Source organism: Clostridium sp. CM038 (genome assembly GCF_055081105.1).
Genome location: NZ_CM143651.1, coordinates 2,886,660 through 3,002,002 on the forward strand (window position 1 = coordinate 2,886,660; position 115,343 = coordinate 3,002,002).

A 115,343-nucleotide genomic window follows, 5' to 3' on the forward strand; every position below is an offset into this window, starting at 1 on the left:
ACTTAAATATGGAAATTGTTAATTATTGTTTTCCGACTATACTATATAACTTTTATCATATTTTATATTGTATATTGATAAGATTAAAATCAGATTAAAAAGTCTTAGGTTTAGTTTAAAAATCATAATATCGTATAATAAAAAACACCTACATAATCGCTAAATTTGAAATCGAAATGTTTAATATTGTAATAAAGGTTTTATACCCCTAACAACATTGCTATTTATAATATAACAATTATTTTTATTCCCTCGCCTTCCTCACTTTCTGCATATATCCTTCCTCCATGTACATCTACAATCCCTTTAGCAATAGATAGTCCAAGGCCTGTTCCACCACTTTCTTTAGATCTAGATTTATCTACAGTGTAAAATTTACTGACAAATCTACATGTTCATTTCGAGACATAACCTTGTTTAGAACTATTATTTTGACATCTTCCACCAAAAGAATTTTAAAATCCTTCAAATTACCACTTTCCTTCCATTATAAAATAGCGAGCTATATAATACTAATATACATCCTTTTACCAATCTTGGCCATAGCCACCATTATCTTTTGTATCGCTCTTCTTGCCTTCGTATTTAAATTTTTCATCATTTGCTCTTAATATTACACAGTTATCCCAATCTGTCTTAGGGTTTCGTTTTATATATATATGTCACCTCAATAAATCACTTTTATATGCATCTAACTTATTAACATTTTCATACTAATATTTCACATTTCATATACAATTATACATATACTACTCTTATTCCCTTTACAGAAATAAGAAAATAAGCCCCAATATATTTAAAAATATATCTTGGTGCTTATGCTTATTTATTTTTTCAACGTTCAGATAATACCTGCTCATTCAAAAGAGAAAACCCCTTATCGTAGATTATAACCTGCGATAAGGGGCTTTAATAGATGTAACCACAATCACATAATTTAATTTCTATTTATTGATAATGATTTTTTCCTTCTTTACGCTACCTTATTGATGTCGATTTTTTTCCCCTCTTTACGCCACTTAGCAAATTCAGCTGCTGCTGTAAAAAGTGCATCTGTGGATGAGTTAAGTGCCGTTTCGCAAGAGTCTTTCAGCACATCTACGATAAATCCTACACCAACTATCTGCATAGCAATATCATTTTGGATTCCAAATAAGCTAGCCGCTAGAGGAACCAGTAGTATAGAACCACCAGCTACTCCTGAAGTACCACAAGCGCTTACAGCCGCAAGTATGCTGAGAATAAATGCAGTAGGAATATCCACTTTAATTCCAAGTGTGTTTACTAGCCGACTAGTTCTTCTCTTAGTATAAATAATTGCAGTAAACACGACATAGAAATAATCTTACCACTGATTCTAAGTCATGTAAAGAAAAACTGAATCGTAAATTTCCCCTTATAGATTGCAATATAAAATGTCCAAAATTTCGATAAAAATCTACTGTTAAGCTGTAACAGTAGTGTTTCTATATTATCTATTATAATTACTAATAAAATCGAGTAGGAGCTAAATAATTAGTTTATTTAGCGACCTCTCACACCACCGTGCATACCGTTCGGTACACGGCGGTTCAATAAGAATTAATGTTTTAATAAATATGTCTCAGATATAGAAACTAATCCTATATTTTTAAGGTATTTATTGGTCAATGTTTTGTTTAATATAGGGCTATTGGATGTTCTCCAATAGCTCTTCCTTGTGTTTGTATATTGCCAGGCTTTATTCTTGTTCAAGCCTAATTTAACAAGGTTTTTATATTTGGTTTTAATCTTTTTCCATTGTTTCCAAAAACACATTCTAATCCTTCGCCTTAACCATTCATCAAGTGTTTTGAGAATGCTTTTAATATCTGCGATAGCAAAATAATTTACCCATCCAACTATCACTTGCTTAAGTTTCATAAATCTATATTCCATGCTCATCGCATTACTTCTTGAAGTTAATTCCTTTAGCTTTGCTTTGAATTTACTTATAGGTTTTTGAGGAACTCTCATTCTGTATTCACCTTTTGCTCGGTAAAACGAAAATCCTAAAAATTTAAGTTTCCAAGATCTATCTACTGTACTCTTTTCTTTATTCACTTTAAGCTTTAATTTTTCCTCAATAAATCTTGTAATACTCTTCATTACTCTATTTGCTGATTTCTCACTTTTAACATATATATTAGCATCATCAGCATACCTACAAAAGTTTAGTCCTCGCTTTGTTAGTTCTACCTCAAGTTCATGTAACATTACGTTACTCAATAATGGGGACAAGGGTCCACCTTGAGGTGCTCCTTCTTCAGTATTCATAAATACCCCATTTATCATCACTCCACTTTGTAGATACTTTCGTATCAGAGAGATTACTCTACTATCTTTAATATCTTCCGATAGTATCCTTATTAATTTATCGTGATTTATCGTATCAAAGTATTTAGAAAGGTCTATATTTACTGTCCATGTATGTCCAGCATTAATATATCCCCTACATTTTTCAACAGCTTGCTTTGCACTTCTTAAAGGTCTAAAACCATAGCTATTATCTGAAAATTTGTTTTCATATATTGGTATTAGAACTTGTGAGATTGCTTGTTGAACAACTCTATCTACTACAGTAGGTATTCCAAGTAGTCTTATTCCCCCATCAGGTTTGGGTATTTCCACCCTTCTTACTGCTTGAGGTCTATATCTGTTTTCCAGTAATGATTGCCTTAATTCTTGTCCATGCTCTTTTAGGTGTTGTAGAAGTTCATCTACCGTCAACCCATCAATACCATGATTTCCTTTATTTGCTTTTACTCTTTTATATGCTTTATTCATATTATCTCTCGACGATACTTGTTCGAGTAAATCATTACCGTATCTATTCACATCGTTTCTTCCTTCTTCTGACATAGGAGAAATACTATGCACTTCTACGTTACCTTTAAGTTCCACTTTATTCTCTCGTAGAGAGCCTTCTTTATGAAGTTGTCTGCTTTCTTCGTATCTTTCAAAATTTCAAAACCTCCTATTGTTCAGTCCTTCCCACGCTAACGCGTTTAGCATGGTACTATGACGTCTGCTGACTTCTGATAGTTCAGCCATACATCACTGTGTAGTTTGTTATTTCTAAATTCATATCCACAACTTACCTATCAGATCTCCCCGGGTAAGAACGCAATCTTTCACTCCATCTATCTGCTACATTTACATCGCCTGTTTCGAATAGTTTTGGGCTTCATTTTGTATTGCAAACTTACCCACAAGCATATGCCTTATATGTAGTTTCTGTTCGTCAGACCAGAGTTTCGCCGCCGACTTCCTTCAGATTCCACCTCGCGGTGGACACCCTTGTCTTAAGCTATGCACTTGGCACTATTAACCCGTGCTAGGGACTTTCACCCATTAGATTGCGCCCATGCCGGGCGCACAATATAAACGCTTTGCCCATGTATGGAGCAAAGCGTTTTAAAAATTCTCTATTTTTTAAACTTCTATTTTATATAAAAAACAATAGATTCATATGGTCTTAAAGTTAATTCATTGATGTTATTTATTGTATCTTTATAGTTAGATATCAAAATAGTTGATTGCCCTTTAAGCAATAAATCTTCTGGTAAATTAAAAGTAGTTTCTTTCCCATAAAAATTATTTATAACTAAAATTTTCTCAGCCTTCCATGAACGCATATAAGCGAATATCTGAGAATCATCCTTTATTATAATCTTGAAATCACCATAAGCAATTACATCATATTCTTTTCTAAGTTGTATAAGTTTCTTATAGTGATAAAAAATAGAATCTTCATCCTTCAAAGCCTTCTGGGCATTTATTTCTTTGTAATTGTTACATATTGATATATGTGGCGAGCCTGTTGTAAAACCAGCATTCATATTATCATTCCATTGCACCGGAGTACGCGCGTTATCTCTTGATTTTGATTGCAATATTTTAATTATTTCTTTATCATCTATACCCTTCTCTTTTAAGATATTGTAATAATTAATTGACTCTATATCTTTATATAATTCAATTTTATCAAAGTATGGGTTTGTCATGCCAAGCTCTTCCCCTTGATAAATATAAGGTGTTCCTCTTAATAAATGCACTGTTGTTGCCAGCATTTTTGCAGATTCATTATGGTATTTTTTATCATCTCCAAAGCGAGACACAATACGTGGTTGATCATGATTGCACCAAAACAAAGCATTCCATCCATTACTTTCCTCAATTCCAACCTGCCAATCAGCAAGAATTTGTTTTAACTTTTTAAAATCAAAATTCATTAAACTCCACTTATCGCCATTTTTATAATCAACTTTAAGATGGTGAAAATTAAATACCATTGATAGTTCTTTTTCCTGTGGATTTGAATATTTGATACAATTTTCTATAGTCGTGGAGGACATTTCTCCAACTGTAATAATATCTTCGCATTTTCCAAATGTTTCTTTGTTAAGCTGCTTTAAATATTCGTGAATTTTAGGACCATCTGTATAAAAACGGCGACCATCGCCTTTATAATCATCTTCATATTTTTCTGGTTTCGAAATTAAATTAATCACATCAAATCGAAACCCATTTACTCCTTTTTCCATCCAAAAATTAACCACATCGAACACTTCTTGTTTTAACTCTTCATTTTTCCAATTAAGATCCGCTTGAGTTTTATCAAACAAATGCAAATAATACTCATCAAATTCTCTTACATATTCCCAAGCCGTACCACCAAACTTTGAAACCCAATTTGTTGGCTCATTTCCATTCTTAGGTTCTTTGAATATATAGTAATTTTTATACTTTTCATCACCATTCATTGCCTTTTTAAACCATTCATGCTCTGTAGACGTATGGTTAAATACCATATCTAACATAATGTCGATTCCTAATTTTTTAGCTTCTAAAACCATCTCCTCAAAATCTTCCATAGTACCAAAACTACTATCAATACTACAATAATCTGCTACATCATACCCATTGTCTATTTGGGGAGAACTATAAAATGGAGTTATCCATATATAGTCCACTCCTAAGACTTTTAAATAATTTAATTTTTGCGTAACACCTTTTAAATCACCAATTCCATCTCCATTTGAATCCTTAAATGATCTAGGATATATTTGATAAACCACACTCTTTTTAAAATCTTTCATACTTCTTAATACTCCTTTAAATGAATGCATATAAACGAATTTATATTAAATCATCACTTTATATTTTTTTATTTATTCACGATTAATCCTCTGGTGCAAATTTTGCTGCAAATTTTGTTTTAGAAAGTATAAGCGTTAATGTAAATGAAACCACAATTGCCACTATCATTGCCAATGAAAAAATCAACATATATTTAGGTTTAATAGATAGTATACCAGGAATTCCCCCAACGCCAATTGAATTTGCCATGACTCCTGAACTAACTGATATTACGCCTGCAATTGCTGAACCTACCATAGCTGCCAAGAATGGATATACGTATTTTAAGTTAATACCAAATATAGCCGGCTCAGTTACTCCAAGGTAACAGGAAATAGCTGCCGGAATTGATACTTGTTCTTCTTCTGGTTTAGCCTTTTTATTTATACGTATTATTGCCATAACTGCAGAACCTTGAGCTATATTTGACAGTGCGATCATTGGCCATAAATTTGTTCCACCAAATTCAGCCATAAGTTGTAGATCAATAGCATTTGACATATGATGTAATCCAGTAATTACGAGTGGTGCATAAAAGAATCCAAACACTGCCGCAAATAACCACCCAAAAGCAGAAGTTAACCCAGTGTATACTACACTTGATATAACTGAACCTATTGCCCAACCTATTGGGCCTAAAACAGTATGAGCTATTATTACCGTTGGCACCAACGCTAGAAAAGGTACCACTATCATCGATATATACTCTGGAACAATTTTTCGTACATTTTTTTCGAATATCGCTAAAAGAAATCCTGCCATAATTGCTGGAATAACTTGTGCTTGATAACCTATCATTTGAATGTGAAAAGCTCCAAAATTCCAAAATGGAATCTTATCTGCAGCAGCACCTGCTACATCATAAGCATTTAATAGTTGAGGTGATACTAGAGTAAGACCTAATACAATTCCGAGTATTTGAGTCGTTCCCATCTTTTTAGAAATAGCCCAGGTTATTCCTACTGGTAAAAAGTTAAATATAGCTTCACCAATTAACCACAAGAAAGAATGAACTCCAGCCCAAAATGGATACATCTGAGTTATTGTTTTAGTACCATTTTCAAGAAATTTAATATCCCCTATTACGTTGCGAAAACCCAATATCAAACCTCCAACTATAAGCGCTGGAATAAGAGGTGTAAATATTTCTGCCAAATTAGCAAGCATTCTTTGAATAAAATTCATATTACCTTTTGCTTCTATCTTTGCCTTATCTTTACTAACCCCGTCCACTCCCGAAACGTTTACAAATTCATTGTAAAAATCAGGTACTTCATTTCCTATAATAACCTGAAATTGTCCAGCCTGCATAAAAGTACCTTTTACTAATTTAATACTTTTAATCTTTTTACCATCTGCTTTTTTATCATCCTTTAATACAAATCTCATTCGAGTTGCACAATGGGATACCGCTACAATATTTTCTTTCCCACCGATGTATTCTAATAATCGTTTTGAATCTTCTGTATATTTACTCATATAAATTCCTCCTACAATTATAATTCCTTAACTTTAATTCACTTCTCTCCTAAAGAATTCATTATAACTTATATACACCAGTTCTTTATATTTCCATCTCAGCTTGTCTATACAAGTTTCTCTTGTTTTTATATTAACTTATATATACAAGTTAGTCAATAGATTTAAGCGAAAAAAAATGTAAACGATTTTGAATTGTTAAATCGCAAAAAAAATCGCCCTATCGGCGACGTGCAAAATCAGTAAACACAAAACGGTCTGGGCGATGACGAGATTCTGTATATTCAAATTGATTTCCATCAGCTAAATATACATAATTTTTAACAACAACAACAAAATTATAAGATTTCATATCTAAATTTAATTTATCTCTTGAATTAGCAGTTTCAACTTGTATAATTTTATTAGCAAAACCTATTTTTAAATTTAAGCTTTCTTCAATATATTCATAAATGGATTTCTCTGCAATTTTTTTTGTTAATCCTTGCACTTCATCTTTTAAGAAATAATTAATATCAAAAATTATTCGTTCACCTTCTAAACTACGCACTCTATATAATTGAAAAGCTTCTTTTCCTACATTTAAATTGCTTTTTTTATTTATTACTTCATCTATTATAACTTCCTGGAATTTAGGCACTGTAGTAATAAAATTTTGGTTACTGCTTGCACTAGCTTCCTTAAAACTAACTAGACCACCAACAGAAAATGAAATAAAATTATTTTCTAAAACAAATACCCCTTTACCATGAAGACTATTAACAAAGCCTTCCTCAGCAAGCATCTCCAAAGCTTTTCTAACAGTACCACGACTTACCCCATACTCTTTGCAAAAATCATTCTCTGAGGGAAGTTTTTCCCCTGGTGTATAAATACCTTTAACAATATTTTTTTTTATATTATCATATATGTCTGTATATAGCTTTTTCATTTTAATCCTCCAAGACTCAAAATACCAATAAAAATTATTATATCATAAAACACTGGATAATGATGGGCATTACCACTTTTTGTTGCTTTGTATTCACCATTTAATAAATGTAATAATAAATCTGGTTCCTATGTCAACCTTACTTCGAACTTCTATTATTCCATTATGTGCTTCAACTATCGATTTTGAAAGGGCTAGCCCAATTCCAATAGACTCGCTTTTCTTAGAGTTTTTTGCTTTATAAAACCTTTTAAATATATTAGGCAAATCCGTATCACTTATACCTTCGCCTGTATCTTCTATTATAATTCTTGCATACAAAGCATTTTCCATAAGCTCCAAGTTTATGATTCCGCCAGGTTGAGTGTGTTCTATAGCATTCTTAATAATATTAATAAGTGCCTCTTGAAGCCACAACCTATCATGTGCAAAATTTATCTCTTCTTTTTCATTAAAAATAATCTTAACCTGGCAATCATTTGCCTTACTTTCTAAAGCCTCTATTGAATCTTGCAATGTTTCATTTAAGCTTTGTTTTTCTTTTACAATTTCTATTGCTTTAGCGTCCAGTTTAGCAAGCTTAAGTATATTCTTTATGAGCCAATTCATCTTTTCTAGTTGATTTTGATTATTTAATAAAAATGCCTCATTTTGCTCTCGAGGTAGCTCCTTTGTACCCATAATATCATTATATAAAATTACAGATGAAAGTGGAGTTTTTAGCTGGTGGGATATATCTGATAATAAATCCACTAGAAATTGTTTCTCCCGCCTAAGATCGCTTAAATTACTCCTAATGATTTCCCTCATAGAGTTAAAAGAAATTGCTAATTTTGAAAAATCTCCTTCTCTGTTTTCATTAATATCTATGTCGTAATCGCCTTCAACTACCCTCTTTGCGGCGTAGGTTACTCTTCTTATCCTTTTATAAAAAAAACTATATTGAACATAATTAAGTATAAGTACTATAGCACCCATAAGAATAAAAATTAAAATAACTGTGTAGTTATTCTTTATAATAGTTGTGCTCACATATGGGAAAAGTTCATTCTCTAAATCCTCGCTTAACCCATACTCTCTTAAAAAAGCACTTCCTTTTATAGCTTCTTTCCTAGAAATTTCTTTTGTAATAAGAGGTATAATTTCCTTTTCCATTTCCGGATTTTTCTCTATCATTCTTTCGCTAATTACTCCTAAACTTTTTATATAATCAGCCTTTAAGTTATCATGATGCGCTTTTAAACATAATGATGTAATGATCAAAAATAAAGTCATTAAAAACAAAAGAACCGCCGTACTTATTTTTAGCTCAGAATTAACAAAATATCTTCTCATACTAATCTACCCCTTAATAATCTCCTTATTCCACTTGTACCCTAGCCCACGTTTATTGACTATATATTGTGGTTCCCTCGGGTTATCTTCTATTTTATCTCTTATTCTCTTAATATAAACAGATAGTGTATTTTCATCAAAGAAAGGATCTTCCCCTTCTAATAATTCACACAATATCTCATCCCTCTTCATTAGAACATTAGGTTTATTCATAAATATTAATAAAAGTTTATATTCTTGCGCCGTAAGATTTATGACTTCACCATTTTTCCACACTGCTGATTTTATATTATCAACTAATATATTTTCACTTTTCATTGTACTTTTTATAGATATATTTTTAGAGTTGCGCCTTATTAGTGCCTTTATTCTTGATAAAAGTTCTCTTACGCGAAATGGCTTTGTTATATAATCATCCCCACCTATTTCAAGTCCCTGAACTATATTAACCTCATCATCACAGGCTGTTAAAAATATTATTAGCACATCACTTTTGCTCCTTATGTACTTACATAATTCATATCCATTTCCATCAGGTAAATTAACATCTAATAAAATCAAATCAAACTTTTCTAAATGGAATAATTTTTTTCCACCTTCTACTGTTGCGGCTCTAGAAACTTCGTAGCCACCATCTTTTAGAGAAAACTCTATGCCAAGGGCTAGTGATTCATCATCTTCAACTAATAATAATCTATTCATATCGTTCACCTCACTGTAAATATTGGTGCACTCTCGGAAACTCTTAAGGTACTGCTAACTCTTGATTCATTTTACTCAAAAATCAACTTCACCTCAAAAATTCGTGGTGCCTCATATTGTACGAATAACCTAGAAAATTTAAGCTATTCGTACTATTTTTATTTTTTTTTACTTAAACATTGTGAAATAAGACTTGACGGCTAGTAAAAATTTGCAAAATTAAATATGTATATTTTTTACATTATTTCATTTGCGAGGAGTGTTTTTATGTTACTGTTAAGGTTTCTCATTCCCAATATCAATATTTTCTTGAAACATTTTTAGAAAAATTCTATATTCAAACCAATCAACAAATCACTTTGTTTGAGCGTAGTTCACAAATAACTAAAATCTGGTCTACCGACCTAACCGGAATTGTCCCTCTAATAGAAAGTACTTACTCTAAATCTAATCAAGGGGCTCCGCCCAAAGATGCGGTAGCATTACTCAGGTCACTTATTATCATGGCTTATTGTAAAGAAACTAGTATATCATCTTGGGTAAAAACATTACGTTCAGACCCTTTCTATTCAATTTTATCTGGCTTTATACCCGCTTGCTATTCAGAATCTAAAGCCGAAGGCATACATGTTGACCGAATTCCTGGTGTAGGTACTTTTTATGATTTTATGGATAGGCTGATTCATAAGGATAAGATCCTTAATAAATCCAAACTGCGTAAAATTAAACGTAAACCACGTAAAAAACAAAAGAAAAACCAAAAGATGAATAACTCCAAGTCTGGTGTAGTTGACCGTTTAGTTAAAAGAATCTTAAAATATGATAATTCAAAGCTCCTTGACAGAATCGAATCCAAAATGAACAACATACTTAAAGAATTATTTGTTATTCCTTCTTTATCAATGGGTATTTTGGGCGATCCTTCTAAACTAAATATTGCTGGCGACGGAACCTGTATGCCAACACAGGCTTCGCCTTACGGTAAAAAAGTTTGTGATTGCAAACTTAAACCAGGAGAACATTGTGACTGTTATCGAAAGTTTACCGACCCCAGTGCTAGCTGGGGCTGGGATAGCTTTAATGAACATTATTACTATGGTCATACCTATCACGGATTTACTGCCTGTGATAGCTTTTACAGCCTACCTATCCATATTAAATTTGTTAGTGCGGCACGCCATGATGCTGTTACTGGCGTTTATGCACTTAAGGAACTTGTGGATTTATATCCTGAAATTAAATTTCATTCTATAGCATTAGATTCTGCTTATGATGCTAATGCTTTTTATCTTTTATGCATGCATTATGGAATAAATCCTATTATTGATTTAAATTCGCGTTCTTCAAAACCTTCATCAAGTAGTGAATTTGTTAAACTTGATAAGAATGCTATCCCCCACGGAACTGTTTGTGGACATCAGCTTCGCAATTGGGGAATTATTACTAAACAATATAGACATAAATGGTTATTCCCAGTTCAATGTGAAAACTGTGAAAAATGTCCTATGAAAAGCAACAAAACTTATTACACTAAAACATTAGACAATCCAAGGTATTTCACTCCAATATTAAGAGGTTCAAAACAATGGAAATCTCTTTATAAAAGACGTTCAACTACTGAAAGATGTTGGGATAGAATAAATAACAATTTCCATGCTGAAGATGCAATTATTTATTCTGTTGGGTGTAGAATAACAAGGGTATTTCTTGGTGCATTTTGCTGTTTCATAGATGCTTGGGCTTCAGAAAAATTATTAGCCCTTGCTGATATTTTCCCAACTCTTAAAATATAGCTGCGTAATTCAAAATAAATTTCAATTCAATAACCAGCCTACGGCTTTTTTAAAATAGTGTATAAAAAAGTCTTTTTGTCATGTCCGTAATTAATTCAAATATAACTTTTCATTCAAATAAGCACTTTTAATACTTAAATATGGAAATTGTTAATTATTGTTTTCCGACTATACTAAATATTGTTAAGTATTAAATCATTATCTTCGATGCTGTAATATTAATAATACCTCAATTATGTCTTAATTTAAAGCTAATGTATATAGAATTTCTTACCTACTTGTTCTATTTCATTGGAATTCATGTTACAATTAACATATAAACAAACTATAATTTAACAATTACTTATTTAATATTACGGTACAAATTTAAGGAGTGTTAATAAAATGGGGATGTTATTCTCTGCATCAATTCCAGTATTTAGTATATTTATAATACTTTTAGCTGTTAAAGCTTTAAGGATGCATATTAAAAAAAATTCATAATCTACTATATAATAAAAAACAGAGAAGATTATTAATAATCTTCTCTAACTGCTTGGATTAAATTTTCTTTTTTTATTCTTGATAGTGGTGATAATACTGAAACATAACTTATTACTATAGAGAAAGTTCCCGCAATAGCTATTGCCTCCCATGGCACCATCCATCCCATCTCTCTAACTAAACTCATTGATTTGAACATCATAAAAGATATGCCGCAGCCTATTATACAGCCGTATACAGCACCAACAATACCATAGATAAGTCCTTCTAGAACAATCATTTTCTTTAAACCTTTTTGAGTTAGCCCTATGGATTTTAATGTAGCAAACTCTCTTTTTCTCAAGATTATATTTGTTGTTAATGTATTTATAATATTAACACTTCCTATTAATGAAACCACTAGTACAAATCCATACAATAATATTTTCACCATTAACATAGAGGATTTTTCTTTTCTATTAGAATCTATATTATTTATTACCGTTAAAGAATTATTTGTTTTTATAACATTTTCTATCCCTATTTTCGCTGCATCTTCATTTTTTACATCTTTAAGAACTATCTTTAAGCTTGCAGGTTTAAAATCCTTAATATTTGTTAATTTCTTTCCCATTTCCTCTGTTGTGATTATTTTTAATCCATTTGAAGATCCCCAATAGTTAAACGGTTCATTCTCAAGAATCGCTATAACCTTAACTTTTTGAACCTTGCCTTTACCAAATTCCGTCTTCACTTTAACAGCTTCTCCCTGTTTAAATGCATCATATTGTAGGTCTATTTCATCTCCTACTTTTATATCTGCTAGTGGTCCAAAATAATCTTTCTTTGTATTTTCATCATACACTCTATTTTTGTTGATTAAGATTACTCCATTTTCAATGTTTAGTTTTTCTATATCAATATTTCCTGACTTTAGATACTTTTTAGAAGCTTCTAAAGAATTCTTATCATAAATTACAATAGAACTTTCTATAAGGGTTTTCTTAACTCCATCTAAAGTTGTTTTTTTGTATATATTTTTCATATCCTGAATTTCTTTAACTTCGCTATTTCTGCTTATTGCCATATCAAAAACATATGGATTATATACCCCATATACCTTATCAACTGACTTCAGTGCTTTAATATCATCTTCTATTTTACTATTTATGAAGTTTTCTGTTCCATCTCCACTACTTTTCACAACTGTAAAGTGAATGTTTTTTGATTCATTAAGATCTGATGATATATTGAGTGACATATCCATAAAGGATTTAAAAGTGACAAATAACACCACACTTATTACTATTGAAAAAACAGTTATTCTATATCTTTTTCTATTTCTCTTTATATTTTTAGCAGCCAATCCTCCTTCAAACCCAAATATTCTTTGAATAACTCTATTCTTTCTTCTTTTTATTTTCTCCTTTGTTATTGAAGTTCTACCACTTATAGCATTCAGTGGCGAAATCCTACCTGCGAAATATGCTGGCACGAGTGCTGATAGATAAATTGCTACAAGACCTACTGCTGCGCTTATGACTAAAACCATAGGTGATATAGAGATTTTCATAATCATAACTGAATCTGCACCAATTAATTTAAATGCAATACTTATTCCATAGATAGCTATAACGCTACATACGAGTCCTAATGGAATAGCTATTACCGCCAGGATTGTTGCTTCTCTTAGGACGATCTTTCTAATTTGTCTTGGAGTAGTTCCCACTGCTCTTAAAAGCCCAAACTGTTTAATTCTTTCAACAACACTTATTTGAAATGAGTTATATATTACGGCTATTGTTGAAATTAAAACTATTCCGATTATTATTGCTAGGGTTACATATAATCCTCCAAGACTTGAACCAGAACCTCCTGCTCCCTGCATTTGTAGCAAATAGCTGTTTTCCATAACGGTATCTTTCTCACCTAACTGCTTTAATTCGTGAGCTGCAGTCTTTAAGTTTGTTTTTGAGCTTATTTCTACGAGTAACGGTGCATTATCTTTATTAATATTATTATTTTTAGATAAAATTACTCCATTACCATCTATTTGATTTTGTGCATTATCCTCAAGTATCCCAACAAGAATATATTCCTTATTGTTAACTTTAATTTTATTTCCTACTTTAACGTTTTTATCAATAGATGATAATACCCACTTTTCCATTGCTACTTCATTTTCTTTTTCTGGTAATCTCCCAATCTTTGCTTTATATGGCAAAAGTTCTAAAGCCTTGTCTGTTGCCGTTATTACGTTAACAGCTAATTTATCACTTATCTTTATTTCTTTACTTATAGTATACAATCCAAACCTAGACACTTTAGGATTATTAACTATTTTAGAAATTAACTTTTCATCTGTTTTTTGAAATGCTAAATGGAAAGAACCTCCACTATTTTTAGCATCCTGTATCTGAGCATCCTGCATTCCTTTAAAGAAAAGTCCTATTGTTGATATAAGTGCAACTGATAGCATTATTCCAATAATCGTAAGTGCGGTTCTTTTTTTATTTTTCTTCAAATATTTCCCTGTGAGCTGTTTATAACTAGTTATCATCTCTTTCACCCCCTAATTTATTTTTAAGTTCTTGTCAGAAGTTATTTCACCATCTTCAATAGTAATAACTCTATCTGCCATGTTTGCTATATTAACGTCATGAGTAATAAGTATTAGTGTTTGATTATATTTTTTAGCTGTAAACTTTAATAATTCCATAACATCTTTTGAATTCTTAGTATCAAGATTTCCTGTTGGTTCATCTGCAAGTATTATAGCTGGCTTATTAAATACAGCTCTACCAATTGATACCCTTTGCTGTTGACCCCCTGATAATTCTGATGGAAGATGATTTTTCCGCTCGCTAAGTCCTAATACTTTAATGAGCTCTTCTAAATAAATTTTATCAATCTTATCATTATCAAGAAGTGCTGGAAGTGCTATGTTTTCTTCTACATCTAAAATAGGTAGTAGGTTATAAAACTGAAATACAAAACCTATCTTTCTTCTTCTAAACACTGCAAGTTTTTCTTCCTTGTAATCGTAAATGCTTTCTCCATCAATAACTACATTGCCAGATGTTGGTCTATCGAGTCCACCGAGCAAATGAAGAAGTGTACTTTTTCCAGAACCTGATGACCCCACAATTGCTACAAACTCACCCTTATTAACTGATAAATTTATATTTTTAAGTGCATCCACTTTGTTATCACCTATGCCATAAGTTTTATTTAAATTTTCAACCTTTAAAATTTCCATTTATATCTCTCCTTTTTTCTTTTCTCATCACTATAACCATATTATACTTCACTCGCCGCTTGCACTCCATGTCACTCCACTTACAAATAGAAAAGGTTATCTTACAATTTTGTAAGATAACCTAATAAAGCAGCACTAAAAATGTGTTATAATTTAGCATGCATTTAAATCAAATAGAAAAACAATATGTATACAACTGAAAGTACAATTATAAGAGGAGATGATGAATCATGGATACGAATATAGTAATAGCAATACTACTCTTAGTTCCAGCAGGTCTATTTATATACTTTGATAAAAAGCTATTAATTAGCACTAAAATACAAACAAAGTTTAAGATAAATAACTTTTTAGGATTATATCTTTTTATGCTAATAACCTTGGTACTTAGTACATTTATAGTTGCAACCTTAGCAATGATTTTTCATATATCTAGCACTTTTACATATGCGATTCAATCTGTGCTAATAGGAATTCTTTTAGGGTTATTCTCAAACATAAATAAAATATTTAGAAGAAAAAAAAGAATTTAGAAAAGCATCTTAAAACCACCTGGATAAATTTCATATTTATCCAGGTGGTTTTAATTATTTTCCCTATGATAGATCCAATTTTTTATCTATTAGGTAGGTAGGGGTTATGAATAATCCTACAAAAGTAATTATCTGAAATATAGTATCCGCAATATTAATATTAAATGCTCCACCTGAAACCGTGAAATCAGAATTCAATATATTATTAGTCGTATTTATTGAAAAATTGCTCAAGTTAATTGTTTGAGGGAATTGCGTTGTAATTTTAGTTGACAGCCAGCCTATTGCTACTGATAGTATTATAAAAATTATAAAAGAGCCTATTTTACCTAGTTTTTTGCCTTTTAAGGCTACTTTGCCAATAACCATGCAGAAGTATATACATGTTAAGGAATAAACAATGATCCATATATATTGAATTATAAAAAATAATATTATCCCGAGCTTAATATCTTTAAAAAAACTTAAATCTATTTTGCCTGTTACAGTCAAATTAAACATCAAAAGGGATACAAAAACAACAATGGAAATTTGTATTAAAGCGGTTATCAGCCTGGATGCCATTATTGATACTCCCGATTGTGGAAGTGTAAATAATAGGTAGCCTGAGTCTCCGTGTAGGTATTTACTCATAATCTTTAACGAAGATATAAATATTACTATTATGGCGCCAATAATTAAGCATGTAGATAACCCCATTACTGTATTACCATCCCAGGTATCTTTCTTTGTCATAAGAAATAGGTTAGCAATTATAACAGATATACAAACTCCAATTATGGTTAAAAAAGTTGATCTTAATTCATATTTTATAAGCTTAAACATTATTGAAATACCTCCCTATACAATTCATCGATTGACTTTTTCTTACTAGTTCGTAATTCTTCTGCATTACCTTGAAGCACTATCTCTCCATCAGATATAAATGCTACATCATCAAAAATCCGTTCTATATCATTTACAAGGTGTGTAGTAATTATCATAGAACTATTTTCACTAAAGTTATTAACTATAGCATTTAATATCTTTTCTCTAGTAGTAGGATCTACTCCCCCAAGGGGTTCGTCAAGTATATAAAGCTTTGCAGCTCTCGAAAGTACCAATGTAAGCTTTAACTTTTCTTTCATTCCTTTTGACAGGCTTTTCACAGCGCTATTTTCATCAAGGTTCATAAATACGAGCATTTCCTTCGCTTTTTTTTCATCAAAATCAGAATAAAATGCCTTAAAATATTTCACTGTATCCTTTACTTTCATCCACTTTAGAAGATACTCATTGTCAGGCAAATATGAAACTATAGACTTTGTATAAACACCAGGCTTTTGACCATCTATTAGTATTTCTCCTTTCGATGGATGAAGTATTCCAGCTGCTATTTTTAAGAATGTAGTTTTACCGCTACCATTAGGACCAAGAAGTCCTAAAATTTTCCCTGGCATTATATCTAGGTCTACACCGCGCAAGGCTTTTTTAGTTAAATACGACTTGCATATTTTTTTTGATTCTAATATATTATTCATCTTGTTTTACCTCCATAGTTTCCTTTGAAACAGATTTAATTATTTCATTAGTAGTAAATCCTAAGCTTTTCATTCTAAGTATAAAAGAATCTATAACTTCCTTTGCCATTTCATTTTTTAAATTATCCATCATATTTTCATTCTCCTCCACAAATGTTCCAGTTCCTCTTTGTGTATAAACAATTCCAAGTCTTTCGAGCTCTTGATAGGATCTTTGAAGCGTATTTGGATTCACATTTAAATTCATTGCCATTTCTCGTACTGAGGGCAACTTATCCTTTGATTTTAGCTTTCCTGTAACGATGTCCATTTTTATAAGGTCCATGATTTGTAGATATATAGGCATTTTATCATTAAATTCTAAATTCATTATTCAATCTCCTTTCAGAAAATACATCGATTCCCTAGTGACATATGTTAATAGTACACTGCAACATTAATCGTGTCAATATGAAAATATAGACCACCTAGATAAATTTTATATTTATCCAGGTGGTCTGTATTTTATTTATAATATTATGCTACTATATCTCTTTTTATAAAAGCTGCGTATGCAATAACATTGAAAATTATAAAATAAGCTATCAGTACTGTAATTGAAAAGTTCATTGTCATTCCTTTAACTAATGGCTGCCCATCAATATATTGATTCAAATTCGTATTTGCAAATAGAATATATTTTGACCAATTAAATCTAGTGAGTAGCATTGTTACGGTATTCCCTACAGTTAAAAGAAAAACTCCAATACCTATAGCCATTGCACTATTACGGAAAACTGTAGAAATCATAAATGCTAAAGTAACCATCATAACTAAGCTTATACACTGAAGTCCATAAACCTCCACAATATGTGCTATCATATTAACTTCACTAATTTTGCCAGCAACATTTGTAAGGAATGGTGTACCTGACCCTTTAAAGCTAAACAATGCTCCTCCAATAAGAAATGAAACTACTAAAAGTACTAAAAGCATGAAAAGAGTGTATCCTAAAACAGAAATATATTTTGAAAGTAGAATTTTCCACCGTTTTGAAGGTCTAATTAGTAATAATTTAATTGTGCCTCCTGAAAACTCATTGGCTACTATTCCACCACCCATTATAATAGCAAAAAGAGAAATTAAAAATATTAGGCTACTTGCTCCTTCTACAAATCCCCATAAGGATTTATCTTGTATAGGTTGTATGTCATTTTTAAGACGATATTCATTAGTTTGTAACTGCTTTGTAATTCCGTCCTTTTCCATTTTAGATATCCCTGGCCTAGCTAATGATTTTTTAATTTCCTGGTTTTGAATTGTTATGTCTGATTTCCAATCACTTTTAGGCGCTTGGGTACCTGTAAATCTAAATAAGAGCCCAACTGCTACTATAATAAGAACTAATATACCCATCATTATCCATGTGCTAACGCTATGAGCAAGTTTCATATTTTCATTACGAACTAGATTTATTATTTTACGCAATTCCATTACCCCCTGTCATTTCTAAGAATTTTTTCTCTAAGCTTTGTTGCACCTTACGAACACCGTAAATTTTAATTCCCTGCTGCACAAGCTTTTCAACTAACCCAGGAACATTTTCTATATTTTCCTTAATTTCAATTTCTTTTTCATTTATTTCTGGTTTATATTTGCTACTAAGACTTTCTAAATATGCTTTTGCACTTTCAATCGGCGAAACATCTAGAGCTATAACTGAATCCGACTCATCCTCAAGCATTTCTTTCATATCCTGAATTCTAACCAATTTTCCATTTTGCAGAATTCCTACCCTATCGCACATAAGCTCCATTTCTGAAAGCAAGTGGCTTGATACTATTACTGCAACATTTTCTTCTCTTGCAAGTGTCCGTAAATGATTACGCAATTCATGAATACCAGCAGGATCTAATCCATTAGTAGGTTCATCTAATACCAATAACTTTGGAGAGTTAAGGAGCGCTTGTGCAACCCCTAGTCTTTGACGCATACCTAGTGAATATGTCTTTATTTTGTCATTTATTCTTTTTTCAAGACCCACAATTTTTATAACCTCATCAATACGTTCCTTCTTTAAGTCTGGATACATCCTCCAAAAATGAACAAGATTTTGATACCCAGTTAAATATTTATATAAATCTGGATTTTCAATAATTCCACCGACTTTAACAATGGCTTTTTCAAAATCCTTCTCAACATTTAATCCATCAATATACATTTCACCTTTAGTAATAGACATCAGTCCTAAAAGCATTTTAATAGTAGTAGTTTTACCAGCGCCATTTGGTCCGAGGAATCCAAACACCTCCCCTGAACGCACGTCAAAAGTAAGATCATCTATTATTACCTTTTTACCGATTTTTTTTGTAACATTCTTGATTTGTACTATAGTTTCCATGTTGAACCTCCTTATATGAGTTTTAAATTATTAAATCTTATGATAAATCTAATTTTTTGTCTATTAGATAGGTAGTGGTTATGAATAATCCTACAAAAGTAATTATCTGAAATATGGTATTAGCAATATTAATATTTAGTTCCCCACCTGAACTTGAAAGAGCCGAAGCAGATGATTGAAAACTACTCTCTAATGAAGAACCAACGATGTTCAGTGTTTGAGGGAATAGTTCAACAATTTTGAATGATAGCCAGCCTATCGCTACTGTTAGTATTATAAAAATTATAAAAGAACCTATTTTACCTAGTTTTTTACCTCTTAAGGCTACTTTGCCAATAACCATACAAAAGTATATAAATGTTAATAAATAAACAATGCCCCATATATATTGAATTATAAAAAATAATACTATACTGAGCTTGAAATATTTAAAAAAACTTAAATCTATTTTGTCTATTGAAGTCAAATAGAGCATCAAAATGGATACAAACGCAACAATGGATATTTGAATTAAGGCACTTATCAGCCTTGAAGTCATTATCGCGCTCCCAGATTGCGGAAGTGTAAACAACAGGTAGCCTGAATCTCCATATAAGTATTTGCTCATAATTTTTAATGAAGATATAAATATTACTATCATGGCGCCAATAATTAAGCATGTAGATAATGCAGTTACTGTATTACCACCCCAGGTATCTTTCTTTGTCATAAGAAATAAGTTAGCAATTATAACCGATATACATATTCCAATTATGGTTAAAAAAGTTGATCTTAATTCATATTTTATAAGCTTAAACATTACTTAAATACCTCCCTATACAATTCATCGATTGACTTTTTCTTACTAATTCGTAATTCTTCTGCATTACCCTTAAGTACTATCTCTCCATCAGATATAAATACTACATCATCAAAAATTCGTTCTATATCATTTACAAGATGTGTAGTAATTATCATGGAACTATTTTCACTAAAGTTATTAACTATAGCATTTAATATCTGTTCTCTAGTAGTAGGGTCTACTCCACCAAGTGGTTCGTCAAGTATATAAAGCTTTGCGGATCTTGAGAGTACCAATGTAAGCTTTAACTTTTCCTTCATTCCCTTTGATAGGCTTTTCACAGTGCTATTTTCATCAAGTTTCATAAACTGGAGCATTTCCTTTGACTTTTTTTCATCAAAATCAGAATAAAAGTCTTTGAAATACTTCACCGCATCCTTTATTTTCATCCAATTTAGAAGATACTCATTATCAGGTAAATATGAAACTATAGACTTTGTATAAACACCAGGCTTTTGACCATCTATGCGTATTTCTCCTTTCGATGAATGCAGTATTCCAGCTGCTATTTTTAAGAATGTAGTTTTACCGCTACCATTAGGACCAAGAAGTCCTACAATTTTTCCTGGCATTATATCTAGGTCTACTCCCCGTAGGGCCTTTTTATTTAAATATGACTTACATATTTTTTCTGATTTTAATATACTATTCATCTTGTTTCACCTCCATAGTTTCCTTTGAAACAGATTTAATTATTTCCTTAGCAGTAAATCCTAAGCTTTTCATTCTAAGTATAAATAAATCTATAACTTCCTTTGCCATTTCCTTTTTTAAATCATCTACCATATTTTCTCCCTCCCCCACAAATGTTCCAGTGCCTCTTTGTGTATACACAATTCCAAGTCTTTCAAGCTCTTGATAGGATCTTTGAAGCGTATTTGGGTTCACCTTCAAATTTGTTGCCATTTCTCGTACTGATGGTAATTTATCCTTTGATCTTAGCTTTCCTGTAACGATGTCCATTTTTATAAGATCCATAATTTGTAAATATATAGGCATTTTGTCATTAAATTTCAAATCCATGATTTCATCTCCTTTCTGAAAGTACATTAACGTCCTAGTGACATATGCTAATAGTACACTAGAACTTTAACGTTGTCAACATAGAATATGTATTTTAAATGTATAATGATACAATTTTACAAAAAAAAACCACCCGTATATGGGAGGCCGCTGAAAAAAGCACTCTTTATTTAGTAGAGTTTTCAAGCTTGAATAGAAAAAGCATGAGATATTCATATTTTGGATATCTCATGCTTTTTATTTTATAATTAAGTTTTAAAAGCCCTATTTCATGCTTTTCAACTTAATTATTCTCTTTAGATTCACAGTGAAGATTGATAATGCACCTTGAATTTGCATACTAATTAAGCCTGACGATATTGCTACATCATAGCTATGTTGGTGCTTAAGTTCACTGTTTTTAGCCTCTATCATATAACGTTCCCTAGCTCGTTTTTTAAAATATTCACTTTTTTCGAACTCTATTTGATCTTTGTGAGTATTTGACTTTATTGAAACTGAATAAGTTTTAGATTTAGCGCCTTCTTTATAACACCCATCTTTATGAACACAATTTTTACACTTTTCTACATTAAAATAGTAGGTTAGCACTTGATTTTTACCAACATTCTTCTTTCCCTGTTTTGCTTTTTTAATAGCCATATGACCTGCCGGACATACAAATAAACCAGCATCTTTATTAAACTCAAATTCATCTTCTTTTTTTCGCATTCCTTGTGAAATTACAGGATTTAGTCTTGAAATTAATGCAATTTTATTTTCTTTTGTATATTCTAGGTTTTTCTTTTCAGAATAAGCTGTATCTCCAATTACTTCATTTACATCTATACCAGCCTCACGGCTTTTTTCTATTAAGGTTATGAGCTCCTTTCCATCACTTTTTTCGCCAGTTGTAATAACAGCTGCTGTAATTAAACGTTCTTCACTCATAGCAAGGTGTGATTTATATCCAAAAAAAGAACTATCCTCAGTTTTATGCCCCACTTTTGCATCCTCATCTTTTGATATTTTTAGATTTTCTAAGTCATCATTAATAGCTTCCATTAAGTAGTTTAATTTAGTTTTCACAGCTGGATTTGCTGCAGTTTCTGGCTTCTCGTTTATGGTATCAATTAATAATTTGCAGTACTCAAGAATATCTTCAAGTACTCCAGTTGTAACTTTATTAGGTAACTCTTCTTTAATACCAGGATGTACTCCGTACAATGTTTTTCTTAAGTTTTTTGCACGTTTCAATAATTCCTCGCTTGCTGACTTTTGGTTATAACGTGACTTGGTATGCGTAGCATCAACTATTATTGCTTTACTTTTTAAAACTCCCTCTTTTATAGCAAGTTCTACAGTCTTGTTTATTAATAAATCCAATAAATTCATGTCTTTAAGGCGAAGCTTTCTAAATTTAGTTAGTGTACTTGAGTTTATTAAATTTGTTTCTTCTGGGGCTAAATTTAGAAAATATTTAAAGGACATGTCATAAAGAGTTCTTTCAACAACATCTTCATCAGACAATTCATATATTACTTTCAAAAGTAAATATTTAAATAGCATTATGGGGTTAATAGCACCTCTACCCATAGATGAACTATAGTTAATCATCAATTCGTCATAAACAAATGAAAAGTCAACAAGGTCATTAATTTGCTTTAAAATGTTATCTTTCGGAATAATTAACGAATATAAGCTATGGTATGTATTTATTTTTATTTCCAATTGTCCTTTTAGCATAATAGTTTAGCCCCTTTTATTTTATTCTACTATACTAATTCGACATATCTTTTAAAATTCCTTTTTGTTTTTTAGTCTTTTATATAAAAAAATCGCCATCTTTAATTAGATGACGATTTTTCATATAGTTTTTCAGTGGCCTCGTATATGGATGGGTGTTGATTACTCAACTTTTTTTATTGTAGTGTACATGTAATAGTTCATGAACCTTGCCTTTTAACAATCCTGAATATAACGAATTCATCAATGGGTTGTCATCTGTACGACTTATACTATTCATTTTATCTGCTTTATATAATCCAGTACCACGCTTAGATTTCCCTTCTGCTTTTACGAATGGTTGTCCTGCGCCACTAACGCATCCACCGGGGCATGCCATAACTTCTACAAAATCATAATGAGCTTCACCGGATTTTATCTTCTTTATAACGTAATCTGCATTTTTGAGTCCACTTACTATGGCGAATTTTATTACGCGCTCATTTACATTAATACTGGCTTCTTTAACGCCGTTCATACCTCTAACACCATCAAAAGCAAGTGCACGTAATATTGCAATCGGTTGATCCCCTAAAACTTTACGTATAACAGCTTCACTAACACCACCCGTTACTCCAAATATAACCCCAGCTCCACTACTAATTTCAAATGGCATATCTAGTGCCTCAGGTTCTAATTCTGAGAACGCAATTCCTGATTCTTTTATCATATTAATAAGTTCTTGCGTCGTTACTACATAATCTACATTAGGAACACCATTCTTTTTAAATTCATCCCTATTTGCTTCGAATTTTTTTGATGAACAAGGCATAATTGCTACGCTCACAAGTTTTTTATCATCATCTTTGTAATGTTCCTTCAATACAGAAGCAAACATTTGCATAGGAGATTTACAAGTGGAAACATTTTTCATTAAATCTGGATAAGTATTTTGAACATAATTTACCCAGGCAGGGCAGCAAGATGAGAATAGAGGTAAGCTCTCATTATTTTTAAGTTTTGAAATAAATTCATTTGTTTCCTCTATAATTGTAAGGTCTGCCCCTACTGAGGTATCAAATACCTTATCAAATCCCATTTTTCTAAGGACAGTTACTATTTTTCCCATTGCATTTTTGCCATCTTCTTGTCCTAATTCCTTGCTCATAGATACCCTTACAGCAGGAGCAATTTGAACTACCACCTGTGTATTCTTATCACTAAGTTCCTTCCAAAGTTTATCTGTAGTACTCCTTACTACAATAGCACCAGTAGGACATACTGCTGCACACTGCCCGCAACCAACACAATTAGAGTCTCCTATAGGTTCATTAAATGCCGTTGAAACAGTCATTTTAGATCCTCTGCCAACAAAATCAATTGCTCCAACGTTTTGTACTTCTGCACACACTCTTACACAATCACCACATAAGATACACTTGCTTGGATTTCTTACTATGCATACAGATGAATTGTCTGGTTCAGGTTCTTTAGCAGTATTTTCAAATCTTACTTTCTTTATTCCGAAACGTTTTGCTAACTCCTGTAGCTTACATGAAGTATTTTTTTCACAGGTTGTACAATCTCTGCAGTGATTTGCAAGTAGTAACTCAAGAATATTCTTTCTATACTTTCTAAGTCTTGGCGTATTTGTATATATATCCATGCCAGCTTTAGGAGGAGTAGAGCATGCGGCCTCAATGCCTCCATGTTTGTTTTCAACCATACACATACGACAAGCTCCATAAACTGAAAGCTCTGAATAGAAGCATAATGTAGGTAATTCGATACCAGCTTTTCTAACTAGTTCAAGAATATTTTTTTCGCCCTTTATTTCTACAGGTACATTATCTATAGTCATAAACTGTCCATTCATTCTATTACTCCTCCTTTATAGCTTTAAATGCACAAGTATCAACACAACTACCACATCTTATGCACTTGTCTTTATCAATTGTAAATGTCCCTTTAATCTTACCTGAGATTGCTCCAACTGGACAAATTTTTGAACACTTTGAACATCCCTTGCAAATTTTTGAATCAATAAATATTGTCTTAAACTTCTGACATGTTTTAGATTGACATTTTTTATAAGTAATATGAGCTTCATACTCATCACGAAAATTCTTAATAGTACTGACAACTGGTAATGGCGCTGTCTTTCCAAGTCCACATAGTGATGTTGAAGATATGGTATCTGCAAGTTCTAAGAGCATATCTATATCTTCAAGCTTTCCTTTACCTGCAACTATTCCTTCAAGAATTTCAAGCATTCTTTTAGTACCTTCGCGGCAAGGAACACATTTGCCACAGGATTCATTTTTTGTAAAGTTCATAAAGAATCTTGCAATCTCAACCATACAAGTATCTTCATCCATAACTACAAGTCCACCCGACCCTATCATTGCCCCTGCTTTTTTAAGTGAGTCGAAATCTAGTGGCAAATCAAGATCATCTATTGTAAGACATCCACCAGATGGCCCGCCTATTTGTACAGCCTTAAACTTTTTGCCGTTTTTTATTCCTCCACCAATATCAAATATTATTTCTCTTAGAGTTGTGCCCATTGGCACCTCAATAAGTCCTGTGTTTTCAATATTTCCTGTTAAAGCAAACGCTTTTGTACCAGGACTATTTTTAGTTCCAATTGATTTATACCATTCTACGCCTTTATTAATTATTACAGGCACATTAGCAAAAGTTTCAACATTATTAAGAACTGTTGGCTTGCCAAAAAGTCCATTCTCAACAGTTCTTGGAGGTTTTACCCTTGGCATACCTCTTTTCCCTTCAATGGAAGCTGTTAGTGCACTTCCCTCACCACATACAAAAGCACCTGCACCTCTATTAATCTGGATATCAAAACTAAAATTTGTCCCAAGAATGTTTTCCCCAATAATTCCATATTCTTTTGCTTGTTTAATAGCACTCGAAAGTCTATCTACAGCAATAGGATATTCTGCACGAACATATAAAAAACCTTTTTGTGCACCACAAGCAACAGCGGCGATTATCATTCCTTCAATAACCCTATGAGGGTCTCCCTCCATTAGACTCCTATCCATGAATGCCCCTGGGTCACCCTCGTCACCGTTACATACAATATATTTTATCTTTTCCTTTTGGCGCTGTACCTGCCCCCATTTACTACCAGTAGGGAATCCACCGCCTCCACGGCCTCTTAAATTTGATTCATTTATTTGGTTAATAACCTCATCTGAATTCATATCAAATAGTACTTTTTCAAATGCAGAATATCCGCCTATAGCGATATATTCTGCTATTGAAGTTGCATCAATGTGTCCACAATGTTCAAGTGCAACTCTAGTTTGTTTTTTATAAAAAGAAATTTCATTCTGCTTCCTAAATATATGTCCATTTTTGGTATATACAAGTCTTTCAACACATTCATCTTTAACTATAGTTTTATCCACGATTTCTGCGCAATCTTCCATCTTTACTTTTAAATATAAATATCCAAATGGTTCTATTCTTATAAGAGGACCCATTTCACAAAATCCATGACATCCGCTTTTTTTCACTCCAACAGTCTCCTCATGTGGCTCTTTCTCAAGGCTTACTTCACAATTTATGCCCTTTTCCTTTATAATCCTTATTAATTCATCATAAATATCTAGGGATCCACCTGCAACGCAGCCAGTACCAGCACATACAAGAATTTCCTTTTTTTCTTTTGTAAAACTATTTATATAAATATTTCTTGCATTAATTAGATCATTTCTATTATGAAGCATATTATTTTTCCTCCTTAAGAGTATTTAAAAGCTCCATTGCTTTTTCTGGGGTCATAGAACCATGTACTTTATCATTAATACTCATAGCTGGTGCAAGTCCACAAACACCTAGACAAGAAACTGTTTCTAAAGTAAATGTTAAATCATCTGTTGTAGTTTTAGTTTCCGAAAGTTTTAAATGTTCTCTTAGCTTTTCTAATATAGGAGCAGATTTTCTAACGTGACAAGCAGTACCATCACATATTTTTATTATAAACTTACCTTTAGGTTGTAAAGAAAAATTTTCATAAAAAGTTGCCACACTATATATTTTTGCTCTGCTCATACCAAGCTTTTCTGAAAGATACGAGAATACCTCCTTGGGTAAATACCTATAGCATTCTTGGGTGTCCTGCAATATTGCAATAATATTACTAGATTTAAATTTATGATTTTCTAATATAGTATCTAGCTTACTATAATCAAATATTGTATTCATTTTTCTCCCCCTTGTAAATTCAAAAAATACAAATGTATTTTATAATATATCACCTTGGTAACTTTTGCTATAAAACTTCTAGCTATATATTTTAATATAAGAACATCAAACTTCGCATTTACCACTAGCTTTAAAACTAGCCAACTTTTCCAAATATAATAATATTTCATTTGCAACTATTGCAAGTCCTGCAGACATTATAGTTCCCCATAATATTTTAGGAAGGTAATTCATCCTAAGTCCATCAAACAAAATAACTCCTAACCCACCAGCGTTTATTACCGAGGCAATAGTCGCTATGGAAATGGTAGTTACAGTAGCAATTCTTATTCCCCCAATTATTATTGGAAGAGCTAACGGCATTTGTACTTTCAAAAATAACTGAAAAGGGTTAAAACCCATCCCTTTCCCGGCTTCTATAATGGATGAATCTATGGACTTAAATGCTGCGAATATATTTCTAACTAAAATATACTGATTATAAATTACTAAAACGAAAATCGCTGTTCCTTTTCCAAGGCCTAATAGAGGTATTAATAAAGCAAATAATGCTAGACTAGGCACAGAATAAATAACCCCTAAAGAGGATAAAACTACTACAGATAAAACTTTTGACCTTAAAATCAAAAGTGATAGAGGGATTGCAATCACGAGTGATATTGAAATACTTAGTGATACAATTTGAAGATGCTGTAGCAGCAAAGTTAACATATTATCATGATACTTATATAAATACTCTATCATGCACTATCCCCCCTGTTCACTGACTTATTTTTAATTGCTCAAGTGTTATTTTGCCAACAGCTTCATGATTATCCTTCTCAACAATCAAATAATCGATATTTTTTTTAAGAAAATATGCTAACAAATGTTGCAAATCCTCATTTTCATTAACTCTTGTGTCATCTTCCATTGTTTTTGAATCCAAAGGAATCATTACAGAACTCGCACGTACAAACTTAAGTTTTTGAATAACATTCTCTGAAGAGACCAAACGGGTAACAAATTCATTTTCTGGATGAAATAATATATTGTACGGTGTATCGAACTGTTGAATTTTTCCTTTATCCATGATTATTACTTTATCCCCCAATTTGAAAGCTTCATTAACATCATGAGTTACAAAGAGAATTGTCTTATTAAGCTTTTTTTGAATTCTTAGGAGTTCCTCTTGAAGATTTAGTCTAGTTATAGCATCTATCGCTCCAAAAGGCTCATCCATAAGCATTATTTCAGGATCAGCAGCCATAGCTCTTGCTATTCCAACCCTTTGCTGCTGGCCTCCTGATAATTGCCTTGGATATCTTTTTTTGAAATCCTTAGAAGGAATACTCACTAAATCCAACAATATATCAACTCTTTGCGCTATGTCTTTCTTTTTCCACCTTAAAATATTCGGAACTGTAGCAATATTTTCCTCCACAGTCATATGAGGAAATAGCCCAATTTGTTGAATGACATATCCAATTTTCTGCCTATGTTTTTCAGCGGGAATATTTTTAATGTTTTCTTTGAAAAATAATATTTCCCCTGAGGTTGATTCATATATTCTATTTATCATTTTCAAAAATGTAGTTTTACCTGAACCCGAAGTTCCCAGTATTGTTATAAAACTACCTTCTTCAATACTGGCACTTACATCTGTTACAGCATATTGCTCTGAACCCTTAAATTTTTTGCTTACTTTTACAAATTCAATCGCTACCCTTTTCAAAAGATTTACCTCCTTCCGTGTATATCCATTTTCTATTTTGCTAATTCCTTTTCAAAAAAATTCTTAGCTACCTCTGAGTATTCTTTTTTATCTATGTCTACTTCTGAATTTAATTTTATTATTGACACGTTGTCAATTTTGCTTGTAACCTTATTTAAAATATCTTTTATTTGAGGATTCTTTTCAAGAAGGTCTTGCCTTATAACTGGGGCTATGTTGTACGGTGGCCATGCATTCTTATCATCTTCGAGAATCGCAAACTCAGTTTTACTTAATTGTCCTTCTGTTGTATATGCTACAGCAACATCTGCTTTATCATTATGAAGCACATCATATTTAATTCCATTATCATAGATCTTTTCATCTTTAAATTTAAAATCCCCATAAGCCATTGTCAAAGCTTGCAGTCCATCTAATCTTTCATCAAATTGACCTTGCGATGCAAACCTTATACTTCCTGCTCTTTTTTGAAGATCGGTTATAGTGTGTATATTATATTTATCAGAGGCCCTTTTGGAAATCACTAATCCCTGCCCATCATTTGCAGAAGATGGATCAAGCCAAATCAATTTAAATTTCTCCTTGTATTTCGTTGAAACCTCATTATAAACTTCCTTTGAATCAAACTTTGGCTGCTGCTTTAAAACAGATAATAATCCTGTACCAGTATACTCAGGGTAAACATCAATATCTCCATTTACAAGTGAAGTATGAACCACAGCACTACCAAGATTAAATTTTCTGTAAACTTTATAACCTTCTTTTTCTAAAGCAACTGCATATAATTCAGATAAAATTAAAGATTCTGTAAAATCTTTAGATCCAACTTTTATTGTAGGTTTACTTTTAGTTTGGGATGTATTTATATCCCCAGATGAAACACTCTTTTTAGAACAGCCAGTTAAAACTGAAACTGTAACCAAGGCTGTTAATACAGAAACTACGACTAAGCTTTTTAATCTCTTATTCATAACTACTCACTCTCCTACATAGTATTCTTTAGTCTCTTTGATACTTTGTTATACTTTGTTCTAACATAAATAACAACATTTCTGCGATTACCGAAAGCAGTGCAACTGTTGCTCCCCCTATTATTAATATTCTAAAATCATTCATACCAAGACCCGTGAAAATGAAATCTCCTAGTCCTCCAGCTCCTATATAAGATGCTAAAGTCGCACTAGCAATTACTTCAACCGCAGATGTTCTAACTCCCGTAATTATTAATGGAAGTGCTAATGGAATTTCAATTTTATAAAGCATTTTCTTGTAATCCATTCCCATACCTTCAGCACTTTCTAGAACAGATGCATCAATATTTTTTATCCCTAAATATGTATTTATAAGTATTGGTGGTATAGCTAAAATCACAAGTGCCAATAGTGCTGGCAAGTATCCAGTCCCAAGTATTGGCATAACTAGCACTAAGATTGCAAGGCTTGGAATAATCCTAAAAAGATTAAATATATTCATTATAGGCTGTGTTGCTTTTGTGAATTTAGCACATATAATTCCCAAAGGTACCGCTATTATTATACTTATTAAAACTGCTGTAACACTAATATTAATATGAATCCTCACTGCTTCATAGTATTTATCAATGTGGCTTAGTAAATAGTCCATAACCTCATTTAACATTTTCATCTATCCTTTCTAAAAAGTAATTTATACTTATAACTTTATTTATTGAGAATGTCTTAAAAGTATACTAATACATATAATTGTATGAGCTAATGTACTAAAATAATTACACTTATCACAAAAAATTATAGCAGCCAATTTATATATAAAAAACTATAAACTGGCTGCTGATAAAATTATAATACATTTTCTATTTTTGTAATTCTGGTACAATATTAGGTGGTATTTCTCCTTGCAGTGATTTAACAAGATTTTGCGCAGCCATCATCGCCATATCAAAACGGGTCTTTTGCGTTGCTGATCCTATGTGTGGAACCGTAACTACATTTGACATTTTAAGCAGTATATTTTCAGGATTAACTGGCTCTTTTTCATACACATCCATACCTGCGCCATAAATCTTTTTACTTTGAAGTGCTTCAATTAAGGCCTGTTCATTTACTGTTTGACCCCTAGAGGCATTGATAAATATAGCAGTATTCTTCATTATATTGAATTCCTCAAAATCTATAAGGTGGCGCGTTTCATCATTAAGTGGAGTCATTAATACAATGAAATCAGATTTAGCTAGAAGTGATTTAAAATCGCAATATTTAATGCCTAGTCTTTCTTCTACATCTTTTTTTCTGTTTCTGTTGTAGTAGCAAACTTCCATATCAAATCCAAGCTTTGCCCTTTTAGCTACTGCTTCTCCTATTCTACCCATACCAATTATGCCTACTGTTGAGTGGTGTACATCTGTTCCATAGAGTGTTTCGTTATCATCTCTAGTCCATTTACCTTCCTTTACATATCTGTCTAATTTCGCAATTCTCCTTGCACAAGATAACATCAGTCCAAATATTAAATCTGCAACAGTATCATCTAAAACACCTGGAGTATTCGTACCTATAATGTTCCTCTCTTTCATTACTTGTAAATCAAAGTTATTATATCCAACTGTAACATTGCTAATAGCTCTTAATTTAGGAGCCCTGTTTAATAGTTCTTGGTTAATACAAAAATCGGATAATAATACACCGTCTTTATCAGAGAGTTTATCTAATAGTTCACTTCTTGAAATTTCTTTTTCTCCCTCCCATTTTTCATAATCACAAAATCGTGCAATATAATTTTCTACTTCTTTAGGTATACGCTGAGCAATGTATATTTTAGGTTTATTCATGATCTTCCTCCTTTAAATTATTATTAATAATGATTTTCACTATTCCTTTTTTTCTTTATTATACATAAAATTACCCTTCAATGTAGATTTTTTTTATTTATCTACTCTATAATGTGTTTTTAAAGAGGTAATATATTTTTATCTTTTTATTAGAGTGGTATAATGTTTCTAAAACATATTGCAAGAAATGCTATGAATGACAATAAATAAACGATACAAAATAATCTAGTATACCCAAGCAAAAATACTAGAATAAGAGTATAGAATGGTGGTAATAATATGAAGGATCCTTTTAATATTATATTTGATGAGGTCTCGGAAGGCCTCATAGTAGTCGACCCAAATGGAGTAATTAAATGTTATAACAGAATGGCTAAAGAGATCTTTGGAATTATATATAACCAGGGCATAGGGCATTCTGCTGGCAGTATCGTAGAAAATGATATTGTAATAATCGCTGATACAATGCTTGGTGAGGATGATGGGGGGCTAACCCTTGAAGACTTAAAAAATATAGGGGTATCCTCTCAAAAATTGAAACAAGGAGATGCCTTTGTTTCAATAGGTATTATGGGAGATAAATCATACAATGGTGTAATAGAATGCACTTCTTCTAGAGAAAGTACTTTGTATCTTGAAAACATATATTCTAAAAATAAACTAACTGCAGCTATTGATTTTTGTAACAGGGTGGCGATTATATCTATAAATGATATTAAATATACACTTAATTATACGAAGTCCATAGGACATATGGTAGTTTTATGCGGCAATACAGGTAAGGTAAAATTTTATCAGGCTAGAGGCTACACCAGTAGGCGAGATGATATAAAAAAGCTCCTTAATGGAACCATATTTGCTTCAAAGGGAGATTATAACTATACAATTGATGTGGTTGGACACAGTATTTTTGATGTTCACCCTAAAGAAACGAATATAAATATTGTAGATTTTGTAGAAGCCGCAAACGGTAAATATATTTCTTATACTAATCAGGTTAAGGACATAAATGGCCGGTCTACAAGATGCTCTTTAGTTCAGCTAAAAGATGATAACAAAATTATAGGTGCCTTATTAAAGGTTCAAGACATAACTGAGCTTGAAAATATAATTAAAGAAAGAGACTATGCCATAGCATCTCTTAATGATGCTGAAAATAAACTTAAAGATTATGACGAATTCAGAAGAATTATTGGACAAAGTGACAGCATAAAGGCTGTAAGAAAGCTTGCCAGAAAGGCATCAGAAATAGATTCTACAGTACTTCTGTTAGGCGATAGTGGTACAGGAAAGGGTCTCGTAGCAGAGTGCATACATAAAGGTAGTAGAAGAACTAATAAGCCATTCATATATGTAAATTGCGCTTCTATACCCAAGGAATTAATAGAAAGTGAGCTCTTTGGATATGAAGGTGGCGCGTTCACCGGTTCAAAAAAAGAAGGTAAAAAGGGTCTATTTGAGGTTGCTCATGAGGGGACTATTTTTCTCGATGAAATAGGGGATATACCTTTATATATGCAAGCAAAGCTACTACACGTCTTGCAAAGCAAACGATTTAATAGAGTCGGTGGTACACACTACATAGAAGTTGACGTAAAAATTATAGCTGCAACTAATAAGGATTTAGATATAGCTGTCAATCAGGGAGAATTCAGAAGAGATTTATATTATAGGATTAACGTTTTCCCTATTTTTATACCGCCGTTAAGATTAAGAAAAGAAGATATTTATACGTTGATTATGTACTTGACTCCTAAGATTTGCAAAAGAGCGGGCTGCGAAGAGAAAAGAATATCGGCGGGTGTTATAAAAAAAATGCTTATGTACGATTGGCCAGGAAACGTCAGAGAGGTTGAAAATGTTCTTGAAAGAGCAATAAACGTATCTGATGAGCATACAATTTTTACGAAGGATATAAGCATCATAACCTCAGCGAAAGGCTCAGAAAGCTGTAGCTTTGGATATTCTCTCAAGGGTGCAATCGAAATTGCAGAGCGAAAAGCTATTGAAAATGCACTAAAAATCACAGCTGGAGATAAAACCGAAGCTATGAGGATACTTAACATAAGCAAATCAGGTTTTTACGAAAAACTTAAGAGGTATAATCTTCAAAATAAAATCAATGATTGATATGGATCATTGATTTTATTTTGAACAACATACTTATAAACAAATCAAGTCCAAAACTGTGGAATCAGTCCAAAATATTAGACTCATTCTGAAAATAACACTTTTCGGAGACACAAAAATTTAGAACAGATTTTTTTCCAATATTTTGGACGCATTAACAAACTAAATCTTTGATTTATATAACTTTCCTGTATTGGCATGATAATTGCTAATTTATAAATACAATAACACTTTAAATCGATAATAAAGTAATTTCACAAAATCAACCAGGAGGTGTTTTCATGAAAAGAAATTATATAAATGTAAATGAAAAAGGACATCTAGAGTTTTTTGGATGCGATACTGTAAAATTGGCAGGAGAATTCAAGACGCCTCTTTATGTTATGAGTGAAGACGGAATAAGACAGAGTTGTAAACAGGTGCGCGAGCATTTTATGGATAAATACCCCAATACGCTTGCTTTATATGCCAGCAAAGCTTTCAGCAACATTGCCATGTGCAAAATAATAAAAGAAGAAGGTCTTGGCATAGATGTTGTATCAGGCGGCGAATTATATACCGCATGTAAATCTGGCTTTCCAATGGAAAAAGTATATTTTCATGGCAACAATAAATCGCAAGAAGAGATTGAACTTGGTATAGATAATAATGTTGGCTGCTTTGTTATCGATAGCTTTCACGAAGTGAAACTTTTACAAAAAATAGCCCAAAAGAAAGGTGTTGTAGTAAGGGCTATTTTAAGAATATCCCCTGGCATTTCAGGTCACACACATGAATACATTTCTACTGGACAGTTAGATTCAAAGTTTGGCTTCCCTATACAGGGTAATGTTGCTTTTGAGGCTATAGAAATGGTAAGCAAATGTGAAAACATAAAATATAGCGGTATACATTGTCATATAGGTTCACAAATGTTTAACAAGGATGTTTATAAAGAAGCTGTTCATATAATGACAAAATTTATGCTTGATTTAAAGAACAACTTAGGCCTTAAAACAGAAGAGCTAAATATGGGCGGTGGCTTTGGAATCTACTATTCTAATGGCGATAAACCTCTTGAAATGAGTGAGTTTATAGAAGTAATAATGGGTAATATATATGGAGATTGCAAGAAATATTCATTAGAAACTCCTAGAGTTCTCATTGAACCAGGAAGATGGTTAGTCGGAGAAAACGGTATAACCCTTTATACAATAGGAGCTATAAAAGAAATTGAGGGAATAAGAAAATATGTTAGTGTAGATGGTGGTATGGCAGATAATCCAAGACCTGCCCTATATCAAGCTGAAAACGAAGCTATTGTTGCGAATAAGGCTGATAAAGAAAATGAAGACCTTGTAACTATTGCAGGAAGATGCTGTGAATCGGGTGATATGCTGATCCACGATATAAAGCTTCCTAAAATGGAAACAGGTGATATACTTGCAATGCTTACTACAGGAGCCTATAACTACTCGATGTCCAGTAATTACAATAGATTACCGAGACCAGCAGTGATAATGCTAAAGGCTGGTAATTCAAGGTTAGTTGTTAAAAGGGAAACCTATGAGGATATCGTAAGGAATGATTTAGACTAAAAAAGAAAAAAATATTTGTTATTTATTTTAGTAATATATCATTTCCAAAAATCAGTAATCCAAGCTTAATCCCCCCATAATAAAAATAAAAGGCATATCCCGTAGGACTGCCTTTTATTTCCTTTGTAATAATGATTACAAAGACTCTGCGTTAAATCATCTCCTGAAATGTCGTTAAACAGAAATTTTACCCATAGCTGCTGCTATTATCATAACAATCGCCACTATAACCATAACTATCATGGACAACTTTTCTTTCTGAGTAATAGCTTCTTTTTTTTCTTTTTTTGCTTTCAAATAAAAACCTAACCCTAATGCATAAATTACAACTGCTAAACCTAAATATCCAATTCCCACTGCATATATAACATAAATTGAATATATACCTGCAATTACTGCTATAATTTTTTCCTTAAGATGTCCACTTTCTTTATTATATACCTTAAATGCATACATAGAAGATAATAAGTATGGTATTAATATATTAGTAGTACACATATGTGTCACAACAAAATAAGCTTTTTGCAAGCCTGGTGAGAGCATAGCTAGCAACCCTATTTGTGTTGCTACCATTCCAAATAAAAGAGCATTTATAGGCACATTTTTATCATTGTTCTTTTTAAACCATTTAGGCATTAACCCATCCTGTTCTGCTGGAACATATAAAATTTCTGTGGTTATCAAAAGCCAGCAAAGTAAAGCACCCATAACAGAAATTAAAATTCCCACTTTAACTATAATAGCCCCTGCACTTCCCAATGAAGTCTGTGCTAAAACAGCTGCTAATGGAGTTTGTGCTGCAACTAAAGCCTTAGCTGGCAAAATACCCATTGACAATATAGATATTGATACATAAAGTATCGCTGTTATAACAAGTGAGATTATTGTTGCTTTTCCAACCACTATATGAGATTCTGCCCTTTGAGACAAAACTACTAAGCCTTCAACACCTACGAAGCACCATAAAATTGTTCCCATTGCGCCACTTATCTGTTTCCCTATACTAACGGTGTCTCCACTGACTGCTAAAACTGTCTTCCAATTTTCAACATTAAATGTACCTAGTTTAAAAGCTGAAAGGCCAAATACAATTACTAGAATTAGTGGTATAACTTTGCCAATTGTAACTACCAAATTGAGTATACCAGCTTGTCTAATTCCTCTTTTTATTACAAAATAGTATGACCACAAAACAATAGATGCAAGTAAAAATGCTAAAACACGAGGCATTGTGTATCCTTCTCCAATTAAGCTATTTATAGTCTTGAAAATTAAAACAATAAATGCAACATTGCCAAGGAATGAACTTGTAAAGTAACCCCAAGCTGAATTAAAACCTATAAAATCACCATATCCATCTTTAGCATAGGAATAAATTCCCCCGTGTAATTCAGGTTTTTTATTTGAAAGCAAGTAAAATACTAATCCTAGCATTACTACCCCAAAAACTCCAATACCCCATGAAATTAGGACTACCATTGGATTTGTTGTTGTTATTAAATCTGTAGGGCTATTAAAAATACCTGATGCAATCATAGTACCTATGCCTAAAGCAACAAGTAACCCTAGTCCTAATTTTTTATTATTTTCTTCCAATATAAAAAACCTCCTCTAATATCTTTTTACTTTAGTAAATTTCTAACGTCTGATAGTATTGCTCTTGGAACTGGTAAATCGAGCATTGTTTTGAGTCCTGGTTCTGCATTCATTACTAGTGGAATCATATTAACACATATAGCTATTGTAGCGATTCCTCCTGGTATTTCTGGTTTTATTTGAAGGTTCAAGTTTGGAACTCCGTTAATTGTAATATAATCTCCAGTATCAACATTCTCAAGTTCTGGTCTTATCTGCTGAGGATGTTCCATTGTAGCAAATACTTTATCTCCTAAATTTGCATATCCCAATTGGCTACATCCAGCAACCTCTCCAGCATTTACTGAGATAATATCTGTTTTACGTGGCACAGTTGTAACAATTGGTGATTTTTCTTGTCTAATATTATTGAACTTAATATTAAATGCTTCTTCAAACATACCAAATGATTGTAAAAATCCTACGTGCCCATCTACTGTATTGTCTTTAACACCCTGTATAAATGCTTCTGGTTTTAAGCCAATACCTTGCTCAACCATAACTGCCCTGCCAAAGCAAGCTAAGTCATTAACTCTAGTAGCCTTTATGCTATCAACTGTGTCAGAAACTCCTGTAAGCATTATTGCAACTAAATCCATTATAAATCCAGGATTTACTCCAGTTCCTAATATTGAAACCTTATTTTCTTTAGCAATTCTATCCATTTCATCTGATAATTCTGGGTCTAAAGCTCTTGGATAGGACATTTCCTCAGCTGTTGTTACAATATCCATGCCAGCAACTGCTGCCATTTTTATTAATGGAAATACAACTTTTGTAAATGAAGCTGTAGCCATAAGGCAAACCTCTGCAAAACCCTTCTTTATAACATCTCCAGCATTTTTTGTAACTATACATGAATTATCTTCATTTGCTGGAACACCTAACACTTCATAAAGTTTTTTGCCAACCTTACTCGGATCCATGTCAATAGCCCCTACGATAGTAAATCCTTTTTTGCTTAATACCATTCTAGCAATACCGCTTCCCATTGAACCTAATCCCCAAACTACAACTTTTATTTTATTTCTCATAATATTTTCCCCCTCATAATTTTATATTTTACTCTATATGTTAAACTGCGTCTTAATTAATTATTGTAATACTTCTCCACATATGGAGAGGTCATTGCTGCAAGCAAACATCCATAATCTATTTTAAAATCTACTATATCGCCAACTGTTAGTTCTTTTTTACTATCAGTTACATCTAAAATTAAATGGTCGCTACTTGCACCAAAAATGCTTATATCTGTGTCCAAAGGAATTAACCCTTCAACTCTTATATCTTGTCTTCCAATTGCTATAATAGCCCTTTTTCTTATTCCTTTATCTTCAAAGTGAGGTTTATTACCAAAAGCATCCATTCCTATAGTGCCTGTTGGTACTGTTGGTTTACTCTTTATTTCAACTACCTCCCCACTGAGTATAAAGGCATCTTCATAGCAATTAGGTACTGCGAGTCCAAAAGAAGTCTCCCTACCAAGAACTATTGCTTCTCCAATTCTAAGCTGATTTATTTCTTCTGGCATAGTATCATTAATAACCATATATAAACTACTAGAATTCCCCCCTGAAATTATAGGTAACCTTAAACTAAAGTTTTTTTCTATATCTAATTTTAACTTTATAAGCTTACCTAAGTTTTCTGTGTCAGGAATTACCCCACCATAACAAGTAACATTGGTTCCAAGTCCAATTAAATTAATATTATCTAATTTTACTATTTTACTCACAATGGAAGCTACGTCGTCAATCAATACTCCTTCTCTTAAATCCCCTAAATCTACCATTAGTATAACGTTGTGCATCTTATTTAAATCTTTTGCAGCTGCTCCTAGCTTCCTAATTGTGTCGATCTCTGAATTTAAGCTGCAATCGCTATACTTCACAACTTCATAGACTTCGCTTATCATTGGAATTCTAAGCATCATCTTTTTACAATTTAAATCCTTTAGTTTTTTTAGATTTAAGATTCTAGAATCAGCAACCTCAGTCACCCCAGCTCGTAGTATAGCTTCTACAATAGGCTTTTGTGCACAAAATACTTTAGTTACGGATGTAACATCTATATGCTTTTTATTACACATTGCTAGGATTGTTTTTACATTGTGTGTTAATTTTTTCAAGTTCACTTCCACACAAGGATAATTTTTTTTCATATAGATACTCCCCTTTTCAAATGTCGTTAATTCCCATATCCTTTGTTATACCTAAACTTTGAGTTAATAACGCTATTGCCACTTCTTTATTTTCTCTACTTAAAACCCCTGCACAAGCCATAATATAGTTTTTATCTAGAAGCACTTTAGCACCTTTTTTAGGTAGCATTGTAACTTCGTCTTTTAAGTGTCTTATTTCTAGTAGCAAAGCTTCTCCACTCGGAAGCCTTGTAAGCGCCCCTCCGGTACCTATTATATATTTAACCTCAGATAAATCCTTACCATAAGCCACAAAACCACTTTCACCATCATATTTTCTTTTTATAAATCCTACATGCCTATCTATTGCAACGGATATAGCTTTCTTCGCTAGCAGGCTGCTTGCATTTATATCATCCATATCTTCCGGTATAGGTTTTATGTGCAACTTTATATATTCCTTAGTATATTCACCTAAATCCCTAACGTCAAGTAAATCTATTACATTTTTGCTGTTAATAAAAACTCCAAGGTCTCCTTCTACAGTTCTTTTAGCCTTTGGTTCAGGATTTATTAGCATATCTAAAACTATTCTACTTCCTTCTGTAACAGAGTGCACATCCGTTGTAGCACCTCCTACATCAAAAACTACTAAGTCCCCTATCATATCATATAAAAGTTTTGAGCTCTCCATAACTGCTCCTGGAGTTGGCATTATGCTTCCATTCACCATTTCTTTTATTTTATTCATTCCAGGTGCTTTTACAATATTCTTCTCAAAGGCTTCTTGTATTATTTTCCTTGCAGGCTCCACATTTAACTCATCTATACTTGGATAAACGTTGTCAATTAAATAAAGTTCTTGCCCTTCAAATATCTCTTTTATTTCTTCCCTATTTTCAATATTTCCACAATATACAATGGGTTTGTTATATTTTTCTTGGCTTATAATTTCTGCATTATAAAGAGAGGTTTCCCTTTCACCATAGTCAGTGCCTCCAGCAATCATTATCATATTAGGATTTATATCATGTATTCTCTTTAGATCACTTTTTCGCATCTTCCCAGCAGTAACCATTTTTATGATACCACCAGCACCAAGAGCTGCTTCTCTAGCAGCCTTAACAGTCATTTGCTGCATAAGTCCGTGAACAGTTATTCTAAGTCCCCCTGCAGCACTAGACGTCGCTAACATCTTTTTCCATGTAATTGATTCTCCAATTTGATTTTCAATATCTTTAACAGCATTTTTTAATCCTATAGTTACATCACCATCTATTACTGTTGTACAGCTATTACCTTGAAAAGGTATATCTACAATAACCTGTCCCTTATCATCATAGTATACATTAAAAGCAGTAACCAGGGTAGTGGTGCTACCTATTTCAGCAACAAGATAATTTACCTTCACAAGCAATCGCTCCTTTTATTCTTCTTCTTCATTATCAGGCAAACCCATTAACCTTTTGATTATGAAGGATGCAACAGCTGTACCATTTGATCCACGTCCAAATCCAACATCCATACCGTTTGCTTTAGCTATTTCATCAGTTACTTGTGTACCACCGGAAACAAGTATAATCTTATCTCTTACTCCTTTTTCGATGCAAAGATCACTAAGTTTTTTCATGTTCTTTGTATGAACATCGTTATGGCTAATTATTGTACTACACAATATAGCTTGAGCTTTTGACTCTATAGCTGCATCTACTAGTTTTTCTATTGGACATGAAGTCCCAAGGAAAATTGCTTCTATACCAAATCTTTCAACTCCGCCATGTTTAATATCAATAACTTCGCGAACTCCAACAGAGTGTTCATCTTCACCTACTGTGGCTGCAACAACCTTAAGTGGATGTCCTTTTACATAATCTTTCATTTGTTGATCTGTTAGTGACTTTCTTCTCTTTGGAAGAACTAACTCATCACGTTTTACAGGTGTAAAATCACATACGCCTTTTATTTCCACAAGAGTTCCCTCAGCTTTTTGTAACACTTGTTTATGAATAATTTCTACATTTTTCAAATTCATTCGCGTGCCCATTTCAAGTGCTGCTGCTTCACTAATTTGTTCATTTTCCGGGATACATAAAGTGATTTTTACATACCCGTCTTTAGCCCATTGGACTTCTGGAATTACAGTACCATCTTCTTTAACTTCTTCCATTCTCTTAAATACATTGTCATTATCATCCAATTCATCGATATATTGAATTTTGGAATGGTTACATAATGTACATTCATCTATTGCATCGCAAGGTCTTTTATATTCTTTTGGAACATTATTGTATCCAAAATGGCCACAAACTGGTGCAAAATAATCTGATTCTCTTTTTACAATTGTTCCGACAGCATCTCCGCCCGCAATCTTTCTTGCAATACCATCATCATTTCTTTCTGGATATTGACCAGAATCAATAAAGAATCCTGAATCAACAGCTTTAAAGTATCCACCAACTTCAAGTATTTCCTCAAAGAACAAAATAGCTCTTTCTTGAATTTCTCTTGCCTTTTCTGGTAAATATCCTGTTTTCTTAAGCTCTATCATGTCCATTAATCCATCCATACCTATAAATGCCTGTTTAGCTGTGTTTATAGCATGAATATTATTATAATGCCAAGGAACATTACGTCCTTCATCTGGAGTTATTGTACTTTGAATGTCTGCTGATGTTAGTTCTGATATTAAAAGATTCAAAGTATGTCCAACTGTAGCTTCTCTTTCACAAGACTCTATATACTTAGTATTCATTTGAGCTCTCATTTTGTATCTTTTGAAAAACTCACGAAGTGCTACTGCATAAGGCAGATCATATCTCATACAAGGAGCTGGTGCAGATGTTGGGGGTACAGTTGATAAAGAAATGTTTTCTGGTTTCATTCCAACGAGTTCTGAAAAACAAGAATTTATAGCATGTTGTACCATAAGTTCTGGCATTACCTTATATCCCTTCATAGCTGTTGCGTTTGCATTATGTGCACCATCTATTTGAAGCATTCCTGCATGAGCCATTATACCCTTTGCAACTGCAGCATCAACGAAAGATCTAACCATATTAATATTTCTATAAAGTACATTGTATTGTGGATCTTGATGAGCTCCATTAACGCCTTCTTCTGCGAACATAACCGCTACATCAGGACCGGCAACGCCCGATACATAGGAATGGAAATTAATTTTTCTTCCTACTTCTTCTTCTATTAAATCTATAGCCTTTCTTGTTGCTCTAATTTCTTTTCTAGTTATTGGTACCCCCCCAAACCCTTCTGGGCTTCCTTCTAATAATCCATCAAAGTGACTTTGACCCATTGTCCTTATAACCATTAAATGATCCGCACCATGCCATGCTGCCATTCTCATTCTTCTTATATCATCTTCAAATCTTCCTGAAGCAATTTCTGTCGTAATAACTGCTCTTGGTTGCGGATCTATATTTTCAAAGCTTCTTGCTGCTGGAAGAGGTTGACTCTTCTTTAAAGGTGCTGATATTTCATGATATGTGAATTCTCCAACCTTTCCAGTTTCATTTTCTTCTCTCCAGTGCCATCCTCTCCATTTTGGTTGATACTTATCTAAGTCTTTTAATATTTCTTCTACATTAAGCTTTTCATTTTCTTGTAATTTTTCTTGCATTAGTTCTCACTTCCCTTCATTTTTTCAGATACAATATCCCACCCTATTCCTTTAGAGAGTTCTGCTCCTGCTTTAAGATAGTCCATATTTTTAAGCTTTGCATAAGTTAAAATTACATTTCCTATACCTTTTCCAATCAAATTCCATTTTGCTGCATAAGAAATTATAGGCTGAGCTTGCATACTAGAAAATCCCATTCTAAGTACTACAGAACGTTCAATAGCTGGTGATGTATGCGTATACGCTAAATCCACCATTGGTTTTACAACTTGATTAGTAAGGCTCCAAAATCTTTCATATAACTGATCATTAGTCAAACCTTTCAAATGTTCTCTTCTTTTTTCAAAATCATCTTCTCTTTTCATAAATTAAACTCCCCCTAACATATTTCAAGATTATGTTTTGCAAGATTATGACATTTCTACATTATGCTGTTTTAATATTTCTACTATTTCTTCTTTAGACATTTTTGTTTCTAAAGACAAAAACTCAATATCAACCTGCTGCACTCTATTCTCAATCAATTTCTTAATAACATTTTTCATGTAGGAATTCTTCAACCCTTCCATGTCTATATCTGTGACTGTTACTATTGATGGATGAGACGGAATTACTATATTCTCGCCAGGTACTTGCTGGCTAGGATTACCCACATAAACTTTAATCCCATTTTCTTTAGCAAAATTAAGCTGAGGCAATAAATGTTTTCCAGCTCCCGTATATTCAGTTTCTTGGACAACGATTACGGCATCATCATCGTATTCCTGAGCAATTGCAAAAGCTGCTACTAGGGATACATTTCCTGCTGGACCTCTTTCTAAGCCTTCAAGCTGAGCTAATATTTCAGTCATCCAAAATACTTCACCTTGAGTAGTTGTTACATATCTATCTAAATACCTTAATGGTCTAGCCGCGCTCCTAGGTACATCTGATCTATCTGGATAAGTCATAAATGGAATTCCAAATCCTGTATGGCCTGTGGTAAACGATTTCTTGTTAAAGTCTATATCAGATGCCATATGCAATCCAGAAAGGTCAACCGATGCCCCTATTATCTTTGTTTCCACTGCACCTGCCCTAATAAGTCCTCTTGCAGTACCAGTAACATTTCCACCACCTGCATGAGTTATAATAACTGCATCAGGATCTTTTCCTAATTTTTCTCTACACTGCTCAGCTATTTCATATCCTAAAGTTTCAATTCCTGCTACACCGTACGAGGAATATAATGAAGCATTGTAATAACCTGTATCTTCAAGTATCTTTAGATAAGTATAAAATAATTCAGGACCTACGGAAAGCCTAACAACTTCTGATCCAAACCCCTCACACTTTCTTCCTTTTTCTAATATTTCTGGTTGTCCTATTTTTCTTGAATCATAACATTCATTTGCTATTATACATTTAAGGCCTCTAATATTTGCTTGAGATGCAACCGCTGCTCCATAATTACCTGACGTAGCTGCCCCTACGCCTTTGTACCCTCTCTTCATTGCATCAAATACAGATATGCATGCTCTTCTATCTTTAAAACTTCCGGATGGGTTGCAGCTTTCATCCTTTACAAATATTCTAGCCGCACGTCCAGTCTTAGAAACCTTTCTTGCTAATTTTGTTATATTTCTTAGTTCAATAAGTGGAGTATTTCCTACCCCTACATCATTTTGAATTTCTTTAACTTCTGCAAATGAGTATTCAACATCTCTCATCAAAGCTTCATAATTAAATGAAAGCTTACCAGTTTCGTATTTACTATAATCTATTCCTATAGATTTAAGAATTATTTCATTCTTTCGGGCCATAAGCTCATCATATTTATTCATACTTTATAACCTCCTCTTAAATTATCACCTACTGTGCTATTATTTCCCTAGCTTGTCTTCCTATATTACTTATTTCTTCAACATACTTACCATAGGTGTGGTAATATCCTGGCTCTATTTCAACAACTTTACCTTTAGCAATTCTGCCTACATTAGTTTCAACTTGCACTTCATCTCCTAATTCACAATCACTAAGGCACTTCCCTCTTATCCAACATTTAAGAGGAGTTTTCTTTGTCTCATCTGGTATATTTAAAGCTCTGTCTTCTGGCATTAAAACGATTTCTTCTACTTCAACCCAGATGCCTTTTTTTATCATAATTTATACCTCCCAAATTTAATATTTATTAAAGCACTTTATTGATATACTCACTTTAATATACAGCAATTACCATGCCAAGTAAAAAACACATGCTTTTAAGCCATCGCTCAAATACATGTGTTTTGAATTCGCAAAATATTCTGCATCTTTTTTTTATAATTGAGAATTAAGACTAGTAATTTTAGGTAACCTCAGTGTTTCTTGGGATTAGCTATATGTGCAAATTATTTTGCATGCATAGCAAAAAATTTTGCTATTTTAATATTTTTCTGTTATTTTATGTATCTTTATTTTATATTGAAGATTTTGTCTTGAAATATTAAGGTCTCTAGCAGTCTTACTAACATTATAATTATTTTTTTTCAACATTTTTTTTATTAAGTTTTTTTCAATATTACTCATATAACTTTCTAAATCAAAGCTCTCATATGTATTTGATGTAATGTCATGAACATTTCCACATTTTTCATATGTTATTATAGAATCAAAATAGTTTTCTGTTAAAGTCGAATTATTGTCCGCCATATTCATCGCAGCTTCAATAACATTTGTTAATTCACGAATATTTCCCGGCCAATTATATTCTTGGAGTTTTCTCATCATATCTTCATCGATACCCCTTATATTCTTACATAGAATTTTATTATATTTTTCGATTATTTTGTCTAGAAATATAGTAATATCCTCTTTTCTTTCTCTTAATGGGGGTATATTTATTCTCATTACACCTACCCTATAATAAAAATCTTTCCTCAATTTACCACTCTCAATAAGTTTCTCTGGTTCCTCATTTAACGTAGCTATTATTCTAACGTCAATATATATGCTTTTGGTACTTCCCACAGGCCTTATATAACCATCTTGAAGTACTCTTAAAAGTTTAGATTGAAGATACGGTTCTAAAGAATTAACCTCATCTAATAAAATAGTTCCATGATTTGCCTCTTCAAATAATCCCTTTTTATTCTCTGCCCCTGTAAACCCTCCCTTTTCTGTACCAAAAAGCATTCCCTCTAGTAATAGGGCAGGAATAGCTGCACAATTTATAGGTATAAAGGGCTTATCTTTTCTTAATCCATCATAATGAATACTTTGAGAAAAAACTTCTTTTCCTGATCCAGTTTCTCCATATAATAGTACAGATGAACTTGACATGCTAGCTTTTTTAGCTTTTTCTATAACACTTTTCATAGCAGGATTGTCACCATATATATCACTAAAAGTAAAATGTCTATGAATTTTTTTATTTAAATTTTGCAGTTTACAAACGTTTTCAGTTAGTTCTTTTAGCTGAGTCATGTCTTTAGCTATTTCAATCACTGCTACAACTTTATTATTTAATGTTACTGGCACAGTAGTATTTATAGTAGTGACTTTTTTCTTATATCCATTACCATAATGTTGTATTAAATCCACAATTTTTTTACCGGTCTTTAATACGCTCATAAGTGTAGATTCATCATCTTTTACATCCACTAGATACTCATTAACCTTTTTCCCTATTACTTCTTTACTATCTACACCTTCTACTTTTCCCATGGCACTATTATAATATATAGTTTTACCCTCACAATTTATTACTTGAATTCCTTCCTCCAAATTTTCTAATAGACATTCTAATACCTTGTCTGCGTTTAGAAATTTACTATCCATACTTTATCTTTAGTGAGATCTTGTATAAAAGGTACACAAACCCACTAAATACTCACTTCCTTTCTATATCTGATGTATAACATGTTAATAGTAGACAATTAAAGTTCATCTACTTTCTAATAAAAAAAAAGATTATACTCATGGATAAATCAAGTATTAAATATTTCAAGTTTTTTATTGTTGCCATATTTTTTCACATTAAATCTATTTATTATTATTTTCATTATACTACAAAAACCTTACTTTATAATTTAATTTGTAGATTGCAATATAAAATGTCCGAAATTTTCAAGAAAAATATAATGTTAAGTTGTAATGGTTTTCCGTTCCATCATATTAGCAGATAGACCGTTAAAAATCCTTCTTGGATAATTGTTGATCCAGTGCTGTATTTGCATAATTTGTTTTTTAGAGAATGCTGAAATATCCACACCTTTTGGGATAAATCGTCGTATCATTTTATTGATATTCTCGTTTGTGCCTCGTTCCCATGAACTATATGGATGGGCATAATATACTTTAGTTCTCTTTCGTTTATTCCTTACTGAGGTCTCAATACCCTCGAAATCAAGGTTCTCACAGCCGTTATCACAGGTGATTGTTTTAAATGTTTTTGAGAATGCCATTCCCATTTTACGCTCCAATTTGTCCAATTCCTTCACAACAGCGACCTGTGATTTAGAAGGTATTTTAAAGATTAACTCCTTGCGAGTTACTCTTTCGCTTAATACCATTAATACAGTCTTCGTACCCTGCTTTCCTACTACGGTGTCCATTTCCCAGTGCCCTATCTCATCACGTGCAGCTACCGCTGTAGGTCTTTCTGATATACTTGTTCCTTTGGTATTGTTATACGCCGGCCTTATTTTTTTATAGTTTCTCTTTTTGGCATTCTTTTTAACAGGCAGATCTTTGTTACTTATGTTTAAGAATAAATTATTATCCAAATAGTTATACACAGTTTTGAAGCAAATAGTTGTTTCGAATTGTAGATCTTTATTTGTTATATTTTGAATAGCTGCATACGGAGATTCGCCATATTTACCAATGGCTTTTTCTAAGTACTTCACCAATTTGTGATCTTTCCCTATTTTCAATGCAGGCCCTTTTGCTGTGCCTTGTCTGTCATGTTCTGACTGCCCAATTTCTGCGCTATATTCCATTCGAGTGGTTAAATCACTATTCAATAATTCTACTATTCCTTTAGCAATTTCACGCCTTATTGTACGCTCTGAACGTCCACCTATTTGCTCCGCAATACAGCTTGAATTTAGCCCCATTTTGTATAATGTCTCTATCTTTATACGATCCTCATATGTTAGGTGTTTACCTTTTTTGTTCTCTGTGATAAAATTTGATTGACTCATTTGAAATCCTCCTGTACTTGTGTTGGTTTAGTCACTTAACATTGTACAAGATTTTTTCTCTTGAGTCTTTATTTTTTGTTCTATGGTCATTTCATTTTACAACTTACCCTTTATAATTTAATTTTTAAATATACTCCCACTACCTCTTTACCAGATTTATGTTCAATGTTATTTTCATTTTTATTAGTTTATGATATATTATTCACATGAGTAAATCCACTTAATCGTTCAATTTCAATGCTATTAGGATTATAAAATCTTTCATCGTAGCAATGTTTATTTAACATATACCATAAATAAAATTTTAAGCATACCAAATTGTTGCAGCATAAATGTCTACCCTATAAGCTCCCTAATATTGCAGATTATTTTAAGTATAAATAAATATCCCATACATTTTAATTTTCAAATAAGTTCGAAACTTAAAATGTATGGGAATAATATTAGTTTATAAATAAAGCTTTATTTTATTAGAGCTGCACATATTTATAAAATATTTATGAACTTCTAAGCTATCAGTAAGTTCCGGATGGAAAGACGTAGCAAACATATTATTTTGTTTTGCTGCTACAATTTTATCATCAACAGTACATATTATTTTAACATCGCTTGAAACTTCTGTAATTAATGGTCCTCGAATAAAAACTAGTGGCAACGGCTCACTTGAAATCTCATTGATTACAACATTCCTTTTAAAGCTATCTATTTGGCTTCCGTAGGCGTTTCTTTTTACTTTTATATCCATAATTTCAAGATATTCATTGTCTGATCCCTCAATATATTTAGCAAGTAGTATCATACCAGCACAAGTTCCCCACACAGGTAATCCTGATAGTATTTTTTCTCTTAAAGGCATAAGCATATTTCTTTCCCTTAAAAGTTTCCCTATCGTTGTACTTTCCCCACCCGGTAATATGATTCCCTGTATATCTTCGATATCCTCAATTTTCTTAATCTCTACACCTTCATGTCCAAGCTTATTAATATGATTTATATGTTCTATTACACCACCCTGAAGTGATAAAACTCCAATTTTCAATTTTACCATCCTCTTTCTGCAAACTTCTCTTTAATTTCACTTATTTCTATACCACTCATTGTTTTCCCAAGATTTTCTGAAACTTCAGCTATAACTTTTGGATCACTATAGTATGTAGTTGCTAAAACTATAGCTTTTGCTACCGCCTGTGGATTTTCTGCTTTAAATATTGCTGAACCTACAAAAACCCCTTCTGCCCCAAGTTGCATCATGAGTGCTGCATCAGCTGGCGTAGCTATCCCACCTGCAGCGAAATTTACTACTGGAAGTTTACCATTTTCCCATACGTATTCAATTAAATTAATTGGGGCTCCAAAGTCTTTAGCAATTGTCATTAGCTCTTCTTTTGGAGCATTTTTCACTTTTCTAATTTCATCCATTATACATCTCATGTGCCCGACAGCTTCAACTACATTTCCTGTACCTGCTTCACCTTTTGTTCTTATCATTGCAGCACCTTCTCCAATCCTCCTTAGTGCCTCTCCTAAATTTCTTGCTCCACAAACATAAGGAACCTTAAAATCCCATTTATTTATATGATACTGCTCATCTGCTGGAGTCAAAACTTCACTTTCATCTATAAAATCTACCCCTATTTCCTGCAAAATTTGTGCCTCAACAAAATGTCCTATCCTACCTTTAGCCATTACCGGAATAGAAACAGCTGCCTTTATTTCTTTAATCATTCTAGGGTCAGACATTCTAGCCACGCCACCTTCTTTTCTAATATCTGACGGTACTCTCTCTAGTGCCATTACCGCACAAGCCCCTGCATTTTCTGCAATTATTGCTTGTTCAACATTCACAACATCCATAATTACTCCGCCCTTTAACATTTGAGCTAGATTTTTATTAATTTCATATCTTTCCATAAAATAACCTCCCAATAATTTATTTAATAGGAATAGTATACCATATGTATATAACATACGTAAGTGTATGGATACGCTTATAGTGCGTAATTTCTATAAAATCAGCATAATATTGTTTATAGTTTTCCATTTTTTATACCTTCAACTAACCTATTACATTATATTCTGTTGCAAGAATGCCAACGTATTTTAGCTAAGCTACAGTGCATTCACTATATCTCAAACATCATTTCAAGACTTGCACCAGGTGAAACCATTGGTGAAGCCATTTCATCAGGGGCTACTCTGAAATCAATAACAACAGGTCCTTTCCAGTCTATTGCTTCTTTTAATGCATCCACAACATCGCTGTTATGATCAACTCTAATCCCTTTGACTCCAAAGCCTTCAGCAATTTTTACAAAATCAGTATCTCGTTCTAATGTAGTACTAGAAAACCTTTTTGAGTAAAACACATTCTGCCATTGTCTTACCATTCCTAAAACTCCATTATTTAGTAATATTATTTTAACAGGAATATTATATCTTGCAGCAGTACCGAGCTCATTAAGATTCATCCTAAAGCTACCATCCCCTGCAATATTAAAAACCATTTCTTTCTTTCCCAAACTTGCACCTATTGCAGCTCCAAACCCATAACCCATAGTACCTAGGCCACCTGAACTAATAAAATTTCTTGGCTTAGTATAGGTAAATGCCTGAGTTGCCCAAATTTGATTTTGGCCTACTTCAGTAGTTGTTATAGCTTTACCCTCTGTAATTTCACAAATTTTTCTAATTACATAAAGAGGATTTACATCATCAAATTCATTTATTTTTATAACCCTTGTCTTATCTTTTTTTATTAGTTTTTTTGCATAAATTGTCCATTCATTATCTTCTCTCCCAGGAAGCATTTGTAATAAACTTTTTAATACATCGGTTACATTTCCAATTATCCAGCTATCTGCTTTTATATTTTTTGAGACTTCCGCCTCATCAATATCTATATGGATAACCTTAGTATCTACTGCAAATGTATTAGAATTACAAATAACTCTATCACTAAATCTAGCTCCAATGGCAATAATTAAATCACTTGAAGTTATGCATCTATTAGACGCATATGTTCCATGCATACCTAGCATACCTGTGTACATTGGGTGTAGTCCGCTAAAAGCACCAATGCCCATCATAGTACTACTTACTGGGCACTTTAATTTATCTTGAAGCTTTATTAGTACTTCCTCAGCCTCTGATATGTTACACCCACCACCAACTACAATTATTGGTTTACAGGATTTTTGAATGGATTCAATAGCATGCTTAAGTTGATTTGTATTTACGACTTTCTGCTCTATTACCTGTGGTTTTTCAAAGGAGTATTCACATTCAATTCCAGTTATATCCTTAGGTATATCTATAAGTACAGGTCCAGGTCTTCCGCTCATTGCAATTTTAAAGGCTTTTCTTATTGTAGATGCTAATTCCTCAACACTTTTCACTAAAAAATTGTGCTTTGTAATAGGCATTGTTATACCAACAATATCTACTTCTTGAAATGAATCCTTACCTATTAACTTTGTTTCTACTTGGCCAGTGATTGCAACCATAGGTACAGAATCCATATAAGCAGTTGCAATGCCTGTCACAAGATTTGTAGCTCCAGGTCCAGAAGTTGCAAGACATACGCCTACTTTTCCAGTCGCTCTAGCATATCCATCTGCAGCATGAGCTGCACATTGTTCATGAGTAACTAAAATATGATTTATTCCTTCAAATGAATAAAGTTCATCGTATATATTTAGTACGGCTCCACCTGGATAGCCAAAAATAATATCTACGCCTTGTTCTTTAAGACATTCTAATAAAATTCTTGCACCTTTGTATTTCAAATTAATCCCTCCTTGAGTCTGCGAAAATTGCCCCTTTATTAGCTGAAGAAACTGATTTTCTGTAAGTTCTTAAATACCCCTTAGCTTCCTTCATCTTTCCTTCAGGTTTTCTTTGCTTTAATTCCGCTGCATCTACTAATAAATTTAATGTTTTATTCTCTATATCTATTTCTATCAAATCTCCATTTTTAACTAATGCAATAGGTCCACCCTCAGCTGCTTCTGGAGATACGTGACCAATAGATGCTCCTCTTGTTGCACCAGAAAATCTACCATCAGTTATTAATGCAACACTTTTATCTAGTCCCATTCCGGCCAGTGAAGCCGTAGGGGAAAGCATTTCTTTCATCCCCGGGCCACCCTTGGGTCCCTCATATCTAATTACAACTACATCACCGGCTACTATTTTACCACCATATATTGCTTTTGTTACCTCTTCTTCACTATCAAATACTTTTGCAGCTCCTGTATACTTCATCATTTCAGGCGCAACTGCTGACTTCTTAACAACTGCTCCATCTGGTGCAAGTGTTCCTTTTAAAACTACCAATCCGCCAGTTGTGCTATATGGATTTTGCGCAGTTCTAATTACTGCTGCATCCTTTATTTTTGCATCCTCTACATTTTCATATATAGTTTTACCTGTTACTGTCATGCAGTCCTTATTTATTAAATCCTTACCTGAAAGTACATTTAAAACCGCTGGAATTCCACCTGCAAAATGCAGATCCTCCACATGATGGCTACCTGCTGGACTTAACCTGCAAATATTTGGAGTTCTTGCATTAATTACATTTACGTAATCTAGATCAAAATCTATACAAGCTTCATAAGCTATAGCTGGTAAATGAAGCAAAGAATTTGTAGAACACCCAAGAGCCATATCTGCGGTAATGGCATTTGTAAATGCATCTTTTGTCATGATATCTCTTGGTTTTATATCTAATTTTACAAGTTCCATTATTTGCATCCCTGTTTTTTTTGCAAGACCTACTCTCTCTGAATAAACCGCTGGTATAGTTCCATTAAAAGGTAATGCCATTCCTAGTACTTCTGATAAACAATTCATAGAATTAGCAGTAAACATCCCTGAACAAGAACCACAAGTAGGACAAGCTGAGTTCTCAAGTTCATCTAATTCTTCTAATGTCATCTTACCTGAATTTACTGAACCTACCGCTTCAAACACTAAACTTAAATCTGTAACTTTCCCATTCATTCTACCAGCGAGCATTGGTCCACCACTAATAAATATTGATGGAACATTTACCCTAGCTGCTGCCATAAGCATTCCAGGAACAACTTTGTCACAGTTTGTTATAAAAACTAAACCATCAAATGCATGTGCATCTGCAACTATTTCAATACTATCTGCAATTAACTGCCTTGAAGGCAAAGAGTAATTCATTCCCATATGGCCCATAGCGATACCATCGCATACAGCAATTGTTCCAAATTCAGCAGGGACTCCTCCAGCCATTCTTATTCCATCCTTAACGGCCTGAGCTATTTTATCTAAATTCATGTGACCAGGAATTATCTCACTATAGGAACTAACTACACCTATAAGTGGTCTATTCATTTCCTCGTCTATAAATCCTAAAGCCTTAAATAGTGAACGGTGAGGTGCTTTTCCTATACCCTTTCTTGTAGCATCAGATTTCATAATATCTCCTCCTCAAAACTTAGCTAAACCTTTCTCTTTATTTAATTGTTTCTCATCTTCAATTAATTTATATTCTACTTAATCCAGATGTCAAAGAGAACCAAGTTCAATTTTATATTTTTTAGAACTTGGTTCTCATTAAACACTATTAATAACTTAATATTTAAGTTATTATATTTTAAGTATCAAATTAAAACTATTTTTTCATCCAAGACATCATTTTTCTAAGCTTAGCACCAACTTCTTCTATTTGATGTTCACTTTCTATCCTCTTTGTCGCATTAAAAAATGGTTTTCCAATCTGATTTTCAAGAAGCCAGTCTCTAGCAAAAGCTCCTGTTTGGATATCTCTTAATACACCTTTCATAGCTTTTTTCGTATCTACAGTTATTATTTTATTTCCTGTTATGTAATCACCATATTCTGCAGTATCACTTATTGAGTGTCTCATCATGTTTAAACCACCTTGGTTTATCATATCTACGATAAGTTTCATTTCATGACAACACTCAAAGTATGCCATTTCTGGTTGGTAACCCGCTTCTACAAGAGTTTCAAACCCGGCTTTTATAAGAGCTGTAACACCTCCACATAGAACTGCCTGTTCTCCAAATAAATCTGTTTCAGTTTCTTCCCTGAATGAAGTCTCCATAACTCCAGCTCTTGCACCACCTATTCCCAAAGCATAAGCTAAAGCCACTTCTTTTGCATGTCCTGAAGCATCTTGATGTATAGCTATAAGGCATGGTACCCCTTTGCCTTCTAAAAATTGACTTCTAACTGTATGTCCTGGTCCCTTTGGAGCTATAAGGAATACATCGATATCTGCTGGTGGAACTATTTGACCAAAATGAATAGCAAATCCATGAGCAAATACTAAAGCTTTATTTCTTGTGAGATTTGGCTCGATGCTTTCTTTATATAATTTTGCTTGCTTTTCATCGTTAATAAGTATCATGATGATATCAGCTGCCTTTGCTGCATCTGCTGCAGTCATAACGGTTAATCCCGCTTCTTCAGCTTTTTCCCAAGACTTACTTCCCACATAAAGACCAACAATAACGTCAACACCACTTTCATGTAAGTTTAATGCATGCGCATGTCCTTGGCTACCATACCCTATTACTGCAACCTTTTTACCTTTTAAGTTTTCTAAATTACATCCCTCTTCATAATACATTTTCGCCATTATTAATTCCCCCTAATTTTTCGCTCATATTTTTAGATTATTGCATCTGCATCTTTTTTCATTGCAATAAATCCACTTCCAACTATTTCCAAAATCCCAAACGACTCTATCAAATTTTCAAAAGCACACAATTTACTATTGTCTCCTATAATTTGAATAATTAAATTTATTGGAGTTATGTCTATAATTGAAACTTTAAAAGCTTTTCCGATATTTATGATTTCCCGTCTGTCATTGCCCTCTGCTTTAACCTTTATAAACAACATTTGCTTACAAATAGAGTTTTCATTATCAAATTCCTCAACTTTGTGAACATCCTCTAATTTTTTTATCTGGTTAATTATTTGATTGATTCCTTCATCATCATCATCATCACGAACTTTAGTTAATAAAGTTATTCGTGTTAATTTTTCATCTTCGGTATGACCAGATGAAACAGTGTCAATATTAAAACCTCTCCTGTTAAATAATGAACATACTCTTGTTAGTACTCCTGGGTTGTTGTCAACTAGAATTGACAATACATGTGAAATCAAAAATATCGCCTCCTTTTCCACAATTAAATAATTTCCAATAAATTTGTAAATTGTACCAAACATTTTATGTATCTTACCATCAAAAAAATAAATTGTCAACGTTAATCAGTATATTTTTTTTATTGCATATTGACATATTTTTTTAATCGTATTATATTATGGTACAAGTAAATTTTTAGAAAGTTACTTACAACTATAAAATCTTTGATAAGGGGGAGTTGTCATTTTAGTGTTAAATAAGAGGATGAGATATTGATAAAAATGAAATTGTATATTGACAAACAATGGGTTGATTGATAAAATAACGACTAATATAATAAATACTATGACAGGGACAATTAGGCATCAGGATGTTTTACAGAGAAGGGATAAAGCTGAGAACCCTAAATAATTGGATGTTGAAACTTACCCTCGAGTTGTAGACTTAAACTAAATTGCGCTTAATAGTGTCCTTCTTAGTAGGTCTTACCGGTGCAAACCGTTAACTTAAATTAAGTTATAAATATGGGTGGTATCGCGACAGACTCTTCGCCCCAAGTGAAGACGTCTGTTTTTTTGTACCTTTTTTTAACGACATTTCAGAAGGAAAGTCTCCCACTTCTATGAGTGGGAGTTACATATCCTAACAAATGGAAAACTTCAGTGGAAGTATCAATCTCCTTTTGAAGTCGTTAATGCATCTTCTATGAAGATGTTGCAGCTCCGCAGGAGATGATTTAATATGTTACTATTTAAAATAAAAAATTATACTTTATAAAATGTCTATCAATTTTTAAAAGGAGGTTTAAATTTACTATGGGAATGACGATGACACAAAAAATACTTGCATCACATGCTGGTTTAAAAGAGGTAAAATCTGGCCAATTAGTTATGGTAAATCTTGATTTAGTTTTAGGTAATGATATAACAACCCCAGTCTGACATGGCAGCAGGAATGGCAAGTGGAAAATGTTGGTTTAAAATACCTGAAGCAATAAAATTTATTTTAACTGGTAAAATGCAAAAGTGGGTTTGTGGTAAAGACGTAATCCTTCATATTATAGGAATGATAGGAGTAGATGGTGCACTTTATCAGTCAATGGAATATACAGGTCTAGGCCTCGCTAATCTATCTATAGATGACAGATTTACAATATCCAATATGGCTATTGAAGCAGGTGCTAAGAACGGAATATTTGAAGTTGATACTAAAACTTTGGAATATGTAAAACAGCATTCAACTAAAACTCCTGTAATTTTCAGTGCTGACGCTGATGCAGAATACTCTAGGGTAATAGAAATAGATTTAAGTACTATAAGACCTACTGTAGCCTTCCCTCACCTTCCTGATAATACTAGAACTATCGATGAGGTTGGTGAAGTTTTAATCGATCAAGTAGTTATTGGTTCTTGTACTAATGGAAGAATAGAAGACCTTAGAATGGCTGCAAGTATCTTCAAAGGTAAAACAGTCCATCCTAAAATAAGGACACTAATCTTCCCTGCTACTCAAAAAATTTATCTTCAGGCAATTAGAGAAGGTTTAATTGAAATATTTATAGAAGCTGGAGTTGCCGTAAGTACGCCAACTTGTGGACCATGTCTCGGTGGACATATGGGAGTACTTGCAAAGGGAGAAAGAGCTCTTTCTACTACAAACAGAAATTTTGTTGGCAGAATGGGCCATCCTGAAAGCGAAGTATATCTTTGCAGCCCTGCAGTTGCTGCAGCATCAGCTATAACAGGAAAAATTTGTTCACCAGAGGAGGTAATGTAATGTTTAAAGGAAAAGCTATAAAATTTGGTAACAATGTAGATACTGACGTTATTATCCCTGCAAGATATCTTAATACTTCAGATGCAAAAGAGCTTGCATCACATTGTATGGAAGATATCGATAATGATTTCACACGCAAAGTTAAAGATGGTGACATAATGGTTGCTGGTAAAAACTTTGGTTGTGGATCTTCAAGAGAACATGCACCTCTTGCTATAAAGACTGCAGGAATTAGTTGTATAATTGCTGGAACTTTTGCAAGAATATTCTACAGAAATTCAATTAATATAGGTTTACCTATTTTAGAATGCACAGAAGCCGCTCAGGATATTGAAGAAGGAAATGATGTATCAATTGATGTTTCTACTGGGGTTATCATAAACAAAACAAAAGGAAAAACTTATAAGGCAACACCTTTCCCAGCATTTATGCAAGATATAATTAATGCTGAAGGTCTTATAAATTATCTTAAAGAAAGGACTGAAGTTTAATGAAAAAGATAGCTGTTATTAAAGGAGATGGAATTGGACCAGAGATTGTTCTAGGTGCAATTAAGGTGTTAAATGTAATATCTAAAAAATATAACTTTCCATTTGTTTATACTGATGTTTTAATGGGCGGAATAGCTATAGACAAAACGGGAGTTCCTCTTCCACAGGAAACTATAGATACTTGTAAAAATAGTGATGCAGTTTTACTTGGTTCTGTTGGCGGCCCTAAGTGGGATAAACTTCCTGGAAAATCAAGACCTGAGGCTGGTTTACTTGGAATACGAAAAGAACTTGAGGTTTTTGCAAACTTAAGACCTGCTATTCTTTTCCCACAATTAAAAGATGCCTCAGCTTTTAAACCAGAAATTCTTAAAGGTAACATTAATATTATGGTTATTAGGGAATTAACAGGTGGAATATATTTTGGTGAAAAATCTAGAATAGACCTAGATGGAGGTGCCCAAAAGGCATGTGACACAATGGCTTATTCGACTTATGAAATCCAGCGAATAGCTCGTGTTGGTTTTGAAACTGCAAGAAAAAGAACTAAAAAGCTTACATTAGTTGATAAAGCTAACGTGCTTGAGACCTCAAGACTTTGGAGAGAAGTCGTTACAAAAATGGCATCAGATTATCCAGATGTAACTCTCGATGTACAATTAGTTGATAGTTGTGCGATGCAGCTTATAAGAAATCCAGGGCAATTTGATACAATCTTAACTGAAAATATGTTTGGTGATATCCTAAGTGATGAAGCTTCAATGCTTACGGGTTCCCTTGGAATGCTTCCTTCTGCAAGTTTAGGTAGCAGCACTCTTGGTATATATGAACCAATACACGGTTCAGCACCAGATATTGCTGGCCAAAATAAAGCTAATCCAATTGCAACTATAATGAGCATAGCAATGATGCTTAGATATAGTTTTAATATGGAAAATGCCGCAAAAGATGTTGAAGATGCAGTATCTAAGGTTTTAGACAAAAAATATAGAACATTTGACATAATGCAACCTGGCATGAAATCCGTTAGCACTTCGGAAATGTCCGACCTTATTGCAAAAGAAATATAATAGTAAAAGCCTCAAGAAACTTCGCCTATTGATCGAGGCGAAGTTTCTTTTCAATTATTTCTAATAATTTTAAGGGAGTGTTTTAAATGTCATATAAAAAATATAAACCATATGGTAGTATAAATATTAAAAATCGTAACTGGCCTGATAAACAAATTGAAAAAGCACCAATGTGGTGCAGTGTTGATTTAAGAGATGGTAATCAATCCCTTCCAATTCCAATGAACGTAGACGAGAAAGTTAAATTGTTCAAACTTCTTGTTGATATTGGCTTTAAAGAAATAGAAGTGGGCTTCCCATCTGCCTCAAATACAGAATATCAATTTTTAAGACATTTGATAGATAAAGATCTTATACCTTACGACGTGACTGTTCAAGTTTTAACTCAATCAAGAGAGCATTTAATAAAAAAAACTTTTGAAAGTCTTAAAGGAGCAAAAAAGCAATTGTCCACCTTTATAATTCAACTTCAATTTTACAACGAAGAGTTGTTTTTAACAAAAGCAAGCAAGAAATTATCGATATCGGAGTTACTGGTGCAAAACTTCTAATGGAATACAAGAATAAATACCCTGAAACAGATTTTTCTTTTGAATATTCCCCTGAAAGTTTTACTGGAACTGAGCTTGTATATTCCCTAGAGATTTGTGAAGCTATATTAGATGTTTGGAAACCAACTCCCGCAAAAAAAGTTATTTTAAACTTACCATCAACAGTTGAGATGGCTACTCCTAATATTTATGCAGATCAAATCGAATGGTTCTGCATGAACATTAAAAATAGAGAAAGCGTTCTAATAATTCTTCATACTCATAACGACCGAGGTACTAGTACTGCGGCATCAGAGCTTGGAATTCTTGCAGGAGCTGACAGAGTTGAAGGCACTCTATTTGGTAATGGTGAGCGAACTGGGAATCTTGATATTATGGCAATTGCTTTAAATATGCATGTTCAAGGGATAAATCCTGAATTAAATTTTTCAAAACTTTATGAGATTGCAGCAGTCTATGAAGACTGCACTAAAATGAAGGTTCATGAGCGTCATCCATATGCCGGAAAACTTGTATACACAGCTTTTTCTGGTTCACACCAAGATGCAATCAAAAAAGGGTTTAAAGCTAATCATGATTCAAATAGTAATTTTTAGGAAGTTCCTTATCTTCCAATTGACCCACACGATGTTGGCAGAGAGTATGAAGAAATAATTCGTATCAACAGTCAATCTGGTAAAGGTGGTGCTGCTTTTATAATGGAAAATGAATTTGGCTTTGTTTTACCTAAATCTATGCAGAATGATTTTGGCACACTCGTAAAGAACCAAACAGATCTTCTAGGAACAGAGCTTTCATCAATTCAAATTTATGATCTATTTAAAAGTGAATACTTGGATAGGTTATAATTAGTTGTACAGTAAATATTCGGACATGATATAATATAAAAATAAGTGAAAGAGAGAGTGGGTTATATCATGGGAAGAAACGGAAAAAATTACACTGAGGAATTTAAAAAACAACTAGTAGCACTTAGAAACAATGGTAAGGTTATTGCAGAAATATCAAGAGAATATGGCGTGGCTAAATCAACTATTAATAAATGGGTCGCAGATTATAGTAATACTGGATCATTTAAAGCAAAAGATAACCGTAGCGATGCTGAAAATGAGTTACTCAAATTGAAAAAAGAAAATACTAGGTTAGAGATGGAAAATGATATTTTAAAGCAAGCAGCGCTGATAATGGGACGAAAATAGAACTTATTTTAGCGAATAAGTATAAATACAGTATTAGCGCAATGTGCAGAGCACTAGGCATTCCAAGAGGATTAGTTTACTATAAACGTAAAGAACGCAGATTTAATTCAGATTTAGAAAATACAATTATAAAGATTTTTAAAGATAGTAAGAATAACTACGGTACAAGAAAAATAAAGGTTGAACTATCCAAGAAAGAAATTCAGGTATCAAGAGCTAAAATAGCATGTATAATGAAGAAATATGGACTAGTATCAAATTATACTATTAAACAGTTTAAAATACATAAATCTAGTTGTAACAATGATAAAGTTGAGGACATCGTTAATAGAGATTTTCAAAATAGATCCAATCTAGATGTTGTTGTAAGTGACCTAACCTATGTAAATGTTGCTGGGAAATGGCACTACATATGCCTTCTTATAAATTTACATAATAGAGAGTTAATAAGTTACTCTGTGGGTAAGAATAAGGATGCTAAGCTTGTTTATAAGGCCTTTATGAGAGCAGATTGTAACCTAAGCAACATAAATATATTCCATACAGACAGGGGAAATGAATTTAAAAATAACATTATAGATGAGGTTTTAGAAACATTTAATATCCAAAGATCACTTAGTAAAAAAGGTTGTCCATACGATAACGCAGTTGCAGAGGCAACATATAAAATAATAAAAACAGAGTTTGCATATGATAGAGTATTTAGCAGTTTTGAGGAATTGGAACGTGAGCTATTTGATTATGTAAACTGGTATAATAACCATAGAATTCATGGTTCATTAAACTATATGACACCAAAAGAATATAAGGCTAAGATGTCCGAATAAAGTTTGTATAATAAAGTATTGACAATCCAACTTAAATATAAAATCCCCAAATTTATTGAAAAGTTATACCATCCAATCAGTACAAAACGTTGAAACAGATGAAAATATAGTTAACATCCAGGCATTAATTTCAGTAAGTGGTAAAGTGATGAATATTTCTGGAGTTGGAAACGGTCCAGTAGACGCCTTCTTCAATGCGCTACATGGTTCAAACATTAATGGTTATAACTTTATATCTTATGATGAACATGCTCTAGGCAGTGGTTCGAACTCAAAAGCTGCCACTTATATACAAATAGAATACAATGGCCAAAGGTATTTTGGGGTTGGTGTTTCTTCGAATATTGATACATCTTCACTAAATGCTCTATTTAGTGCTATTAATAGAAAAAGTTAAGTGCCCCATGCCCGACGCACTAATAAAAGGAGCTTATCCATTTAGGTCAAGCTCCTTTTATTAATGTTTTCACTTGTTATATTATACAAAATAAAAACCACTAAGTTAAACTTAGCGGTCTTTTCTTACCTGGCGACAACCTACTCTTCCACAAGGTCACCCCTGCAGTACCATCGGCGCATTGAAGCTTAACCTTCGTGTTCGGTATGGGAACGGGTGTTACCTTCATGCCATAATCACCAGATTGAGAATATAAATATTCTCTGAAAATTGCACAGTGAATTAGTCTTTTCGCTCACGCTCAAAGCCTCGCTTCTTTCTTACGAAAGAAGTATATCGCATTACTTTTAATTATATATTTAGGTCAAGCCCTCGACTTATTAGTATTAGTCAGCTGAACATGTTACCATGCTTACACCTCTAACCTATCAACCTGGTGGTCTTCCAGGAGTCTTACTAACACCGCACTTACGTGCGAGTTATGGGAAATCTCATCTCAGGGTGGGCTTCACGCTTAGATGCTTTCAGCGTTTATCCCTTCCAAACATAGCTACCCAGCGATGCCACTGGCGTGACAACTGGTGCACCAGAGGTTTGTCCATCCCGGTCCTCTCGTACTAAGGACAGCTCCCTTCAAATTTCCTACGCCCGCGACGGATAGGGACCGAACTGTCTCACGACGTTCTGAACCCAGCTCGCGTGCCGCTTTAATGGGCGAACAGCCCAACCCTTGGGACCTACTTCAGCCCCAGGATGCGACGAGCCGACATCGAGGTGCCAAACCTCCCCGTCGATGTGGACTCTTGGGGGAGATCAGCCTGTTATCCCCGAGGTAGCTTTTATCCGTTGAGCGATGGCCCTCCCACGAGGTACCACCGGATCACTAAGCCCGACTTTCGTCCCTGCTCCACTTGTAAGTGTCGCAGTCAGGCTCCCTTCTGCCTTTGCACTCTTCGCGCGATTTCCAACCGCGCTGAGGGAACCTTTGGGCGCCTCCGTTACTTTTTTGGAGGCGACCGCCCCAGTCAAACTGCCCACCTAACAATGTCCTGTGACCAGATTCATGGCCTCCAGTTAGAACCTCAGTACTGTCAGGGTGGTATCCCAAGGATGACTCCACACAGGCTGACGCCCATGTTTCTCAGTCTCCCACCTATCCTGTACAGACAATACCGAAATTCAATGCTAAGCTACAGTAAAGCTCTACGGGGTCTTTCCGTCCAATCGCGGGTAGCAAGCATCTTCACTTGCACTACAATTTCGCCGGATGTGTTGTTGAGACAGTGCCCAAATCATTACGCCATTCGTGCGGGTCGGAACTTACCCGACAAGGAATTTCGCTACCTTAGGACCGTTATAGTTACGGCCGCCGTTTACTGGGGCTTAAGTTCATACCTTCGCTTGCGCTAAGTAATCCCCTTAACCTTCCAGCACCGGGCAGGCGTCAGCCCCTATACATCAGCTTTCGCTTTAGCAGAGACCTGTGTTTTTGCTAAACAGTTGCTTGGGCCTATTCTCTGCGACCTACTTACGTAGGCACCCCTTCTCCCGAAGTTACGGGGTCAATTTGCCGAGTTCCTTAACAACAATTCTTCCGATGGTCTTAGGATTCTCTCCTCACCTACCTGTGTCGGTTTGCGGTACGGGCACCAATATCCTCGATAGAGACTTTTCTTGGCAGCGTGGAATCAGATACTTCAGGAATAAATTCCCTTCCCCATCACATCTCAGCGTTAAGAGCAAACGGATTTGCCTGTCTGCTCCGCCTAAATGCTTAGACACACATCCAATAGTGTGCACATCTTATCCTCCTGCGTCATCCCATTTCTAATAACGTCCATTGGTGGTATCGGAATATCAACCGATTGTCCATCACCTACGCCTTTCGGCCTCGGCTTAGGTCCCGACTAACCCTGAGAGGACGAGCCTTCCTCAGGAAACCTTAGGTTTTCGACCGTTAAGATTCTCACTTAACTCTCGCTACTCATGCCAACATTCTCACTTCTGTACCGTCCACCACTCCTTACGGTATGACTTCAGCCAGTACAGAAAGCTCCTCTACCGCGTACACAATTGTGTACACCCATAGCTTCGGTGGTAAGTTTTAGCCCCGGACATCTTCGGCGCAGGATCTCTTGACTAGTGAGCTATTACGCACTCTTTAAATGAGTGGCTGCTTCTGAGCCAACATCCTAGTTGTCTTAGAAATCCCACATCCTTTTCCACTTAACTTACACTTTGGGACCTTAGCTGATGGTCTGGGCTGTTTCCCTTTTGACTACGGATCTTATCATTCGCAGTCTGACTGCCGAAATAAAAGTATATGGCATTCGGAGTTTGATAGGGTTCAGTAACTGTTGTCAGCCCCTAGCCCATTCAGTGCTCTACCTCCATTACTCAATTAATCGACGCTAGCCCTAAAGCTATTTCGAGGAGAACCAGCTATCTCCGAGTTCGATTGGAATTTCTCCGCTATCCACAGCTCATCCCATGGTTTTTCAACACCAACGTGGTTCGGACCTCCACGGAATTTTACTTCCGCTTCATCCTGGCCATGGATAGGTCACCCGGTTTCGGGTCTACGACATGCAACTTCGTGAACTTGCGTTCACAACGCCCTATTCAGACTTGGTTTCCCTTCGGCTCCGTACCTTAAGTACTTAACCTTGCTACATATCGTAACTCGTTGGCTCGTTCTACAAAAAGCACGCCGTCACACATATAAAGTGCTTCGACCGGTTGTAGGCACACGGTTTCAGGTTCTATTTCACTCCCCTTCCGGGGTTCTTTTCACCTTTCCCTCACGGTACTTCTTCACTATCGGTCACTAGGTAGTATTTAGCCTTGGGAGGTGGTCCTCCCAGCTTCCCACAAGGTTTCACGTGTCTCGTGGTACTCTGGATTAGATCTGACTGTTTTTCCTTTTCATTTACAGGCCTATTACCTTCTGCGGAGCAGCTTTCCAGCTATCTTCAATTAAGGAATTGCAGTATTTATGATCTATCCTCAACCCCCAGATCAAAGACCTGGGTTTGGGCTCTTTCCCTTTCGCTCGCCGCTACTTAGGAAATCGATGTTTCTTTCTCTTCCTCCGGGTACTTAGATGTTTCAGTTCCCCGGGTCTACCTCTGCATACCTATTTATTCAGTATGCAGTACATAGTTGTTACTATGTGGGTTCCCCCATTCGGAAATCTTTGGATCACAGGCTATTTGCGCCTACCCAAAGCTTATCGCAGCTTAACGCGTCCTTCTTCGGCTCCTAGTGCCAAGGCATTCGCCATGCGCCCTTTGTAGCTTGACCTTGATTCTGTCTATTTACATAGACGGTTATATTAATTTTGCGAAATTGTATTAAATTAATTTATAAACTACTTGCGTAGTTTTAATTTTTTTAAAACAACTTTTTTCACTGTGCAATTTTCAAAGAACATTTTAAGAAAAACTATTCATTATCTAACTCCTAAGAGTTAGATAAAATTAGTCTCTCAAAATTAAACAGAGAACTAGGTACGATTAATTACAATAGATATTTTTGAAGAACAAATTAATATTCTTCTATTGCATCGACCGAAGTCAATACATCTACTCCCTAGAAAGGAGGTGATCCAGCCGCAGGTTCTCCTACGGCTACCTTGTTACGACTTCACCCCAATCATCAATCCCACCTTCGGCCGCTGGCTCCTTACGGTTACCTCACGGACTTCGGGTGTTACCAACTCTCATGGTGTGACGGGCGGTGTGTACAAGGCCCGGGAACGTATTCACCGCGACATGCTGATTCGCGATTACTAGCAACTCCGGCTTCATGTAGGCGAGTTGCAGCCTACAATCCGAACTGGGATGAGTTTTTGAGTTTGGCTCCACCTTGCGGTCTTGCATCTCTTTGTACTCACCATTGTAGCACGTGTGTAGCCCTAGACATAAGGGGCATGATGATTTGACGTCATCCCCACCTTCCTCCCGGTTAACCCGGGCAGTCTCACTAGAGTGCTCAACTTAATGGTAGCAACTAATGATAAGGGTTGCGCTCGTTGCGGGACTTAACCCAACATCTCACGACACGAGCTGACGACAACCATGCACCACCTGTCACCCTGTCCCGAAGGACTTCGCCCATCTCTGGGTTATGCAGGGGATGTCAAGTCTAGGTAAGGTTCTTCGCGTTGCTTCGAATTAAACCACATGCTCCGCTGCTTGTGCGGGCCCCCGTCAATTCCTTTGAGTTTTAATCTTGCGATCGTACTCCCCAGGCGGAATACTTAATGTGTTAACGGCGGCACCGAGGTTCGACCCCCGACACCTAGTATTCATCGTTTACGGCGTGGACTACCAGGGTATCTAATCCTGTTTGCTCCCCACGCTTTCATGCCTCAGCGTCAGTTACAGTCCAGTAAGTCGCCTTCGCCACTGGTGTTCTTCCTAATCTCTACGCATTTCACCGCTACACTAGGAATTCCACTTACCTCTCCTGCACTCTAGACACCCAGTTTCAAATGCAGCACCCAAGTTAAGCTCGGGTATTTCACATCTGACTTAAATGTCCGCCTACGCATCCTTTACGCCCAGTAAATCCGGACAACGCTTGCCACCTACGTATTACCGCGGCTGCTGGCACGTAGTTAGCCGTGGCTTCCTCCTCTGGTACCGTCATTATCGTCCCAGAAGACAGAACTTTACAACCCGAAGGCCTTCATCATTCACGCGGCGTTGCTGCGTCAGGGTTTCCCCCATTGCGCAATATTCCCCACTGCTGCCTCCCGTAGGAGTCTGGACCGTGTCTCAGTTCCAATGTGGCCGATCACCCTCTCAGGTCGGCTACGCATCGTCGCCTTGGTGAGCCGTTACCTCACCAACTAGCTAATGCGCCGCGGGTCCATCTCAAAGTGGAATTTTCCGAAGAAAAATCCTTTGATGTTTCGATCATGCGACCAAAACATATTATGCGGTATTAATCTCCCTTTCGGGAGGCTATTCCCCTCTTTGAGGCAGGTTACCCACGTGTTACTCACCCGTCCGCCGCTAATCCACCCCGAAAGGTTTCATCGCTCGACTTGCATGTGTTAGGCACGCCGCCAGCGTTCGTCCTGAGCCAGGATCAAACTCTCAATTTAAAAGTTTACACTTTTTTAGTTGAAATGATTAATCTGCGACAACTGTTAAGTTGTTACGCAAGCTCATTACATACTTTTAGTCTTACGACTAAATTTTACTTTATACTAAAGTAATTAACTGGTTTAACGAAATATTATTTCGCTATCTTTACCTATTTCTCTGTTTAATTTTCAAAGACCAATTCGCTTTGTCATCATGTGACGACTTCTACTATATTACTAGGTATTTCTTGTTTTGTCAACATTTTTTTAATTTGTTTTCATTTGAAAACATACTAAATAGTTATCAACAGTTAGCTTATCGTGCCACTCGTTTGTGACGACAAGGAGTATTCTATCACATAAATAAGAGCATAATTTCACAACATAGCTACTCTAGCTAGATTACATTCATATTTCTACATATTAGTCTAAATAATTCAATGTTTCGCATCCTGATACACATGGCTAATTATTATCAATACATTTCAAAATCAACTCTATTAGTATCAATATATAATATCTTACCGTTTTATATATTGATAACACATTTTTTATTTCTTTTAACAAGATGCATTTATAATAGACACATATAATGTAGAAAGTTAACATATACGCTTTTACTATATATGTAGTTTATTTTTACACAAATGTTAAAATAAACACTTCTAAGTCTTAGACTATGGCTTGAAACCGTATCCTTGTTATTAATTGCTTTTGGTAATTTTTTTATTATCTATCATTCTATTGATTTCTTCTCCAATATGGTATAGCGTAGAGAAGTAGGTAAGAGTTTGATTTAAATATTTTTTGTTCATTTTATTAGCATCTTTTTATATAAAGTTTATCGCAAAACTATTATAAAATGGATGCTTTTATTTTATAGATATTTTTCTCTACAATACTCAGTAAAATCGGGATTTATTACCCTTTAATGGCTAGTAACCCGGATTCTAATCAAACAAAATTTAGGGAGTGTACAATATGTTTTTAATACCAAGTCCAAAACAATTAAAACTGAATAAAGGTACATTGCAGCTTAGACGTGATACGGAGATAGTCTTAGATTACCAATGTAATTTTGATGACTTAAATGCCGCGATTGTATTACAAGATGAAATTCAGCAACAATTAGGCTTCAAATTAGTAATAAATAAGGCCTTTGATTGCCATAATGATAAAACCGTAATTAGATTTAAAAAAGTATCAGGTCCAAAAGAGGCTTACACCTTAATTATTGGTAGAAACTGCATCGAAATATGTGCTGCTACTTCCATAGGCATATTTTATGGAGTACAGACATTTAGACAAATTATTAGGCAAAATGGAACTTTACTTCCAAATCTCAAAATTGAAGACGAGCCATATTTTACTAACCGTGGGTTCTATCATGATGTTACAAGAGGCAAGGTACCAACACTTGAAATGCTTATGGAACTAGTTGACAGGGCAGCTTTTTATAAAATTAATCAGTTGCAATTGTATATAGAACATACTTTTGCATTTAAAGGCATGAGTGAAATATGGATGGACAAAGATCCACTAACAGCGGAGGAAATATTAATACTTGACCAATATTGCAAAAAAAGGCATGTTGAATTAATCCCATCCTTGTCTACCTTCGGGCATATGTATGAGGTGCTTAGGTCAAAGTCCTTCAATAAATTGTGTGAGCTAGAAAACAGTGAGGGAGGCGAGTACTCTTTTGGTCATAGAATGGTTTCACACACACTGGATGCAACTAATGAAGGTAGCATAAAACTAGTTGAAGAAATGCTAATGCAATATATACCGCTATTTAGCTCAGACACATTCAATATATGCTGTGATGAAACCTTTGATTTAGGAAAGGGTAAAAGTAAAGCCAAAGCCGATGAAGTTGGGGTTGGAATGTTGTATGTTGAATTTTTGAACAAAGTAATAGATATAGTCAAGAAAAAAGGCAAGAAGGTTATGTTCTGGGGGGATGTGATTTTACATCATCCTGAACTTTTAAATAATATAAGTAAGGATGCCATATGTCTTAATTGGGACTATAACGAAAATGCCAAAGAGGATGGAACAAAAGCAATAACTGAGTCAGGTATGGAGCAGTACGTGTGCCCAGGTGTATGGGGATGGAATCAACTAGTGAACAAAGTCGATAAGGGTTTTGAGAATATTAAAAGAATGGTAGCCTATGGTGTTAAATATGGTGCAACAGGCGTTCTCAATACTGACTGGGGAGATTTTGGTCATATAAATTTTTTAAGTAGCTCAATTCCAGGCATGGCATACGGAGCGTCCTTATCATGGAACCCAGATGGCGAGAAAGAGTTTGAAAATGTATTTAAAGCGTTGTCCTTAATAGAGTATGGTGATGACTCACTTGAACTCGTGTCTCTGTTGAATAAATTATCCAAGGAGCAGGTCGTAGGCTGGTATGAACTAGTCGAATGGAAAGAAAATCATAGTGAAAATTCAGATATTATAGAAAGTTTCAGCGAGCTTGATTGGAAAAAGATTTTAGCTGGTTATGACATAGCTTGTGAAATAGAAAATAAGTTTACTACATTGTCTAAAAAAGTGTGCATAAACACCTTTGATCTGCAAGAATTTATTGTTTCAGCAAGGGCAATACAACTTGTGAATAGCTTTTTCCTAAATCTTTTGAAGAATGAGTATTCTAAAAATGATGTAGATACAGTATTTAGTCCAATGGATCTCGCAGAAAATCTCGAAGTATGGTTCTGTGATTATGCAAAAATCTGGAGGGCACGAAATAAGGAAAGTGAACTATATAGAATTAGAGAAATCATAGTTTATACTTGTAGATACTTAAGGGGAATATGCTTGGTAGCTTGCTAATAAGTTATGTTATCTATAAAAAAATTAAGGTATTTCTTTGGTTTATCTTAACATAAAAATAATCCTCCCAAATTGGGAGGATTATTTTTATGTTTCAGACTGTTTACAAACAACTGACTCTAATATAATAGCTACATTATTTTTTAACACCAATCTATATCACTTTCATTATAATAAACCCTTAACCAGTCGCCATTTATCAAATTAACTTTAATTTCTATATCTTTCCCAGGCTCATTGTATTCTTGAAAACCCATAATACAATCTTTTGATTCTTTACTTTTTAGTTCTAAATAATCTTGAAATAATATTTCATGTTTATACATTTTTACTACCTTCCTTTAACCACTTGGTATTTAATTTTGCCACCTGATAATCTTTAATATTTATTGTTGTAATTATATCCAGTTTTGTTTACATTAATCATTATACACCATACGACAATTTGCAACAAAAATAAACTAGCTTAGCCTCAGATAGTCATAAATATTTCTATAAAAAGAAAAAAGTCTAACAATTACACTACGCCAATTTTCTCCTTGCTAAAAAATAGAGACTGCCAACATAGTTGTCAATCTCTGCACACTATACATTTTTTTGATATTTAGCTACATACTCGTAAGATAAGAAATACTCTTTCATATCTTTACCAACAATACCACAAATATTATTTAATAGCTGATCATCTTCCGGTGTTAATTCAGTACGATAATGAAATATATATGGATTACTATACCCACACTCATCGAATATTTTGCATATATCTGTTAAAGTAAAAAACTTATTATTATTTCTATTTAAAATAGAATTTCCGCTGTACATAAAGCTTCCTCTTAATAACTCTTTTATAACTGAATGATGCATTAAGTTAGGAATAGTCGCAATTATATATCCCCCAGGCTTCAAAAAATTTTTTATTTCATTTAGTAATGTCCAAGGGTCTTTACTTAGTTGAAGTCTATTGCCAAGAATTATATAATCAAAAAAATTTGTCTTGTCTTTTTTAAAGTTCATGCTATAATTTTCTTCAAAATCATCAGTTATTAACTCTAGAATTTTTCCACCTAGCCTCGCTACATGCTCATTTGTCTCTATACCATATATATCAGCGTTAGGATACATATATTTCAACTTAAGTAGTGTAGCACCTAGCCCACAGTCAAACTCAAGAATATTTAGACCATTTTCTTTTGGCTCATCTATACGCTGTATTATGTCAAATTTTAATGTGCTACCTACGTTAGAGTTAAACCCCCACTTATCCTCAATTTTTTTACGATTTGTCGTTAGTACATTATTAAATTCAGTATAATCTTTATTAAAAGATGAACTGCCAAAATGGTGTATGAAGCTGTCATTACAAAGCATCATCTTATATCCCGATTCTATAATTCTCATGCATAAATCATCATCTTCAAAATTTCCAGGTGAAAATTGCTCATCCATAACGCCAATCTTGTTAAGAACATCTCTCCTTATAAGCATGCAAAATGCCACAAGCCTTACTTTCCCCTCCCATTTCTCGGGGTTTGAAACATTATTAGCCTCAGCGAATGGAATCATATCTTTAACATCACTATAAGGCACACTTACAGACTGATAATTAGAACAATTATTAGTTATAGATGAAGTTGCTCCAACTTTATCATCACTGTAAAGACATATTTTAAGATTATCAAGCCACCTTGGAGTAACTACCGTATCATTATTCAAAAACAAAATATCATTTTCTTTGCCTGATGCAGCTATTCCAATATTACAGCCCTTTGGAAAACCTACATTCTCATCATTTAAAATAGATTTTATATACTTCTGGTCTTTAAGCCATTCTCTTGTCCCATCAGTAGAATTATTATCTACAACAATTATTTCGTAGGTATTCTCTTTAGTGTATTTCCTTATGCTATCAACGCATTTGTGATTATAAATAAGATTGTTGTAAGTTAAAATTATTATTGAAGTTTTCCTATTCTCAATCATTACTTTATCCCTTCCTCGATCACTTAGTCACAGCAAATTATGCTTCAATTACATATTACGCTTATTATTAAAAAGTGTACCTATCCTATTTATAAATGCATTCTAATGGCCTTAGAAATGATTTTCATAACCTTAGTTACATTTTATAATTTATTTTTAAATATGCTCCCTATTCCAACCCACAGCATATTATATACTGTAAATTTGTTTTAGGAGGCTTATATCTTATATGGTAACTATTAGTTTATGTATGATTGTAAAAAATGAGGAAGATGTTTTAGGTAGGTGTCTTGACTGTATTAAGGATATTGTTGACGAAATAATAATAGTTGACACTGGCTCGACAGATAACACAAAAAAAATTGCACAAGAATATACAGATGATTTTTTTAATTTCCAGTGGATTGATGATTTCTCTGCTGCTAGAAATTTTTCTTTTTCTAAAGCAAAAATGGATTATATTCTTTGGCTAGACGCTGATGATATTATTCTCGAAGAAGATATAAAAAAATTTAAACAACTTAAGCAAAGCTTAACTCTAGATGTAGATAATGTTATGATGATGTATAACGTAGGCTTTGATGAAAATGGAACAGTTACCTTATCATATTTTAGAGAACGCTTGTCAAAAAGAATAAACAATTGTAAATGGACAGAACCTGTTCATGAATGCCTAGTAATGGGAGGAAACATTATAAACGCCGATGTTTGCATAACACATAGAAAAGAACATGCCGCAGTACAAGGTAGAAATATATCTATTTATAAAAAATTACTGTCAGATGGGCAATCTTTAACACCAAGAGGACTCTTCTATTATTCCAGGGAATTACATCAAAATGGATTTTTTGAAGAAGCAATAAAATATTTCAATGAATTTTTAGACACAGAAAAAGGCTGGGTAGAGGATAATATAAGTGCCTGCTTTGATCTTTCTAACTGTTATAACATTATAGGTGATAAAAAAGCCATGCTAAAAATACTACTTAGAAGCTTTGAATATGATACTCCAAGAGCTGAAATATGCTGTACTATAGGAACCTACTATTTTGAAATTTCCGATTATAACAAGGCTATTTTTTGGTATAAGCTCGCATCAGAACTTAATAAGCCAGTTAATAGTTGGGGCTTTATATCTCATGATTATTGGGGATATATACCCAATTTACAACTATGTGTTTGTTATGACAGGTTAGGAAGTAGATCAGAGTCAATTAAATATAATAATAAAGCAGCTGAATATAAGCCTGATTCTCCAGCGGTACTTTCAAATAGAGATTATTTTGAAAGCACTGCTATATAAATTATTACCTTTAAAATACATTCCAAAATTGAGGTAACATTATATGAACTGCCCCCTGTCAAGTAGACAGTGGAAATAATTAAAGATTTTATGTAAGGCGTCTATCATTTGGTAGGCGCTTTATTTATGCTGCATTACCTAATAGATATCGCTGATATTCCATTGGTGTCATGCACTTTAAACGTTTTTGATAACGTCTATTATTATAATATTCTATATAGTCTTCAATCGATTTCTTTAAGCTTTCATAGTCTTCAAATTTATGAAGATAATACATTTCTGTTTTTAAGATTCCCCAAAATCCTTCCATTGGACCATTATCAATACAATGCCCAACCCTCGACATGCTCTGTATCATTCCAGCTTTTTTTAGTTTTTCTTTAAATATTTTTGAAGTATACTGGAAACCTCGGTCACTATGAAATATTGGTTTAGCATCAGGGTATACTTTAACAGCAAGATTAAAGGTTTGATAAACCAATTGGTTATTATTAGAATGACCAATGACATATGAAACAATACTTCTATCACCTAAATCAAATATTGCACTTAGATAAGCCTTTTGTCCACTTCTCCCATATTTAAACTCGGTTACATCTGTAAGCCATTTTTTATTGACTTGTTCTGCTTTAAAATTTCTATCCAAAATATTTTCTGCAGTAACTTCAGGAGTTGACTTAATATAATTATATCTTTTTTTTCTGCATACGGATTTTAATCCTAATATCTGCATCAGACGATAAATTCGTTTATAATTAACTTTTTTATTATATTCTCTACGGATTTTAATCGTCATCTGGCGATAGCCTAAGATACCGTCTTTTTCCTCATATAACTCACAAATAAGCTTTAATAATTCTTCGTTTTTCAATACTCGGTTACTTTTTTCTCTGTGTAGCCATTTATAATATGCAGAATGGCTAACGCCGCCTATAATGCACAACTCAGTTATAGGAAATTTATCTTTGTTAGATAATTCTTGGATTGCAAGATAAGTATCTTCGTATCTAGCTTCGCTTAATATCGCCTTCTTTCTATCTCTTGGATTTTTTTTAGAAGAGCATTCTCCATCCGTAATCTTCTATTTTGTGCTTCTAAAAGCTTGTATTGAGCTTTTAGCTTTTCATCTTCTGTCATTAACTCTTCAGCCTTTGGCTTTCCACGTCGGTCCAAAAGCCCTTCAATACCAAACTGATTATACTTCTTCATCCAGGTATAAATCTGAGGATAAGATACCTTATATTTTTCAACAGTTTTATTATAACTGTTATTGTTTTCAATACAGTACTTTATGATTTCAATGCGTTCAATATAAGAAGTTTTGCGTCCTTTGGTCATGATTATTTTTCCTCCTGTTCCAGAAGATTTTATGTTTTCATGACCATTATACTTCTTTATCCAATTGCATAAAACTGTATTTGACGAAATATGATACTTAATGCATAAATCATTCAGTGAGCCATGCCCATCAAGATATTCTTTTACAATGTTAATCTTGATTTTGGCAGTATAAGAAGTATTTTTGCTAGAATGTTTTAACCCAGCTTCACCTTCTGATTTATATCGTATTACCCATTTTTGAAAAGAACTCTTATGTACTTGAAGTTTGTTGCATAAACTTAACATACTAGCTTTTCCATTTAAATATGATGTTACAGCCTTAATTTTTTGTTGGTCTGATATAGTTGATTTTCTTCCCATAAAAAAATAGCCCTCCTTATAGTAAACAGTTTTATTATTTTAACTGTCTACCATAAGGGGAGCATATCAATATGGGTTCCCTTTATCAAAATTATTTTATAGTTCTGGCAACAATTCTATAATTCAAGAAGATTATAAAATAAGTAACATCAGTTATGTTCCTATCGGCACTGGCACATTTATAATGGGTAATAGTTGGCTTAATATTTGTTCAAATGAGAATAATATTATGCCTAAAAGTGTTATAGGAGATGGGTTACGTTAAAAATTTGAACAAAAAAAATCTTAACTATTCAGAAAAGATTCTTTTTATATTCATAATCCTATTTAATTATTCTAAAATGAAATTCGGCAATTTTCTACTTGTTATTTTATTTCGAATGCCTCAACTTTATATTTTGGAATCTTTTATAACTGTCTTCAGCACCTTTGAAGATTCCAAAAGTTTATCTGTTTCATCCTCATTGAGTTTGACTTGTAGTATTTTTTTTACCCCTTCTCTACCTAAAATTGTTGGAACTCCCATATAAATGTCCTGGATTCCATATTCACCCTTTAGCAGAGATGATACTGTAAGAATAGAGTTCTCATTGCTTAATATTGCTTCAACTATTCTTTTTATGGCTAGGGCAACAGCATAATATGTTGCACCCTTTTTTTTAATAATAGTATAGGCTGCTTCTTTTACTTCCTTATATATATCAAACTTCATCTCTCCACCACATTTTTTAGGACACATATCACAGTACTCATCAACATTCATACCCGCAATACTAGTTAAACTCCAAGTAGCAATTTCTGAATCCCCATGTTCACCCATTATATAGGTATGTATATTTCTAGCGTCAATTTCAAAATGCTGACTAAGCAGGTATTTAAATCTCGAAGTATCAAGAACCGTCCCCGACCCAATTACTCTATTGCTTGGAAATCCTGAAAGCTTATAGGTTATATAAGTCAATACATCCACGGGGTTTGACACTACCAACAATATAGAATTGGGACTGAATTTTACAACTTCCGGAACTATACTTTGAAATATTTTTAAATTTTTCGAAATACATGTAAGCCTTGTTTCTCCTGGCTTTTGACCAATTCCAGCTGTAATAATTACTATATCTGAATCCTTTGTGTCTGAATACTCTCCAGACGTTATTTCAATAGGCCTTACGAAGGAAGCTCCATGTGATAAATCCATTGCCTCGCCCTCAGCTTTTTCCTTATTTATATCTACAATTACAATTTCAGATGCTAATCCTCCAGTCATTAAAGCAAATGCTGTAGTAGAACCTACAAAACCTGCTCCAATTATAGATATTTTATTTCCTCTTGTCCTCATACAAAAACTTCCTTTCTTTGTTACCATTATATACTATATAATAATTAATAGCTAATAATATTGTTTCTGAAATGGACATCGATTAAGTAAGTAATAATGCTTTAATAAATATCGCCGTTTGATGCCCTCCCTTTAAATTAAAATATATAAATAAAAAAGACTTTCAACACACTGAAATTCTATCCTGCTTAAAATCTCCTTTAGCATAAACGATTATACTAAAAAAGACCTTACATACAACGATAAAACCATTGTGTTAAAAATCTCACTTGACTGAACTCAGCCACGATAAAGCCAGACCAAAAGGTCAGTATGTTGACTTTATCACCAATATAGGCAGCTACTCCCTTTTAACATTTAAGTTTATATTTTTTATTATACTATTAATGTATCATAAAATTCACACATGAAATACATTTTTTTATTTTAAGTAAAATTATTCCACAGCAAAGCATTTATTTAAAAATATTACTATTATTAAAAAAGCATTAAAAACACTATTGATCATACCCTATACTTTTCATAATAATTAAAGCCGTATCTTCTATAGCTCTTTTAGTAACATCAATTGTCAAACACCTTGTTTTTTTCATTATTTTTTCAGCATAATCTAACTCATCTAATATTCTTGAATCATTAGCATATTGAAAGTTAGCATTAAGCCCATTGAATTTACCCATTCTATTTTTTCTTATTTCAATAAGCTCAAAAGGATTTATTTTAAGCCCTATGATCTTCCTTCCAGGAATGTTATATAGTTCTTCTGGAACAGGAACTTCAGGTACTAACGGTATATTTATAGCTTTAATTCCTTTATTAGCTAAATACATACACAATGGGGTTTTTGAAGTTCTTGAAACACCAATAAGCACTACGTCTGCATGTTTTATCCCATCATAATCCCTGCTATCATCATATTGCATAGCAAACTCCATAGCTTCTATTCTTTTATAATAATCCTTATCCATTTTCCATATTGCTCCTGGAATGTATTCTGGCTGTTTATTTAATAACTTAGAAGCTAGTCCTATCCCTGGTCCTAAAACATTCGATACAAATATTCCTTTTTCTACACATCTTTGTACTAAAAATTCTTTTACATCTACCATAATAATAGTCGAAATAATCATTACTTTTGAATCCCTATCAATTTTGCTAATAAAATAATTAACATCCTCAGCTGTTTTAATATGTGGTGTTTTTTTCACTATTACACTATCTGGAAACTGACTCGCTACTGATTTTGCCACAAGTTCCGCTGTTTCTCCTATTGAATCCGATACCGCATATATTGTTAACATTTTTTCATCTCATCTACTCTCTTTTTATATATTTTTTTCAGCACTCTAGCTTATCGTCTCTTAATATAAAAAATAAATTAAAATTATATTTTTAAAACAAATTAAAGAATGTTGAATTTAAATTAGATTGATTAAGCTATCATTATGTTATCCATATTAATCGATATAATTTAAATTAAATTATCTTTTTTTAATAAATTAAATAATGTTGAATTTAAATTAAATTGGTTCATTAAAACATTAACTTCAGATAATGCTTTCTCTTTTTTATCCTTAGATATATTAGCTTTTGAAGCTCTAATTAATATGTTTTTAGGAGAGTGTGATATATCTATAAATTCTAGAAGTTGACTTTTATATCCGACGCTTTCTAAAAGATTTGCTCTTACTGAATCTGTCATAAGCGCCGAAACCCTTTCTTGTACTATTCCATACTTTGTTAGTATCGATAATGACTCTGTTTTAATTTGGCTATTGAATTCATGTTGGCAGCAAGGAACAGAGAAAATCATATTACTATTCCACTTTATCGCATTATATAAAGCATAATCAGTAGCTGTATCGCACGCATGTAATGTAATTACCATATCAACTTTATTATCATATTTAAATCCATTTATATCCCCTAGCTCAAAATGTAAGTTTTCATAATTGTATCTTTTAGATATGTCATTACATTCTTTAATTACATCCTCCTTAAGATCAAGTCCTATCATTTTTACATTGATTTTTTTGATTTCAACAAAGTAATAATATAATACAAATGTTAAGTAAGATTTTCCACATCCAAAGTCTAATATAGTAAGTTCCTTAAAATCATTCTTCTTAATTTCATCATCAATAATTTCAACAAACTTATTTATTTGCTTATACTTATCATATTTTGAATTAACAACCCTGCCTTCTTTTGTAAAAATGCCTAAATCTATAAGAGGCTCTATTATCATACCCTCTTTAAGAATATAATTTTTTTCTTTGTTATGTCCTTTATTAGCAATTTTTACATTATCACTTTTTTTCTTCCCTAAATGAACTTTACCTTTTTTAGATATTTTCAAATCAAATGTAATTGTATTTGACCAAGCATCTACTTGTTTATAACTCGCTGATACATATTCTAGTATTTTTTCTCCTAAAACATCTATAGTAATATTCTCATGGAAAGCTTGCTTATCGGTGTTTTTTTCTATTTGATAATATTGCTTTACATCATCTTCTTTCAATACGAATGTTATTTTATTATACTGTACATCTTTATTCATTTTATTACTAATAACTAATTTTAAAATATCCTGCTTTAATATTTCATTAATCGCGCTTCTTAACTCTTCCATGTCAACACACCTTATAATTTATTTTAAAACTACTTTTCTATCTAATAATATCATTATATACCAAGTTAATTAATTCTAACACTTTTAAAAATAATTCCAATAAAATTTATGATATGAAAAATCTTGCTTCCCTAATATTCATAAAGAATTTTTTCTATAATATATAAAAACAGACCATATACTAAAAATATACACCGTATATGGCCTGTTCAATAACCTATTTAAAATATGCTATTAGAATTCCCTACTAATCCTTATCCCAACACTCAGTATTGGTAAGTCCATCAATCGAATCCGCATGAAATACTGGATCTTTACCTTGTTTAATTTGAATTGCATAATCCTTAATTACCTTTGGAAGTACCTTGCTTAATTTGAAAATAACAACAAGGTTTATGAGTGCCATTGCTCCCATGAATAAATCTGCCATATTCCATACAATACTTATTGAAGACATTGAACCCCAAAATACCATACCGATTACAGCTACTCTAAAAATATTAAGCCATATCTTGTTTCCATTTATAAACTCGATATTTGATTCACCATAATAATAGTTTCCAATTATAGAACTAAATGCAAACATGAAAATGCACGTTGCTATAAATATATTACCCCAGTTACCTACCTGCGAGGTTAATGCTACTTGCGTCAGTTTTATTCCAGTAAGTCCATTATTTAGCTGCTCCCCAGAAATTAAAATAATAAATGCTGTTGCGCTACATATTACTATAGTATCTAGGAAAACTCCAAATACTTGCACAATCCCTTGTTTGACAGGATGGCTTACATCTGCTGTAGCTGCTGCATTTGGGGCACTTCCCATACCTGCTTCATTTGAGAATAGTCCTCTTTTAATACCCATCATAATCGCTGCACCAATTCCGCCGCCTGTAAATTGCTTTAAACCAAAAGCACCTTGAAAAATCATTTTAAATACAGCTGGAACTTGAGCTATATTTTTGAAAATTACAAAGAATGCAACGAATACATAGGCTACAGCCATAACTGGTACTAGAATCTCTGCAACTTTTGCTATCCTCTTAACGCCACCAAATATAACCAAAGCAGTAAGTCCTACCAGGATCATCCCACCCCAGAATCTTGTAATACCAAATGCTCCTTCAAACGCTAATGTTACAGTATTTGCCTGAACTGAATTAAATACAAGTCCAAATGATATAGTTATAAGTACTGAGAATACTATACCAAGCTTTCGTTTGCCAAGCGCTTTTTCCATATAGTATGCAGGACCACCCTTGTATCCGTTTTCACCCTTTACTTTATAAATCTGTGCTAATGTATTTTCAACAAAGCTTGAGCCTGCACCTAAAAGAGCTATAACCCACATCCAGAAAACTGCTCCTGGACCTCCAACTGTAACGGCTATTGCAACTCCCGCAAGATTTCCAGTACCAACATGAGAAGCAACACTTATGCAGAATGCTTGAAATGATGATACAGCCACACCTTCCTCTCCATCTGAGGTTTTTCTACCATTCCTAAGAAGTTTAACTGTATGAGAAAAAAATCTGAACTGTGGAAACTTAAGATGAATAGTAAAATATGCTCCAATACTTATAAGTAAAATTATGAGCACGTAAGACCAAAGTATGTTATTAACTGATGTTACAATAGAATTTAATAAATTTAACATTCTGTCACACTCCTTCTAATAATTTAAATACTGAAATATAATAACTTTTTTCTATCATCACCATACCTTAATATGTATTTTCTTAGAAAATTCAGAAGATACTTAGATTGAGTTCTTTAGAAAGTTCTTCTAGAACTCTCGTTCCAGCAATACTATTTCCGTAATTATCAAGTGCTGGCCCTACAACTGCTATTCCCATACGGTTTGGAACAACAGCCATAATACATCCCCCTACTCCGCTTTTAGCTGGAACACCAACCTCGATACAAAATTCTCCGGATCTGTCGTATAATCCACAGGTCATCATAATAGCCTTAACTATTTTATTGATGCACTCTGGAATTAACTGTTCATTTGACCATGGTGCTACTCCATTGTTTGCAATTACTGATGCCATTCTTGCTATATCCTCAACAACTACCTCTACTGAGCAGCATTTAAAGTATGCGTCTAATACGTCTTCTACATCCTTTTCAATTATGCCTGCTCCCTTTAGATAATAAGCAATAGCTCTGTTTGTATTCCCAGTCAATTTTTCAGAGTTATAAACTGAATAATTCACCTCAATGTCATTATTATTTGCTAATTTTTTCATCATATTGTGAATTTTACTGAATTTTTCTATCCCATTATCTCCTTCCACAAGGGATGTACAAACTATTGCACCTGCATTTATAAACGGATTTGATGGTTTATGTGTCTCCTTCATTTCTAACTTAACCAATGAATTAAATGGGTCCGCTGAAGGTTCCTTACCTACTTTAGAAAAAACTACATCCTTTCCATTATCAATAAGAGCACATATAAGGATTACCACCTTTGATACACTTTGAATAGTGAACTTTGTTAGGTAGTCACCTTCTACAATAATATTACCGCATATGTCAAATATACATGCTCCAAGAGCATCTCTATCCCCCTTTGCAAGTTCAGGAATATACGTTGCTACTTGTCCATCTTTCGTAATTTTTTTACTGTTTTCAATTGCTGTTCTTAATATTGATTGCATTTACAACCCCCTCTTTAAGTTGTTTTTCTCATCTTCATATTTAATATTTTTTTATTTATATTACTTACAATGACTTCTTTTATTATACTCTATTATTCTCAAGATTTGGATAAAAAACTTTAAACATATTTCTACATATGCTAGAATAATTATGAATATTTGATTCGGAGGTGTTTTTTAGTTATAACCGTTTACATGAATACCAGCAATAAAATACCTTATAGACTTAGATGGAGTTATTAATGCTATCATTAACTTATGATCATTGGTGGTCATGTGGATGGAAGAATAACATTACTTACTGAAAAAAGTTGAAAAACGGCAAGTTCAATAGTAAAATATACAAGTAATACTCCAGATTTTTTAAGAAATTGAATTATAAATGTACTATTAAATTATATAGTAAACAATCTGTAAAAAAGATAAAAGAAGGTGCTAAAATGAATAATAAGCTTACTAAAAAAGATCTTGAAGATCTTCAAAAAGAATTTGATTATCGTAAAGGTCCTTTAACCATGGAAATTGCACATGAAAAAATGATAGCTGCTGCTCACGGTGATAGAAGTGAAAATGCTGAATATAAAGCTGCCAAAACAAATATGTACGAAAACTACAGAAGAATGGGATATTTAATAAAAATGATTAGAACCGCTGAAGTTATAGATGATGTTATTTATAATACTAAAGGGGCAAATATAAGTGATAAATTAATGATAAAATTTGAAGGTAGCGATGATATCGAAGAAATAGAACTTGTAACAACATTACAAGTGGATATATTAAATGGCAAGTTTAGTATTGAGTCACCAATAGGAATGGTATTATTCGGAAAAACAGTAGGAACTATAGTAGAAGTAGCATCTCCTGATGGAAATTATAAAATAGAGCTATTAAGCATAACTAAAGAATAACTTAACACATTGTAGCATACAATAAAAATAAGAATACCAAATGGAATTCTTATTTTCGAGTATATATCCTTTTATAACTTACTTTTTATTTGCTCCAAATAGCAGTTCTAGCTGGAATATTATCATATATAAATTTAGCATCTTTTAAAGCTAACCTTACACATCCGTGAGATACAGGAACTCCAAGGGTGTTATCTATAACATAATTACCCTTTCTATCGTATAGTACGCTGTGGAATAAATAGTTACCTCTTATTTGAGTATAATATTTACACCTAGCGCCTCCATCTGAAATAAAGTAGCTTCCTTTAATTCCAACGGTAAAATTACCTTTAACTGTTGGTGTTCTTGATTTTCCTGAAGAACAAACCATTGATCTAACAAGATTCCATTTTCTGTTAGACCCTTTGAATATATTTACCCTTTGGTGAGATAAATCAATCCATATAAAATAAGCAGTTGAACTATAAATGTTCTTACTGTTTATAGTTTTTTCTAACGAATTGTTTGAAACTGAAACTTTAGGTGTATATTTTTGTATTACTGGTGGTTTATACATAGACTGTGAAGTTGGTTTCATATTAAGTTTCTTTAGTGTTAAATTACCTACTATGCCATCTTTGATTAGCTTATTTCTCATTTGAAAGTCTATAACCGCATAATAGGTTAATCGTCCGAAGTCTCCATCTGCATAAAGTTTATAACCAAATTTATTAAGCTTTTGCTGTATTTCCTTAACTTTACTGCCCTTATTTCCTTGCTTAAATATTATTTGAGCAATTGGCTGTTGTTTTTTTTGTGCTAAAAGTTTAATACTGTTATTTTGTACATTTTCTTTTTGTATAGTATTTTGAGACACTCTAACGTTAGTTTGATATATTTTTGCGTCACTAGGAGGCAATTTCACCGCAGCCTCCGATTTATTCGCTAAAGTACATCCACTTATCATAACCACAACTATAAAGACAATACCTGATAGATATCTTTTATTCATACTGAATACCCCTTTTTTTTAGAAGTATGGATCTTGTCCCTATAGTATATTCTCCTAAAATTAAAGTGTCACTAAAATCCAAAAATGTAATTGTATTTAACCAATCGAGTAGGAGCTAAATAATTAATTTATTTAGCGACCTCTCACACCACCGTGCATACCGTTCGGTACACGGCGGTTCAATAGAAATTAATGTTTTAATAAATATGTCTCAGATATAGAAACTAATCCTATATTTTTAAGGTATTTATTGGTCAATGTTTTGTTTAATATAGGGCTATTGGATGTTCTCCAATAGCCTTTCCTTGTATTTGCATATTGCAAAGCTTTATTGTTTGGTATTCCTAATTTAACAAGGTTCCCATATTTTGTTTTAATCTTTTTCCATTGTTTCCAAAAACACATTCTAATTCTTCGCCTTAACCATTCATCAAGTGTTTTAAGAATACTTTTAATGTCTGCAATAGCAAAATAATTTATCCATCCAACTATCACTTGCTTAAGTTTCATAAACCTATATTTCATGCTCATCGCATTACTTCTTGAAGTTAATTCTTTTAGCTTTGCTTTGAATTTGATTATAGGTTTTTGAGGAACTCTCATTCTGTATTCACCTTTTGCTCGGTAAAATGAAAATCCTAAAAATTTAAGTTTCCAAGGTCTATCTACTGTACTCTTTTCTTTATTCACTCTAAGCTTTAACTTTTCCTCAATAAATCTCGTAATACTCTTCATTACTCTATTTGCTGATTTCTCACTTTTGACGTATATATTCGCATCATCAGCATATCTACAAAAGTTTAGTCCTCGTTTTGTTAGTTCTACATCGAGTTCATGTAACATTACGTTACTTAATAATGGGGACAAAGGCCCGCCTTGAGGTGCTCCTTCTTCTGTATTCATAAATACCCCATTTATCATCACTCCACTTTGTAGATACTTTCGTATCAGAGAAATTACTCTACTATCTTTAATATCTTCCGATAGTATCCTTATTAATTTATCATGATTTATCGTATCAAAGTATTTAGAAAGGTCTATATTCACCGTCCATGTATGTCCAGCATTAATATATCCCCTACATTTTTCAACAGCTTGTTTTCCACTTCTTAAAGGTCTAAAACCGTAACTATTATCAGAAAATTTCTTTTCATATACTGGTATTAGAGTTTGTGATATCGCTTGCTGAATAACTCTATCTAATACAGTAGGTATTCCAAGTAGCCTAATTCCACCGTCAGGTTTTGGTATTTCTACCCTTCTTACGGCTAGAGGTCTATATCTACTTTCTAATAATGATTGCCTTAATTCTTGTCCATGCTCTTTTAGATAATGTAGAAGTTCATCTACTGTCAAACCATCAATCCCATGACTTCCTTTATTGGCTTTTACTCTTTTATATGCTTTATTCATATTATCTCTCGATAATATCTGCTCGAGTAAACCATTATCATATTCATTCACATCGTTTCTTCCTTCTTCTGACATAGAGGAAATACTATGCACTTCTACATTACCTTCGAGTTCCACTCTATTCTCTCGTAGAGAGCCTTCTTTATGAAGTTGTCTGCTTTTATCATATTTTCTCGTATCCTTCAAAATTCCAAAACCTCCTATTGTTCAGTCCTTCCCACGCTAACGCGTTTTGCATGGTACTATGACGTCTGCTGACTTCTGATAGTTCAGCCATACATCACTGTATGGGTTGTTATTTCTAAATTCATATCCACAACTTACCTATCAGATCTCCCCGGGTAAGAACGCAATCTTTCACTCCATCTATCTGCTACATTTACACCACTTGTTTCGAATAGTTTTGGGCTTCGTTTTGTATTGCAAACTTACCCACAAGCATATGCCTTATATGTAGTTTCTGTTCGTCAGACCGGAGTTTGGCCGCCAACTTCCTTCAGATTCCATCTCACGATGGACACCCTTGTCTTAAGCTATGCACTTGGCACTATTAACCCGTGCTAGGGACTTTCACCCATTAGATTGCGCCCATGCCGGGCGCACAATAAAAACCACTAAGTTAAACTGAGGCCACTGAAAAACTATATGAAAAATCGTCATCTAATTAAAGATGGCGATTTTTTTATATAAAAGACTAAAAAACAAAAAGGAATTTTAAAAGATATGTCGAATTAGTATAGTAGAATAAAATAAAAGGGGCTAAACTATTATGCTAAAAGGACAATTGGAAATAAAAATAAATACATACCATAGCTTATATTCGTTAATTATTCCGAAAGATAACATTTTAAAGCAAATTAATGACCTTGTTGACTTTTCATTTGTTTATGACGAATTGATGATTAACTATAGTTCATCTATGGGTAGAGGTGCTATTAACCCCATAATGCTATTTAAATATTTACTTTTGAAAGTAATATATGAATTGTCTGATGAAGATGTTGTTGAAAGAACTCTTTATGACATGTCCTTTAAATATTTTCTAAATTTAGCCCCAGAAGAAACAAATTTAATAAACTCAAGTACACTAACTAAATTTAGAAAGCTTCGCCTTAAAGACATGAATTTATTGGATTTATTAATAAACAAGACTGTAGAACTTGCTATAAAAGAGGGAGTTTTAAAAAGTAAAGCAATAATAGTTGATGCTACGCATACCAAGTCACGTTATAACCAAAAGTCAGCAAGCGAGGAATTATTGAAACGTGCAAAAAACTTAAGAAAAACATTGTACGGAGTACATCCTGGTATTAAAGAAGAGTTACCTAATAAAGTTACAACTGGAGTACTTGAAGATATTCTTGAGTACTGCAAATTATTAATTGATACCATAAACGAGAAGCCAGAAACTGCAGCAAATCCAGCTGTGAAAACTAAATTAAACTACTTAATGGAAGCTATTAATGATGACTTAGAAAATCTAAAAATATCAAAAGATGAGGATGCAAAAGTGGGGCATAAAACTGAGGATAGTTCTTTTTTTGGATATAAATCACACCTTGCTATGAGTGAAGAACGTTTAATTACAGCAGCTGTTATTACAACTGGCGAAAAAAGTGATGGAAAGGAGCTCATAACCTTAATAGAAAAAAGCCGTGAGGCTGGTATAGATGTAAATGAAGTAATTGGAGATACAGCTTATTCTGAAAAGAAAAACCTAGAATATACAAAAGAAAATAAAATTGCATTAATTTCAAGACTAAATCCTGTAATTTCACAAGGAATGCGAAAAAAAGAAGATGAATTTGAGTTTAATAAAGATGCTGGTTTATTTGTATGTCCGGCAGGTCATATGGCTATTAAAAAAGCAAAACAGGGAAAGAAGAATGTTGGTAAAAATCAAGTGCTAACCTACTATTTTAATGTAGAAAAGTGTAAAAATTGTGTTCATAAAGATGGGTGTTATAAAGAAGGCGCTAAATCTAAAACTTATTCAGTTTCAATAAAGTCAAATACTCACAAAGATCAAATAGAGTTCGAAAAAAGTGAATATTTTAAAAAACGAGCTAGGGAACGTTATATGATAGAGGCTAAAAACAGTGAACTTAAGCACCAACATAGCTATGATGTAGCAATATCGTCAGGCTTAATTAGTATGCAAATTCAAGGTGCATTATCAATCTTCACTGTGAATCTAAAGAGAATAATTAAGTTGAAAAGCATGAAATAGGGCTTTTAAAACTTAATTATAAAATAAAAAGCATGAGATATCCAAAATATGAATATCTCATGCTTTTTCTATTCAAGCTTGAAAACTCTACTAAATAAAGAGTGCTTTTTTCAGCGGCCTCGTTAAACTTAGCGGTTTTTTCTTACCTGGCGACAACCTACTCTTCCACAAGGTCACCCCTGCAGTACCATCGGCGCATTGAAGCTTAACCTTCGTGTTCGGTATGGGAACGGGTGTTACCTTCATGCCATAATCACCAGATTGAGAATATAAATATTCTCTGAAAATTGCACAGTGAATTAGTCTTTTCGCTCACGCTCAAAGCCTCGCTTCTTTCTTACGAAAGAAGTATATCGCATTACTTTTAATTATATATTTAGGTCAAGCCCTCGACTTATTAGTATTAGTCAGCTGAACATGTTACCATGCTTACACCTCTAACCTATCAACCTGGTGGTCTTCCAGGAGTCTTACTAACATCGCACTTACGTGCGAGTTATGGGAAATCTCATCTCAGGGTGGGCTTCACGCTTAGATGCTTTCAGCGTTTATCCCTTCCAAACATAGCTACCCAGCGATGCCACTGGCGTGACAACTGGTGCACCAGAGGTTTGTCCATCCCGGTCCTCTCGTACTAAGGACAGCTCCCTTCAAATTTCCTACGCCCGCGACGGATAGGGACCGAACTGTCTCACGACGTTCTGAACCCAGCTCGCGTGCCGCTTTAATGGGCGAACAGCCCAACCCTTGGGACCTACTTCAGCCCCAGGATGCGACGAGCCGACATCGAGGTGCCAAACCTCCCCGTCGATGTGGACTCTTGGGGGAGATCAGCCTGTTATCCCCGAGGTAGCTTTTATCCGTTGAGCGATGGCCCTCCCACGAGGTACCACCGGATCACTAAGCCCGACTTTCGTCCCTGCTCCACTTGTAAGTGTCGCAGTCAGGCTCCCTTCTGCCTTTGCACTCTTCGCGCGATTTCCAACCGCGCTGAGGGAACCTTTGGGCGCCTCCGTTACTTTTTTGGAGGCGACCGCCCCAGTCAAACTGCCCACCTAACAATGTCCTGTGACCAGATTCATGGCCTCCAGTTAGAACCTCAGTACTGTCAGGGTGGTATCCCAAGGATGACTCCACACAGGCTGACGCCCATGTTTCTCAGTCTCCCACCTATCCTGTACAGACAATACCGAAATTCAATGCTAAGCTACAGTAAAGCTCTACGGGGTCTTTCCGTCCAATCGCGGGTAGCAAGCATCTTCACTTGCACTACAATTTCGCCGGATGTGTTGTTGAGACAGTGCCCAAATCATTACGCCATTCGTGCGGGTCGGAACTTACCCGACAAGGAATTTCGCTACCTTAGGACCGTTATAGTTACGGCCGCCGTTTACTGGGGCTTAAGTTCATACCTTCGCTTGCGCTAAGTAATCCCCTTAACCTTCCAGCACCGGGCAGGCGTCAGCCCCTATACATCAGCTTTCGCTTTAGCAGAGACCTGTGTTTTTGCTAAACAGTTGCTTGGGCCTATTCTCTGCGACCTACTTACGTAGGCACCCCTTCTCCCGAAGTTACGGGGTCAATTTGCCGAGTTCCTTAACAACAATTCTTCCGATGGTCTTAGGATTCTCTCCTCACCTACCTGTGTCGGTTTGCGGTACGGGCACCAATATCCTCGATAGAGACTTTTCTTGGCAGCGTGGAATCAGATACTTCAGGAATAAATTCCCTTCCCCATCACATCTCAGCGTTAAGAGCAAACGGATTTGCCTGTCTGCTCCGCCTAAATGCTTAGACACACATCCAATAGTGTGCACATCTTATCCTCCTGCGTCATCCCATTTCTAATAACGTCCATTGGTGGTATCGGAATATCAACCGATTGTCCATCACCTACGCCTTTCGGCCTCGGCTTAGGTCCCGACTAACCCTGAGAGGACGAGCCTTCCTCAGGAAACCTTAGGTTTTCGACCGTTAAGATTCTCACTTAACTCTCGCTACTCATGCCAACATTCTCACTTCTGTACCGTCCACCACTCCTTACGGTATGACTTCAGCCAGTACAGAAAGCTCCTCTACCGCGTACACAATTGTGTACACCCATAGCTTCGGTGGTAAGTTTTAGCCCCGGACATCTTCGGCGCAGGATCTCTTGACTAGTGAGCTATTACGCACTCTTTAAATGAGTGGCTGCTTCTGAGCCAACATCCTAGTTGTCTTAGAAATCCCACATCCTTTTCCACTTAACTTACACTTTGGGACCTTAGCTGATGGTCTGGGCTGTTTCCCTTTTGACTACGGATCTTATCATTCGCAGTCTGACTGCCGAAATAAAAGTATATGGCATTCGGAGTTTGATAGGGTTCAGTAACTGTTGTCAGCCCCTAGCCCATTCAGTGCTCTACCTCCATTACTCAATTAATCGACGCTAGCCCTAAAGCTATTTCGAGGAGAACCAGCTATCTCCGAGTTCGATTGGAATTTCTCCGCTATCCACAGCTCATCCCATGGTTTTTCAACACCAACGTGGTTCGGACCTCCACGGAATTTTACTTCCGCTTCATCCTGGCCATGGATAGGTCACCCGGTTTCGGGTCTACGACATGCAACTATGCGCCCTATTCAGACTTGGTTTCCCTTCGGCTCCGTACCTTAAGTACTTAACCTTGCTACATATCGTAACTCGTTGGCTCGTTCTACAAAAAGCACGCCGTCACACATATAAAGTGCTTCGACCGGTTGTAGGCACACGGTTTCAGGTTCTATTTCACTCCCCTTCCGGGGTTCTTTTCACCTTTCCCTCACGGTACTTCTTCACTATCGGTCACTAGGTAGTATTTAGCCTTGGGAGGTGGTCCTCCCAGCTTCCCACAAGGTTTCACGTGTCTCGTGGTACTCTGGATTAGATCTGACTGTTTTTCCTTTTCATTTACAGGCCTATTACCTTCTGCGGAGCAGCTTTCCAGCTATCTTCAATTAAGGAATTGCAGTATTTATGATCTATCCTCAACCCCCAGATCAAAGACCTGGGTTTGGGCTCTTTCCCTTTCGCTCGCCGCTACTTAGGAAATCGATGTTTCTTTCTCTTCCTCCGGGTACTTAGATGTTTCAGTTCCCCGGGTCTACCTCTGCATACCTATTTATTCAGTATGCAGTACATAGTTGTTACTATGTGGGTTCCCCCATTCGGAAATCTTTGGATCACAGGCTATTTGCGCCTACCCAAAGCTTATCGCAGCTTAACGCGTCCTTCTTCGGCTCCTAGTGCCAAGGCATTCGCCATGCGCCCTTTGTAGCTTGACCTTGATTCTGTCTATTTACATAGACGGTTATATTAATTTTGCGAAATTGTATTAAATTAATTTATAAACTACTTGCGTAGTTTTAATTTTTTTAAAACAACTTTTTTCACTGTGCAATTTTCAAAGAACATTTTAAGAAAAACTATTCATTATCTAACTCCTAAGAGTTAGATAAAATTAGTCTCTCAAAATTAAACAGAGAACTAGGTACGATTAATTACAATAGATATTTTTGAAGAACAAATTAATATTCTTCTATTGCATCGACCGAAGTCAATACATCTACTCCCTAGAAAGGAGGTGATCCAGCCGCAGGTTCTCCTACGGCTACCTTGTTACGACTTCACCCCAATCATCAATCCCACCTTCGGCCGCTGGCTCCTTACGGTTACCTCACGGACTTCGGGTGTTACCAACTCTCATGGTGTGACGGGCGGTGTGTACAAGGCCCGGGAACGTATTCACCGCGACATGCTGATTCGCGATTACTAGCAACTCCGGCTTCATGTAGGCGAGTTGCAGCCTACAATCCGAACTGGGATGAGTTTTTGAGTTTGGCTCCACCTTGCGGTCTTGCATCTCTTTGTACTCACCATTGTAGCACGTGTGTAGCCCTAGACATAAGGGGCATGATGATTTGACGTCATCCCCACCTTCCTCCCGGTTAACCCGGGCAGTCTCACTAGAGTGCTCAACTTAATGGTAGCAACTAATGATAAGGGTTGCGCTCGTTGCGGGACTTAACCCAACATCTCACGACACGAGCTGACGACAACCATGCACCACCTGTCACCCTGTCCCGAAGGACTTCGCCCATCTCTGGGTTATGCAGGGGATGTCAAGTCTAGGTAAGGTTCTTCGCGTTGCTTCGAATTAAACCACATGCTCCGCTGCTTGTGCGGGCCCCCGTCAATTCCTTTGAGTTTTAATCTTGCGATCGTACTCCCCAGGCGGAATACTTAATGTGTTAACGGCGGCACCGAGGTTCGACCCCCGACACCTAGTATTCATCGTTTACGGCGTGGACTACCAGGGTATCTAATCCTGTTTGCTCCCCACGCTTTCATGCCTCAGCGTCAGTTACAGTCCAGTAAGTCGCCTTCGCCACTGGTGTTCTTCCTAATCTCTACGCATTTCACCGCTACACTAGGAATTCCACTTACCTCTCCTGCACTCTAGACACCCAGTTTCAAATGCAGCACCCAAGTTAAGCTCGGGTATTTCACATCTGACTTAAATGTCCGCCTACGCATCCTTTACGCCCAGTAAATCCGGACAACGCTTGCCACCTACGTATTACCGCGGCTGCTGGCACGTAGTTAGCCGTGGCTTCCTCCTCTGGTACCGTCATTATCGTCCCAGAAGACAGAACTTTACAACCCGAAGGCCTTCATCATTCACGCGGCGTTGCTGCGTCAGGGTTTCCCCCATTGCGCAATATTCCCCACTGCTGCCTCCCGTAGGAGTCTGGACCGTGTCTCAGTTCCAATGTGGCCGATCACCCTCTCAGGTCGGCTACGCATCGTCGCCTTGGTGAGCCGTTACCTCACCAACTAGCTAATGCGCCGCGGGTCCATCTCAAAGTGGAATTTTCCGAAGAAAAATCCTTTGATGTTTCGATCATGCGACCAAAACATATTATGCGGTATTAATCTCCCTTTCGGGAGGCTATTCCCCTCTTTGAGGCAGGTTACCCACGTGTTACTCACCCGTCCGCCGCTAATCCACCCCGAAAGGTTTCATCGCTCGACTTGCATGTGTTAGGCACGCCGCCAGCGTTCGTCCTGAGCCAGGATCAAACTCTCAATTTAAAAGTTTACACTTTTTTAGTTGAAATGATTAATCTGCGACAACTGTTAAGTTGTTACGCAAGCTCATTACATACTTTTTAGTCTTACGACTAAATTTTACTTTATACTAAAGTAATTAACTGGTTTAACGAAATATTATTTCGCTATCTTTACCTATTTCTCTGTTTAATTTTCAAAGACCAATTCGCTTTGTCATCATGTGACGACTTCTACTATATTACTAGGTATTTCTTGTTTTGTCAACATTTTTTTAATTTGTTTTCATTTGAAAACATACTAAATAGTTATCAACAGTTAGCTTATCGTGCCACTCGTTTGTGACGACAAGGAGTATTCTATCACATAAATAAGAGCATAATTTCACAACATAGCTACTCTAGCTAGATTACATTCATATTTCTACATATTAGTCTAAATAATTCAATGTTTCGCATCCTGATACACATGGCTAATTATTATCAACATAGAAACATTTTTTTGAGAAACTGTCGTCAAATAACAAAAGTCTCCCCCTATTAAGTATACAACCTTAATTTTTGGCTATATTTAATAATATTGCGAAATAAAAAATATAGGAGGAAAAAATGTTTAATAAGAATGATAAGATAAGAAATAAAACATTTAAAACTGTATGCAATCGGGCTGATGCATTAGCAGTACGTTGTAAAATACTTGTAGATACAGACACAGTAACAAATTATTTAATTAATATTGAGGATTATGCTGGAGGAATTACTGTATTGTTAGATAAAGATGGAAACCCTATATTTTCACAAGTGAAGTTGTAACGTTTTTATATAGATACAAACCTACTTATAATGTTTACTGATTTCAGTAATTAATTTACCCCAAAACTTAGACTCCTTTTTAATTGTTTTTACTATTTTTTTCGGATTAGCTTTTCCACTATACAATACTTTTACAACTAATAATGTATATATCAACTTCATATAAATCACTCCTTACAGTTATTTATATTCTTTTAAGCCTTTGAAAAGTCTAATGATTTACCAAAACCCCCGTTCCCTAGAGTTTTTCACATATTCAATTAAGGATTTCCCTAAAGTATCAGATTGGTGGATCCTTAATATCTGGAACTGATTTCAATATACAGTTTTTATTTACTAATTATCTCAAATCTATTATAAATCCTCTCTAAACGAATCCTTATTACTAAATAATTAACTGATACTTTTTTATCGAACATATAGTATTTAATTCTACATATATTATTAAAACCACTCTTATGTTTCTATAGATGTCTAGCACTGTTAAAATTAGAAAGTGGTATAATAAAATTAATCAAGACAACGTTTACATTGTCTTGATGTTAAAGGAGGAGCAATTATGAAAACAGAATTAGTAGAAGATTTACTTACTCTCAAGGTTGATATGGTAGCAACCTTAGCAACCGCAATTTTATTATTACTATTAGGTTACTGGCTTATAAAAAAGGTAGCTTTTTTTAGAAAGTTTTGTATTCCTGCCCCTGTAATTGGAGGTTTACTATTTTCAATACTTGCCCTTGTTTTAAAACAGAGCGGTCTAATAACAATTAGTATGGATACAACTTTTCAATCTCCTTTTATGATAGCTTTCTTTACGACTATTGGACTTGGCGCAAGTTTTAAATTACTTAAAAAAGGTGGAAAATGTTTAATTATCTACTGGCTGCTATGTGGAGTCCTTGCTATTTCACAGAATGTTATAGGCATTGTATTTGCAAAGATTACTGGAATTCACCCTATGTTTGGTATTATGGCAGGTTCAGTTTCAATGGAAGGTGGACATGGTGCAGCAGCCGCTTTTGGAAAAACTGCTGAGGCTATGGGTATTGCAGGATCTACTACCGTAGCTATAGCTGCCGCCACTTTTGGTCTTATATCTGGTGGTCTTATCGGGGGCCCCATTGCAAAGCATTTAATAGACAAACACAAATTAAAACCTAGTACATCAGATAACTATGACGTAAAATCCTTTGAAAATGTAGTAAGCGACACAGGAAATACAAAAATCACAACGAATATGGTTATGGCTCATATGGCAATAATAACTGTTTGTATGACAATCGGGTCTATTGCCAGCGGATGGTTTTCAACAGCTACAGGCCTTTCTTTACCTGGATATGTAGGCGCTATGTTTGTATCTGTAGCTTTTAGAAATATAAATGATAAAATACACATCGCTAAACTTGATTATTACACTATAGATTTAATGGGCAACGTGTCCCTTGGAATTTTCCTCTCAATGGCATTAATGACATTGAAGTTATGGGAACTTGTAGGACTTGCAGGACCATTATTAATAATAGTTACTGCACAAGTAATATTTATGATATTATACACAGTATTTGTTGTATTTAAATTCCTTGGAAAAGATTTTGATGCAGCCGTTATGGCAGCTGGTATGGCAGGTCATGGTCTTGGCGCTACTCCAAATGCTATAGCTAATATGGGAGCTGTTACTGAAAAATATGGTCCATCTCCAAAGGCATTTTTAATAGTTCCATTAGTCGGAGCATTTCTAATTGACCTCATAGGTATCCCAACTATTGTATTCTTCATGAATTTTTTTAAATAAAAATCCATATAGAAAATATTATTACGATGCCAAGACTTCCAAAAGTACTTACAGCAAGAATTTAAGCAAAAATAACCTTTTCCATTGTTAATAGTGTCGTTAAATTTAACGGCACTATTAACTAACCCTTAACCCGATAAAACTCCTAATCTTAGTACTTTACTATACATTCCTGCTAAGTGTTTAATTAAATTTTACAATGGCCTTATTAAATTTAATTTATTATAGAAGGTATTTGGAAATATTTGGAGAATACTTTCTATATATAATTTAGGAGGCGTGTACAATGATCTATGATGCATTTAAAATAGCTAAACATTTAAATATCAGTAAAGTAACGGCTTACGCTAAGATGAAATTACCTGAAGTAAAACCTTTTTTAATATCCCACAATGGTAAAACATGTGTAGAAGAAAAAGGTCTAGAAGCAATTAAACAAGCTCTAAAATATAATCACTCTTCAGAAGCAGAATCAGAAGTTGCAGTTACAGTGGTGAATCTATTAAAAGAAGATATGATTGAAATACTTAAAAGTAATATCGAATTTATTAAACAGCAATTAACTGTTAAAGACGGTCAACTCTATGATATTAATAAATTATTAGAAAATACACAGGTCCTGTTTAAACAAGAACAAGAGAAAAATAAAATCGTGTTATCATTACCCGAAACCATTAAAGAACACGATATTCAATTGGTTAATAATCTAACTCAAAGTCTTGAAAGACAACGATCCAAAGCAGTAGCCGACGAAATTCTTCACAGGAAAAAAGGAATTTTCCAAAGATTGTTTGATAAATAAGAAATAGCTGTAGTAAAATTAATTATTACTACAGCTATTTCTTTATTTTCATATCCCTCGTTAAATCCAAGTATATCACTGCTTGTTTATAATTTTATCTAATCCCTATTCAATGAATTAACAGCTTTTTCAAGTTGTAGCATAGCTTTCTCAAGTATTGAACGTGGACACGCTATATTTACACGCATATATCCAGAAAGACTACGACAGAAATCATTGCCAGCATTAAGTCCTAGACCCGCCTTATTTATCATAAATTCTTTCAGTTCATCATTTCCCAATTCTAGTTTACGACAGTCAAGCCAAACCAGATAAGTACTTTCAGGTCTGCTAGGTTTAATTTTTGGTATGTTGTTTTTACAAAACTCTCCTATGAAATCAATATTGCCCTCAATATATGGAATTAACTGTGTAAGCCACTCTTGACCATACCTATAAGCTGCTTCTACCGCTACAAGACTAAAGCAATTATTGCGATGGATATCCATACCTCTCCAAAAAACATCAAATGTCTCTTTAACTTCAGCATTCGGAAAAATCACTACAGACGCCTGTAGTCCTGCCAAGTTGAAAGTTTTTGTACATGAAGTACAGGTGATGGTTTTACTAGAAACCTCCTTTGATATACTAGCAGTAGGAATGTGTTTATTATCCCACAATATCAAATCTGAGTGTATCTCATCTGAAACAATCATTACATTGTAGCGTAGGCATAGTTCAGTAATATGTTCTAGTTCCTCTCGGATCCACACTCTGCCTACCGGATTGTGTGGGCTACACATAATAAATAACTTTGGTTTCTGTTTTAATTTTTCTTCGAAGTCCTCAAAATCTATTGAATAGACTCCATCTTGTTCTAATAATTGATTTTCAATTACCACTCTTCCCCAAGATTCTATTACGTCATAAAATTCTGGATAGACTGGAGTCTGTATCAAAATTTTATCTTCTTTATTAGAAAATTCTCTGACAATAACCGATAGAGATGGAACAACACCGGGGCTGAAACTAATTAAATCTTTATTAACTATCCAATTATTTTGAGTCTTTTCCCAATCACAAAAAGCTTCATAATAGGAGTCAGGGCGAGATGTATATCCATAGATTCCTTGCTTCGCTCTTTTGATGATGGCATCATTAATGGGCTTAGCTACCTCGAATTCCATATCTGCTATCCATAATGGTATTACATTAGAAGTTCCAAATTTTTTTTCTCTTTCATCATATTTTGCAGCAAAGTTGTTACTACGGTCAATTATTTCATCAAAATTATACTTCATAGTTTACACCCTTCTTATATTTATTTGTGCAAGAAATACTTGCTATAACATAAATATAGCAAAAATGATGCCAATTTTCTGATTGATCTTTTGGAGTGGTCTTTAACTAAGTATCTATTATATATAAAGCTTTTATCGAAAAAATTGTTTTCGAACAAATTAAATGGTTAAAGTTATACAACTTAAACCATTTAAATGAAAAATATTGTCTACTCCTCTTGAATTGCAATCAAAAATTACATCATTCTCATTTAGACCAATAATTCTTCATCTCTAATTACCGAATTTTGTTGAAAAAGAGCAAAAACCTCATTTATTGGCATAAAATTTGCTAGTTACCATTATAGCAAGCTTGATATAAGAAATGAAAGGATAAAAACTATGATTACAAAAATGGAATTATTAAGTTGCTAATGCAAGGAGCAATTGTACACTTATATTAAGCGTACATAATGGAATAGGTATCACACCTATTTTCAATATTTATTCAAAATTATTTTCGTCAAAGTAAACGATACCGTACTTATAAATCGTGATTAATCAACAATGTCATTATTTGTCGACAGATTGTATAACAGGTAATTGCTCATTATCAATTATAAAAAAGCGTAAAGTCAAGGATTGTTTGAAATGTCTTTTTATTTCTTAACAATACCAACCAATGAAAAGGAGATATTAAAATGAACAAAAAAAAACAAAGCACATGGAAAAACTATCGTTTCTCTATTGTTTTAATGCTATCTATTATAATAGGTAGCATAATTGGAATTGTTTTCGGTGAAAAAGCAACAGTACTTAAACCATTTGGTGATGTATTTCTTAACTTAATGTTCACCGTTGTAACCCCTCTAGTCTTTGTTACCATAGCTGGTGCAGTAGGAAATATGGTCAATATGAAAAGACTTGGGAAAATTATAAGCAACATGTTTTTGACATTTGTTACTACGGGACTTATTGCCGGCGTTATCGTTATTGCTGTTGTCAAGTTTTTTCCACCTGCTGCTGGCGTTAACCTAACATTGCAATCTGCTAAAGCGTTGGAATCCGTCAAGCTTTCTGATCAAATTGTTAAGACACTAACTGTAACTGATTTTGGTGGCTTATTTTCTCGCTCTAATATGATGCCTCTTATTATATTCTCTATTTTCTTTGGTTTATGTGTTAGTTCCCTTGGCGCTGAAAACAACATTATAGCTAAGGGGTTAGACGCTATGTCCAAGGTTATGATGAAATTTATCAGCATTATTATGTTGTACGCTCCAATTGGTTTAGGTGCTTATTTTGCAAGCCTCATTGGCGAATTTGGTCCTCAGCTCTTGGGAGCTTATGCAAGAGCTATGATTATATATTATCCACTATGTATTGTATATTTTTTTGTTGCATTTTCTGGATATTCATATTTTGCTGGTGGTACTCAGGGTATAAAAATTTTCTTCAAAAACATCTTAGAACCGTCAATTACATCTCTTGCAACACAAAGCTCTATTGCAACTCTACCTGTTAACCTAAAGGCTACTAATAATATGGGAGTTCCAAAGGATATCCGTGAAATTGTATTGCCAATCGGTGCGACCATGCATATGGACGGTACTGTTATCTCTTCGATATTAAAAATTTCATTTTTATTTGGAATATTCGGACAAGGATTCTCTGGAATTGGAACCTATATTGCTGCACTAGCCATTTCAGTTATGGGCGGCGTAGTTATGTCGGGTGTTCCAGGTGGTGGACTTATCGGTGAAATGTTGATTGTAAACTTATTTGGGTTTCCGCCAGAAGCGTTTCCAATTATTGCAACTCTTGGTTTCCTTGTAGATCCTGCTGCAACATGGATAAACTGCACTGGTGACGCTGTAACATCTATGATAGTTACTAGATTGGTAGAAGGTAAAGACTGGATGAAGAAGAATGTTCAATCTTTATCATCTTCTATCAAAGGCTAATGATTTATAGATGTTAACTCTATATTATAGGTTGAATGCTCTCCCCTTAAATAACTGATTTAGTCCTATAAATTCTTAATAATATAGAAAAGGGTTCAATAACATTGGCATAGTTATTGCTTGTAATATAAGTGTATTTGCAAATACGAGTTACAATTAAAACTTACATCGGATGATTTTTAGCATCTAATACTTTATGTACAATAAATCCTAAACTGTAAACTTTAATAATAGTAAGTATTCACCTAATAGTACTATGCTAGGATTAGAACTTGCATTATTAGGTTTACTTGTATATTATTATTGTAAGATAAAAGATAAAAAGATTTTAAAATTAAAATATAGTTTCATAAAGAAGGAGAATAATAATGATAAAAGAAATTATTTCAACTAAAAAAGCACCTGCAGCAATTGGACCATACTCACAGGCAATTAAGGTAGGAAATTTATTATTTACATCTGGTCAACTACCATTTATACCAGAAACCGGAGAACTCATAAGTAGCGACGTAAGAAAAGCTACAGAAAGATCTATTGAAAATTTAAAAGCAATATTAGAAGAAGCAGGATCATCTCTTGATAAAGTCGTAAAAACGGTAATTTTTCTTAGAGATATGAATGATTTTGCAATAGTAAATGAAGTATACGAAAGCTATTTTACTTCAAATCAACCAGCACGTTCATGTGTCCAGGTGGCAAAACTGCCTAAAGATGGAATACTTGAAATAGAAGCTGTAGCATTTGTATAAAAAAGGAGGAGTAATCAATGATTAAAATTCCTGAAAAAATAATGTTTGCAAACTTACCAACACGGATAGAAAAACTAGAAAGACTTTCTCAAAAACTGGGCGGACCTAATATCTATATAAAAAGAGATGATCAAACAGGAACCGAAGTCTCTGGTAATAAAATAAGAAAACTTGAATTTTCTGTAAAGGAAGCTCTTGATCAAAAATGTGATGTACTTATTACCTGCGGAGGAATCCAATCTAATCATTGTAGATCTACGGCAGCAGTCGCTGCAAGACTTGGAATGAAATCAGTCCTTGTTTTAAGAGGGGACTCAGAAACAGAATCAGATGGTAATTTGTTTATAGATAAGCTATTGGGAGCTGAGATTCGTTTTGTTACTCCAGAAGAATATAAAAATAATAAAGCTGGAATTATGGAACAAATCAAAGCGCAATTAGAGGCAACGGGCTGTAAACCTTATATTATACCAGAAGGTGCTTCTAATGGGATTGGTGGATTTGGATACTATAATGCCATGAAGGAAATTATTTGCCAGGAAAAAGAGCTAGGTGTGCATTTTGATAGAATTGTACTAGCAGTAGGATCTGGTGGAACTCATTCCGGACTGTTTCTAGCAAGCAAAACACTAGAGTATACTGGCGAAATCTATGGTGTCAACGTTTGTGATGACGCTGAACACTTCAAAAATGAGATTTATAAAATAGCTCATGAAAGTATGCAATACATCGATGTGAATCTACATATTTCAAAAGATGAAATTCATATTATAGATGGATATGTAGGAAGAGGATATGCACTAAGCAGGCCAGAAGAGCTTCACTTCATCCACGACTTTGCAAAACTAGAGGGAATTATTTTAGATCCTGTGTATACCGGTAAAGCAATGTATGGATTAGTACAAGAAATTAAAAAGGGAACCTTTAAAAACTGCGAAAATATTCTATTTATTCATACCGGCGGAGCATTTGGATTGTTCCCACAAAAAGACCTATTTGAGTTTTAAAAAATAATAAACTTATATAAAAAGTTCACAAAAAGGTATAGCAAAATTTTGCTATACCTTTTCTGATAAAAGCACTATTTTACCTCCTACGAGATCTGGGCAGCAGTCTAATATCACTTCTGACAATACTGCATTGGAAGGATTATCTTCGTCATATTCAGCAAAGTCTGTAAAGCAGGCGACACCCACTTGTCTTTGTGGTAAATTACTTGAGTCAAGAATTCAAAATAAGGTCCACACCATTTCAATTCAACAAGCTGACCTTTTGATAGTTCTTCTTCAACTGTAATTTTAGGCAGAACTATAATTCCTAAACCGCCGATTGCAAGCTGTTTCATAGATTGGATACTACCGATTTCCATAATTGATTTGGGAGTCAAACCACAATCGCTAAGTATTTTCATCAGCGTCCTCCGATAGCTACAGCCTTCTTCTGCTAAAATAAGAGTATAGTCAACGATGTTTTCGGGATATACACCAATGAACTTTGCAAGGGGATGGTTAGGTTCTGCGAGTAATACTAAAGGTTCAGGTATTGCCAATTCAACAATGAAATCCGAACTTGTTATCATACGCTCCAAGCAAAAGGCCACATCAATCTGGTTATCCAGTAAAAGTTCTTGATACTCCGTAGATTTGATAGTTTTTAATATGATTTCAATGTCAGGAAACTTATAATGGAACTTTTTGAGGAGGTTATCTATCCGTGTTGTGCATAATGACTCCCATGCTCCTATCGTCAGAACTCCTTTTGTAGCAGGATAATCTTTTACTGCATTTTTTGCCTCTTCACACAGATTAACGATTTGTCTTGCATAAACAATAAATTTTTCCCCCTCATGAGTAAGCGAAATATTCTTCCTAATACGTTCAAATAGACGAATTCCTAGGTCACTCTCTAGCAACTGTATCTGAGATGTGACAGTAGGCTGAGTATATCCAAGCGTATATGCTGCTCGAGTAAAACTATTAAGATCAGCTACAGTAATGAATGTATTAAGTTGGCGAATTTCCATGTTATTATCCTTTCTTCATCCATAAATTTTTTATATGATTATGATTTATTATATCAATTTTTCTTTTTGAAGTCTATGAGTTATTATTAACTTAAACACATACCATATTATGAATATAGGAGGAATTAATTATTATGATGAACGCAGTAGTAAAATGGCTTGGAGACGGAGCGGCATTTGAATGTACAACTCCAGAGGGAGCAAAATTCGTGCTGGCTGGTCCTGCAGAAATGAATAACGGAAAAGTTTTAGGTCCAAAGCCAATTGAAATACTTCTTCATGCGGTTGCAGCATGTACAAGTGTAGATATAGTTACAATGCTTAAGGCTAGAGGGGCTCAAATTTCAGAATACGAAGTGATTGTGAATGGAGAAAGAGGATCAGTGGCTCCAAAACCTATCGAAAAAATCGATCTTTCATATAATATAAAAGGAAAAGGTATGACCCCTGAAATGATAGAATATGTGCTTAAAACTGCCTTTGAAGTTGAAAGTGGTGTTGCAAATACTTATAAATCAGATATCACTTGGTCTTTTAATCTCATTGAAGAATAATTTTACATTGCCTTTTAATTAGTTGTTTTCTGTTTTAATTTTTTTCAAAGTCCTTAAAATCTATTGAATAAACTCCATCTTGTTCTAACAATTGATTTTCAATTATTAGAACAAGATTCTATTACTTCATAATTTACACCCTTCTTATATTTATTTATGCAAGAAATATTTGCTATAACATAAATACAACAAATATGGTGCCAATTTAATGAAAAATAATGTCTATTTAAGTTGAGATTGCAGTTTGTTGAAAACCTTTATGCCTCGGTCATTTATTTTACTACCACCTCTACCTCGCGACATTTTAATTAAACCTAAATTATTTAAATCGTTTAAAATACCGCGAACTTCTTGTTGGGTTAGGTAGCGTCCCGTTTTTTCTGCTTGCTCAGAAATTGATAACCTACCCATGGAAATTTGTTGAACAAATCCCACATGCAATCTGTCTAGTACAAAAAAATAATCATCTAATTGATTACCTGCTAATTGCTCCAAAAGTTTAGCATCTAGATTAATGCTAGTGTCAGACTTGCATTTTAATGTTGACATAGCATTATTGTAGAACCCAGGTGGTAAATCGTCGTAATACACCATATCTTTATCTATATAGGTGAGATATTCTACATAGTTGTGTAGTTCACGAATATTTCCATTCCAATTATGAGAGAGCAATGCATTAATTACTTGTGTAGATAGGATGAATTTTCCTCCTAATTTATGTTTAAAGTAGTCAAACAACAGCATAATGTCTTCACCGCGCTCTCGCAATGGAGGAAGCTGAATTGGCAAGGTGTTTAGACGGAAGTAGAGGTCATTCCGAAAACTCCCGTTAGACACCAGCTCTTCAAGATTTTCATTGGCTGCAGCTATTATTCGTACATCAATACTAATAATTTTATTGCCGCCGATCCGCATAATCTCTCTTTCTTGAATAACACGAAGCAGTTTTATTTGGAGGGCCGGGCTCATTCCCTCTACTTCATCTAAAAATATTGTTCCCCTATGAGCATATTCAAAAAGTCCCAATTTTCCACCCCTTTTAGCACCAGTAAAAGATCCTTCATCGTAACCAAATAGTTCACTTTCTAGCAGATTATCTGGTATTGCTGCGCAGTTTATGGCAATAAAAGGATAGTTATGACGCTCTGATTCGTTGTGTACAGCATGTGCAAAAAGTTCCTTCCCCGTTCCGCTCTCACCTGTAATTAAGACAGTAGAATTGGTTTTCGCCATTTTTTTAGCAATGGTACATGCTTTTTTTATTACATCGCTCTCCCCGATGATATCCTCAAAGGTATATTTAGCTTTGTGCCCTTTATTAAGTAATTGAATACGCAGATTATGTTGTTTATACTCTTCTTCGGTAAATTTTTGTATAGTAGCAAAAGAACCGAGATATTCCTCTCCACGTATTACAGGAGTAACGGTTACAGTAATATCCACGCCACTCACTCTAATCAAACGATTATTTATCTTTTTTCGCGTACTCCTACACTCCTCAAAAGGTAAAAACGAGAAATTTAACGTAGCAGGATGATCGATGGATTGTTCTTTCGTAACACCTGTAATTTCTAGTGCTCTTGAATTGCAAGCAAAAATAACATCATTATCATTCACACCAATAATCCCTTCATCCATAATTTCCATCAAAATTTCAAATTGACTTTCCATTTGAAGAGATCTTCCAAACAGTTGATTAAAGCTATAATTATTGACAGCTAAAGAACGAAAATATTCCTTGAATTTCCCACTCTCTAATAGGTAATCAAATTTTAGCCTCAGTGCTATTTCAACCATAGTGGTTGAATCTAGCACACGCTGCCCAAGGTCGATAATAGTCTTTATATCTTTTGGTACATAACGTAATTCACCTGGTGTTACCGACAACTCGAACCCACTAACCAGCTTTGCTCCAGGATAATATGGAGTAAAATCTATGTGATTTATGCCTAGTTGGCTTAGTCTAGTTATAGCCTCGCGCACCATTTTTTCACTGAGATTGACAAACAAAGCTTTACTTCCATTTGGTATACTCCTTAAAATATCAAGAGATTTGTTAGTAAAAGCCACTGCAATTTCTACTTTAGGAACATCAATGGGGATGCACTCCTGAAAATCCGTAATGTTTTCGAAAGCATCGGTTGAAACTACAAATAAATCAGCTTCCTTTATTTCTTTAACTGATCCATTTAATACATTATAAGCACATGTGGTTACTAGCTCACCAAAAAGCTCTTTAATCTGATTTTCGTAAAATTTTGCAGCCGTATAATCTAGTGCTACAATAGCTATTCTCTTTTTTATAGGACTCACCCTCTTAAGTTTTAACGACAGTTCAGAAGGAAAGTCTCCCACTTCTACAAGTGGGGGTTAACTACCCTAGCAAAAATAAAACTTCAGTGGGAGTATAAATCTCATTCTGAAGTCGTTAATATTTCAGCTCCGCAGGAGATGATTTAATTACTATAATGTTAATTCTTTTTAAAAAACATGTCAAGGAAAGCTTCTAATTGATAAATTGTAATTAAAAGAAATTATTGACAATTATCTGTATCTATCATATAATAACAGTAGACAAGGAGGTAGTGTGCTTGAATATTCTTATATCATCCCTTTCGCAAACGCCCATATATGAGCAAATACAAAATCAAATAAAAGAAATGGTACTCAGCGGAAAGCTAAAATCCAAGGAGCAATTGCCGTCAATAAGGCTTATGGCAAAAGATTTGAAGGTTGGAATCATAACAGTAAAACGTGCTTATGAAGAACTTGGAAAAGAGGGTATTGTCATCAATTTACAAGGACGAGGATGCTTTGTGGCAGAGATTGACCGAAAAAAAGTTAAGGCAATACACATTGACATGCTTCATGAACGACTTCTTGAAATTAAAGAATTTACAGACGCTTGTGGCATATCCCCTGAGGAAATGCTTAAAGTTATAAATGAAATATACGGAGGTAGTAGAAATGACTAATAAGGCTTTGGAAATCAAAAACTTGAATGGAAGTATAGGAGATTTCTCTTTGGATGATATAAATTTTTCAATTCAAAAAGGAACTATTATGGGGTTTATAGGAAAGAACGGTTCAGGTAAAACCACCCTTATTAAAACAATACTTAATATGATTCCAAAAACAACGGGACAAGTATTCTTCGATGGTACTCCTATGTTCGGAAACGAAGAAACTGTTAAAGCAAAAATAGGAGTTGTCTTTGACAGTCTAATTTATCCTCTTAACCTCAAACCTATTAAAATTAAAAAAATGATATCACCCTTTTATAAAACCTTTGATGATAAAAAATTTGACGAACTTATGAAGCGCTTTGAACTTAATCCAAGTAAAAAGCTTAAAGCATATTCAAAAGGTATGCAGATGAAATTCGGAGTTGTAATGGCACTATGTCATAATCCAGATTTAATTATACTTGACGAACCCACAGCAGGCCTTGACCCAATCGCAAGAGCTGACGTAATTGATTTACTCTTAGAACTTATGCAAAATGAGCAAAGATCCATACTATTTTCAACTCATATTACAAGTGATCTTGAAAAAATTGCAGATTATATAACAATGATTGATAATGGTAAAATTGTTTTTTCTAAGGGGAAAGATGAAATGCTTGATACCTATCTTCTTGCACATATTGAGAGAGAATCTATGACAGATGAAATTAAATCTGGACTTATAGGCATAAAGGAAACGACCTTCGGATATGAGGGATTATGCAACAAAAATCTAAAACTTCAAAATTTTGAAGGGGTTAAAACCGCCAGGCCTACAGTTGAGGACATTATGCTTTACATGGGTGCAAAAAAATGAAGATGACAAGGAACTACCACTTAGCAAATTATAGAAAGTTTTACAAGGAGGTGGAATAATGCTAAAGAAATTTTGGAATTATCAGTTACTTTTAAGTGATTCATCATGGTTCGCTAATACGAAAAATTCTTTAACATTTGTTTTTTTTAGTATATTTATTTACATGCTAATTATGATTACTTTAGACCTAATATTCGGAGATGGAGGATTTATATTCTATACCACGGTTTTTGCTTTGTATGCAATTTACTCCACTATAAATTCACAAAATAAATTATTTGAAATTGTACCAGTTTCAAAATTGTATTCGCTTATAAATATTTATTTTTTTGTTTTTATATTTATTACTTTTCCAGCTGCTATATTGCTCCTATTTGCGAGGCTTATGACACAATTAAACTTCACTTCGAGTATGAGTGTATTAATAATTAGTTGGAAAACTATATTATTAATAGGGTGCACCTCTACTATAGTAGCTAGTATCTTATTGCCCATATTTTTTATAAGGCTTAATTGCCTTAGAAAAACCCTTACAATATTTGGAGTTGTACTTATCCTAATAGTACTTCTTTTATTTAAAAACTTATTACCGGTTGTAACTGAACTTGGTACAATAAATTTTTGGAAAAGCATTGCAATAATGCCTCGTTACAATGAATTTTTATTATTATTAGTCTGCGTCTGTGTAGTAATAATCCCTATTTCAATGTTAATATCCTATAAACTATATAAAGGAGAGAGGTGCTTAACATGTTAAAAAAATTCATTGCTTATCAAAAGCTATTGCTAAATTCATATCCTCCAATTGATATTAACTCACCAGCCCCTTTAAAGGTATTACTTTATGTTTTTGCTTTTGCTGTAATAATTTTCATGAATATATCTATATTTTTCGGAAACACAGCAATTTTCGATTCTTTTTTACCTTGTAATTTGCCTATTATAATTGTATGGATGATTAATGGGATACTTCATGGTGATCACAAACTTTTTGAAACTGTTCCTGTAAGCCGAAAATATACAGCGTTAAATATATTTTTGCTACCAATAGTTATGATATTTATAATGTACATCCTATTCTATATTTCTGGTGCTGTGTTACTCGGTAGTATATTTGGATTTGTATACCTTACGGATTCCCAAGGTTTTAGTAACGCTCCTCCAGACTCTGCTATAAATCAAGTAATAGACACAACAAAAGGAGATCTATTAATGTTATGCATATTAGTAATAATTGTTTTTGTGGGAGTTGCAATTACTTTTATAAAAAGCAAAAAACTTAGGCTCTTAAGTTTTGCTGGGTTTGCTACTATCGGTTATGGACTTTTAGCTTTTCTAAAATCTTCTATGCCGATATCATCATACACTGGCGAAGTAGAATTTTTTGAAAGTTTTTCTATAATGCCTCTAGGAACTACTATTCTGATTTGTGTAGCTATTGCTACAGTTATAATAAGCATTGTCTCGGTTTTCATAGGATATAACCTTTATGCAGGTAAACCAACTGGTAGTAATGACTACTAGTTTTCATTAACACAAGATAGACATGCGACTTCTCTCATGTCTATCTTTTTATCTACTCCGTTCTTAACCATTCAGCAGGTTTTTTTGAATCTAGTAATTTGATTTGACATTAGTTATAGACGAGAATAAAAGCCCTAGCATTTAGTCAATTATCACTAAATGCTGGGCTTGTACCTTTTCTTAGACTTTATTTACTATTGCTTCTTCTACTGCAACCGCAACCGCAACTGAAGCTCCAACCATAGGGTTGTTACCCATTCCGATAAGTCCCATCATTTCAACGTGAGCTGGTACTGATGAAGAACCTGCAAATTGTGCATCTGAATGCATTCTTCCCATAGTATCAGTCATTCCGTATGAAGCAGGACCTGCTCCCATATTATCTGGGTGAAGAGTTCTTCCAGTACCACCACCTGATGCAACTGAGAAGTATTTCTTACCTTCTGCGCAACATTCTTTTTTATAAGTACCAGCAACTGGATGTTGGAATCTTGTTGGATTTGTAGAGTTTCCTGTAATTGAAACGTCTACTCCCTCAGAATGCATTATTGAAACGCCTTCGCGTACATCATCTGCTCCGTAACATCTTACTTTAGCTTTTTCTCCATCAGAATAAGCTGTTTCTTTAACTACTGTTAATTTACTAGTATAGTAATCAAATTTAGTTTGAACATAAGTAAATCCATTAATTCTTGAAATTATATAAGCAGCATCTTTTCCAAGACCATTAAGTATTACTTTTAAAGGTTCTGTTCTTACTTTGTTTGCAGCTCTTGCAAGGCCAATTGCACCTTCCGCAGCAGCAAATGATTCATGTCCAGCTAAAAATGCGAAGCATTTAGTTTCTTCGCGTAGAAGCATAGCTGCTAAGTTACCATGTCCAATTCCAACTTTTCTGTCATCAGCAACAGAACCAGGTATACAAAACGATTGAAGACCTTCTCCTATATATACTGCTGCATCAGCTGCCTTAGTACAACCATTTTTAATTGCTATAGAAGCACCTACTGCATATGCCCAGCAAGCATTTTCAAATGCTATAGGTTGAATTCCTTTAACTATACCAAAAACATCGATACCTTTTTCTTCGCAAATTGTTCTTGCTTCTTCTAGTGAGTTTATACCGTGCTTACTTAACACAGGTAATATTTGATCTATTCTTCTTTCATAACTTTCAAATAAAGCCATTTAATTATTCCTCCTTCTTATATTATTTGTTTCTTGGGTCGATTACTGTTGTTGCTTCTGCAAATCTACCATAACTTCCAGTAGCTTTTTCCATAGCTTCATTAGCATCCATACCTGTTTTGATCATTTCCATCATTTTTCCAAGTTGAACAAATTTATAACCTATTATCTCGTTATTTTTATCTAATGCAATATTAGTAACATAACCTTCAGCCATTTCTAAATATCTTGGGCCCTTAGCAAGTGTTCCATACATTGTACCAACTTGACTTCTAAGACCTTTACCTAAGTCTTCAAGTCCAGCTCCTATAGGTAGTCCACCTTCTGAAAATGCTGTTTGAGTTCTTCCGTAAACAATTTGAAGGAATAACTCTCTCATAGCTGTATTTATTGCATCACACACTAAATCTGTGTTTAACGCTTCTAAAATAGTTTTTCCTGGAAGTATTTCTGATGCCATTGCAGCTGAGTGAGTACTACCAGAGCATCCTATTACCTCAACTAATGCTTCTTGTATTATACCCTCTTTTACATTTAAAGTAAGCTTGCATGCACCCTGTTGAGGAGCACACCAGCCAATTCCGTGTGTTAAACCTGAGATATCTTTAATTTCTTTACTTTGTACCCATTTTCCTTCTTCAGGAATTGGTGCCGATCCATGATTAGGTCCTTTTGCAACACACATCATTTCTGAAACTTCTGTTGAATAAATCATAATATTATCTCCTTCCATATGTATATGGTAATTTAATACGCTTTATATTCAGTGGGAATTAAAACGTCCCACTGGGTCAATAATTGAAATATGTCTTCGATTCTATTTTAACAAAGAAAACCTAACTTATCAATAGTATTTTATTAGTTTTTATATGCTTCTCTTAATATCTTAATTTCCTGCGCATGACCAGCTAATTCATTTGGTGTTTCTAAATAGAATGGTAAGTGACGTAACTTGGGGTGATTAATAATTCTACTAATCGCTTCTATTCCAATTGAACCTTCTCCAATTTTTTCATGTCTGTCTTTATGACTTTCAAATGGATTTTTACTATCATTTAAGTGAATTGCATAAAGCTTATCAAGTCCAATAATTCTATCAAACTCATCTATTACGCCATCTAAATCATTAACGATATCATAACCAGCATCATATATATGGCAAGTATCAAGACATACACCCATTTTGTCTGAAAGGGTAACACCATCAAGAATTTGTTTTAATTCTTCAAACGTTCGTCCTACTTCTGTTCCTTTACCAGCCATTGTTTCAAGAAGTACCGTAGTGGTTTGCTCTGGTTTCAATATAGTGTTAAGCATATTTATAATATATTCTATTCCCTTCTCAACACCCTGTTTTATATGGCTACCCGGATGGAAGTTATAAAAACTATTCGGGAAGTATTCCATTCTAGATAAATCATCTTCCATAATCATCACTGCAAATTCTCTTGTTTTTTCATCAGCAGAACAAGCATTAAGTGTGTATGGCGCATGCGCTAAGATTGTCGCAAATTTATTTTCTTTTAATATTTCTAATAAAGCTTCTACATCACTCGGATCAATTTCTTTTGCTTTACTACCTCTAGGATTACGAGTAAAAAACTGAAATGTATTTGCCCCTATGCTAAGAGCATCTTTCCCCATGGCTTTATACCCTTTTGATACTGATAAATGACAACCTATATTTAACATGATTATCCCTCCAATAAAAAATTATATTCTTATTTTATATTAAACTTTTCCCATTTGTTGAAATTACTTCTTTATACCAATCAAAGCTTTTTTTCTTATATCTTTCTAATGTACCTGTTCCATCATCATTACGATCAACATAGATAAATCCATAACGCTTTCTGAGTTCTGCAGTTGTTGCGCTGACAAGATCAATGCATCCCCATGAAGTATACCCCATTATATCGACTCCGTCGTCGATTGCCTCCGCTACTTGAACCAAATGATCATTTAAATACTTAATTCTGTAATCGTCAATTACTGTTTTGTTTCCATTTTCATCAATTATTAATTTATCAATAGCACCTAACCCATTTTCAACAATGAATAAAGGTTTTTGGTAACGGTCATAAAAAAGATTAAGTATGTAACGCAATCCTTGTGGATCTATCTGCCACCCCCAATCTGAAGCTTCAAGATATGGGTTATGTACACCTGAAATAATGTTTCCTGTTCCCACTTCTCTCTTTTTAGGGTCTGCTGTTGCACAAGAACTCATATAATAGCTAAATGAGATAAAATCCACTGTATTTTTAAGTACCTCAGTGTCTCCTGGCTCCATATGTATTTTAATATTGTTATTTTTAAAGTATCTATCCATATATTTAGGATATGCTCCCCTTGCGTGAACATCTGCGAAATATAAATTTTCTCTATCCTGTTTCATTGCTTCAATTACATCGCTTGGATGAGGCGTTAATGGATAATTTGGTACACCAAGAATCATACATCCAAATTTTGCTCCTGGTATCATTTCATGCCCAATCTTAACTGCCATTGCACTTGCTACTAATTCATGATGTATCGCCTGATATAAATCTTGCTTCGTTAATTTTTCTTTATCCGTAAATATACCACCGCTCATATATGGTGCATTTAATACTGAATTAATTTCGTTAAAAGTAAGCCAATATTTCACCTTATTTTTATATCTAGCAAAAATTATTCTTATATAGTTCTCAAAAAATCCTACTAACGCACGATTTACCCACCCATTATAGTTCTTAGAAAGAGCAAGAGGAGTCTCATAATGTGAAATTGTTACAAGTGGCTCAATTCCATATTTTAGACATTCATCAAATAAATCATCATAAAATTGTAATCCCTTCTCATTTGGCATTTCATCATCACCATTTGGAAATATTCTAGACCATGCAATTGATGTTCTAAATGTTTTAAACCCCATTTGTGCAAACAGTTTAATATCTTCTTTATATCTATGATAAAAATCAATACCTACTAATTTCATGTTATCTTCTGTTGGTTCTTCTGTAACTTTCCCAATTATACCTTTTGGTGCAATATCTTGTGTTGATAACCCTTTGCCATCTTCATTGTACGCACCTTCACATTGGTTAGCTGCTACTGCTCCGCCCCATAGAAATCCTTTTGGAAAGCTCTTCGCCATTTTAAATCGCTCCTTTTAAATTTTAAAATTTATCTTACAAGTTATATCCATTTACTTTGTTGTTATTTACTAAATTCAATTTTGTGGATATCCTCTTACATTAGTGTACCCACACCTTATACATTATATATAACAATGAAAATTATTTATACCCTCGAAATAATATAAAAGAGCTTCGATAAAATTTTAATTTATCAAAGCCCTTTTATATTATTTAGCTCTTTTATTTTATTTAGCACTTTTATACTATTCTACAATAATTAAGTCCTTTGTATAATGGTTTAATACCTCACAACCTTCTTTCGTAACTATTACTAAATCCTCTATACGAACACCCACGTCACCCGGAAGATAAATACCTGGCTCAATGGAGAAAATTTGTCCTGGCTGAACTTTATCAGTATTAGCAGAGGAAACATCACCGAAATCATGAACTTCTATTCCTATTGAATGCCCTAATCTATGAGTAAAATATTTTCCATATCCTTTCTCCGAGATATAGTCTCTAGCTGCAGCATCAATATCACAAAATCTAACGCCTGCTTTAACTTTTTCAATTCCCCTTTTATTTGCTTCTTTAACAATATTATAAACTTCTCTACTATGATCTGATACACTTTTATAGAAAACAGTTCTAGTCATGTCTGAGCAGTATGAATTCATCTTACATCCGATATCAATAACTACGCTGTCCCCTTCTTTAACCATTGATCCATCCAATTCATGATGAGGATCAGCAGCATTTGCCCCATAACCTATAATCGGATCAAATGAATGCCCTTCAGTACCCATTTCTTCCCATATATCACCAAGCAACTTTCCCATTTTCTTTTCTGAATATTTTTTAGGGATAAGCTTTATCATTTTATCCACAGCGGTATCATTTAATTTTGAAGCTGCCCTCATTAGATCTTTTTCACCTTCGTCCTTACACATTCTTACTCTGTCAAGAATTTCAGATCCATTAACAAATGTACTTCCACCTTTAAGCTTCATTAATTTTATTAAGAAATGAGCTGGCCAATTTTTATCTATTCCCATAGGCTTATCTTTATCAATGTTTCTTGCAAGAATTTCTACTGGACTCTGAGTATCGTTAAACCATATCTTTTCTACCCCTAAATCTTCACTTATAGGGAATAACTCATTTATAAACAATTTGTTATGTCCATCTAAGTTAATATAGAGTACAAGCATTCTTTCTCCTGATAAAATCCACTTCCCCGTAAGATAGAATATAGCCGCTGGGTCAGAAACTATCATTTGAGGTGTTTTCTTTAGCGCCATGATCTTTAGAACCTTATTAAGTCTTTCTTGCAACATTAAAAATCCCCTCCTAAAATATTATTGAATTATGTTAGGATAATTTCAAATTAATCTTAATTTCACCATTTACCAAGCAATAGGCTATATCTTCTTCAACCTTTATATATACATCTAAGGTTTTAAGTTCTGTAATTTTGTGAGATTTTACCCATTCTTCATAAACTTTTTCTAGTATTGTTTTTTTGGAAACCTCTTTTCCCTTATATTGAACATAGAATCCAACATCAATTCTCTTCGCTATTGTTTTTTTAGCTGTTTTTTTTGTAGCAGTAGTTGCCCTTCTAGCTTTTGATTTAACATTTTTAGCCATATCCTTCACCGCATTAATAGTCTTATCAACATTTTCTTTTGTAACATCAGAAACTATTGTTATTGCCTCTTCTGCTGTTGATCCACCAGCTTCTTTAGCCGAAGTTAACGTATTCTCTTTTATCATATCATGTACCTCCCATTTTAAAACAATTTTTATCCTTAATACTTATATTCTATATTTTTAGGAAAAACCCTTTTTTTAGGTGACTGTCAGTGACCCATATAAGATATTTATAACTTAATATTAATTATGTACTCTATTATATCATAAATCGCAATTAAATTCTATTTTTTGTTATTATATACATAATTATACTATGCGTATAGGAATGACATTACTTCTGTATGATGAATAGGTCTTATGAATATTTTATGAGAAAATAAAAGGATTCATCAAATTTTTTTTTAAAGATTTCCTACAACTTATATTCACACTTAATAAAATGCGGAATATATTAAAGTACAGCTACAACTTCATTCATTTAACGACCTTTCAAAAGCAGTCCATCACCTATTTATGGTGGCATTAACACCAAAGCAACTTCATTACTTAAGTTTAAGTGTAAAATTTCTTCTTAAGTTGCTAATTTAGCTACCTACGTTGATTTTTAAACTTTTACTTATTAAAAATAAGGAGGTTATTTATATGAGTCATAGACATAAAAATTGTTGTTGTTGCTGTGAACCTGTTAGTTGTTGTAAGCCTGTTAGTTGTTGTAAACCTGCTTGCTGCTGTGATAATAACTTTGGAAGTGGCTTTGGAAGTGGCTTTGGCTGCGGAAATGGCAGTATCTTGATAATTCTTTTACTATTAGGCTGTGGTGGTATTGGTGGCCGTGGCGGCTTCGGCGGCTTTGGTGGCTTTGGTTGTTAATTTAATAAAAAAAGAAGCACTCCTAATAATATTATTAGAAGTGCTTCTTTTTTATTTGTACATAAGATCTAGTTCTTTTTGAACTTCATTATTTTCTATAAATTCATCATAAGTCATTTGTTTATCCATTATCCCCTTAGGTGTAATTTCTATTATTCTAGTTGCAACTGTTGCAACTAGTTGGGAGTCATGAGATGTAAGTAACATTGTTCCAGTATAGCTAGTTAACCCATTGTTTAACGCCGTAATAGACTCTAGGTCTAAATGATTAGTGGGCTCATCAAAAATTAATACATTAGCATTACTAAGCATCATTTTAGAAAGCATGCATCTAACCTTTTCTCCACCGGACAATACGCTGGCTTTTTTAAGGGCCTCTTCTCCAGAGAAAAGCATTCTGCCTAAAAAGCCTCTAATAAAGCTTTCAGCCTTTTCATCTGAATATTGGCGAAGCCAATCAACTAATGTGCAATCTACGCCATTAAAATATTCCGTGTTATCCTTTGGTAAGTAAGCCTTAGAAGTAGTAATTCCCCACTTAACCTCACCACTATCCGGCTCCATTTCACCCATTACTATCTTAAATAATGTAGTTTTAGCTATTTCATCTGCACCTGTAAAAGCAATCTTATCTCCCTTGTTAACTATAAAAGAAACATTATCAAGAAGTATTTCTCCATCCACAGTTTTACTTAGATTTTTAACTGTCAATAAATCATTTCCCGCTTCTCTTTCTGGCTTAAATCCAACAAATGGATATTTACGAGAAGATGGTTTTATATCATCTAAAGTCAATTTATCTAATTGCTTTTTACGAGAAGTAGCCTGTTTTGCTTTAGATGCATTAGAACTAAATCTAGCAATAAAGTTTTGTAATTCAACAATTTTTTCTTCTTTTTTCTTATTTTGATCTTTAGCCATTTGAAGAGCCAACTGACTAGATTCATACCAAAAATCATAATTTCCAACAAATAATTGAATTTTGCTAAAGTCTATATCTGCAACATGAGTACATATTTTATTTAAAAAATGTCTATCATGGGAAACAACTATAACAGTACTATCAAAATTCAGTAGGAAACTTTCAAGCCAATTTTTAGATTTTACATCTAAATTGTTTGTAGGCTCATCTAGTAATAGAATGTCTGGTTTTCCAAATAGTGTTTGAGCAAGGAGTACCTTAACCTTTTCTGATCCTGTTAATTCCTTCATTGTTTTGTTTTGAAGGTCTTCAGTTATTCCAAGTCCCATCAATAGAGTTGAAGCTTCTGATTCAGCTTCCCATCCATTAAGTTCTGCAAATTCGCCTTCTAGTACCGAAGCTCTAATTCCGTCCTCATCAGTAAAATCTGGTTTTGCATATAATTCATCTTTTTCATT

General features: G+C 33.9%; 87 protein-coding genes, 6 rRNA genes, 4 pseudogenes and 1 other annotated feature (1 of these 98 only partly in view). Of the genes and pseudogenes, 26 read left to right on the plus strand and 71 right to left on the minus strand.

What is annotated here, in order from left to right; genetic code table 11:
- Positions 1-224 precede the first annotated feature (224 nt).
- The 8 genes and pseudogenes from ACWJKS_RS13290 to ACWJKS_RS13325 all read right to left on the minus strand — a co-directional run.
- Positions 225-368 (minus strand): annotated as a pseudogene (locus ACWJKS_RS13290) (ATP-binding protein); the annotation flags it as partial.
- 605 nt (positions 369-973) lie between these two features.
- Positions 974-1,297 (minus strand): annotated as a pseudogene (locus ACWJKS_RS13295) (cation:dicarboxylate symporter family transporter); the annotation flags it as partial.
- A 284-nt stretch (positions 1,298-1,581) separates the two neighbouring features.
- Positions 1,582-2,922, minus strand: coding sequence for a group II intron reverse transcriptase/maturase (ltrA, locus tag ACWJKS_RS13300; protein WP_462959758.1), 1,341 nt, complete (start codon positions 2,920-2,922; stop codon positions 1,582-1,584).
- Between the two features lie 539 nt (positions 2,923-3,461).
- Complete coding sequence (gene treC / locus ACWJKS_RS13305) at positions 3,462-5,120, minus strand: alpha,alpha-phosphotrehalase (RefSeq protein WP_462959759.1); 1,659 nt, start codon at positions 5,118-5,120, stop codon at positions 3,462-3,464.
- A gap of 82 nt (positions 5,121-5,202) precedes the next feature.
- A complete protein-coding gene (treP, locus tag ACWJKS_RS13310) occupies positions 5,203-6,639 on the minus strand; it encodes a PTS system trehalose-specific EIIBC component (RefSeq protein WP_216301650.1) in 1,437 nt (478 codons plus the stop codon).
- A 220-nt stretch (positions 6,640-6,859) separates the two neighbouring features.
- Positions 6,860-7,570 carry a trehalose operon repressor gene (treR, locus tag ACWJKS_RS13315; RefSeq protein WP_216301649.1) on the minus strand — a complete coding sequence of 237 codons (711 nt, stop codon included), beginning with the start codon at positions 7,568-7,570 and terminating at the stop codon, positions 6,860-6,862.
- Between the two features lie 93 nt (positions 7,571-7,663).
- Positions 7,664-8,905, minus strand: a complete 1,242-nt coding sequence (locus ACWJKS_RS13320) for a sensor histidine kinase (protein ID WP_216301648.1) — start codon at positions 8,903-8,905, stop codon at positions 7,664-7,666.
- Positions 8,906-8,911: 6 nt separating this feature from the next.
- The gene (locus tag ACWJKS_RS13325) at positions 8,912-9,607 is read right to left on the minus strand and encodes a response regulator transcription factor (protein ID WP_216301647.1); all 696 of its coding nucleotides are present in this window, start codon (positions 9,605-9,607) and stop codon (positions 8,912-8,914) included.
- A 359-nt stretch (positions 9,608-9,966) separates the two neighbouring features.
- On the opposite strand from ACWJKS_RS13325, the gene ACWJKS_RS13330 reads away from it, so the two are divergent.
- Positions 9,967-11,400, plus strand: coding sequence for a hypothetical protein (locus ACWJKS_RS13330; protein WP_462959760.1), 1,434 nt, complete (start codon positions 9,967-9,969; stop codon positions 11,398-11,400).
- Between the two features lie 514 nt (positions 11,401-11,914).
- On the opposite strand, the gene ACWJKS_RS13335 is transcribed toward ACWJKS_RS13330, so the two are convergent.
- Positions 11,915-14,422 carry an ABC transporter permease gene (locus ACWJKS_RS13335; protein ID WP_462959761.1) on the minus strand — a complete coding sequence of 836 codons (2,508 nt, stop codon included), beginning with the start codon at positions 14,420-14,422 and terminating at the stop codon, positions 11,915-11,917.
- 12 nt (positions 14,423-14,434) lie between these two features.
- The gene (locus ACWJKS_RS13340; protein WP_462959762.1) at positions 14,435-15,121 is read right to left on the minus strand and encodes an ABC transporter ATP-binding protein; all 687 of its coding nucleotides are present in this window, start codon (positions 15,119-15,121) and stop codon (positions 14,435-14,437) included.
- 230 nt (positions 15,122-15,351) lie between these two features.
- On the opposite strand from ACWJKS_RS13340, the gene ACWJKS_RS13345 reads away from it, so the two are divergent.
- The gene (locus ACWJKS_RS13345; RefSeq protein WP_462959763.1) at positions 15,352-15,654 is read left to right on the plus strand and encodes a hypothetical protein; all 303 of its coding nucleotides are present in this window, start codon (positions 15,352-15,354) and stop codon (positions 15,652-15,654) included.
- A 63-nt stretch (positions 15,655-15,717) separates the two neighbouring features.
- Here ACWJKS_RS13345 and ACWJKS_RS13350 read toward each other — a convergent pair whose 3' ends face one another.
- From ACWJKS_RS13350 to ACWJKS_RS13430, 17 genes are all read right to left on the minus strand, one after another.
- Positions 15,718-16,479, minus strand: coding sequence for a hypothetical protein (locus ACWJKS_RS13350; protein ID WP_462959764.1), 762 nt, complete (start codon positions 16,477-16,479; stop codon positions 15,718-15,720).
- Entirely contained in the window at positions 16,479-17,174 is a 696-nt protein-coding gene (locus tag ACWJKS_RS13355) for an ABC transporter ATP-binding protein (RefSeq protein ID WP_462959765.1), read from the minus strand. Before ACWJKS_RS13355 ends, ACWJKS_RS13350 begins: the two co-directional genes overlap by 1 nt.
- Positions 17,167-17,544 (minus strand): GntR family transcriptional regulator, encoded by a 378-nt coding sequence (locus ACWJKS_RS13360; protein ID WP_462959766.1) that lies wholly within the window; start codon positions 17,542-17,544, stop codon positions 17,167-17,169. Before ACWJKS_RS13360 ends, ACWJKS_RS13355 begins: the two co-directional genes overlap by 8 nt.
- 146 nt (positions 17,545-17,690) lie before the next feature.
- Positions 17,691-18,641 carry an ABC transporter permease gene (locus ACWJKS_RS13365; protein WP_462959767.1) on the minus strand — a complete coding sequence of 317 codons (951 nt, stop codon included), beginning with the start codon at positions 18,639-18,641 and terminating at the stop codon, positions 17,691-17,693.
- Positions 18,634-19,554 (minus strand): ABC transporter ATP-binding protein, encoded by a 921-nt coding sequence (locus tag ACWJKS_RS13370; RefSeq protein WP_216301637.1) that lies wholly within the window; start codon positions 19,552-19,554, stop codon positions 18,634-18,636. Before ACWJKS_RS13370 ends, ACWJKS_RS13365 begins: the two co-directional genes overlap by 8 nt.
- Positions 19,555-19,591: 37 nt before the next feature.
- Entirely contained in the window at positions 19,592-20,353 is a 762-nt protein-coding gene (locus ACWJKS_RS13375) for a hypothetical protein (protein ID WP_462959768.1), read from the minus strand.
- Complete coding sequence (locus ACWJKS_RS13380) at positions 20,353-21,048, minus strand: ABC transporter ATP-binding protein (protein ID WP_462959769.1); 696 nt, start codon at positions 21,046-21,048, stop codon at positions 20,353-20,355. Before ACWJKS_RS13380 ends, ACWJKS_RS13375 begins: the two co-directional genes overlap by 1 nt.
- On the minus strand, positions 21,041-21,418 hold the full coding sequence (locus tag ACWJKS_RS13385) for a GntR family transcriptional regulator (protein ID WP_216301634.1): 378 nt from the start codon (positions 21,416-21,418) through the stop codon (positions 21,041-21,043). Before ACWJKS_RS13385 ends, ACWJKS_RS13380 begins: the two co-directional genes overlap by 8 nt.
- A gap of 264 nt (positions 21,419-21,682) precedes the next feature.
- Complete coding sequence (locus ACWJKS_RS13390) at positions 21,683-23,143, minus strand: IS1182 family transposase (RefSeq protein WP_462952569.1); 1,461 nt, start codon at positions 23,141-23,143, stop codon at positions 21,683-21,685.
- 166 nt (positions 23,144-23,309) lie between these two features.
- Positions 23,310-24,998 (minus strand): [FeFe] hydrogenase, group A, encoded by a 1,689-nt coding sequence (locus ACWJKS_RS13395; protein WP_462959770.1) that lies wholly within the window; start codon positions 24,996-24,998, stop codon positions 23,310-23,312.
- 4 nt (positions 24,999-25,002) lie between these two features.
- The gene (nuoF, locus tag ACWJKS_RS13400) at positions 25,003-26,877 is read right to left on the minus strand and encodes an NADH-quinone oxidoreductase subunit NuoF (protein ID WP_462959771.1); all 1,875 of its coding nucleotides are present in this window, start codon (positions 26,875-26,877) and stop codon (positions 25,003-25,005) included.
- A gap of 1 nt (position 26,878) precedes the next feature.
- Positions 26,879-27,355, minus strand: a complete 477-nt coding sequence (locus ACWJKS_RS13405) for a complex I 24 kDa subunit family protein (protein ID WP_220286688.1) — start codon at positions 27,353-27,355, stop codon at positions 26,879-26,881.
- A 105-nt stretch (positions 27,356-27,460) separates the two neighbouring features.
- Positions 27,461-28,099: an ABC transporter permease gene (locus tag ACWJKS_RS13410; protein ID WP_165413177.1), complete on the minus strand. Its 639-nt coding sequence runs from the start codon at positions 28,097-28,099 to the stop codon at positions 27,461-27,463.
- 16 nt (positions 28,100-28,115) lie between these two features.
- Positions 28,116-29,069, minus strand: coding sequence for an ABC transporter ATP-binding protein (locus ACWJKS_RS13415; RefSeq protein WP_462959772.1), 954 nt, complete (start codon positions 29,067-29,069; stop codon positions 28,116-28,118).
- 32 nt (positions 29,070-29,101) lie between these two features.
- Positions 29,102-30,040, minus strand: coding sequence for a glycine betaine ABC transporter substrate-binding protein (locus tag ACWJKS_RS13420; RefSeq protein ID WP_462953677.1), 939 nt, complete (start codon positions 30,038-30,040; stop codon positions 29,102-29,104).
- A gap of 28 nt (positions 30,041-30,068) precedes the next feature.
- Positions 30,069-30,707, minus strand: a complete 639-nt coding sequence (locus ACWJKS_RS13425) for an ABC transporter permease (protein ID WP_216301809.1) — start codon at positions 30,705-30,707, stop codon at positions 30,069-30,071.
- Between the two features lie 193 nt (positions 30,708-30,900).
- Positions 30,901-31,875 carry a 2-hydroxyacid dehydrogenase gene (locus ACWJKS_RS13430; RefSeq protein ID WP_462959773.1) on the minus strand — a complete coding sequence of 325 codons (975 nt, stop codon included), beginning with the start codon at positions 31,873-31,875 and terminating at the stop codon, positions 30,901-30,903.
- A 279-nt stretch (positions 31,876-32,154) separates the two neighbouring features.
- Between ACWJKS_RS13430 and ACWJKS_RS13435 the strand changes: the two genes are divergently transcribed.
- The gene (locus ACWJKS_RS13435) at positions 32,155-34,005 is read left to right on the plus strand and encodes a sigma-54 interaction domain-containing protein (protein WP_462952846.1); all 1,851 of its coding nucleotides are present in this window, start codon (positions 32,155-32,157) and stop codon (positions 34,003-34,005) included.
- Between the two features lie 281 nt (positions 34,006-34,286).
- Positions 34,287-35,582 carry a diaminopimelate decarboxylase gene (gene lysA, locus ACWJKS_RS13440; protein ID WP_220286683.1) on the plus strand — a complete coding sequence of 432 codons (1,296 nt, stop codon included), beginning with the start codon at positions 34,287-34,289 and terminating at the stop codon, positions 35,580-35,582.
- A gap of 174 nt (positions 35,583-35,756) precedes the next feature.
- Here lysA and ACWJKS_RS13445 read toward each other — a convergent pair whose 3' ends face one another.
- From ACWJKS_RS13445 to ilvN, 16 genes are all read right to left on the minus strand, one after another.
- Positions 35,757-37,178 (minus strand): amino acid permease, encoded by a 1,422-nt coding sequence (locus ACWJKS_RS13445; RefSeq protein WP_462959774.1) that lies wholly within the window; start codon positions 37,176-37,178, stop codon positions 35,757-35,759.
- A 26-nt stretch (positions 37,179-37,204) separates the two neighbouring features.
- Entirely contained in the window at positions 37,205-38,251 is a 1,047-nt protein-coding gene (ord, locus tag ACWJKS_RS13450) for a 2,4-diaminopentanoate dehydrogenase (protein WP_165413169.1), read from the minus strand.
- 56 nt (positions 38,252-38,307) lie between these two features.
- Positions 38,308-39,378, minus strand: a complete 1,071-nt coding sequence (gene orr / locus ACWJKS_RS13455) for an ornithine racemase Orr (protein WP_220286681.1) — start codon at positions 39,376-39,378, stop codon at positions 38,308-38,310.
- 16 nt (positions 39,379-39,394) lie between these two features.
- The gene (locus tag ACWJKS_RS13460) at positions 39,395-40,768 is read right to left on the minus strand and encodes a GlmL-related ornithine degradation protein (RefSeq protein ID WP_462953674.1); all 1,374 of its coding nucleotides are present in this window, start codon (positions 40,766-40,768) and stop codon (positions 39,395-39,397) included.
- 15 nt (positions 40,769-40,783) lie between these two features.
- Positions 40,784-42,991: a D-ornithine 4,5-aminomutase subunit OraE gene (gene oraE / locus ACWJKS_RS13465; protein ID WP_462959775.1), complete on the minus strand. Its 2,208-nt coding sequence runs from the start codon at positions 42,989-42,991 to the stop codon at positions 40,784-40,786.
- Positions 42,991-43,356 carry an ornithine aminomutase subunit alpha gene (locus tag ACWJKS_RS13470; protein ID WP_165413165.1) on the minus strand — a complete coding sequence of 122 codons (366 nt, stop codon included), beginning with the start codon at positions 43,354-43,356 and terminating at the stop codon, positions 42,991-42,993. The genes oraE and ACWJKS_RS13470 overlap by 1 nt, the downstream gene beginning before the upstream one ends.
- Before the next feature lie 45 nt (positions 43,357-43,401).
- Positions 43,402-44,814, minus strand: a complete 1,413-nt coding sequence (ortB, locus tag ACWJKS_RS13475) for a 2-amino-4-oxopentanoate thiolase subunit OrtB (RefSeq protein ID WP_462959776.1) — start codon at positions 44,812-44,814, stop codon at positions 43,402-43,404.
- 28 nt (positions 44,815-44,842) lie between these two features.
- Positions 44,843-45,133 (minus strand): 2-amino-4-oxopentanoate thiolase subunit OrtA, encoded by a 291-nt coding sequence (gene ortA, locus ACWJKS_RS13480; protein ID WP_165413163.1) that lies wholly within the window; start codon positions 45,131-45,133, stop codon positions 44,843-44,845.
- 261 nt (positions 45,134-45,394) lie between these two features.
- Entirely contained in the window at positions 45,395-46,789 is a 1,395-nt protein-coding gene (locus ACWJKS_RS13485; RefSeq protein WP_462959777.1) for a sigma-54 interaction domain-containing protein, read from the minus strand.
- Between the two features lie 305 nt (positions 46,790-47,094).
- Positions 47,095-48,156, minus strand: a complete 1,062-nt coding sequence (locus ACWJKS_RS13490) for an IS30 family transposase (protein ID WP_224578950.1) — start codon at positions 48,154-48,156, stop codon at positions 47,095-47,097.
- A 448-nt stretch (positions 48,157-48,604) separates the two neighbouring features.
- Positions 48,605-49,195, minus strand: coding sequence for a pyridoxal 5'-phosphate synthase glutaminase subunit PdxT (gene pdxT / locus ACWJKS_RS13495; RefSeq protein WP_165414589.1), 591 nt, complete (start codon positions 49,193-49,195; stop codon positions 48,605-48,607).
- A gap of 2 nt (positions 49,196-49,197) precedes the next feature.
- Complete coding sequence (gene pdxS, locus ACWJKS_RS13500) at positions 49,198-50,067, minus strand: pyridoxal 5'-phosphate synthase lyase subunit PdxS (protein ID WP_165414590.1); 870 nt, start codon at positions 50,065-50,067, stop codon at positions 49,198-49,200.
- Positions 50,068-50,279: 212 nt separating this feature from the next.
- Entirely contained in the window at positions 50,280-51,941 is a 1,662-nt protein-coding gene (gene ilvB / locus ACWJKS_RS13505; RefSeq protein ID WP_462959778.1) for a biosynthetic-type acetolactate synthase large subunit, read from the minus strand.
- A 1-nt stretch (position 51,942) separates the two neighbouring features.
- Positions 51,943-53,607, minus strand: coding sequence for a dihydroxy-acid dehydratase (gene ilvD, locus ACWJKS_RS13510; RefSeq protein WP_462959779.1), 1,665 nt, complete (start codon positions 53,605-53,607; stop codon positions 51,943-51,945).
- 196 nt (positions 53,608-53,803) lie between these two features.
- On the minus strand, positions 53,804-54,796 hold the full coding sequence (gene ilvC / locus ACWJKS_RS13515; RefSeq protein ID WP_462959780.1) for a ketol-acid reductoisomerase: 993 nt from the start codon (positions 54,794-54,796) through the stop codon (positions 53,804-53,806).
- Positions 54,797-54,828: 32 nt separating this feature from the next.
- The gene (gene ilvN, locus ACWJKS_RS13520; RefSeq protein ID WP_165414594.1) at positions 54,829-55,332 is read right to left on the minus strand and encodes an acetolactate synthase small subunit; all 504 of its coding nucleotides are present in this window, start codon (positions 55,330-55,332) and stop codon (positions 54,829-54,831) included.
- Positions 55,333-55,648: 316 nt separating this feature from the next.
- Positions 55,649-55,871: a binding site (T-box leader), on the plus strand.
- Positions 55,872-56,127: 256 nt separating this feature from the next.
- Here ilvN and ACWJKS_RS13525 point away from each other — a divergent pair.
- The 6 genes and pseudogenes from ACWJKS_RS13525 to ACWJKS_RS13550 all read left to right on the plus strand — a co-directional run bounded on the left by ACWJKS_RS13525 (position 56,128) and on the right by ACWJKS_RS13550 (position 61,623).
- Positions 56,128-57,088 (plus strand): annotated as a pseudogene (locus ACWJKS_RS13525) (aconitase/3-isopropylmalate dehydratase large subunit family protein).
- Entirely contained in the window at positions 57,088-57,579 is a 492-nt protein-coding gene (leuD, locus tag ACWJKS_RS13530; RefSeq protein WP_462959781.1) for a 3-isopropylmalate dehydratase small subunit, read from the plus strand. The pseudogene ACWJKS_RS13525 and the gene leuD overlap by 1 nt, the downstream one beginning before the upstream one ends.
- A complete protein-coding gene (leuB, locus tag ACWJKS_RS13535) occupies positions 57,579-58,649 on the plus strand; it encodes a 3-isopropylmalate dehydrogenase (RefSeq protein ID WP_462959782.1) in 1,071 nt (356 codons plus the stop codon). The genes leuD and leuB overlap by 1 nt, the downstream gene beginning before the upstream one ends.
- Before the next feature lie 86 nt (positions 58,650-58,735).
- Positions 58,736-60,039, plus strand: a pseudogene (locus tag ACWJKS_RS13540) (2-isopropylmalate synthase); the annotation flags it as partial.
- Between the two features lie 78 nt (positions 60,040-60,117).
- Positions 60,118-61,226 (plus strand): IS3 family transposase gene (locus ACWJKS_RS13545; protein ID WP_462959783.1). Its coding sequence is split into 2 segments (ribosomal slippage): positions 60,118-60,364 and positions 60,364-61,226, totalling 1,110 coding nucleotides; the frame shifts between segments, so codons are not numbered across the junction.
- A gap of 55 nt (positions 61,227-61,281) precedes the next feature.
- Positions 61,282-61,623, plus strand: coding sequence for an alpha-isopropylmalate synthase regulatory domain-containing protein (locus ACWJKS_RS13550; protein WP_462959784.1), 342 nt, complete (start codon positions 61,282-61,284; stop codon positions 61,621-61,623).
- Between the two features lie 127 nt (positions 61,624-61,750).
- On the opposite strand, the gene rrf (ACWJKS_RS13555) is transcribed toward ACWJKS_RS13550, so the two are convergent.
- From rrf (ACWJKS_RS13555) to ACWJKS_RS13565, 3 genes are all read right to left on the minus strand, one after another.
- A 5S ribosomal RNA gene (rrf, locus tag ACWJKS_RS13555) occupies positions 61,751-61,867 on the minus strand.
- A 116-nt stretch (positions 61,868-61,983) separates the two neighbouring features.
- A 23S ribosomal RNA gene (locus ACWJKS_RS13560) occupies positions 61,984-64,926 on the minus strand.
- A gap of 292 nt (positions 64,927-65,218) precedes the next feature.
- Positions 65,219-66,736, minus strand: a 16S ribosomal RNA gene (locus ACWJKS_RS13565).
- Together the 16S, 23S and 5S rRNA genes form the textbook arrangement of a ribosomal RNA operon.
- A gap of 963 nt (positions 66,737-67,699) precedes the next feature.
- On the opposite strand from ACWJKS_RS13565, the gene ACWJKS_RS13570 reads away from it, so the two are divergent.
- Positions 67,700-69,562 carry a beta-N-acetylhexosaminidase gene (locus tag ACWJKS_RS13570; RefSeq protein WP_462959785.1) on the plus strand — a complete coding sequence of 621 codons (1,863 nt, stop codon included), beginning with the start codon at positions 67,700-67,702 and terminating at the stop codon, positions 69,560-69,562.
- Positions 69,563-69,705: 143 nt separating this feature from the next.
- On the opposite strand, the gene ACWJKS_RS13575 is transcribed toward ACWJKS_RS13570, so the two are convergent.
- Positions 69,706-69,888, minus strand: a complete 183-nt coding sequence (locus tag ACWJKS_RS13575) for a hypothetical protein (protein ID WP_462959786.1) — start codon at positions 69,886-69,888, stop codon at positions 69,706-69,708.
- Positions 69,889-70,147: 259 nt separating this feature from the next.
- Positions 70,148-71,542, minus strand: coding sequence for a glycosyltransferase (locus tag ACWJKS_RS13580; protein WP_462959787.1), 1,395 nt, complete (start codon positions 71,540-71,542; stop codon positions 70,148-70,150).
- A gap of 229 nt (positions 71,543-71,771) precedes the next feature.
- Between ACWJKS_RS13580 and ACWJKS_RS13585 the strand changes: the two genes are divergently transcribed.
- Positions 71,772-72,845: a tetratricopeptide repeat-containing glycosyltransferase family 2 protein gene (locus tag ACWJKS_RS13585; protein ID WP_462959788.1), complete on the plus strand. Its 1,074-nt coding sequence runs from the start codon at positions 71,772-71,774 to the stop codon at positions 72,843-72,845.
- A 124-nt stretch (positions 72,846-72,969) separates the two neighbouring features.
- Here ACWJKS_RS13585 and ACWJKS_RS13590 read toward each other — a convergent pair whose 3' ends face one another.
- The 7 genes from ACWJKS_RS13590 to glsA all read right to left on the minus strand — a co-directional run bounded on the left by ACWJKS_RS13590 (position 72,970) and on the right by glsA (position 81,186).
- On the minus strand, positions 72,970-73,923 hold the full coding sequence (locus ACWJKS_RS13590; protein WP_216304646.1) for an IS3 family transposase: 954 nt from the start codon (positions 73,921-73,923) through the stop codon (positions 72,970-72,972).
- Positions 73,863-74,546, minus strand: coding sequence for a helix-turn-helix domain-containing protein (locus ACWJKS_RS13595; protein WP_258280590.1), 684 nt, complete (start codon positions 74,544-74,546; stop codon positions 73,863-73,865). Before ACWJKS_RS13595 ends, ACWJKS_RS13590 begins: the two co-directional genes overlap by 61 nt.
- Before the next feature lie 391 nt (positions 74,547-74,937).
- A complete protein-coding gene (locus ACWJKS_RS13600) occupies positions 74,938-75,885 on the minus strand; it encodes an L-lactate dehydrogenase (RefSeq protein WP_216304470.1) in 948 nt (315 codons plus the stop codon).
- A gap of 497 nt (positions 75,886-76,382) precedes the next feature.
- Complete coding sequence (locus ACWJKS_RS13605) at positions 76,383-77,186, minus strand: pyruvate, water dikinase regulatory protein (protein ID WP_216304469.1); 804 nt, start codon at positions 77,184-77,186, stop codon at positions 76,383-76,385.
- Between the two features lie 170 nt (positions 77,187-77,356).
- Complete coding sequence (locus ACWJKS_RS13610) at positions 77,357-78,520, minus strand: class I SAM-dependent methyltransferase (RefSeq protein WP_462959789.1); 1,164 nt, start codon at positions 78,518-78,520, stop codon at positions 77,357-77,359.
- Positions 78,521-78,767: 247 nt separating this feature from the next.
- Positions 78,768-80,177 carry an alanine/glycine:cation symporter family protein gene (locus ACWJKS_RS13615; protein ID WP_462959790.1) on the minus strand — a complete coding sequence of 470 codons (1,410 nt, stop codon included), beginning with the start codon at positions 80,175-80,177 and terminating at the stop codon, positions 78,768-78,770.
- Between the two features lie 91 nt (positions 80,178-80,268).
- Positions 80,269-81,186 carry a glutaminase A gene (gene glsA, locus ACWJKS_RS13620; RefSeq protein WP_462959791.1) on the minus strand — a complete coding sequence of 306 codons (918 nt, stop codon included), beginning with the start codon at positions 81,184-81,186 and terminating at the stop codon, positions 80,269-80,271.
- 440 nt (positions 81,187-81,626) lie between these two features.
- Here glsA and ACWJKS_RS13625 point away from each other — a divergent pair, with 440 nt between their 5' ends.
- On the plus strand, positions 81,627-82,097 hold the full coding sequence (locus tag ACWJKS_RS13625) for a GreA/GreB family elongation factor (protein WP_220287768.1): 471 nt from the start codon (positions 81,627-81,629) through the stop codon (positions 82,095-82,097).
- A gap of 85 nt (positions 82,098-82,182) precedes the next feature.
- Here ACWJKS_RS13625 and ACWJKS_RS13630 read toward each other — a convergent pair whose 3' ends face one another.
- A complete protein-coding gene (locus ACWJKS_RS13630) occupies positions 82,183-83,091 on the minus strand; it encodes a L,D-transpeptidase family protein (protein WP_216304463.1) in 909 nt (302 codons plus the stop codon).
- Positions 83,092-83,280: 189 nt separating this feature from the next.
- On the minus strand, positions 83,281-84,690 hold the full coding sequence (ltrA, locus tag ACWJKS_RS13635) for a group II intron reverse transcriptase/maturase (RefSeq protein ID WP_258280593.1): 1,410 nt from the start codon (positions 84,688-84,690) through the stop codon (positions 83,281-83,283).
- Positions 84,691-85,273: 583 nt separating this feature from the next.
- Here ltrA (ACWJKS_RS13635) and ACWJKS_RS13640 point away from each other — a divergent pair.
- Positions 85,274-86,734 carry an IS1182 family transposase gene (locus ACWJKS_RS13640; protein ID WP_462952569.1) on the plus strand — a complete coding sequence of 487 codons (1,461 nt, stop codon included), beginning with the start codon at positions 85,274-85,276 and terminating at the stop codon, positions 86,732-86,734.
- A 144-nt stretch (positions 86,735-86,878) separates the two neighbouring features.
- On the opposite strand, the gene rrf (ACWJKS_RS13645) is transcribed toward ACWJKS_RS13640, so the two are convergent.
- The 3 genes from rrf (ACWJKS_RS13645) to ACWJKS_RS13655 all read right to left on the minus strand — a co-directional run bounded on the left by rrf (ACWJKS_RS13645) (position 86,879) and on the right by ACWJKS_RS13655 (position 91,847).
- Positions 86,879-86,995, minus strand: a 5S ribosomal RNA gene (gene rrf, locus ACWJKS_RS13645).
- 116 nt (positions 86,996-87,111) lie between these two features.
- Positions 87,112-90,037, minus strand: a 23S ribosomal RNA gene (locus tag ACWJKS_RS13650).
- Positions 90,038-90,329: 292 nt separating this feature from the next.
- Positions 90,330-91,847, minus strand: a 16S ribosomal RNA gene (locus ACWJKS_RS13655).
- A 584-nt stretch (positions 91,848-92,431) separates the two neighbouring features.
- Here ACWJKS_RS13655 and ACWJKS_RS13660 point away from each other — a divergent pair.
- Positions 92,432-92,635, plus strand: a complete 204-nt coding sequence (locus ACWJKS_RS13660; protein WP_462952832.1) for a DUF6440 family protein — start codon at positions 92,432-92,434, stop codon at positions 92,633-92,635.
- A 21-nt stretch (positions 92,636-92,656) separates the two neighbouring features.
- On the opposite strand, the gene ACWJKS_RS13665 is transcribed toward ACWJKS_RS13660, so the two are convergent.
- Positions 92,657-92,797 (minus strand): hypothetical protein, encoded by a 141-nt coding sequence (locus ACWJKS_RS13665; protein ID WP_462952831.1) that lies wholly within the window; start codon positions 92,795-92,797, stop codon positions 92,657-92,659.
- Positions 92,798-93,194: 397 nt separating this feature from the next.
- On the opposite strand from ACWJKS_RS13665, the gene gltS reads away from it, so the two are divergent.
- Positions 93,195-94,427, plus strand: a complete 1,233-nt coding sequence (gene gltS / locus ACWJKS_RS13670) for a sodium/glutamate symporter (protein WP_220287364.1) — start codon at positions 93,195-93,197, stop codon at positions 94,425-94,427.
- Between the two features lie 286 nt (positions 94,428-94,713).
- On the plus strand, positions 94,714-95,229 hold the full coding sequence (locus ACWJKS_RS13675) for a hypothetical protein (protein WP_216303241.1): 516 nt from the start codon (positions 94,714-94,716) through the stop codon (positions 95,227-95,229).
- A gap of 98 nt (positions 95,230-95,327) precedes the next feature.
- Here the strand turns inward: ACWJKS_RS13675 and ACWJKS_RS13680 are convergent, their stop codons facing one another.
- Positions 95,328-96,509: a MalY/PatB family protein gene (locus ACWJKS_RS13680; protein WP_462952830.1), complete on the minus strand. Its 1,182-nt coding sequence runs from the start codon at positions 96,507-96,509 to the stop codon at positions 95,328-95,330.
- A gap of 680 nt (positions 96,510-97,189) precedes the next feature.
- Here ACWJKS_RS13680 and ACWJKS_RS13685 point away from each other — a divergent pair.
- From ACWJKS_RS13685 to ACWJKS_RS13695, 3 genes are all read left to right on the plus strand, one after another.
- Positions 97,190-98,452 carry a dicarboxylate/amino acid:cation symporter gene (locus ACWJKS_RS13685; RefSeq protein WP_462959792.1) on the plus strand — a complete coding sequence of 421 codons (1,263 nt, stop codon included), beginning with the start codon at positions 97,190-97,192 and terminating at the stop codon, positions 98,450-98,452.
- A gap of 368 nt (positions 98,453-98,820) precedes the next feature.
- A complete protein-coding gene (locus ACWJKS_RS13690; RefSeq protein ID WP_165414354.1) occupies positions 98,821-99,201 on the plus strand; it encodes a RidA family protein in 381 nt (126 codons plus the stop codon).
- Positions 99,202-99,218: 17 nt separating this feature from the next.
- Positions 99,219-100,208: a D-cysteine desulfhydrase family protein gene (locus tag ACWJKS_RS13695; protein ID WP_165414355.1), complete on the plus strand. Its 990-nt coding sequence runs from the start codon at positions 99,219-99,221 to the stop codon at positions 100,206-100,208.
- Positions 100,209-100,321: 113 nt separating this feature from the next.
- Here ACWJKS_RS13695 and ACWJKS_RS13700 read toward each other — a convergent pair whose 3' ends face one another.
- Complete coding sequence (locus ACWJKS_RS13700) at positions 100,322-101,224, minus strand: LysR family transcriptional regulator (protein WP_462959793.1); 903 nt, start codon at positions 101,222-101,224, stop codon at positions 100,322-100,324.
- Positions 101,225-101,358: 134 nt separating this feature from the next.
- On the opposite strand from ACWJKS_RS13700, the gene ACWJKS_RS13705 reads away from it, so the two are divergent.
- Positions 101,359-101,778: an OsmC family protein gene (locus ACWJKS_RS13705; RefSeq protein WP_165414357.1), complete on the plus strand. Its 420-nt coding sequence runs from the start codon at positions 101,359-101,361 to the stop codon at positions 101,776-101,778.
- Between the two features lie 222 nt (positions 101,779-102,000).
- Here the strand turns inward: ACWJKS_RS13705 and ACWJKS_RS13710 are convergent, their stop codons facing one another.
- Positions 102,001-104,133: a sigma-54 interaction domain-containing protein gene (locus tag ACWJKS_RS13710; protein ID WP_462959794.1), complete on the minus strand. Its 2,133-nt coding sequence runs from the start codon at positions 104,131-104,133 to the stop codon at positions 102,001-102,003.
- 236 nt (positions 104,134-104,369) lie between these two features.
- Here ACWJKS_RS13710 and ACWJKS_RS13715 point away from each other — a divergent pair, with 236 nt between their 5' ends.
- Genes ACWJKS_RS13715 through ACWJKS_RS13730 form a run of 4 tightly spaced genes read left to right on the plus strand, consistent with a single transcriptional unit; the run spans position 104,370 to position 107,124 of the window.
- Positions 104,370-104,753 (plus strand): GntR family transcriptional regulator, encoded by a 384-nt coding sequence (locus ACWJKS_RS13715; protein ID WP_202881889.1) that lies wholly within the window; start codon positions 104,370-104,372, stop codon positions 104,751-104,753.
- Positions 104,746-105,600, plus strand: coding sequence for an ABC transporter ATP-binding protein (locus ACWJKS_RS13720; protein WP_462959795.1), 855 nt, complete (start codon positions 104,746-104,748; stop codon positions 105,598-105,600). Before ACWJKS_RS13715 ends, ACWJKS_RS13720 begins: the two co-directional genes overlap by 8 nt.
- 58 nt (positions 105,601-105,658) lie before the next feature.
- Positions 105,659-106,357 carry an ABC-2 transporter permease gene (locus ACWJKS_RS13725; RefSeq protein ID WP_462953660.1) on the plus strand — a complete coding sequence of 233 codons (699 nt, stop codon included), beginning with the start codon at positions 105,659-105,661 and terminating at the stop codon, positions 106,355-106,357.
- A complete protein-coding gene (locus tag ACWJKS_RS13730; protein ID WP_462959796.1) occupies positions 106,351-107,124 on the plus strand; it encodes a hypothetical protein in 774 nt (257 codons plus the stop codon). Before ACWJKS_RS13725 ends, ACWJKS_RS13730 begins: the two co-directional genes overlap by 7 nt.
- Before the next feature lie 180 nt (positions 107,125-107,304).
- Here the strand turns inward: ACWJKS_RS13730 and ACWJKS_RS13735 are convergent, their stop codons facing one another.
- The 6 genes from ACWJKS_RS13735 to ACWJKS_RS13760 form a co-directional block, all read right to left on the minus strand.
- The gene (locus ACWJKS_RS13735) at positions 107,305-108,312 is read right to left on the minus strand and encodes a GGGtGRT protein (protein ID WP_462959797.1); all 1,008 of its coding nucleotides are present in this window, start codon (positions 108,310-108,312) and stop codon (positions 107,305-107,307) included.
- A gap of 22 nt (positions 108,313-108,334) precedes the next feature.
- Complete coding sequence (locus ACWJKS_RS13740; protein ID WP_216303251.1) at positions 108,335-109,027, minus strand: iron-sulfur cluster assembly scaffold protein; 693 nt, start codon at positions 109,025-109,027, stop codon at positions 108,335-108,337.
- A 143-nt stretch (positions 109,028-109,170) separates the two neighbouring features.
- The gene (locus tag ACWJKS_RS13745; RefSeq protein ID WP_462959798.1) at positions 109,171-110,004 is read right to left on the minus strand and encodes a deoxyribonuclease IV; all 834 of its coding nucleotides are present in this window, start codon (positions 110,002-110,004) and stop codon (positions 109,171-109,173) included.
- Between the two features lie 34 nt (positions 110,005-110,038).
- On the minus strand, positions 110,039-111,451 hold the full coding sequence (locus ACWJKS_RS13750; protein WP_462959799.1) for a glycoside hydrolase family 1 protein: 1,413 nt from the start codon (positions 111,449-111,451) through the stop codon (positions 110,039-110,041).
- Between the two features lie 246 nt (positions 111,452-111,697).
- Entirely contained in the window at positions 111,698-112,774 is a 1,077-nt protein-coding gene (locus ACWJKS_RS13755) for a M24 family metallopeptidase (protein WP_462953658.1), read from the minus strand.
- A gap of 34 nt (positions 112,775-112,808) precedes the next feature.
- A complete protein-coding gene (locus tag ACWJKS_RS13760) occupies positions 112,809-113,213 on the minus strand; it encodes a DUF6465 family protein (RefSeq protein ID WP_462953657.1) in 405 nt (134 codons plus the stop codon).
- Between the two features lie 522 nt (positions 113,214-113,735).
- On the opposite strand from ACWJKS_RS13760, the gene ACWJKS_RS13765 reads away from it, so the two are divergent.
- Positions 113,736-113,963, plus strand: coding sequence for a ground-like protein (locus tag ACWJKS_RS13765; RefSeq protein ID WP_216303255.1), 228 nt, complete (start codon positions 113,736-113,738; stop codon positions 113,961-113,963).
- Positions 113,964-114,014: 51 nt separating this feature from the next.
- Here the strand turns inward: ACWJKS_RS13765 and ACWJKS_RS13770 are convergent, their stop codons facing one another.
- On the minus strand, positions 114,015-115,343 hold the 3' portion of the coding sequence (locus tag ACWJKS_RS13770) for an ABC-F family ATP-binding cassette domain-containing protein (protein ID WP_462959800.1). 288 nt of this gene lie beyond the right edge of the window; the window shows 1,329 of its 1,617 coding nt (coding positions 289-1,617); its start codon lies beyond the right edge, outside the window; its stop codon occupies positions 114,015-114,017.

Bases quoted from the DNA above. Each gene is read 5' to 3' on its own strand.
- treC (WP_462959759.1), bottom strand. From the start codon at position 5,120: ATGAAAGATTTTAAAAAGAGTGTGGTTTATCAAATATATCCTAGATCA.
- treP (WP_216301650.1), bottom strand. From the start codon at position 6,639: ATGAGTAAATATACAGAAGATTCAAAACGATTATTAGAATACATCGGT.
- treR (WP_216301649.1), bottom strand. From the start codon at position 7,570: ATGAAAAAGCTATATACAGACATATATGATAATATAAAAAAAAATATT.
- ACWJKS_RS13320 (WP_216301648.1), bottom strand. From the start codon at position 8,905: ATGAGAAGATATTTTGTTAATTCTGAGCTAAAAATAAGTACGGCGGTT.
- ACWJKS_RS13325 (WP_216301647.1), bottom strand. From the start codon at position 9,607: ATGAATAGATTATTATTAGTTGAAGATGATGAATCACTAGCCCTTGGC.
- ACWJKS_RS13335 (WP_462959761.1), bottom strand. From the start codon at position 14,422: ATGATAACTAGTTATAAACAGCTCACAGGGAAATATTTGAAGAAAAAT.
- ACWJKS_RS13340 (WP_462959762.1), bottom strand. From the start codon at position 15,121: ATGGAAATTTTAAAGGTTGAAAATTTAAATAAAACTTATGGCATAGGT.
- ACWJKS_RS13345 (WP_462959763.1), top strand. From the start codon at position 15,352: ATGGATACGAATATAGTAATAGCAATACTACTCTTAGTTCCAGCAGGT.
- ACWJKS_RS13350 (WP_462959764.1), bottom strand. From the start codon at position 16,479: ATGTTTAAGCTTATAAAATATGAATTAAGATCAACTTTTTTAACCATA.
- ACWJKS_RS13355 (WP_462959765.1), bottom strand. From the start codon at position 17,174: ATGAATAATATATTAGAATCAAAAAAAATATGCAAGTCGTATTTAACT.
- ACWJKS_RS13360 (WP_462959766.1), bottom strand. From the start codon at position 17,544: ATGAATTTAGAATTTAATGATAAAATGCCTATATATCTACAAATCATG.
- ACWJKS_RS13370 (WP_216301637.1), bottom strand. From the start codon at position 19,554: ATGGAAACTATAGTACAAATCAAGAATGTTACAAAAAAAATCGGTAAA.
- ACWJKS_RS13375 (WP_462959768.1), bottom strand. From the start codon at position 20,353: ATGTTTAAGCTTATAAAATATGAATTAAGATCAACTTTTTTAACCATA.
- ACWJKS_RS13380 (WP_462959769.1), bottom strand. From the start codon at position 21,048: ATGAATAGTATATTAAAATCAGAAAAAATATGTAAGTCATATTTAAAT.
- ACWJKS_RS13385 (WP_216301634.1), bottom strand. From the start codon at position 21,418: ATGGATTTGAAATTTAATGACAAAATGCCTATATATTTACAAATTATG.
- ACWJKS_RS13390 (WP_462952569.1), bottom strand. From the start codon at position 23,143: ATGCTAAAAGGACAATTGGAAATAAAAATAAATACATACCATAGCTTA.
- ACWJKS_RS13395 (WP_462959770.1), bottom strand. From the start codon at position 24,998: ATGAATGGACAGTTTATGACTATAGATAATGTACCTGTAGAAATAAAG.
- nuoF (WP_462959771.1), bottom strand. From the start codon at position 26,877: ATGCTTCATAATAGAAATGATCTAATTAATGCAAGAAATATTTATATA.
- ACWJKS_RS13405 (WP_220286688.1), bottom strand. From the start codon at position 27,355: ATGAATACAATATTTGATTATAGTAAGCTAGATACTATATTAGAAAAT.
- ACWJKS_RS13410 (WP_165413177.1), bottom strand. From the start codon at position 28,099: ATGATAGAGTATTTATATAAGTATCATGATAATATGTTAACTTTGCTG.
- ACWJKS_RS13420 (WP_462953677.1), bottom strand. From the start codon at position 30,040: ATGAATAAGAGATTAAAAAGCTTAGTCGTAGTTTCTGTATTAACAGCC.
- ACWJKS_RS13425 (WP_216301809.1), bottom strand. From the start codon at position 30,707: ATGTTAAATGAGGTTATGGACTATTTACTAAGCCACATTGATAAATAC.
- ACWJKS_RS13430 (WP_462959773.1), bottom strand. From the start codon at position 31,875: ATGAATAAACCTAAAATATACATTGCTCAGCGTATACCTAAAGAAGTA.
- ACWJKS_RS13435 (WP_462952846.1), top strand. From the start codon at position 32,155: ATGAAGGATCCTTTTAATATTATATTTGATGAGGTCTCGGAAGGCCTC.
- lysA (WP_220286683.1), top strand. From the start codon at position 34,287: ATGAAAAGAAATTATATAAATGTAAATGAAAAAGGACATCTAGAGTTT.
- ord (WP_165413169.1), bottom strand. From the start codon at position 38,251: ATGAGAAATAAAATAAAAGTTGTAGTTTGGGGATTAGGTTCAATGGGA.
- orr (WP_220286681.1), bottom strand. From the start codon at position 39,378: ATGAAAAAAAATTATCCTTGTGTGGAAGTGAACTTGAAAAAATTAACA.
- oraE (WP_462959775.1), bottom strand. From the start codon at position 42,991: ATGCAAGAAAAATTACAAGAAAATGAAAAGCTTAATGTAGAAGAAATA.
- ACWJKS_RS13470 (WP_165413165.1), bottom strand. From the start codon at position 43,356: ATGAAAAGAGAAGATGATTTTGAAAAAAGAAGAGAACATTTGAAAGGT.
- ortB (WP_462959776.1), bottom strand. From the start codon at position 44,814: ATGAATAAATATGATGAGCTTATGGCCCGAAAGAATGAAATAATTCTT.
- ortA (WP_165413163.1), bottom strand. From the start codon at position 45,133: ATGATAAAAAAAGGCATCTGGGTTGAAGTAGAAGAAATCGTTTTAATG.
- ACWJKS_RS13485 (WP_462959777.1), bottom strand. From the start codon at position 46,789: ATGGATAGTAAATTTCTAAACGCAGACAAGGTATTAGAATGTCTATTA.
- ACWJKS_RS13490 (WP_224578950.1), bottom strand. From the start codon at position 48,156: ATGAGTCAATCAAATTTTATCACAGAGAACAAAAAAGGTAAACACCTA.
- pdxS (WP_165414590.1), bottom strand. From the start codon at position 50,067: ATGGAAAGATATGAAATTAATAAAAATCTAGCTCAAATGTTAAAGGGC.
- ilvD (WP_462959779.1), bottom strand. From the start codon at position 53,607: ATGAAATCTGATGCTACAAGAAAGGGTATAGGAAAAGCACCTCACCGT.
- ilvC (WP_462959780.1), bottom strand. From the start codon at position 54,796: ATGGCGAAAATGTATTATGAAGAGGGATGTAATTTAGAAAACTTAAAA.
- leuD (WP_462959781.1), top strand. From the start codon at position 57,088: ATGTTTAAAGGAAAAGCTATAAAATTTGGTAACAATGTAGATACTGAC.
- leuB (WP_462959782.1), top strand. From the start codon at position 57,579: ATGAAAAAGATAGCTGTTATTAAAGGAGATGGAATTGGACCAGAGATT.
- ACWJKS_RS13570 (WP_462959785.1), top strand. From the start codon at position 67,700: ATGTTTTTAATACCAAGTCCAAAACAATTAAAACTGAATAAAGGTACA.
- ACWJKS_RS13575 (WP_462959786.1), bottom strand. From the start codon at position 69,888: ATGTATAAACATGAAATATTATTTCAAGATTATTTAGAACTAAAAAGT.
- ACWJKS_RS13580 (WP_462959787.1), bottom strand. From the start codon at position 71,542: ATGATTGAGAATAGGAAAACTTCAATAATAATTTTAACTTACAACAAT.
- ACWJKS_RS13585 (WP_462959788.1), top strand. From the start codon at position 71,772: ATGGTAACTATTAGTTTATGTATGATTGTAAAAAATGAGGAAGATGTT.
- ACWJKS_RS13595 (WP_258280590.1), bottom strand. From the start codon at position 74,546: ATGGGAAGAAAATCAACTATATCAGACCAACAAAAAATTAAGGCTGTA.
- ACWJKS_RS13600 (WP_216304470.1), bottom strand. From the start codon at position 75,885: ATGAGGACAAGAGGAAATAAAATATCTATAATTGGAGCAGGTTTTGTA.
- ACWJKS_RS13605 (WP_216304469.1), bottom strand. From the start codon at position 77,186: ATGTTAACAATATATGCGGTATCGGATTCAATAGGAGAAACAGCGGAA.
- ACWJKS_RS13610 (WP_462959789.1), bottom strand. From the start codon at position 78,520: ATGGAAGAGTTAAGAAGCGCGATTAATGAAATATTAAAGCAGGATATT.
- ACWJKS_RS13615 (WP_462959790.1), bottom strand. From the start codon at position 80,177: ATGTTAAATTTATTAAATTCTATTGTAACATCAGTTAATAACATACTT.
- glsA (WP_462959791.1), bottom strand. From the start codon at position 81,186: ATGCAATCAATATTAAGAACAGCAATTGAAAACAGTAAAAAAATTACG.
- ACWJKS_RS13625 (WP_220287768.1), top strand. From the start codon at position 81,627: ATGAATAATAAGCTTACTAAAAAAGATCTTGAAGATCTTCAAAAAGAA.
- ACWJKS_RS13630 (WP_216304463.1), bottom strand. From the start codon at position 83,091: ATGAATAAAAGATATCTATCAGGTATTGTCTTTATAGTTGTGGTTATG.
- ACWJKS_RS13640 (WP_462952569.1), top strand. From the start codon at position 85,274: ATGCTAAAAGGACAATTGGAAATAAAAATAAATACATACCATAGCTTA.
- ACWJKS_RS13660 (WP_462952832.1), top strand. From the start codon at position 92,432: ATGTTTAATAAGAATGATAAGATAAGAAATAAAACATTTAAAACTGTA.
- ACWJKS_RS13665 (WP_462952831.1), bottom strand. From the start codon at position 92,797: ATGAAGTTGATATATACATTATTAGTTGTAAAAGTATTGTATAGTGGA.
- gltS (WP_220287364.1), top strand. From the start codon at position 93,195: ATGAAAACAGAATTAGTAGAAGATTTACTTACTCTCAAGGTTGATATG.
- ACWJKS_RS13675 (WP_216303241.1), top strand. From the start codon at position 94,714: ATGATCTATGATGCATTTAAAATAGCTAAACATTTAAATATCAGTAAA.
- ACWJKS_RS13680 (WP_462952830.1), bottom strand. From the start codon at position 96,509: ATGAAGTATAATTTTGATGAAATAATTGACCGTAGTAACAACTTTGCT.
- ACWJKS_RS13685 (WP_462959792.1), top strand. From the start codon at position 97,190: ATGAACAAAAAAAAACAAAGCACATGGAAAAACTATCGTTTCTCTATT.
- ACWJKS_RS13690 (WP_165414354.1), top strand. From the start codon at position 98,821: ATGATAAAAGAAATTATTTCAACTAAAAAAGCACCTGCAGCAATTGGA.
- ACWJKS_RS13695 (WP_165414355.1), top strand. From the start codon at position 99,219: ATGATTAAAATTCCTGAAAAAATAATGTTTGCAAACTTACCAACACGG.
- ACWJKS_RS13700 (WP_462959793.1), bottom strand. From the start codon at position 101,224: ATGGAAATTCGCCAACTTAATACATTCATTACTGTAGCTGATCTTAAT.
- ACWJKS_RS13705 (WP_165414357.1), top strand. From the start codon at position 101,359: ATGATGAACGCAGTAGTAAAATGGCTTGGAGACGGAGCGGCATTTGAA.
- ACWJKS_RS13720 (WP_462959795.1), top strand. From the start codon at position 104,746: ATGACTAATAAGGCTTTGGAAATCAAAAACTTGAATGGAAGTATAGGA.
- ACWJKS_RS13725 (WP_462953660.1), top strand. From the start codon at position 105,659: ATGCTAAAGAAATTTTGGAATTATCAGTTACTTTTAAGTGATTCATCA.
- ACWJKS_RS13730 (WP_462959796.1), top strand. From the start codon at position 106,351: ATGTTAAAAAAATTCATTGCTTATCAAAAGCTATTGCTAAATTCATAT.
- ACWJKS_RS13735 (WP_462959797.1), bottom strand. From the start codon at position 108,312: ATGGCTTTATTTGAAAGTTATGAAAGAAGAATAGATCAAATATTACCT.
- ACWJKS_RS13740 (WP_216303251.1), bottom strand. From the start codon at position 109,027: ATGATTTATTCAACAGAAGTTTCAGAAATGATGTGTGTTGCAAAAGGA.
- ACWJKS_RS13745 (WP_462959798.1), bottom strand. From the start codon at position 110,004: ATGTTAAATATAGGTTGTCATTTATCAGTATCAAAAGGGTATAAAGCC.
- ACWJKS_RS13750 (WP_462959799.1), bottom strand. From the start codon at position 111,451: ATGGCGAAGAGCTTTCCAAAAGGATTTCTATGGGGCGGAGCAGTAGCA.
- ACWJKS_RS13755 (WP_462953658.1), bottom strand. From the start codon at position 112,774: ATGTTGCAAGAAAGACTTAATAAGGTTCTAAAGATCATGGCGCTAAAG.
- ACWJKS_RS13760 (WP_462953657.1), bottom strand. From the start codon at position 113,213: ATGATAAAAGAGAATACGTTAACTTCGGCTAAAGAAGCTGGTGGATCA.
- ACWJKS_RS13765 (WP_216303255.1), top strand. From the start codon at position 113,736: ATGAGTCATAGACATAAAAATTGTTGTTGTTGCTGTGAACCTGTTAGT.